The 115,343-nt window shown below is 55.9% G+C and carries 100 protein-coding genes, 11 tRNA genes and 5 rRNA genes (2 of these 116 running past the window's edge); 24 read left to right on the top strand and 92 right to left on the bottom strand.

The annotated features are described in order from the left end of the window. From rpoB to SCU88_RS01300, 12 genes are all read right to left on the bottom strand, one after another. Window positions 1-33, bottom strand: partial view of a DNA-directed RNA polymerase subunit beta gene (gene rpoB / locus SCU88_RS01355; protein WP_175342312.1) — the beginning only. 3,996 nt of this gene lie to the left of the window's left edge; 33 of the gene's 4,029 nt are visible here — the first part of the coding sequence; the start codon lies at window positions 31-33; its stop codon lies off the left edge, out of view. A gap of 318 nt (window positions 34-351) precedes the next feature. Next, window positions 352-720 (bottom strand): 50S ribosomal protein L7/L12, encoded by a 369-nt coding sequence (gene rplL / locus SCU88_RS01350; protein WP_154776060.1) that lies wholly within the window; start codon window positions 718-720, stop codon window positions 352-354. Window positions 721-789: 69 nt separating this feature from the next. Next, window positions 790-1,287, bottom strand: a complete 498-nt coding sequence (gene rplJ, locus SCU88_RS01345) for a 50S ribosomal protein L10 (RefSeq protein WP_138095293.1) — start codon at window positions 1,285-1,287, stop codon at window positions 790-792. 298 nt (window positions 1,288-1,585) lie between these two features. After that, window positions 1,586-2,290, bottom strand: a complete 705-nt coding sequence (rplA, locus tag SCU88_RS01340) for a 50S ribosomal protein L1 (protein WP_138095292.1) — start codon at window positions 2,288-2,290, stop codon at window positions 1,586-1,588. A gap of 4 nt (window positions 2,291-2,294) precedes the next feature. After that, complete coding sequence (rplK, locus tag SCU88_RS01335; protein ID WP_138095291.1) at window positions 2,295-2,723, bottom strand: 50S ribosomal protein L11; 429 nt, start codon at window positions 2,721-2,723, stop codon at window positions 2,295-2,297. Window positions 2,724-2,862: 139 nt separating this feature from the next. Then, the gene (gene nusG, locus SCU88_RS01330; protein WP_138095290.1) at window positions 2,863-3,408 is read right to left on the bottom strand and encodes a transcription termination/antitermination protein NusG; all 546 of its coding nucleotides are present in this window, start codon (window positions 3,406-3,408) and stop codon (window positions 2,863-2,865) included. A 1-nt stretch (window position 3,409) separates the two neighbouring features. Further along, window positions 3,410-3,793: a preprotein translocase subunit SecE gene (gene secE, locus SCU88_RS01325; RefSeq protein ID WP_138095289.1), complete on the bottom strand. Its 384-nt coding sequence runs from the start codon at window positions 3,791-3,793 to the stop codon at window positions 3,410-3,412. Between the two features lie 229 nt (window positions 3,794-4,022). Continuing rightward, the gene (gene tuf / locus SCU88_RS01320) at window positions 4,023-5,207 is read right to left on the bottom strand and encodes an elongation factor Tu (protein ID WP_138095288.1); all 1,185 of its coding nucleotides are present in this window, start codon (window positions 5,205-5,207) and stop codon (window positions 4,023-4,025) included. A 113-nt stretch (window positions 5,208-5,320) separates the two neighbouring features. Further along, window positions 5,321-5,396: transfer RNA gene (locus SCU88_RS01315), tRNA-Thr, on the bottom strand. A gap of 2 nt (window positions 5,397-5,398) precedes the next feature. Next, window positions 5,399-5,473 (bottom strand) — tRNA-Gly (locus SCU88_RS01310). 255 nt (window positions 5,474-5,728) lie between these two features. Then, window positions 5,729-5,813 (bottom strand) — tRNA-Tyr (locus SCU88_RS01305). Between the two features lie 10 nt (window positions 5,814-5,823). After that, window positions 5,824-5,899: transfer RNA gene (locus SCU88_RS01300), tRNA-Thr, on the bottom strand. Between the two features lie 405 nt (window positions 5,900-6,304). Between SCU88_RS01300 and coaA the strand changes: the two genes are divergently transcribed. Beyond that, window positions 6,305-7,255 (top strand): type I pantothenate kinase, encoded by a 951-nt coding sequence (gene coaA / locus SCU88_RS01295; protein ID WP_138095287.1) that lies wholly within the window; start codon window positions 6,305-6,307, stop codon window positions 7,253-7,255. A 27-nt stretch (window positions 7,256-7,282) separates the two neighbouring features. Here coaA and birA read toward each other — a convergent pair whose 3' ends face one another. From birA to pepQ, 10 genes are all read right to left on the bottom strand, one after another. Next, window positions 7,283-8,245, bottom strand: coding sequence for a bifunctional biotin--[acetyl-CoA-carboxylase] ligase/biotin operon repressor BirA (birA, locus tag SCU88_RS01290; RefSeq protein ID WP_175342313.1), 963 nt, complete (start codon window positions 8,243-8,245; stop codon window positions 7,283-7,285). Further along, window positions 8,242-9,270, bottom strand: coding sequence for a UDP-N-acetylmuramate dehydrogenase (gene murB / locus SCU88_RS01285; protein WP_175342314.1), 1,029 nt, complete (start codon window positions 9,268-9,270; stop codon window positions 8,242-8,244). Before murB ends, birA begins: the two co-directional genes overlap by 4 nt. A gap of 145 nt (window positions 9,271-9,415) precedes the next feature. Beyond that, window positions 9,416-9,531: ribosomal RNA gene (gene rrf, locus SCU88_RS01280) — 5S ribosomal RNA — on the bottom strand. A gap of 104 nt (window positions 9,532-9,635) precedes the next feature. Next, window positions 9,636-12,541: ribosomal RNA gene (locus SCU88_RS01275) — 23S ribosomal RNA — on the bottom strand. A 180-nt stretch (window positions 12,542-12,721) separates the two neighbouring features. Then, a tRNA-Glu gene (locus SCU88_RS01270) sits at window positions 12,722-12,796 on the bottom strand. Window positions 12,797-12,884: 88 nt separating this feature from the next. Continuing rightward, window positions 12,885-14,426: ribosomal RNA gene (locus SCU88_RS01265) — 16S ribosomal RNA — on the bottom strand. The 16S, 23S and 5S rRNA genes sit together here with 1 tRNA gene alongside, the layout of an rRNA operon. A gap of 353 nt (window positions 14,427-14,779) precedes the next feature. Then, the gene (gene hemG, locus SCU88_RS01260) at window positions 14,780-15,325 is read right to left on the bottom strand and encodes a menaquinone-dependent protoporphyrinogen IX dehydrogenase (RefSeq protein ID WP_175342046.1); all 546 of its coding nucleotides are present in this window, start codon (window positions 15,323-15,325) and stop codon (window positions 14,780-14,782) included. A gap of 12 nt (window positions 15,326-15,337) precedes the next feature. Next, window positions 15,338-16,789, bottom strand: coding sequence for a Trk system potassium transporter TrkH (gene trkH / locus SCU88_RS01255; RefSeq protein WP_138095283.1), 1,452 nt, complete (start codon window positions 16,787-16,789; stop codon window positions 15,338-15,340). Window positions 16,790-16,829: 40 nt separating this feature from the next. Next, window positions 16,830-17,444 (bottom strand): IMPACT family protein, encoded by a 615-nt coding sequence (locus SCU88_RS01250; protein ID WP_175342045.1) that lies wholly within the window; start codon window positions 17,442-17,444, stop codon window positions 16,830-16,832. After that, window positions 17,444-18,775, bottom strand: coding sequence for a Xaa-Pro dipeptidase (gene pepQ / locus SCU88_RS01245; protein ID WP_175342044.1), 1,332 nt, complete (start codon window positions 18,773-18,775; stop codon window positions 17,444-17,446). Before pepQ ends, SCU88_RS01250 begins: the two co-directional genes overlap by 1 nt. A 188-nt stretch (window positions 18,776-18,963) precedes the next feature. Between pepQ and fadB the strand changes: the two genes are divergently transcribed. Together fadB and fadA are read left to right on the top strand one after the other, a co-directional pair. Then, complete coding sequence (gene fadB, locus SCU88_RS01240; protein WP_175342043.1) at window positions 18,964-21,153, top strand: fatty acid oxidation complex subunit alpha FadB; 2,190 nt, start codon at window positions 18,964-18,966, stop codon at window positions 21,151-21,153. A gap of 10 nt (window positions 21,154-21,163) precedes the next feature. Then, window positions 21,164-22,327, top strand: a complete 1,164-nt coding sequence (gene fadA / locus SCU88_RS01235; RefSeq protein WP_175342042.1) for an acetyl-CoA C-acyltransferase FadA — start codon at window positions 21,164-21,166, stop codon at window positions 22,325-22,327. 55 nt (window positions 22,328-22,382) lie between these two features. Here fadA and SCU88_RS01230 read toward each other — a convergent pair whose 3' ends face one another. Further along, the gene (locus tag SCU88_RS01230) at window positions 22,383-23,357 is read right to left on the bottom strand and encodes a substrate-binding domain-containing protein (protein ID WP_175342041.1); all 975 of its coding nucleotides are present in this window, start codon (window positions 23,355-23,357) and stop codon (window positions 22,383-22,385) included. Beyond that, on the bottom strand, window positions 23,354-24,283 hold the full coding sequence (locus tag SCU88_RS01225; RefSeq protein ID WP_175342040.1) for an ROK family protein: 930 nt from the start codon (window positions 24,281-24,283) through the stop codon (window positions 23,354-23,356). Before SCU88_RS01225 ends, SCU88_RS01230 begins: the two co-directional genes overlap by 4 nt. Window positions 24,284-24,575: 292 nt before the next feature. Here SCU88_RS01225 and SCU88_RS01220 point away from each other — a divergent pair, with 292 nt between their 5' ends. From SCU88_RS01220 to SCU88_RS01205, 4 genes are read left to right on the top strand one after another with little or no spacing between them, the layout of a single operon-like run. Next, on the top strand, window positions 24,576-25,922 hold the full coding sequence (locus SCU88_RS01220) for an FAD-dependent oxidoreductase (RefSeq protein WP_175342039.1): 1,347 nt from the start codon (window positions 24,576-24,578) through the stop codon (window positions 25,920-25,922). A 10-nt stretch (window positions 25,923-25,932) separates the two neighbouring features. Beyond that, window positions 25,933-27,228 carry a Na+/H+ antiporter NhaC family protein gene (locus tag SCU88_RS01215; protein WP_138095275.1) on the top strand — a complete coding sequence of 432 codons (1,296 nt, stop codon included), beginning with the start codon at window positions 25,933-25,935 and terminating at the stop codon, window positions 27,226-27,228. 9 nt (window positions 27,229-27,237) lie between these two features. Beyond that, window positions 27,238-29,388: a hydantoinase/oxoprolinase family protein gene (locus SCU88_RS01210; RefSeq protein ID WP_138095274.1), complete on the top strand. Its 2,151-nt coding sequence runs from the start codon at window positions 27,238-27,240 to the stop codon at window positions 29,386-29,388. 9 nt (window positions 29,389-29,397) lie between these two features. After that, window positions 29,398-30,048: a hypothetical protein gene (locus SCU88_RS01205; RefSeq protein WP_175342038.1), complete on the top strand. Its 651-nt coding sequence runs from the start codon at window positions 29,398-29,400 to the stop codon at window positions 30,046-30,048. 2 nt (window positions 30,049-30,050) lie between these two features. Here SCU88_RS01205 and fre read toward each other — a convergent pair whose 3' ends face one another. Further along, window positions 30,051-30,752, bottom strand: coding sequence for an NAD(P)H-flavin reductase (gene fre / locus SCU88_RS01200; protein ID WP_138095272.1), 702 nt, complete (start codon window positions 30,750-30,752; stop codon window positions 30,051-30,053). Between the two features lie 62 nt (window positions 30,753-30,814). Further along, window positions 30,815-32,284, bottom strand: a complete 1,470-nt coding sequence (gene ubiD, locus SCU88_RS01195; protein WP_175342037.1) for a 4-hydroxy-3-polyprenylbenzoate decarboxylase — start codon at window positions 32,282-32,284, stop codon at window positions 30,815-30,817. A gap of 184 nt (window positions 32,285-32,468) precedes the next feature. Here ubiD and rfaH point away from each other — a divergent pair, with 184 nt between their 5' ends. Further along, window positions 32,469-32,957, top strand: coding sequence for a transcription/translation regulatory transformer protein RfaH (rfaH, locus tag SCU88_RS01190; RefSeq protein WP_138095270.1), 489 nt, complete (start codon window positions 32,469-32,471; stop codon window positions 32,955-32,957). Window positions 32,958-32,962: 5 nt separating this feature from the next. Here the strand turns inward: rfaH and tatD are convergent, their stop codons facing one another. From tatD to udp, 10 genes are all read right to left on the bottom strand, one after another. Further along, window positions 32,963-33,745, bottom strand: coding sequence for a 3'-5' ssDNA/RNA exonuclease TatD (tatD, locus tag SCU88_RS01185; RefSeq protein ID WP_175342036.1), 783 nt, complete (start codon window positions 33,743-33,745; stop codon window positions 32,963-32,965). A 55-nt stretch (window positions 33,746-33,800) separates the two neighbouring features. After that, complete coding sequence (gene tatC, locus SCU88_RS01180) at window positions 33,801-34,601, bottom strand: Sec-independent protein translocase subunit TatC (RefSeq protein WP_138095268.1); 801 nt, start codon at window positions 34,599-34,601, stop codon at window positions 33,801-33,803. Between the two features lie 2 nt (window positions 34,602-34,603). After that, window positions 34,604-35,134, bottom strand: coding sequence for a Sec-independent protein translocase protein TatB (gene tatB / locus SCU88_RS01175; RefSeq protein WP_175342035.1), 531 nt, complete (start codon window positions 35,132-35,134; stop codon window positions 34,604-34,606). Between the two features lie 3 nt (window positions 35,135-35,137). Further along, on the bottom strand, window positions 35,138-35,401 hold the full coding sequence (tatA, locus tag SCU88_RS01170) for a Sec-independent protein translocase subunit TatA (RefSeq protein ID WP_138095266.1): 264 nt from the start codon (window positions 35,399-35,401) through the stop codon (window positions 35,138-35,140). A gap of 72 nt (window positions 35,402-35,473) precedes the next feature. Next, a complete protein-coding gene (gene ubiB, locus SCU88_RS01165; RefSeq protein ID WP_138095265.1) occupies window positions 35,474-37,114 on the bottom strand; it encodes a ubiquinone biosynthesis regulatory protein kinase UbiB in 1,641 nt (546 codons plus the stop codon). Beyond that, window positions 37,111-37,716 carry a ubiquinone biosynthesis protein UbiJ gene (gene ubiJ / locus SCU88_RS01160; RefSeq protein WP_138095264.1) on the bottom strand — a complete coding sequence of 202 codons (606 nt, stop codon included), beginning with the start codon at window positions 37,714-37,716 and terminating at the stop codon, window positions 37,111-37,113. Before ubiJ ends, ubiB begins: the two co-directional genes overlap by 4 nt. A gap of 13 nt (window positions 37,717-37,729) precedes the next feature. Further along, window positions 37,730-38,485 (bottom strand): bifunctional demethylmenaquinone methyltransferase/2-methoxy-6-polyprenyl-1,4-benzoquinol methylase UbiE, encoded by a 756-nt coding sequence (gene ubiE, locus SCU88_RS01155; protein WP_138095263.1) that lies wholly within the window; start codon window positions 38,483-38,485, stop codon window positions 37,730-37,732. Between the two features lie 72 nt (window positions 38,486-38,557). Continuing rightward, window positions 38,558-39,991, bottom strand: a complete 1,434-nt coding sequence (rmuC, locus tag SCU88_RS01150; RefSeq protein ID WP_138095262.1) for a DNA recombination protein RmuC — start codon at window positions 39,989-39,991, stop codon at window positions 38,558-38,560. A 79-nt stretch (window positions 39,992-40,070) separates the two neighbouring features. Further along, window positions 40,071-41,318 carry a tetratricopeptide repeat protein gene (locus tag SCU88_RS01145; RefSeq protein WP_175342034.1) on the bottom strand — a complete coding sequence of 416 codons (1,248 nt, stop codon included), beginning with the start codon at window positions 41,316-41,318 and terminating at the stop codon, window positions 40,071-40,073. Between the two features lie 94 nt (window positions 41,319-41,412). Next, a complete protein-coding gene (gene udp / locus SCU88_RS01140; RefSeq protein ID WP_175342033.1) occupies window positions 41,413-42,174 on the bottom strand; it encodes a uridine phosphorylase in 762 nt (253 codons plus the stop codon). 269 nt (window positions 42,175-42,443) lie between these two features. Between udp and SCU88_RS01135 the strand changes: the two genes are divergently transcribed. Then, complete coding sequence (locus SCU88_RS01135) at window positions 42,444-43,268, top strand: dienelactone hydrolase family protein (protein ID WP_138095259.1); 825 nt, start codon at window positions 42,444-42,446, stop codon at window positions 43,266-43,268. A 64-nt stretch (window positions 43,269-43,332) separates the two neighbouring features. Here the strand turns inward: SCU88_RS01135 and metE are convergent, their stop codons facing one another. Continuing rightward, the gene (metE, locus tag SCU88_RS01130; protein ID WP_138095258.1) at window positions 43,333-45,594 is read right to left on the bottom strand and encodes a 5-methyltetrahydropteroyltriglutamate--homocysteine S-methyltransferase; all 2,262 of its coding nucleotides are present in this window, start codon (window positions 45,592-45,594) and stop codon (window positions 43,333-43,335) included. Between the two features lie 120 nt (window positions 45,595-45,714). On the opposite strand from metE, the gene metR reads away from it, so the two are divergent. Continuing rightward, entirely contained in the window at window positions 45,715-46,668 is a 954-nt protein-coding gene (metR, locus tag SCU88_RS01125) for an HTH-type transcriptional regulator MetR (protein WP_175342032.1), read from the top strand. On the opposite strand, the gene SCU88_RS01120 is transcribed toward metR, so the two are convergent. The 6 genes from SCU88_RS01120 to pldA all read right to left on the bottom strand — a co-directional run bounded on the left by SCU88_RS01120 (window position 46,556) and on the right by pldA (window position 52,998). Continuing rightward, window positions 46,556-47,455, bottom strand: coding sequence for a carboxylate/amino acid/amine transporter (locus tag SCU88_RS01120; RefSeq protein WP_175342031.1), 900 nt, complete (start codon window positions 47,453-47,455; stop codon window positions 46,556-46,558). The genes metR and SCU88_RS01120 overlap by 113 nt on opposite strands. A gap of 93 nt (window positions 47,456-47,548) precedes the next feature. After that, complete coding sequence (gene yigL, locus SCU88_RS01115; protein WP_175342030.1) at window positions 47,549-48,355, bottom strand: sugar/pyridoxal phosphate phosphatase YigL; 807 nt, start codon at window positions 48,353-48,355, stop codon at window positions 47,549-47,551. A 27-nt stretch (window positions 48,356-48,382) separates the two neighbouring features. After that, entirely contained in the window at window positions 48,383-49,378 is a 996-nt protein-coding gene (pldB, locus tag SCU88_RS01110; RefSeq protein WP_138095254.1) for a lysophospholipase L2, read from the bottom strand. 104 nt (window positions 49,379-49,482) lie between these two features. Beyond that, the gene (gene rhtC, locus SCU88_RS01105; protein WP_175342029.1) at window positions 49,483-50,106 is read right to left on the bottom strand and encodes a threonine export protein RhtC; all 624 of its coding nucleotides are present in this window, start codon (window positions 50,104-50,106) and stop codon (window positions 49,483-49,485) included. A gap of 66 nt (window positions 50,107-50,172) precedes the next feature. Next, window positions 50,173-52,023, bottom strand: a complete 1,851-nt coding sequence (gene recQ / locus SCU88_RS01100) for an ATP-dependent DNA helicase RecQ (RefSeq protein ID WP_175342028.1) — start codon at window positions 52,021-52,023, stop codon at window positions 50,173-50,175. A 105-nt stretch (window positions 52,024-52,128) separates the two neighbouring features. Continuing rightward, complete coding sequence (pldA, locus tag SCU88_RS01095; RefSeq protein WP_138095251.1) at window positions 52,129-52,998, bottom strand: phospholipase A; 870 nt, start codon at window positions 52,996-52,998, stop codon at window positions 52,129-52,131. A gap of 259 nt (window positions 52,999-53,257) precedes the next feature. On the opposite strand from pldA, the gene rarD reads away from it, so the two are divergent. Then, on the top strand, window positions 53,258-54,160 hold the full coding sequence (gene rarD, locus SCU88_RS01090) for an EamA family transporter RarD (RefSeq protein WP_175342027.1): 903 nt from the start codon (window positions 53,258-53,260) through the stop codon (window positions 54,158-54,160). A 56-nt stretch (window positions 54,161-54,216) separates the two neighbouring features. Here the strand turns inward: rarD and dinQ are convergent, their stop codons facing one another. From dinQ to SCU88_RS01000, 18 genes are all read right to left on the bottom strand, one after another. Beyond that, the gene (dinQ, locus tag SCU88_RS01085; protein WP_138099129.1) at window positions 54,217-54,297 is read right to left on the bottom strand and encodes a damage-inducible type I toxin DinQ; all 81 of its coding nucleotides are present in this window, start codon (window positions 54,295-54,297) and stop codon (window positions 54,217-54,219) included. A gap of 172 nt (window positions 54,298-54,469) precedes the next feature. Further along, a complete protein-coding gene (corA, locus tag SCU88_RS01080) occupies window positions 54,470-55,420 on the bottom strand; it encodes a magnesium/cobalt transporter CorA (RefSeq protein WP_138095249.1) in 951 nt (316 codons plus the stop codon). 151 nt (window positions 55,421-55,571) lie between these two features. Then, a complete protein-coding gene (gene ysgD, locus SCU88_RS01075; RefSeq protein ID WP_421805413.1) occupies window positions 55,572-55,643 on the bottom strand; it encodes a YsgD/CorL family protein in 72 nt (23 codons plus the stop codon). Window positions 55,644-55,700: 57 nt separating this feature from the next. Continuing rightward, a complete protein-coding gene (gene uvrD, locus SCU88_RS01070; RefSeq protein WP_138095248.1) occupies window positions 55,701-57,863 on the bottom strand; it encodes a DNA helicase II in 2,163 nt (720 codons plus the stop codon). A 65-nt stretch (window positions 57,864-57,928) separates the two neighbouring features. Next, on the bottom strand, window positions 57,929-58,645 hold the full coding sequence (gene yigB / locus SCU88_RS01065) for a 5-amino-6-(5-phospho-D-ribitylamino)uracil phosphatase YigB (RefSeq protein ID WP_138095247.1): 717 nt from the start codon (window positions 58,643-58,645) through the stop codon (window positions 57,929-57,931). Next, on the bottom strand, window positions 58,645-59,541 hold the full coding sequence (xerC, locus tag SCU88_RS01060) for a tyrosine recombinase XerC (protein ID WP_175342026.1): 897 nt from the start codon (window positions 59,539-59,541) through the stop codon (window positions 58,645-58,647). Before xerC ends, yigB begins: the two co-directional genes overlap by 1 nt. Beyond that, window positions 59,538-60,242 (bottom strand): DUF484 family protein, encoded by a 705-nt coding sequence (locus tag SCU88_RS01055; RefSeq protein ID WP_175342025.1) that lies wholly within the window; start codon window positions 60,240-60,242, stop codon window positions 59,538-59,540. Before SCU88_RS01055 ends, xerC begins: the two co-directional genes overlap by 4 nt. Continuing rightward, the gene (gene dapF, locus SCU88_RS01050) at window positions 60,239-61,063 is read right to left on the bottom strand and encodes a diaminopimelate epimerase (protein ID WP_175342024.1); all 825 of its coding nucleotides are present in this window, start codon (window positions 61,061-61,063) and stop codon (window positions 60,239-60,241) included. Before dapF ends, SCU88_RS01055 begins: the two co-directional genes overlap by 4 nt. A 33-nt stretch (window positions 61,064-61,096) precedes the next feature. After that, window positions 61,097-61,318, bottom strand: coding sequence for an LPS translocon maturation chaperone LptM (gene lptM / locus SCU88_RS01045; protein ID WP_138095243.1), 222 nt, complete (start codon window positions 61,316-61,318; stop codon window positions 61,097-61,099). 117 nt (window positions 61,319-61,435) lie between these two features. Next, on the bottom strand, window positions 61,436-62,128 hold the full coding sequence (locus SCU88_RS01040) for an EAL domain-containing protein (protein WP_175342023.1): 693 nt from the start codon (window positions 62,126-62,128) through the stop codon (window positions 61,436-61,438). Next, entirely contained in the window at window positions 62,125-63,795 is a 1,671-nt protein-coding gene (locus tag SCU88_RS01035) for a Wzy polymerase domain-containing protein (RefSeq protein ID WP_431810076.1), read from the bottom strand. Before SCU88_RS01035 ends, SCU88_RS01040 begins: the two co-directional genes overlap by 4 nt. Then, window positions 63,795-64,346 (bottom strand): fimbrial protein, encoded by a 552-nt coding sequence (locus SCU88_RS01030; RefSeq protein WP_175342021.1) that lies wholly within the window; start codon window positions 64,344-64,346, stop codon window positions 63,795-63,797. Before SCU88_RS01030 ends, SCU88_RS01035 begins: the two co-directional genes overlap by 1 nt. 11 nt (window positions 64,347-64,357) lie before the next feature. Then, window positions 64,358-65,413, bottom strand: coding sequence for a fimbrial protein (locus SCU88_RS01025; protein ID WP_175342020.1), 1,056 nt, complete (start codon window positions 65,411-65,413; stop codon window positions 64,358-64,360). Next, a complete protein-coding gene (locus tag SCU88_RS01020; protein WP_175342019.1) occupies window positions 65,410-66,018 on the bottom strand; it encodes a fimbrial protein in 609 nt (202 codons plus the stop codon). The genes SCU88_RS01025 and SCU88_RS01020 overlap by 4 nt, the downstream gene beginning before the upstream one ends. 16 nt (window positions 66,019-66,034) lie before the next feature. Then, window positions 66,035-66,772, bottom strand: a complete 738-nt coding sequence (locus SCU88_RS01015) for a fimbrial biogenesis chaperone (RefSeq protein ID WP_431810144.1) — start codon at window positions 66,770-66,772, stop codon at window positions 66,035-66,037. 64 nt (window positions 66,773-66,836) lie between these two features. Next, window positions 66,837-69,305, bottom strand: a complete 2,469-nt coding sequence (locus SCU88_RS01010; RefSeq protein ID WP_175342017.1) for a fimbria/pilus outer membrane usher protein — start codon at window positions 69,303-69,305, stop codon at window positions 66,837-66,839. A 39-nt stretch (window positions 69,306-69,344) separates the two neighbouring features. Beyond that, window positions 69,345-69,887, bottom strand: coding sequence for a fimbrial protein (locus tag SCU88_RS01005; protein ID WP_431810075.1), 543 nt, complete (start codon window positions 69,885-69,887; stop codon window positions 69,345-69,347). Window positions 69,888-69,950: 63 nt separating this feature from the next. Next, the gene (locus SCU88_RS01000) at window positions 69,951-70,493 is read right to left on the bottom strand and encodes a fimbrial protein (protein ID WP_175342016.1); all 543 of its coding nucleotides are present in this window, start codon (window positions 70,491-70,493) and stop codon (window positions 69,951-69,953) included. Between the two features lie 695 nt (window positions 70,494-71,188). On the opposite strand from SCU88_RS01000, the gene SCU88_RS00995 reads away from it, so the two are divergent. The 3 genes from SCU88_RS00995 to cyaY all read left to right on the top strand — a co-directional run bounded on the left by SCU88_RS00995 (window position 71,189) and on the right by cyaY (window position 73,010). Continuing rightward, a complete protein-coding gene (locus tag SCU88_RS00995; RefSeq protein ID WP_175342015.1) occupies window positions 71,189-71,989 on the top strand; it encodes a winged helix-turn-helix domain-containing protein in 801 nt (266 codons plus the stop codon). Between the two features lies 1 nt (window position 71,990). After that, the gene (locus SCU88_RS00990) at window positions 71,991-72,500 is read left to right on the top strand and encodes a FidL-like protein (protein ID WP_175342014.1); all 510 of its coding nucleotides are present in this window, start codon (window positions 71,991-71,993) and stop codon (window positions 72,498-72,500) included. 183 nt (window positions 72,501-72,683) lie between these two features. Then, entirely contained in the window at window positions 72,684-73,010 is a 327-nt protein-coding gene (gene cyaY / locus SCU88_RS00985) for an iron donor protein CyaY (RefSeq protein WP_175342013.1), read from the top strand. Here the strand turns inward: cyaY and cyaA are convergent. Continuing rightward, on the bottom strand, window positions 73,001-75,568 hold the full coding sequence (gene cyaA, locus SCU88_RS00980) for a class I adenylate cyclase (RefSeq protein WP_175342012.1): 2,568 nt from the start codon (window positions 75,566-75,568) through the stop codon (window positions 73,001-73,003). The genes cyaY and cyaA overlap by 10 nt on opposite strands. 279 nt (window positions 75,569-75,847) lie before the next feature. Between cyaA and hemC the strand changes: the two genes are divergently transcribed. From hemC to hemY, 4 genes are all read left to right on the top strand, one after another. Further along, the gene (hemC, locus tag SCU88_RS00975; RefSeq protein ID WP_175342011.1) at window positions 75,848-76,789 is read left to right on the top strand and encodes a hydroxymethylbilane synthase; all 942 of its coding nucleotides are present in this window, start codon (window positions 75,848-75,850) and stop codon (window positions 76,787-76,789) included. Next, entirely contained in the window at window positions 76,786-77,532 is a 747-nt protein-coding gene (gene hemD / locus SCU88_RS00970; protein ID WP_138095239.1) for a uroporphyrinogen-III synthase, read from the top strand. Before hemC ends, hemD begins: the two co-directional genes overlap by 4 nt. Window positions 77,533-77,614: 82 nt before the next feature. After that, window positions 77,615-78,784 (top strand): uroporphyrinogen-III C-methyltransferase, encoded by a 1,170-nt coding sequence (gene hemX / locus SCU88_RS00965; protein WP_175342010.1) that lies wholly within the window; start codon window positions 77,615-77,617, stop codon window positions 78,782-78,784. 3 nt (window positions 78,785-78,787) lie between these two features. Beyond that, entirely contained in the window at window positions 78,788-79,984 is a 1,197-nt protein-coding gene (hemY, locus tag SCU88_RS00960; protein WP_175342009.1) for a protoheme IX biogenesis protein HemY, read from the top strand. A 620-nt stretch (window positions 79,985-80,604) separates the two neighbouring features. Here the strand turns inward: hemY and SCU88_RS00955 are convergent. The 17 genes from SCU88_RS00955 to trxA all read right to left on the bottom strand — a co-directional run bounded on the left by SCU88_RS00955 (window position 80,605) and on the right by trxA (window position 95,773). Further along, window positions 80,605-80,681, bottom strand: a tRNA-Pro gene (locus tag SCU88_RS00955). Window positions 80,682-80,724: 43 nt separating this feature from the next. Then, window positions 80,725-80,811 (bottom strand) — tRNA-Leu (locus SCU88_RS00950). A 16-nt stretch (window positions 80,812-80,827) separates the two neighbouring features. Next, window positions 80,828-80,903, bottom strand: a tRNA-His gene (locus SCU88_RS00945). A gap of 61 nt (window positions 80,904-80,964) precedes the next feature. Beyond that, a tRNA-Arg gene (locus tag SCU88_RS00940) sits at window positions 80,965-81,041 on the bottom strand. 102 nt (window positions 81,042-81,143) lie between these two features. After that, the gene (gene thrP, locus SCU88_RS00935) at window positions 81,144-82,529 is read right to left on the bottom strand and encodes a bifunctional threonine/serine APC transporter ThrP (protein WP_175342008.1); all 1,386 of its coding nucleotides are present in this window, start codon (window positions 82,527-82,529) and stop codon (window positions 81,144-81,146) included. A gap of 201 nt (window positions 82,530-82,730) precedes the next feature. Then, complete coding sequence (wecG, locus tag SCU88_RS00930) at window positions 82,731-83,471, bottom strand: lipopolysaccharide N-acetylmannosaminouronosyltransferase (protein WP_138095235.1); 741 nt, start codon at window positions 83,469-83,471, stop codon at window positions 82,731-82,733. Between the two features lie 6 nt (window positions 83,472-83,477). Further along, window positions 83,478-84,839 (bottom strand): ECA oligosaccharide polymerase, encoded by a 1,362-nt coding sequence (gene wzyE, locus SCU88_RS00925; protein WP_175342007.1) that lies wholly within the window; start codon window positions 84,837-84,839, stop codon window positions 83,478-83,480. After that, window positions 84,836-85,915: a TDP-N-acetylfucosamine:lipid II N-acetylfucosaminyltransferase gene (locus SCU88_RS00920; protein WP_175342006.1), complete on the bottom strand. Its 1,080-nt coding sequence runs from the start codon at window positions 85,913-85,915 to the stop codon at window positions 84,836-84,838. The genes wzyE and SCU88_RS00920 overlap by 4 nt, the downstream gene beginning before the upstream one ends. Further along, window positions 85,912-87,162: a lipid III flippase WzxE gene (wzxE, locus tag SCU88_RS00915; protein ID WP_175342005.1), complete on the bottom strand. Its 1,251-nt coding sequence runs from the start codon at window positions 87,160-87,162 to the stop codon at window positions 85,912-85,914. The genes SCU88_RS00920 and wzxE overlap by 4 nt, the downstream gene beginning before the upstream one ends. After that, window positions 87,162-88,292: a dTDP-4-amino-4,6-dideoxygalactose transaminase gene (gene rffA / locus SCU88_RS00910; RefSeq protein WP_175342004.1), complete on the bottom strand. Its 1,131-nt coding sequence runs from the start codon at window positions 88,290-88,292 to the stop codon at window positions 87,162-87,164. Before rffA ends, wzxE begins: the two co-directional genes overlap by 1 nt. A gap of 4 nt (window positions 88,293-88,296) precedes the next feature. Then, window positions 88,297-88,992: a dTDP-4-amino-4,6-dideoxy-D-galactose acyltransferase gene (rffC, locus tag SCU88_RS00905; protein ID WP_431810143.1), complete on the bottom strand. Its 696-nt coding sequence runs from the start codon at window positions 88,990-88,992 to the stop codon at window positions 88,297-88,299. Further along, window positions 88,983-90,242 carry a UDP-N-acetyl-D-mannosamine dehydrogenase gene (gene wecC, locus SCU88_RS00900; protein ID WP_175342003.1) on the bottom strand — a complete coding sequence of 420 codons (1,260 nt, stop codon included), beginning with the start codon at window positions 90,240-90,242 and terminating at the stop codon, window positions 88,983-88,985. The genes rffC and wecC overlap by 10 nt, the downstream gene beginning before the upstream one ends. After that, window positions 90,242-91,369 carry a non-hydrolyzing UDP-N-acetylglucosamine 2-epimerase gene (gene wecB / locus SCU88_RS00895; protein ID WP_175342002.1) on the bottom strand — a complete coding sequence of 376 codons (1,128 nt, stop codon included), beginning with the start codon at window positions 91,367-91,369 and terminating at the stop codon, window positions 90,242-90,244. The genes wecC and wecB overlap by 1 nt, the downstream gene beginning before the upstream one ends. Before the next feature lie 69 nt (window positions 91,370-91,438). Further along, window positions 91,439-92,479 carry an ECA polysaccharide chain length modulation protein gene (gene wzzE, locus SCU88_RS00890; RefSeq protein ID WP_175342001.1) on the bottom strand — a complete coding sequence of 347 codons (1,041 nt, stop codon included), beginning with the start codon at window positions 92,477-92,479 and terminating at the stop codon, window positions 91,439-91,441. 12 nt (window positions 92,480-92,491) lie between these two features. Continuing rightward, window positions 92,492-93,595: a UDP-N-acetylglucosamine--undecaprenyl-phosphate N-acetylglucosaminephosphotransferase gene (gene wecA / locus SCU88_RS00885; protein WP_175342000.1), complete on the bottom strand. Its 1,104-nt coding sequence runs from the start codon at window positions 93,593-93,595 to the stop codon at window positions 92,492-92,494. A gap of 244 nt (window positions 93,596-93,839) precedes the next feature. Beyond that, entirely contained in the window at window positions 93,840-95,099 is a 1,260-nt protein-coding gene (gene rho, locus SCU88_RS00880) for a transcription termination factor Rho (RefSeq protein ID WP_138095225.1), read from the bottom strand. A gap of 344 nt (window positions 95,100-95,443) precedes the next feature. Further along, window positions 95,444-95,773, bottom strand: a complete 330-nt coding sequence (trxA, locus tag SCU88_RS00875; RefSeq protein WP_138095224.1) for a thioredoxin TrxA — start codon at window positions 95,771-95,773, stop codon at window positions 95,444-95,446. Between the two features lie 179 nt (window positions 95,774-95,952). On the opposite strand from trxA, the gene rhlB reads away from it, so the two are divergent. Both rhlB and gppA read left to right on the top strand, forming a co-directional pair. After that, window positions 95,953-97,212 carry an ATP-dependent RNA helicase RhlB gene (gene rhlB / locus SCU88_RS00870; RefSeq protein WP_175341999.1) on the top strand — a complete coding sequence of 420 codons (1,260 nt, stop codon included), beginning with the start codon at window positions 95,953-95,955 and terminating at the stop codon, window positions 97,210-97,212. Window positions 97,213-97,218: 6 nt separating this feature from the next. Next, window positions 97,219-98,709, top strand: a complete 1,491-nt coding sequence (gene gppA, locus SCU88_RS00865) for a guanosine-5'-triphosphate,3'-diphosphate diphosphatase (RefSeq protein ID WP_175341998.1) — start codon at window positions 97,219-97,221, stop codon at window positions 98,707-98,709. A gap of 18 nt (window positions 98,710-98,727) precedes the next feature. Here gppA and rep read toward each other — a convergent pair whose 3' ends face one another. Next, window positions 98,728-100,749, bottom strand: a complete 2,022-nt coding sequence (gene rep / locus SCU88_RS00860) for a DNA helicase Rep (protein ID WP_175341997.1) — start codon at window positions 100,747-100,749, stop codon at window positions 98,728-98,730. Between the two features lie 110 nt (window positions 100,750-100,859). Between rep and ppiC the strand changes: the two genes are divergently transcribed. After that, a complete protein-coding gene (ppiC, locus tag SCU88_RS00855) occupies window positions 100,860-101,144 on the top strand; it encodes a peptidylprolyl isomerase PpiC (protein ID WP_175341996.1) in 285 nt (94 codons plus the stop codon). An 81-nt stretch (window positions 101,145-101,225) separates the two neighbouring features. On the opposite strand, the gene ilvC is transcribed toward ppiC, so the two are convergent. Continuing rightward, window positions 101,226-102,701, bottom strand: coding sequence for a ketol-acid reductoisomerase (ilvC, locus tag SCU88_RS00850; RefSeq protein WP_138095219.1), 1,476 nt, complete (start codon window positions 102,699-102,701; stop codon window positions 101,226-101,228). Window positions 102,702-102,830: 129 nt separating this feature from the next. Between ilvC and ilvY the strand changes: the two genes are divergently transcribed. Then, window positions 102,831-103,778, top strand: coding sequence for an HTH-type transcriptional activator IlvY (gene ilvY / locus SCU88_RS00845; RefSeq protein ID WP_241666620.1), 948 nt, complete (start codon window positions 102,831-102,833; stop codon window positions 103,776-103,778). Here the strand turns inward: ilvY and ilvA are convergent, their stop codons facing one another. The 6 genes from ilvA to ilvL form a co-directional block, all read right to left on the bottom strand. Beyond that, window positions 103,779-105,320, bottom strand: coding sequence for a threonine ammonia-lyase, biosynthetic (gene ilvA / locus SCU88_RS00840; protein ID WP_175341995.1), 1,542 nt, complete (start codon window positions 105,318-105,320; stop codon window positions 103,779-103,781). Between the two features lie 5 nt (window positions 105,321-105,325). Beyond that, window positions 105,326-107,176, bottom strand: a complete 1,851-nt coding sequence (gene ilvD / locus SCU88_RS00835; protein ID WP_138095216.1) for a dihydroxy-acid dehydratase — start codon at window positions 107,174-107,176, stop codon at window positions 105,326-105,328. Window positions 107,177-107,244: 68 nt separating this feature from the next. Next, entirely contained in the window at window positions 107,245-108,180 is a 936-nt protein-coding gene (locus SCU88_RS00830) for a branched-chain amino acid transaminase (RefSeq protein ID WP_175341994.1), read from the bottom strand. Window positions 108,181-108,200: 20 nt separating this feature from the next. Then, entirely contained in the window at window positions 108,201-108,458 is a 258-nt protein-coding gene (gene ilvM, locus SCU88_RS00825) for an acetolactate synthase 2 small subunit (protein ID WP_175341993.1), read from the bottom strand. Continuing rightward, on the bottom strand, window positions 108,455-110,101 hold the full coding sequence (gene ilvG / locus SCU88_RS00820) for an acetolactate synthase 2 catalytic subunit (protein ID WP_175341992.1): 1,647 nt from the start codon (window positions 110,099-110,101) through the stop codon (window positions 108,455-108,457). The genes ilvM and ilvG overlap by 4 nt, the downstream gene beginning before the upstream one ends. 141 nt (window positions 110,102-110,242) lie before the next feature. Beyond that, window positions 110,243-110,341 (bottom strand): ilv operon leader peptide, encoded by a 99-nt coding sequence (gene ilvL / locus SCU88_RS00815; protein WP_138095212.1) that lies wholly within the window; start codon window positions 110,339-110,341, stop codon window positions 110,243-110,245. A gap of 339 nt (window positions 110,342-110,680) precedes the next feature. On the opposite strand from ilvL, the gene SCU88_RS00810 reads away from it, so the two are divergent. Beyond that, a complete protein-coding gene (locus tag SCU88_RS00810; protein WP_175341991.1) occupies window positions 110,681-112,201 on the top strand; it encodes a YifB family Mg chelatase-like AAA ATPase in 1,521 nt (506 codons plus the stop codon). A gap of 28 nt (window positions 112,202-112,229) precedes the next feature. On the opposite strand, the gene SCU88_RS00805 is transcribed toward SCU88_RS00810, so the two are convergent. Further along, entirely contained in the window at window positions 112,230-112,568 is a 339-nt protein-coding gene (locus SCU88_RS00805; protein WP_138095210.1) for a DUF413 domain-containing protein, read from the bottom strand. Between the two features lie 119 nt (window positions 112,569-112,687). On the opposite strand from SCU88_RS00805, the gene hdfR reads away from it, so the two are divergent. Further along, window positions 112,688-113,509, top strand: a complete 822-nt coding sequence (hdfR, locus tag SCU88_RS00800; RefSeq protein WP_138095209.1) for an HTH-type transcriptional regulator HdfR — start codon at window positions 112,688-112,690, stop codon at window positions 113,507-113,509. Window positions 113,510-113,602: 93 nt separating this feature from the next. On the opposite strand, the gene SCU88_RS00795 is transcribed toward hdfR, so the two are convergent. The 4 genes from SCU88_RS00795 to SCU88_RS00780 form a co-directional block, all read right to left on the bottom strand. Then, a tRNA-Trp gene (locus SCU88_RS00795) sits at window positions 113,603-113,678 on the bottom strand. Between the two features lie 8 nt (window positions 113,679-113,686). After that, a tRNA-Asp gene (locus SCU88_RS00790) sits at window positions 113,687-113,763 on the bottom strand. 134 nt (window positions 113,764-113,897) lie between these two features. Beyond that, a 5S ribosomal RNA gene (gene rrf / locus SCU88_RS00785) occupies window positions 113,898-114,013 on the bottom strand. A 100-nt stretch (window positions 114,014-114,113) separates the two neighbouring features. Then, window positions 114,114-115,343 (bottom strand): 23S ribosomal RNA (locus SCU88_RS00780); it runs 1,676 nt beyond the window's last position.

Here is a 115,343-nt window from a genome sequence, read left to right as displayed (position 1 = left end):
AATACGTTTTTTCTCGGTATAGGAGTAAACCATAGGGTTCCTCAGCTCGCTGACAAGTCGACCCACTCTGCCCATTGAAAGGACAGTTTATGCAACACCATTTTGTTGACCGAGAAGTGGAACACCTCTCGCAATGCCTGTTTCTATCACTCTTAAATCATTTCATTGCAATTTACACAGGACTGCGTCCTGTCGCAGTATATTAAGTCGTCGATAGAAACAAGCATTGTGGAGCAACCAGCAGTCAAACAGTGTGAAACGCTACTGGCGCTCTACAGCGCAAAAAGGCTGGTGACTAAAAAGTCACCAGCCATCAGCCTGATTTCTCAGGCTGCAACCTGAAAGTTGGGCTTACTTGATTTCAACTTCAGCGCCAGCTTCTTCCAGGGATTTTTTCAGAGCTTCAGCGTCGTCTTTGCTAACGCCTTCTTTCAGAGCTGCCGGAGCAGACTCTACCAGGTCTTTAGCTTCTTTCAGGCCCAGGCCGGTAGCACCACGTACTGCTTTGATTACAGCAACTTTGTTACCGCCAGCGGCTTTCAGAATGACGTCGAACTCGGTCTTCTCTTCAGCAGCTTCAGCAGCACCGCCGGCAGCAACAGCTACAGCAGCAGCGGCAGAAACGCCGAATTTTTCTTCCATTGCAGATACCAGCTCTACGATATCCATTACGGACATTTCGGCAACTGCTTCGATGATTTGATCTTTAGTGATAGACATTTGATTGTTCCTGAAAATCAGAATTAAGTTTATACGTTAGCAAGGAGTACGCCAGCCAAAGGAGTGCAATTAAGCAGCTTCTTTTGCATCGCGTACAGCAGCCAGAGTACGGACCAGTTTGCCGGCAGCGGCTTCTTTCATGGTCGACATCAGGCGTGCCAGTGCTTCTTCGTAAGTCGGCAGCGTTGCCAGGCGATCGATTTGCGACGCCGGGATCAGCTCACCTTCAAAGGCAGCGGCTTTGACCTCAAAATCTGCATTCGCTTTAGCGAACTCTTTGAACAGACGAGCAGCAGCGCCCGGGTGTTCCATCGAGTATGCGATCAGGGTCGGACCAACAAACGCGTCTTTCAGGCACTCGAACTGAGTACCTTCAACAACACGGCGCAGCAGGGTGTTACGAACAACACGCATGTATACGCCGGCTTCGCGACCTGCTTTACGCAGTTCGGTCATTTTGTCTACAGTCACGCCACGGGAATCCGCAACTACTGCAGACAGCGCGCCTTTGGCTACTTCGCTGACTTCAGCAACAATCGCTTGTTTGTCTTGAAGATTTAAAGCCATTAGCTTTTGCTCCTGGATTTTTGCCGGGGACAAATGGCCCCGGAACTCACTTCACTTCGGGCGAAGCCCTAAGCGTCGAAATACGGTGAGCAGAAGCAAGCCAAAGATTATTAAAAATATTCTTCAGGTTCTGTCACCGTCTACGCAGGAAATTAAGACTCTTGCGAACCACCTGCGGTCTTGGACGGAGGCCTGGATAAGGCCAGGCTCCAACCAGATAAATCATTGCCGTTCTGCACGTGGCAGAACAGTGGGCGTAAAATTGTAGACAAATTCGCCGCCCACGTCAAAGGCGAAATCAGTTAGCGGAAGCGCTCAGACCAGCCTGGTCTACCGCAACGCCAGCGCCCATGGTGGTGGACAGGCTAACTTTCTTGATGTACACGCCTTTCGCTGCAGCCGGCTTCGCCTTTTTCAGGGCAACCAGCAGCGCTTCCAGGTTTTCTTTCAGTTTGTCAGCGTCAAAGTCCACTTTACCGATGGTGGTGTGGATGATGCCGTTCTTGTCGTTACGGTAACGGATCTGACCGGCTTTAGCGTTCTTAACAGCTTCAGCAACGTTCGGCGTTACGGTACCCACTTTCGGGTTCGGCATCAGGCCACGCGGCCCCAGAATCTGGCCCAGCTGGCCAACTACGCGCATCGCATCCGGAGAAGCGATAACCACGTCGAAGTTCATCTCGCCTTTCTTGATCTGGTCAGCCAGATCTTCCATACCTACCAGCTCAGCGCCAGCTGCTTTAGCAGCTTCAGCGTTCGGGCCCTGGGTAAATACGGCTACGCGAACGGAACGGCCAGTACCGTGCGGCAGTACGGTTGCACCACGAACGTTCTGGTCAGATTTACGCGCGTCGATACCGAGGTTAACGGCAACGTCAACGCTTTCTACGAATTTAGCGGTAGCCAGCTCTTTCAGCAGGGCAACGGCTTCGTTGATGTCGTACTGTTTGGTCGCATCAACCTTGTCACGGATCACGCGCATGCGCTTGGTCAGTTTAGCCATTGTCTTAGTCCTCCACTACCAGGCCCATGGAACGAGCGGTACCTTCGATGGAACGAGCCATCGCTTCAATATCGGCACCAGTCATGTCCGCTGCTTTAGTCTGGGCAATTTCCAGAACCTGAGCGCGAGTTACTTTACCCACTTTGTCTTTGTTCGGCTTACCGGAACCAGACTTGATACCAGCAGCTTTCTTCAGCAGAACGGCAGCCGGCGGGGTTTTGGTAACAAAGGTGAAGGAACGGTCAGCGTAAACGGTAATAACAACCGGAATCGGCAGACCTTTCTCAACGGAATCAGTCTTGGCGTTGAACGCCTTACAGAATTCCATGATGTTAACACCCTGCTGACCCAGAGCCGGACCAACCGGCGGGCTCGGGTTAGCCATACCAGCTGCAACCTGCAGCTTAACGTAGGCTTGTACTTTCTTGGCCATCTTAAATTTCCTCTGTTGGGTATAGCGCCTGAAATCAGGCTCCCCATATTAAAACCGTCTTACGGGCAAGGCCCATAAAAACAAAAGGCGCGAAATTGTATTCCAATCTCACGCCCTGTGCAACGATTGATCGCCGTGGTTAGGCTTTTTCTACCTGGCCGAAGTCCAGCTCGACCGGTGTTGCGCGGCCGAAGATAGAGACGGAAACCTTCAGGCGGCTCTTTTCGTAATCCACCTCTTCCACCACGCCGTTAAAGTCGGCGAAGGGCCCATCGTTGACGCGAACCATTTCGCCCGGTTCGAACAGCGTCTTCGGACGCGGCTTATCACCCACCTGCTGCAGGCGGTTCATAATCGCATCAACTTCTTTGTCGCTGATCGGTGCCGGACGATCGGACGTCCCACCAATGAATCCCATCACGCGCGGTACGCTGCGCACCAGGTGCCAGCTCGCGTCATTCATAACCATTTGAACCAGTACATAGCCCGGGAAGAATTTGCGCTCGCTTTTACGACGCTGGCCACCGCGGATTTCAACAACCTCTTCGGTTGGCACCATGACTTCGCCAAACAGATCTTCCATGTTATGCAATTTGATATGCTCGCGCAGGGAAGTCGCTACGCGGCCTTCAAAACCGGAAAACGCCTGAACGACGTACCAGCGCTTTTTTGGAGCTTCAGACATCTCAGAACCTCAGGCCAGTGATAAAGGAGACCAGGCGGACCAGAATACCATCCAGCCCCCACAGGATCAGTGACATGACAGCCGTCACCGCTGCCACAATCAGCGTGGTGTGCAGAGTTTCCTGACGAGTCGGCCAAATCACCTTACGGACTTCGGTTCTCGCTTCGCGGGCAAACGCAACCGTCGCTTTGCCTTTGGTCGTCAACAGCGCAACACCGCCCGCCGCAGCAATCAGAATCACCACTGCGAGAGCACGCAGCGGCAGGGTAATATCACGATAAAGATAGTTGCCGACGATAGCCACAAGCAGCAGCACGGCAACAACCAGCCATTTCATCGCTTCCAGGCCGCGCCCACTTCCCTGAGCTTCGGTATTCGCACTCATAAATCAACCTGTCACAATAAAGACAAACATTTGCGCCCCGGCTAAGCGGGGCAGACCAGACCGGCGTACGTTGCCGCACATCCGGCATTAACGCTATCGGCAGAGCCTGTCTCAGCAATGATTATGAGAAAAAAATCACTGATGAGCCAGGTTCTGTATTTCGACAGCGTACAAAAAGGGCATCAAATGATGCCCTTTCCTTGTGCATTGCGTCAAACGTTATCGGCAATTAAGCTTCAACTTTAGCAACAACACCCGCACCAACGGTACGACCGCCTTCACGGATTGCGAAGCGCAGACCCTGGTCCATTGCGATCGGGTGGATCAGCTCAACGTTCATTTTAACGTTGTCGCCCGGCATTACCATCTCTACGCCTTCCGGCAGAGTGATAGAACCCGTCACGTCAGTGGTACGGAAGTAGAACTGCGGACGGTAGCCTTTGAAGAACGGAGTGTGACGGCCGCCTTCGTCTTTGGACAGAACGTAAACTTCCGCTTCGAACTTGGTGTGCGGCTTGATGGAGCCCGGCTTAGCCAGAACCTGGCCACGCTGGATTTCATCACGCTTGGTACCACGCAGCAGAACGCCACAGTTCTCACCAGCACGACCTTCGTCCAGCAGTTTGCGGAACATTTCAACGCCAGTACAGGTGGTCTTCGCAGTATCTTTGATACCGACGATTTCTACTTCGTCGCCCACTTTAACGATACCAGTTTCAACACGACCGGTAACAACGGTACCACGACCAGAGATGGAGAATACGTCTTCGATCGGCAGCAGGAACGGCTTGTCGGTGTCACGCTCCGGCTCAGGGATGTAGGTATCCAGAGCTTCAGCCAGTTCAACGATCTTCGCTTCCCACTCAGCGTCGCCTTCCAGCGCTTTCAGTGCAGAACCGCGGATAACCGGGCAGTCGTCGCCCGGGAAGTCGTACTGAGACAGCAGCTCACGAACTTCCATCTCAACCAGTTCCAGCAGCTCTTCGTCATCAACCATGTCGCACTTGTTCATGAACACGATGATGCACGGTACGCCTACCTGGCGACCCAGCAGGATGTGCTCACGGGTCTGCGGCATCGGGCCGTCAGTTGCAGCAACAACCAGGATAGCGCCGTCCATCTGAGCAGCACCGGTGATCATGTTTTTCACGTAGTCGGCGTGCCCGGGGCAGTCAACGTGCGCGTAGTGGCGAGTCGGGGTGTCATACTCAACGTGAGAGGTGTTGATGGTGATACCACGAGCTTTTTCTTCCGGCGCGTTATCGATCTGATCGAATGCGCGAGCAGAACCACCGTAGGTTTTAGCCAGTACGGTGGTAATGGCGGCGGTCAGCGTTGTTTTACCATGGTCAACGTGGCCGATAGTACCGACGTTAACGTGCGGTTTTGTACGTTCAAACTTTTCTTTAGACATCGATTGTCCCTCTAAGACACGGATAAATCGGTGATATCACCACATCAACCAGGCACAACGCCTGAATTTGTTGAATTCAGCAAGCAGAAGAGAAACAGGGGGGATAAAGGAGGTGGTGCTGATAGGCAGATTCGAACTGCCGACCTCACCCTTACCAAGGGTGCGCTCTACCAACTGAGCTATATCAGCACTGGAGCGGGCAGCGGGAATCGAACCCGCATCATCAGCTTGGAAGGCTGAGGTAATAGCCATTATACGATGCCCGCATCCTGAAACCCGGCTACCTGATTCTTTCTGGAGAGAAAACCTCTCAAGTATTCGAGCCGTTTTGTTGAGGCTACCGCCTCACAGCACTAAAAGCACTGCTAAAACAGCGGTGAGACAAAATACGTCTCACCAGGGGGCCACCACGCAGGTTGATTACTCAACCGTGACATAATGCCCCAGAAGGCTTGCGCCTTCCCCGGCAAGCGTTTCTTAACGAAACCGCTTACTGGTTTACCGCATTTCTGCGGTGAATATGGTGGTGGGGGAAGGATTCGAACCTTCGAAGTCGATGACGGCAGATTTACAGTCTGCTCCCTTTGGCCACTCGGGAACCCCACCCGATACTTGATGGTGCCGGCTGCCGGAATCGAACTGGCGACCTACTGATTACAAGTCAGTTGCTCTACCAACTGAGCTAAGCCGGCATCAAGTAGCGCGCATTCTAGAAACAGCTGCCCGCCTATGCAACAAAAAAATTGCGTAAAATGGCCTACCGCTCACATTTTGCGCTACAGACCGAAAAAGTGCTGTTATTTTACGCAATTTGCTACCGCGATTTCTCTGTGGGCGCGGATTTTATGTTCAGCAGATTTTCCTTATCCACCAGAACATTGCACATTATGTGCGCAGACTCCACACCACTGACCCGGTACAGCACCAGACCAACGCTTCGATTGCAGCATAGCACAGGATGACCAGAGGCGATTTTTTCTTATTATTCGCCAGCATCTGGTGATACCCTCCAGCCCTGATATTAAAAATTTGTTGATGTAGTGCGCCAGTGTGGGAGTCCTCTGGTATCTCCCTGAACCGCAGGCCGATGCATGCTTATGAGCAATAAAGAGCAAAAGTTAATGACGCCTTATCTTCAGTTCAACCGGAGCCAGTGGGCCGCACTTCGTAATTCCGTCCCCATGACGCTGACGGAAAGCGAAGTCGCACGTCTTAAGGGGATCAACGAAGATCTCTCGCTTGAAGAGGTGGCGGAAATCTATCTGCCCCTTTCTCGTCTGCTGAATTTCTATATCAGTTCTGATCTGCGTCGTCAGGCGGTGCTGGAGCAATTCCTCGGTACCAATGGGCAGCGGATTCCGTATGTGATTAGTATCGCCGGCAGCGTTGCCGTGGGTAAAAGCACTACTGCGCGCGTTTTACAGGCGTTACTCAGCCGCTGGCCGGAACATCGAAAAGTAGAGCTTATTACCACTGACGGCTTCCTCTACCCCATCAAGGTTCTGAACGAACGTAACCTGATGAAGAAGAAGGGGTTCCCACAGTCATATGATATGCACCGGCTGGTGAAGTTTGTCTCAGACATCAAGTCAGGCGTACCTAACGTTACCGCACCGGTCTATTCTCATCTGACCTATGACGTGATTCCCGGTGGAGACAAAACCGTTAATCAACCGGACATTCTGATTCTTGAAGGTCTTAATGTTCTACAGAGTGGCATGGATTATCCCCACGATCCGCATCATGTATTTGTCTCTGACTTCGTCGACTTTTCTATTTACGTCGATGCGCCTGAGAATTTACTGGAAAGCTGGTACATTAACCGCTTCCTGAAATTCCGCGAAGGGGCATTTACCGATCCCGACTCTTATTTCCACAACTATGCAAAGTTATCCCGTGATGAGGCTGTCGAGACAGCGACTCGTCTGTGGAGAGAAATTAACTGGCAGAATCTTAAGGAAAATATCCTTCCCACTCGTGAGCGCGCCAGTCTGATCATGACCAAAAGCGCCAATCACGCCGTGGACTGCGTGCGGTTACGGAAATAAACAAAGGGGGTATATCCCCCTTTATTATTAATCGCCCGGACGTAATGAAATTTCGCCGCCAACCCAGGGCGTAATTACCCCATCCTGCTCCAGCATTAGCGCGCCCTGTTCATTAATTCCCCGAGAGATACCGGGTATTTCACGCTCGCCAATAATGAGCTTAACCGGCCGGTTAATAAAATTATCCAGCTTTTCCCAGCGCGCCAGGAAAGTCGCCAGGCCACCTTGTTCAAACTGACGCAGTGACTGACGCAGCTCTTTGATCAGTAGCACCGCCAGTTGGTTACGGTCGACGCTGATCCCCGCCTCCTGCAGATTGATCCAGCCCTGGTTTACGATATCGGTCGCAACATTACGCATTGCCAGGTTAATACCACCACCGAAAACGATCTGCGCCGCATCACCGGTCTTACCCGTGAGTTCAACAAGAATCCCCGCCAGCTTACGGTCATGTAAATAGAGATCGTTCGGCCATTTAACCCTAACCTCATTGGCACCCAGCTTGTGAAGCACTTCAGCCATGACGATACCGATCACCAGACTCAACCCTACAGCCGCTGCAGGTCCCTGCTCAAGACGCCAGTACATGGAAAGATACAGGTTCGCACCAAAGGGAGAGAACCACTGACGGCCACGGCGGCCACGACCGGCCTGTTGATATTCGGCAATACAGACGTCACCCGAATGCAGTTCACCAATACGGTTAATCAGGTACTGGTTAGTGGAATCGATCACCGGCAGTACCTCCACCGAGCCATCACCAATCTGGTTGAGGATGACATCGCGCTCCAGTAACTGAATAGGGGCAGGCAGGCTATAGCCCTTACCTGGAACGGTAAAGACATCGATCCCCCAGTCACGCAGGGTTTGAATATGCTTATTAATCGCAGCCCGGCTCATTCCCAACTGCTCACCAAGCTGCTCTCCGGAATGAAACTCGCCGTCGGCCAGAATGCCGATCAACGTCAGGGGGATCTTGTAATCCTTCATGCAATGGTCTCCACCGCGCTGACTTCTCCCCGGGCGCCAATAAAGCGGACTTCAGGTTCAAGCCAGACATTAAACGTTTCCCCCACACGCTGTCGGACGTCATGGGCCAGGGCAACCACATCCCGTGCGGTCGCATTGTTTTCATTAATCAGAACCAACGCCTGTTGACGATGAACCGCAGCCCCCCCTTTCTGATGTCCTTTTAACTGGCAGCGGTCGATCAGCCAGCCGGCTGCCAGCTTCACCGTTCCATCCACCTGAGGATAATGAGGGGCATTAGGGTGCTCCGCCAGTAATGACGCGGCCTGCTGTTCTGTGATGACAGGATTTTTGAAAAAGCTGCCTGCATTCCCGGTAAGTGCGGGATCCGGCAACTTACTGCGTCTCATATGGCACACCGCGTCGAAAACCTGACGTGGCGTAACATCCTGAGGGTTATGGCGGGACAGATCGCCATAGGAGAGCACTGGCTGCCATTGTTTAGGCAGGCGCAGGCCCAGTGCCGTGATGGCATAGCGGTGCTGATACTCATGCTTGAAGATACTGTCGCGATAACCGAAGCAGCATTCATCCGCCAACAGGCGTTTATGCTTCCCGGTAGCAAGTTCCAGGCAGTCAACATAATCACACACCTGTTTCAGCTCCACGCCATAGGCACCGATGTTCTGAATAGGCGCAGACCCCGCACATCCAGGAATCAGCGCCAGATTCTCCAGACCAGCAATACCATGATCCAGCGTATACTTCACCAGGTGGTGCCAGTTTTCACCCGCACCCACGTGCAAATACCAGGCATCATGCCCTTCACGGATGTCTATGCCACCAATACGATTCAGGATCACCGTGCCTGCAAAGTCTTCCAGCAGTAGTACGTTGCTTCCCTCCCCCAGGATCAATATCGGCTGATGTTCCGCACTGGCGCTCTGCCATGCATTCAGGAGTTGCTGTTCATTTTCAGCGTGCACAATTCGAGCGGCTTGTGCATCTATACCGAATGTATTGAAAGGTTTTAGGGAGGTGGTCATGGTCTCTTTCCAGGTCAGTCAAACCCCGCTAGTTTACCCTATCCTGGCGACGATCGCTTATAACGTGACTGGTGAGGAGGACTTTTCCCGGTGCTATAAACGCAAAAAACCCCGGTCAATGACCGGGGTTCTTCACTGGTTTGATGCCTGGCAGTTCCCTACTCTCGCATGGGGAGACCCCACACTACCATCGGCGCTACGGCGTTTCACTTCTGAGTTCGGCATGAGGTCAGGTGGGACCACCGCGCTGTCGCCGCCAGGCAAATTCTGTTCCGCTTACCGCCATACAGGCCATAAGCGTTTATCCGTCACAAGCTGATTTGATTCTGTCTCTCAACATCACACCAAAACATCTTTGGCGTTGTAAGGTTAAGCCTCTCGGGTCATTAGTACCGGTTAGCTCAACGCATCGCTGCGCTTACACACCCGGCCTATCAACGTCGTCGTCTTCAACGTCCCTTCAGGAGACTCAAAGGTCTCAGGGAAGACTCATCTCGGGGCAAGTTTCGTGCTTAGATGCTTTCAGCACTTATCTTTTCCGCACTTAGCTACCGGGCAATGCAATTGGCATCACAACCCGAACACCAGTGGTGCGTCCACTCCGGTCCTCTCGTACTAGGAGCAGCCCCCCTCAGTCTTCCAGCGCCCACGGCAGATAGGGACCGAACTGTCTCACGACGTTCTAAACCCAGCTCGCGTACCACTTTAAATGGCGAACAGCCATACCCTTGGGACCTACTTCAGCCCCAGGATGTGATGAGCCGACATCGAGGTGCCAAACACCGCCGTCGATATGAACTCTTGGGCGGTATCAGCCTGTTATCCCCGGAGTACCTTTTATCCGTTGAGCGATGGCCCTTCCATTCAGAACCACCGGATCACTATGACCTGCTTTCGCACCTGCTCGCGCCGTCACGCTCGCAGTCAAGCTGGCTTATGCCATTGCACTAACCTCCTGATGTCCGACCAGGATTAGCCAACCTTCGTGCTCCTCCGTTACTCTTTGGGAGGAGACCGCCCCAGTCAAACTACCCACCAGACACTGTCCCCACGCCAGATAATGGCGCCAGGTTAGAACATCAAACATTAAAGGGTGGTATTTCAAGGTTGGCTCCACGTGTACTGGCGTCCACGCTTCAAAGCCTCCCACCTATCCTACACATCAAGGCTCAATGTTCAGTGTCAAGCTATAGTAAAGGTTCACGGGGTCTTTCCGTCTTGCCGCGGGTACACTGCATCTTCACAGCGAGTTCAATTTCACTGAGTCCCGGGTGGAGACAGCCTGGCCATCATTACGCCATTCGTGCAGGTCGGAACTTACCCGACAAGGAATTTCGCTACCTTAGGACCGTTATAGTTACGGCCGCCGTTTACCGGGGCTTCGATCAGGAGCTTCTGGTTACCCATAACCCCATCAATTAACCTTCCGGCACCGGGCAGGCGTCACACCCTATACGTCCACTTTCGTGTTTGCAGAGTGCTGTGTTTTTAATAAACAGTTGCAGCCAGCTGGTATCTTCGACTGACTTCAGCTCCACCCGCAGGGGCTTCACCTACATGTCAGCGTGCCTTCTCCCGAAGTTACGGCACCATTTTGCCTAGTTCCTTCACCCGGGTTCTCTCAAGCGCCTTGGTATTCTCTACCTGACCACCTGTGTCGGTTTCGGGTACGATTCGTTGTTACCTGAAGCTTAGAGGCTTTTCCTGGAAGCAGGGCATTTGTCACTTCAGCACCGTAGTGCCTCGTCATCACGCCTCAGCCTTAACTCTCCGGATTTGCCTGGAAAGTCAGCCTACACGCTTAAACCGGGACGACCGTCGCCCGGATGACATAGCCTTCTCCGTTCCCCCATCGCAGTAACACCGAGTACGGGAATATTAACCCGTTTCCCATCGACTACGCCTTTCGGCCTCGCCTTAGGGGTCGACTCACCCTGCCCCGATTAACGTTGGACAGGAACCCTTGGTCTTCCGGCGAGCGGGCTTTTCACCCGCTTTATCGTTACTCATGTCAGCATTCGCACTTCTGATACCTCCAGCATGCCTCACAGCACACCTTCGCAGGCTTACAGAACGCTCCCCTACCCAACAACACACAGTGTCGCTGCCGCAGCTTCGGTGCATGGTTTAGCCCCGTTACATCTTCCGCGCAGGCCGACTCGACCAGTGAGCTATTACGCTTTCTTTAAATGATGGCTGCTTCTAAGCCAACATCCTGGCTGTCTGGGCCTTCCCACATCGTTTCCCACTTAACCATGACTTTGGGACCTTAGCTGGCGGTCTGGGTTGTTTCCCTCTTCACGACGGACGTTAGCACCCGCCGTGTGTCTCCCGTGATAACATTCTCCGGTATTCGTAGTTTGCATCGGGTTGGTAAGCCGGGATGGCCCCCTAGCCGAAACAGTGCTCTACCCCCGGAGATGAATTCACGAGGCGCTACCTAAATAGCTTTCGGGGAGAACCAGCTATCTCCCGGTTTGATTGGCCTTTCACCCCCAGCCACAGGTCATCCGCTAATTTTTCAACATTAGTCGGTTCGGTCCTCCAGTTAGTGTTACCCAACCTTCAACCTGCCCATGGCTAGATCACCGGGTTTCGGGTCTATACCCTGCAACTTAACGCCCGGTTAAGACTCGGTTTCCCTTCGGCTCCCCTATTCGGTTAACCTTGCTACAGAATATAAGTCGCTGACCCATTATACAAAAGGTACGCAGTCACACCCATAAAGAGTGCTCCCACTGCTTGTACGTACACGGTTTCAGGTTCTGTTTCACTCCCCTCGCCGGGGTTCTTTTCGCCTTTCCCTCACGGTACTGGTTCACTATCGGTCAGTCAGGAGTATTTAGCCTTGGAGGATGGTCCCCCCATATTCAGACAGGATAACACGTGTCCCGCCCTACTCATCGAGCTCACAGCATGTGCATTTTCGTGTACGGGGCTGTCACCCTGTATCGCCGGACTTTCCAGACCGTTCCACTAACACACACGCTGATTCAGACTCTGGGCTCTTCCCCGTTCGCTCGCCGCTACTCAGGGAATCTCGGTTGATTTCTTTTCCTCGGGGTACTTAGATGTTTCAGTTCTCCCGGTTCGCCTCATTAACCTATGGATTCAGTTAATGATAGTGTGACGAATCACACTGGGTTTCCCCATTCGGACATCGTCGGTTATAACGCCTCATATCAGCTTACCGACGCTTTTCGCAGATTAGCACGTCCTTCATCGCCTCTGACTGCCAGGGCATCCACCGTGTACGCTTATTCGCTTAACCTCACAACCCGAAGATGTCTTCGTGTTGCAAGCTTGAGAGACCCATTAAACGGTTGTCCCGTTTATGGATTATCAATTTTCAGCTTGTTCCGGATTGTTAAAGAGCAAATATCTCAAACATGACTCACTGAGCCAGTTTTGAGATATCGGGGGTAACATCTTTCACCTGTCACCGAGCAAGTGGCGTCCCCTAGGGGATTCGAACCCCTGTTGCCGCCGTGAAAGGGCGGAGTCCTAACCGCTAGACGAAGGGGACACGAAAAGTGTCACGACTTCGTAGCCGTCTTGCTTCTTTACTTTCATCAGACAATCTGTGTGGACACTGCGAATACTGTATCCAAAGGTAAGGAGGTGATCCAACCGCAGGTTCCCCTACGGTTACCTTGTTACGACTTCACCCCAGTCATGAATCACAAAGTGGTAAGCGCCCTCCCGAAGGTTAAGCTACCTACTTCTTTTGCAACCCACTCCCATGGTGTGACGGGCGGTGTGTACAAGGCCCGGGAACGTATTCACCGTGACATTCTGATTCACGATTACTAGCGATTCCGACTTCATGGAGTCGAGTTGCAGACTCCAATCCGGACTACGACGCACTTTATGAGGTCCGCTTGCTCTCGCGAGGTCGCTTCTCTTTGTATGCGCCATTGTAGCACGTGTGTAGCCCTGGTCGTAAGGGCCATGATGACTTGACGTCATCCCCACCTTCCTCCGGTTTATCACCGGCAGTCTCCTTTGAGTTCCCGACCGAATCGCTGGCAACAAAGGATAAGGGTTGCGCTCGTTGCGGGACTTAACCCAACATTTCACAACACGAGCTGACGACAGCCATGCAGCACCTGTCTCACGGTTCCCGAAGGCACAGTCTCATCTCTGAGACCTTCCGTGGATGTCAAGACCAGGTAAGGTTCTTCGCGTTGCATCGAATTAAACCACATGCTCCACCGCTTGTGCGGGCCCCCGTCAATTCATTTGAGTTTTAACCTTGCGGCCGTACTCCCCAGGCGGTCGACTTAACGCGTTAGCTCCGGAAGCCACGAGTCAAGCTCACAGCCTCCAAGTCGACATCGTTTACGGCGTGGACTACCAGGGTATCTAATCCTGTTTGCTCCCCACGCTTTCGCACCTGAGCGTCAGTCTTCGTCCAGGAGGCCGCCTTCGCCACCGGTATTCCTCCAGATCTCTACGCATTTCACCGCTACACCTGGAATTCTACCTCCCTCTACGAGACTCCAGCTGGCCAGTTTCAAATGCAGTTCCCGGGTTGAGCCCGGGGATTTCACATCTGACTTAACCAACCGCCTGCGTGCGCTTTACGCCCAGTAATTCCGATTAACGCTTGCACCCTCCGTATTACCGCGGCTGCTGGCACGGAGTTAGCCGGTGCTTCTTCTGTCAGTAACGTCAATGCATGAACGTATTAAGCTCACACCCTTCCTCCTGACTGAAAGTACTTTACAACCCGAAGGCCTTCTTCATACACGCGGCATGGCTGCATCAGGCTTGCGCCCATTGTGCAATATTCCCCACTGCTGCCTCCCGTAGGAGTCTGGACCGTGTCTCAGTTCCAGTGTGGCTGGTCATCCTCTCAGACCAGCTAGGGATCGTCGCTTTGGTGAGCCGTTACCTCACCAACTGGCTAATCCCATCTGGGTTCATCTGATGGCGTGAGGCCCGAAGGTCCCCCACTTTGCTCTTTCGAGATTATGCGGTATTAGCCACCGTTTCCAGTGGTTATCCCCCTCCATCAGGCAGATCCCCAGACATTACTCACCCGTCCGCCGCTCGCCGGCAAGGAAGCAAGCTTCCTTCCGCTGCCGCTCGACTTGCATGTGTTAGGCCTGCCGCCAGCGTTCAATCTGAGCCATGATCAAACTCTTCAATTAAAGTTTGATGCTCAAAGAATTAAACTTCGTAATGAATTACGTGTTCACTCTTGAGACTTGATATTCATTTAGCGTCTTTCGACGTTCAGGATATCAGTGCTTTCGAGTGCCCACACAGATTGTCTGATAAATTGTTAAAGAGCAGTGCGCGCTGTTTTGTCAGCGGCGCGGGCTGCGTATATTACGCTTTCCCGCCCGGGAGTCAAGCGTTTGTTTTCGCTTTCATCCCGCTGACCCGGTGCGCCGTAAGGCGTTGTTCCGTGTCAGTGGTGGCGCATTATAGGGCCTGAATTCGTGCTGGCAAGGGCTAATTTAAAAAAAATGTTTATCAGCCCGTTTTTCCGCCATTACGCTCAATTAATCGTCCCGCTGCGCGTTAAGCGAGCGACTTCACGGGCAAAATCAGCCACCTGATTCCAGTCGGTGTAGACCACTTCTTTACTGGTATCCGTTTCTCCTCCGGTCATTTTCATAATCAGGCGAATCATAAAGCGATCAAACCAGCGATAGCGTGGATAACGCAGCGCGCCAGCAAAGACCGCGCTGAGATCCGGTTGCCAGGGAGAAGCCAGCAGAAACTTGCGCGTATAAGAGTTGGTTTGCGGAGTCCGCTTTTCCGGCTTACGAGCAACCAGGTTTACGGAAAAGAAGGCGCCTGGCCGCGCATTGAGCTCGGCCACATGCTTTTTCACAAAATCCGTCAGGGCCGGATGAAAATGGCCATAGCGAATAGAAGCGCCAATCACTACCCGATCGTACTGCTCCCACGCCAGCGTTTCTACCCGATGCAGATTCTGCAGCTCGGCATCAATGCCATGTTCCTTCAGACCGGAAGCAATGCTGGCAGCAATCTCCCGGGTTTGCCCGTCCCTTGTCGAAAACAGAATCAGGGTTGTCACATTTCGCTCCGATTATTCGCGCCAGAATGTTGGCGTAAAGAGTACCAATAAGGTAAAGACTTCCAGTCGCCCGAACAGCATGTTGCAAATCAGGATCCACTTAGCAACCGGATTCATGGTGGAAAAGTTATCCGCCACTACGCCAAGTCCCGGCCCCAGGTTATTTAGCGTAGCTGCTACAGAAGCAAATGCTGAGAAGTCGTCCACACCGGTGGCGATAATCGCCAGCATACTGATCAGGAAGACCAGTGCATAGGCCGAAAAGAATCCCCACACGGCTTCCAGAATACGTTCCGGCAGCGCGCGATTGCCAAGCTTAATACTGTAGACCGCGCTGGGATGCACCAGGCGCTTCAGTTCGCGGTTCCCCTGTTTAAACAACAGCAGGATACGAATGACTTTAAGGCCCCCACCGGTAGAACCGGCACAGCCGCCGATAAACGCAGAACAGAGCAGCAATACCGGCAGGAACAGCGGCCAGCGAGCAATACTGTCGGTCGTGAACCCTGCCGTGGTCGCCATCGAGACCACCTGGAAGAAAGACTGATTCAGAGTTTGCCAGGCCGATTCATAGACATTATGGAACCACAGCACCAGAGTGCAGATCACCACCAGCGATAGCTGTACCCCAATAAACATTCTGAATTCCGGGTCGCGCCAGTACACCTTCAGGCTGCGACCGCTCAGCAGCGAGAAGTGCAGCCCATAGTTACAGCCAGAGATCAGCAGGAAGATGGCGATAATGGTGTTGATAGTCGTGCTGTCGAAGTAGCCCACGCTGGCGTCATGTGTCGAAAAGCCGCCGATGGCGATGGTCGAAAAGCTGTGGCCAATGGCATCGAAGGCTGGCATACCGGCGAACCACAGCGCCAGAGCACAGGCTATCGTTAATAGTACGTAGATTAGCCACAGCGTTTTGGCCGTCTCGGCAATACGCGGTCGCATTTTATTGTCCTTCAGCGGCCCTGGCATTTCCGCGCGATAGAGCTGCATGCCCCCAACCCCCAGGATCGGGAGTATCGCCACCGCCAGTACGATGATTCCCATCCCGCCAAACCACTGAAGCATCTGACGATAGAAGAGTATCGCATGCGGCAGCGAATCCAGCCCCACAAGCGTAGTGGCGCCAGTGGTCGTCAGCCCGGAGAAGGACTCAAAGAAAGCATCAGTCACCGTCAGGTTAGGCCGTTCGGAAAAGATAAAAGGCAGGGCCCCGACGCTACCCAGCACGGTCCAGAACAGCACCACAATAAGAAAGCCTTCGCGCGGCTTCAGTTCACTTTTCTGATGACGATGGGGCCACCACAACAACACGCCAATGGCCAGTGCGACAAAAAAGGTCTGCGTAAAGGCGCGGCCGGCGCCATCCCGATAAATCAATGCCACCAGGCCGGGAAGGAACATCGTTCCCGAAAAGAGGATAACCAGCAGGCCAACGATTCGGGTTATGGCACGAAAATGCATTTCAGCCGTTTCCTTTGCAATCAAAAAATATCAGGTGGGATTATTGTGCAAACGGTAGCAAATGCAATGTACCGCGGCTCAGATCGGCCAGTCTGGCCGAAAATTCGGCCACTTTTGCCTGAGGAAGCGCCACCTGGAGCCTGACTTCGGCCTGATAGTCACTATGGGCCACCAGTCCTTCACACTGTTTCAGCAGTGCTTCCACGCCGGACAGTTGCCCATAGTCACAGTGAAGAAGATACGCTTGTAGGGGCACCCTACGCGCAGTGGTGAGCTGGCCAAGCGCCAACTGTACGCCGCCGCCATAGGCTTTAACCAGCCCGCCAGTTCCAAGCTTAATCCCGCCATAATAACGCACCACCACGGCGGTAATTTCGCCAACGCCACTGCCCATCAACTGCGCCAGAATCGGTTTACCCGCCGTGCCTGCGGGTTCGCCATCGTCGGAAAACCCCAACTGCTGCGAATCGTCAGGCGCACCGGCCACCCAGGCCCAGCAGTGATGGCGGGCATCAGGATGTTCGGCACGTACGGCATCAACAAACGCCTTCGCCGCCTCTACGCCGTCGGTATGGGCCAACAGCGTGATAAAGCGGCTCTTTTTAATCTCTTCGTTAACGGTGACTGGCGCCGCCGGAATCAACCAGCTTTCCATCAGGCCAGCTTCAGATCCCGGGTCATATTTTCGAGGCTATTTTCATGCATCACCACGTTATCCTCTATACGGATACCCCCGTAAGGCTTCAGCGCTTCGATCTTCTGCCAGTTAAAGTGCTTGCTGTACTGCCCTTCACGCCAGGGTGTGAGCAGCGAGTCGATAAAGTAGATGCCCGGCTCGATGGTCAACACCATACGCGGCTCCAGGATACGGGTGCAGCGCAGTGCAGGATACAGCTCCGGCGGCGCCAGATGGGTGCCGGTATCATCCTGCATAAAAGCGCCCACATCGTGAACCTGGAGTCCCAGCGGATGGCCAATACCATGCGGCATAAAGGGCCCGGTCAGGTTCGCTTCCACCATCGCCTCTTCGCTGATGTCAGTCACAATCTGATGACGGCGCAGAATCTTCGCCAGCCGCTGATGAAACTGAAGATGGTAATCGGTATAGCGCTCGCCGACTTTCATGGTGGCAATCAGCGCCTGTTGCTCTTCGTTGACGTCTTTAATCAGTTGGGCAAAGTCGCTGTCGTGATGCATGGTCCAGGTTCGGGTCAGATCCGCCGCATAGCCGTTATACTCCGCCCCGGCATCCAGCAGGAAGCTACGCATTTCAGGCGGCGCAGTGTGATCCAGTTTGGTGTAATGAAGTACTGAGGCATGCTCGTTCAGGGCCACAATATTGCCGTAAGGCACATCGATATCACGATGTCCCGTCGCGGTCAGATAAGCCTGGTTAATATCGAATTCGCTCATCCCGGAGAGAAACGCCTCTTCGGCCGCCCGGTGACCTGATACCGCCATTTTCTGCGCTTCACGCATGCAGCTAATTTCATAGTCGCTCTTATAGGCGCGGTAGTAGTGCAGGTAATCAATCACCCCTTTCGGGTTAATCTGGTCGGCCGGAATCTCCAGTTGCAGCGCACGTTCCGGCACCGGGCCAATATAAGCGATATTTTTACGATTCGCGGGCAACTGGCTGCCGATGCCATCCGCTTTCGGCAGCGCCACCAGCTCAACTTCATCGGTCCAGAAACTGTCCGGCAGCGGCTCTACGTTATGCCAGTAATCCACCGGCAGGTAGAACCAGAGTTTCGGCTTGTTCACGCCATCCACCAGCAGCCAGCAGTTCGGCACCTGGGTGACCGGCACCCACGCCTTAAACTGGGGGTTCACCTTGAAGGGATAGGGGTGATCGTCAAGGAAGACGTTGAACAGTTCACCCGAATGAATCAGCAACGCATCAAGATTGAAGCGCGCCAGAACATTGCGGGCGCGCTCCTGTAGCGTTGCCATATGCTCTTTATACTGTGCGGCCAGCGAATCCATAGTTTACCCTTCTGTTTTCGACCATAACCTGCGCATCTTAGCACAGCCATTCGGGCACCGAACCCTTTCCGCCATCCGTGATCTTCACAGCAATTATTTAAACTGAAATTTGCATTTTATTAACATTAATTCCACACTCCGCTTCATCTGGTAAGACCAGATCCCAACGCTGGATTCAGGAGATTGATATGCTTTATCAAGGCGACACCCTGTACCTCGACTGGCTGGATGATGGCATCGCCGAACTGGTCTTTGACGCTCCCGGTTCGGTCAATAAGCTCGATACGGCAACCGTTGCCAGCCTGGGCCAGGCGGTTGAAGTGCTTGAAGCATTGCCGAAACTGCGCGGGCTCCTGCTGCGCTCCGGCAAACAGGCGTTTATCGTCGGCGCTGATATCACCGAGTTTCTGGGGCTGTTCCTTGCCCCTGCCGAACAGCTCAGCGAATGGCTGCGCTATGCCAATTCGATTTTCAGCCGACTGGAAGATCTTCCGGTTCCCACTCTTTCAGCCATTAACGGCTATGCGCTCGGCGGCGGCTGTGAATGCGTGCTGGCGACCGATTTCCGCATTGCCACGCCGGATGTTCGCATTGGCCTGCCGGAAACCCGACTCGGCATCATGCCCGGGTTTGGTGGCACCGTCAGACTGCCCCGCCTGCTGGGAGCCGACAGCGCGATGGAGGTCATCGCCGCCGGTAAAGAGCTGGATGCCAGCGAAGCCCTGAAGCGTGGACTGCTGGATGCTATCGTCGAACCGGAAAAGCTGCATGAGTCAGCCTTAACCACGCTGCGCCAGGCCATTAACGAGCAACTGGACTGGAAGGCCAGACGCGCACCCCGCCTACAGCCCCTGAAGCTCAGCCCCATAGAATCAGCCATGAGTTTCGCCACCGCCAAAGCCATGGTGAAGCAGCAGGCTGGCGGACACTATCCGGCGCCGGTAACGGCCATTGAAACGATTGAAGCCGCGGCCGGTCTGCCTCGCGACGAAGCACTGGCGCTGGAAACCCGCAACTTTGTTCCCCTGGCTCACACCGACGCCGCCCGGGCGCTGGTCGGTATCTTCCTGAACGATCAATATATTAAAGGTCAGGCGAAACAACTGACCCGCGACGTGAATCCTCCCCGTCAGGCCGCAGTGCTGGGCGCCGGAATTATGGGCGGCGGCATCGCTTACCAGTGTGCCTGGAAAGGTATTCCGGTGTTGATGAAAGACATCAACGACAAAGCGCTGACGCTGGGCATGAATGAGGCAGGCAAACTGCTGAATAAAAAGCTGGAGCAGGGGAAAATCGACGGCCTGAGGCTCTCGGAGGTCGTCTCGACCATTCATCCGACACTCGACTATACCGGCTTTGAACGGGTCGACGCCGTGGTCGAAGCGGTAGTGGAAAATCCTAAAGTGAAGCGCGCCGTACTGGCGGAGCTGGAAAGTCAGGTCGGTGCCGATACCGTGCTGGCCTCGAACACTTCCACCATTCCGATCTCACTGCTGGCGGAAGGCCTGCAACGACCTGAAAAATTCTGCGGTATGCACTTCTTTAACCCGGTGCACCGCATGCCGCTGGTCGAAGTGATTCGTGGCCGTCAGACCACGGACGAAACCACCGCCCGGGTGGTCGCCTGGGCCCGGAAAATGGGTAAGACGCCGGTGGTGGTTAACGACTGCCCCGGATTTTTCGTTAATCGGGTGCTGTTCCCCTATTTCGCTGCCTTTAGCCAGCTACTGCGCGACGGCGCCGATTTCCGACGGGTTGATAAGGTGATGGAGAAAAAGTTCGGCTGGCCGATGGGACCCGCCCTGCTGCTGGATGTGGTAGGTATCGATACTGCCCACCATGCTCAGACAGTGATGGCGGAGGGCTATCCCGATCGCATGGCGAAATCCGACCGTGACGCTATCGACGTGCTGTTCGAAGCCGGACGCTACGGTCAGAAGAGCGGCCAGGGCTTCTGGCGCTATCAACCAGATCGTAAAGGCAAACCGCGCAAAACGCCGGACGACACCACCGATCGTCTGCTGCTGGAGGTCTGCCAGCCAGTACGCGACTTCAGCGACAGTGAAATTATCGAACGTATGATGATCCCGATGGTGAACGAGGTCGTCCGCTGCCTTGAAGAAGGAATTATCGCCAGCCCGGCAGAAGCCGACATCGCCCTGGTTTACGGGCTGGGATTCCCGCCCTTCCACGGCGGCGCCATGCGCTGGCTGGACACTCTGGGTAATGCCCGTTTCATGGAAATGGCCGAACAGTATCAGCAACTGGGGCCGCTCTATACGGTCAGCGCTGGCGTGCAGGAAAAAGCGCGCAATAACCAAACCTGGTATCCCCCCGTCGCCCCGGTTCGTCCGGCAGGCGCAGTAGCGCAAGCCTGAGGAGGCTGAGATGGAAAATGTGGTCATTGTCGACGCCATTCGCACCCCAATGGGCCGCTCTAAAGGGGGCGCTTATCGCCACACCCGGGCGGAGGATCTGTCGGCTCACCTGATACGCAGCCTGCTTTCGCGCAATCCCGCCCTGGAGCAGGAAAACATCGATGATATTTACTGGGGCTGCGTTCAGCAGACTCTGGAGCAGGGGTTTAATATCGCCCGTAACGCGGCGCTACTGGCAGAGATCCCCGCCAGCGTGCCTGCCGTCACTGTGAACCGGCTGTGCGGCTCTTCCATGCAGGCACTGCACGACGCCAGCCGAGCCATTATGACCGGCGACGCCCGGGTCTGCCTGGTGGGCGGCGTAGAGCATATGGGGCACGTTCCAATGAGCCACGGCGTGGATTTTCACCCCGGACTCAGCCGCACCACGGCAAAAGCCGCCGCTATGATGGGGATGACCGCAGAAATGCTGGCGCGCATGCACGGCATCAGCCGCGCCATGCAGGACAGCTTCGCCGCGCGCTCGCACAAGCTGGCCTGGGCCGCCACCGAAGCGGGTCTGTTCAATGATGAGATCGTTCCCACCTGGGGCCACAACGCCGACGGCGCGCTGGTCTGCATTACACAGGATGAAGTGATTCGCCCGGAAACCAGCGTCGAAGCCCTGGCTCAGTTGCCACCAGCCTTCGATCCGGTTAACGGCACCGTTACCGCGGGCAGCTCATCGGCCCTGTCGGATGGCGCCGCCGCGCTGCTGGTTATGAGCGAATCTTATGCCAGATCGCTGGGTCTGACGCCAAAGGTGCGTATTCGGACGATGGCCGTTGCTGGCTGCGATCCGTCAATTATGGGCTATGGCCCGGTTCCCGCTACCCGTAAGGCGCTAAGCAAAGCCGGAATAGCGATGGAGGATATCGATCTGGTCGAGATGAACGAGGCCTTCGCCGCGCAGATCCTGCCCTGCATCAAGGATCTGGGGCTAATGGAGAAGATCGACGATCGGGTCAACCTGAACGGCGGCGCTATCGCCCTGGGTCACCCTCTGGGCTGTTCAGGCGCCAGGATCACCGCAACCCTGGTGAACCAGATGACGCGCCGGGATGCCCAACTCGGCCTTGCCACGATGTGCATCGGGCTGGGCCAGGGGATAGCCACCCTTTTCGAACGCGCCTGAGGCGCAAGGGGTTAAACTGTGGTACTTCCCGCCTGTCAGGGGCGGGTTTTTTATTTCAGGCGCTGGCCCGCGCTACCAGACTGACCGGAAGCAGCGTATTTCCTTCCTGCGCCTCAGCCAGCAGCAGCATGACTGCCCGTCGTCCCAGCTGCTGTTTATCTACGGCAATGGTCGTCAGGGGCGGCGAAGTCCATGCAGCGGCATCAATATCATCAAACCCCACCAGCGAAATGTCCGCAGGGACCCGTAATCCACGCAGTTCGCACACTCTCAACACCACTCGTGCCGCAGCGTCATTGTAGGCAAAAATGGCATCCGGCGGCGTCGGAAGCGCAAGCAGTTCGTTGACCGCCTGGGTAAGCGACTGTTCGGTATCCAGCAGCGGTGGCGCAATGGCCTCGTATTCCGGCGGCATTAATAGCTGCGCCTCATAGAGCGCCTGTCGGTATCCTTTCTCGCGCTGACGAATACTGTAATGCGCCAGCGAACTGGCTAAAAAGGCAATCCGCCGACGTCCCTGCGCAATCAGATGATGCGTCGCCAGATAGCCCCCTAACACGTTATCCGGGTTAACGCACGGCATCCCCGGGGCCCACAGATCGGCCAGCACCAGCGGCAGCTTCATCTGTTGCAACAGCGCCAGCAGCTCGGGCTCAAAAAAACCGGCGCAAATCAGGGCATCGGGCTGATGCAGCATCACCTGTTCGCTAACGGCATCTCCAGGGCCAATAGCAAGAAAGCTGAGCGCAATGCCCTGCTCCCGACAGGTATCCTCAATCCCCAACAGAAGCTGGGAATAGAAGGGGAGCGCCCGGCTGATATTATGCTGACGGTGCAGCAAAAACAGCACCCGTTTGATTTTATCGCTGCGCAGGCGGGTAAAGTCATACCCCTGCTGCTGGGCAACGGAAATAATGCGCTGGCGCGTATCATCACGCAGTCCCGGCTGGCCTTTCAGCGCCCGGGATACCGCGCCGGGCGATACGCCACAGGCATCGGCAATATCTCTGATTCGTACAGGTTTACTCATGCATTACTCGTTTGTGACGTTTTCATCTGCTGCGCCCCCAGCCATGCCGCCCCCCGCACGCCGCTGCTATCGCCGTGACGAGCGCGCACAATAGGGGTATGGCAGTGACCGCCGAAGACATAGCTGGCGACGCGCTGCTGTAAACCGGAATAAAGCTGCTCAACGTTGGAAACGCCGCCGCCCAGAACAATGATATCCGGGTCCAGTATATTAACAATTCCCGCCAGGGAGCGGGCAAGCTGATCGCAATACTGTTCCCAGACGTCAGTCGCCAGCCGCTCTCCCGCCGCAACCCGCCCGACGATTTCCGGCACTATGAGCTGGTTCATCCCCCGGGCAGCATACTGTCGCTCCAGACCACTGCCAGAGATAAAACTTTCAATGCAGTTCGTCTGCCCGCAGTAACAGACAACCGCCTCACCGTCCCGGTCATTCCGGTAACGCGGCAGCGAATTATGCCCCCACTCGCCGGCACAGGCATTCGGTCCGACGATCGGCCGTTGGTCGATACACAGACCGCCCCCGCACCCGGTGCCAAGTATCACACCAAACACCACGCTATGCCCTCTTCCACCGCCATCCATCGCTTCCGATAGCGTGAAGCAGTTGGCGTCATTGGTCACCGCGACTGGTATGCCCAGCCCCTGTTCCAGATCGCGAACGAACGCCTGCTGGTTCAGTACCAGGATATTGGAGTTTTTGATAAGTCCCGTGGAGGGATCTGGCGTACCGGGCACCCCGATACCCACCGTCACCGGCGCTGATGCCTGCTGCTGCGCCAGTTGAATCACTCTGATCACCTCCGCCAGAAACAGGCTATAGCTCTGTTTCGGCGTCGGGTAGCGCTGGCAGTACAGGATCTCGCCCTGTGCGCTTAACAGCGCCGCTTCAATTTTCGTGCCGCCAATATCCAGTCCCAGTCTCATCCTGTGTTTCCTTTACCCGGTGCTCTCAAATCAGGCTACGCATTTTGTTTACTATACACAATGCAATCGCGAAATAAATGTGACGCAGAGGCGGTATAACAACGGGCGTAGGGAAATTGTTTTCCGCGACAGGATTAGATTTTCACTGATAGTTAAATATTGGTCACAGTTTGAAATTAAGTTTATTAAAAACAGAGAGCACCTTCACATTACCCGCTTTCCACCTCTGTACAACAGCCCATCATTGCCCGCAGGATTTCACACGAAATAATGTTTACTAAAAGGTAAGGATATGGAGCACTTTGATGTTGTCGTTGTCGGCGGTGGTTTCTCTGGCAGTATCGCCGCTATTGCCGCAGCACGTTGCCAGGCAAAAACGTTAATTGTTGAAGCGACCTCCTGCCTGGGCGGTTCGCTGACCACCAATGGCGTTAATCCCATGATGACGTTTCATGCCGGTGAGAAACAGGTCATTCGTGGTATTACCGATGAACTCATTAGCCGATTACAGGCCCGTGGAAAATCCCCCGGACACGTTGCGGACCCCGGTCATTTCACCACGACCTATACCCCCTTCGATGCCGAAGCGATGAAACACGAGCTGGAGCTTATGCTGTTGGAAGCGGGCGGCACCCTGCTCTATCACGCCACCCTGGCGGATGTCACCTGCGAGGAGCGCCGGGTTAACAGCATCACGGTCTGCACAAGGTCAGGGCTGATGGATATCAGTGCCACTACCTTTATCGACGCCAGCGGCGATGCCATGCTGGCCACCAAAGCAGGCGTTCCGGTCATCAAAGGTCGCGAATCGGACGGTAAATCACAGCCGATGACCATGACCATGAAAATGGTCAACGTCGACCGCGAAGCCATCCGACGCTATATGCTGGAAAACATCGATAAGCTTAACAATCACTACCGCGCCGATGATGTCCGTAACGCCAGCCGTCTGGCCTGTCACGGATTTATAGAAGAGCTGGCAGCGGCCAGAGCCGCCGGGGAGATCTCGATTCCCCGTGAGGACATCCTGTTCTTTGAAACCAATACCCCCGGCGAGGTCGTGTTTAATACCAGCCGCATCCTCGATCACGATTCCACCGACCCCTGGAGCCTGAGCCACGCTGAATTCGTGGGGCGCCAGCAGTGCCGCGAGCTGGAAGCCTTTATGAAAAGCAGAATACCCGGCTTTGAGCAGGCGCTGGTGGTCCAGACCGGTCCGTCGGTTGGCGTGCGCAGTTCCTGCCAGATAGCAGGCTGCTACCAGCTTACGGCCGAAGATTTGCTGGCGCAGGCGCGCTTTGACGACACCATCGCTATCTCCGGTTATCCCATCGATATTCACAGCCCGGACGGCGAAGGAACAGAGCACGGCAAACTGCCGGAAGGCGGCATGTACGGAATCCCCTGGCGCTCGCTGATTACACAGACGCTGGATAACCTGATCGTGGTCGGCCGCTGCATTTCCGCCACCTTCGAAGCCCAGGCCGCCATTCGCACCACCCCTACGGTCGGCGCCATCGGCCAGGCCGGTGGGATTGCGGCAGCGCTGGTCGCCCGGGCCAGTACCAGCGTGCATCAGCTTCAGGTGTCACAGCTTCAGGACACCATTCGTCAACAACAGGGTTATCTCGACTTCTAAGGAAGCCTTTATGGATATGCTGCATATCATCAGAATCTGCGCGATTCTGTTAACCTTCCTGCTGTTCTCCGGGTTGATGATGACCCGCAAAATGCCCGCTATTCTGGCGTTGCCGATTATGGCGGTGCTGATGCCGCTGATCGCCGGGGCTCCCCTGTTCAGCGCAGACAAAAGCACCTTCTCTATTGCCAATAACGTGCTGACTCAGGGTTCGATGCGCCTTGGCGCGACCATTGCCGCGCTGATTTTTGGCGCATGGTTTGGCGAAGTGCTCAAGAAAATTGGCGTCACAGAAGCACTGGTCCGTAAAGCGGCGGAGCTGTCCGGCGATAAACCGCTCACCATGGCCATTATTTTCTTTATTATCGGAACCATTATCTTCTCATCCAGCGACGGGCTGGGGATGGTGATTCTGGTAGGCAGTATTGTGATCCCCATTCTGCTGACCGCCGGACTGTCGCCACTCACCAGTTGTGTCGTACTGCTTGCCTGCCATGCGCTGGGCAGCCTGTTCTCCGTGAGCGGCTGGGCGCTGATGCACGATCTCTATGGCATTCCCATTGCCGATATGGCCCGCTACGCCGCGCTGTTCGCCATTCCGGCCACTATCGTCTACCTCGCCATGGTGGTCTGGATGGTGAAACGCGACGTCGTAGTACGTAAGGCCTGGTCGATGCCGACTGCCGATACGCTTAACCGCCGCAAGCAGGTCAATGGCCTGGCGCTAATTTCACCGCTGGTGCCGGTCACCATTATCTTTGTCTTTAAAATGGATGTGGTGCCCGCCATCTGCCTGAGCCTGGCAATCTGCCTGCTGCTGGCAAGACCGAAACGCATCACCCATATCCTGGTGAGTAGCCTGGTGGAGGGGATTCAGAATGTCGCGGGCGCTATCGGTCTGATGATCGGCATCGGCATTCTGCTAAATGCCGTCACGGCGCCGCAGGTCAGCGTGGTCCTTAAGCCGCTGATCGAAGCGATCGTTCCTGGATCGCTGTGGGGTTACATTCTGCTCTTCTCTCTGCTTAGCCCGCTGGCGCTCTATCGCGGTCCGCTAAACAGCTACGGACTCGGCAGCGGCGTGGGCGTGCTGATGATGCACGGCGGTCTCTCTCCGCTGGCGACCATGCTGGCCCTGCGTTCGGCTTATCTGGTCCAGGGGCTCTCCGACCCCACCAATACCCATAACGTCTGGTCATCCGATTTCGCCAAAGTGGATGTGAACGACATCCTGCGTGCGACCCTGCCGTGGGCGATGGTCGCGGTACTGATTTCCATGATGATGGCGGGCTACATTGCCTTCTAAGGAGCGGATATGACAACAAAAAAATACCGTCTCGGCATTGATGTCGGCGGCACCTTTACCGATGCGGCGGTGATCGATAATGCCACCTTTGATCTCATCGCCCGGAAAAAGATCCCGACTACCCACCATCACCCCAACGGGGTGGCGCACGGCATCATTACCATTATTCATCAGGTGCTGGAAGAAAATAGCATTTCGCCACAGGAGGTCAGCTTTATTGCCCATGGCACCACTCAGGCCACTAACGCGCTGCTGGAAGGCGATGTCGCAAAGGTCGGGATCATTGCCATGGGCAGCGGGCTGGAGGGAAAAAGCGCCCGCAAAGAGGCGCATATTCAGGATATCCCGCTGGCCGACGGCAAGTTTCTGCACACGTACAATACCTTTCTGGACAGTCGCCAGCTCGATGACGGGACGATTCGCTCGGCGATTAATGCACTTTGCGATCAGGGCGCGGAGGTGATCGTCGCCTCAGAAGCCTATAGCGTCGATGATCCCACCAACGAATTGCGGGTGATCGCTATCGCCGCAGAAATGGGGATCTGCGCCACCGGCGGCCATGAGATCACCCAGCTATACGGTCTGAAAACCCGGACCCGTACCGCCGTCGTCAATGCCAGCCTGATTCCGCGCATGCTGGAAACCGCCAACATGACCGAGCAGGCGATCAAAGAGGCCGGTATCTCTTCACAGTTGATGATTATGCGCTGCGACGGCGGCGTGATGAGCATCGACGAGGTGCGTAAGCGCCCCATTCTGACCATGCTATCGGGACTGGCGGCCGGTGTGGCTGGCGCTCTGATGTATGAGAAGGTCTCCGACGGCATCTTTTTTGAAGTCGGTGGTACCAGCGTCGATATTTCGGTGATTAAAAACGGCAAGGTGATGATCCAGAATGCCCAGGTCGGCGGTCACCGCACTTATCTGCGTTCGCTGGATGTCCGTACCCTGGCCGTCGCGGGCGGCAGTATGATTGTGGTCGATAAAGGCAACATCGTTATGACCGGCCCCCGCAGCGCCCATATCGCTGGCTGCGAATATGAGTGTTTTGCTGAAGCCTCTGCGCTCAATGACAACCCGACGCTGACCTTTATCAGCCCGCGCCCCGGCGACCCGCAAAACTATGCCGCGATCCGCACGGCCCAGGGCAAGCTCTACGCCCTGACGCTGGCGGGCGCCGCTAATCTGCTGGGCTATATCCCCGCCGACGACTACGCCGCAGGTAATAACGCCAGCGCGCGTTTCGCCTGGGAGCTGCTGGGCGAACACCTGGGCATAAGCGCAGAACAGGCGGCACGTCAGGCGCTGGATATCGCTATCGATAAGGTCATGGGGGTGGTGAACGAAATGATTACCGAGTATCGGCTCGACCGCCACTTTATTACCCTGGTAGGCGGCGGCGGGAGCGGATGCGTACTGGTCCCGGCCATGGCGGAAAAGGCCGCCATGAAACATAAAAATGCCCGTAACGCGCCCTATATCTCCACCATCGGCGTCGGTATGGCTATGGTACGGGAGATGATTGAAAAAAGCGTGGTTAACCCGGGCGAAGCCGAAATCAAAAAAATTCGCGCCGAAGTGCTGGAGCGCATCACCCGTTCAGGCGCAAATGAAGCCACCGTGGATATCAACATCGAAATCGATAAGCAAAAGAATATTCTGCGCGCCATCGCGACCGGCGCCACCGAGCTACGGCAAAAAGAGAGCCTGAGCGAAGCGCTGCCCCTTCCCCGGCTCCAGCAAATCGCCGCCGAATCGGTCAATCTTTCCCCTCAGGCTATCTCATCCGCCTGCCAGACCGGCCGCTGGCATCTGTTTTCCGGCATGCGCGAACAGCGCTATCTCTTCGGTCTGCTGAAAAAGAGAATCACCAGCCTGAGCATGCTGGACCGGGAAGGCGTGGTACGGCTGAAACAGGAGAACGCCAACTGGTTAATGTGCCAGCGGGACGAGCTGTCATCACGCTTCGCCGATTTCATCGACGACAATACACGCTACTCGGAAGCCAATGCCGCCATTCCCAAAACCTTTCTGTTCTGGAAGGAAAAAATGCTCGACTTAAGCGGCACCCAGACCAAAGAGCAGATGCTGTCGATTATTGAAATGGAGCTGGATGTGGAAGAACAACAACAGCCTATTATCGCCGTCACCTGGCAGTAAGGGGCCATCATGGAGCAGGAACAGATCAATAAGTCGCTGGCCTGGCTGGATCTACGCGGCGATGCGGTATTTAACAAAATTCCCCCCGCCAGGCGCCGCTACTATCTGGACAGCGCGCTGGCGGCCGGGGAGCGCGCGGCAAGCACGCTCCAGACCCGGGATATTCGCAGCCTGTATGCGGAAAACGGTATCGAGATCAAACTCGAACAGGGGGAAGGACTATTCTTTAGCGTCCGCTTCCGCGCCCAGTTCGAATACAGCGAAGCCAAATCGATACGAAGAGTCACGCTATATCAGCCTTCACTGGAAAGCCTGCGCACCAGTTGCGAGCGTGCGGGACAGCCGGTCACCCTGGAGCAGATTATCGATATTCATCTGGCTCACGAGTTCTTTCATTTTCTGGAACACCACCAGAACCAGCCGGTGGGCGCTACTCTGGAAAAGGTCTGTCATTTTGCTCTCGGCCCCTGGCGCAGCTACTCTACCGTCGCCGCCACCTCGGAAATTGCCGCCCACCGCTTTTGCCAGCGGGTTAACGGACTGGCCTGCTATCCCAGTTGGTATGACTGGCTCTGGCTTATCGACACCGGTAAGCAAACACAACAGGAGAGAGACAGCCTGCTGGCTTCGGCATGGGCCGAGCTGCAACAGGCCGTATAGGATCAAATAAACGCGAAGGCGTCGCCAAACAGCCTGTCTTCCCGGGCCGCTCGCTCGTTACAGAACAGATCCCGGGCAATTTTCGCCATTTCGAAGCGGCCCGCGATATAGATATCGTAATCCGTTAATGAGCCGTAATCCTGCAGCACCGCCGTTAGCACCGTGCCGTTACGGCCGTTCCATCCATCCTCTGGCTGTTCCACTATCGCTTCCACCCGCAGATTGGGATGTCTGGCTTCCAGGTCACGCAGCTCAGGCAGATCGTAGAGATGCTTTGACTCACGACCGCCCCAGTAGATAGTGATATCGCGCTTCGGGTTGCGGGCCAGCGCAGTCAGCAGAATAGAGCGCACATAAGAAAATCCGGTACCACCGGCAATCAGAATCAGCGGACGGCTTTCATCGTCACGCAGCCAGGCTTCGCCGTGGGGGATATCCACCACCACCTCTTTTTTCTCCAGAATGCGCTCCATCACCGCCATGGCGTAGAGATTGAGCTCCGAGGCGCCAATATGCAGTTCGATGAAATCCTGTTCATCCGGGGTAGACGCCATGGAAAAAGGGCGCTTGTCCCGCTCGTCCATGACCACCATCAGATACTGACCGGCCCGAAAGGAGAAATCGCCTTCAGGCAACAGTCGTACCCGGTACACGGTATCCGTAATGGCGTCTACGGAGGTCACTTTACAGCTTAAAATTGTCATGCGCTCCCTCTGTCGGGTCATTAATGCAAAACCTGTACGGTGGGCGCTTACTGCCCCCACCTTTACTTGAAAATGGCCAGTTCGTCCCAGATGGCGTCGATTCTGGCGGTGACGTCAGGATCTTTTTCTATCGGACGGCCCCATTCACGATCCGTCTCGCCCGGCCATTTATTGGTAGCGTCCATGCCCATTTTGGAGCCCAGACCGGATACCGGCGAGGCAAAATCCAGATAGTCGATGGGCGTATTTTCCACCAACACCGTATCACGCGCCGGATCCATTCGCGTGGTTATCGCCCAGATAACGTCGTTCCAGTCACGGGCGTTCACGTCGTCGTCGCACACAATAACAAATTTGGTGTACATGAACTGACGCAGGAACGACCAGACGCCCATCATCACCCGTTTCGCGTGACCGGCATACTGCTTCTTCATGGTGACCACCGCCAGACGGTACGAGCATCCTTCCGGCGGCAGGTAAAAGTCCACAATCTCCGGGAACTGTTTTTGCAGAATGGGGACAAAAACTTCATTCAGCGCCACGCCCAGCACTGCCGGTTCATCCGGCGGACGCCCGGTGTAAGTGGAGTGATAGATAGCATCATCGCGGCGGGTGATATGCGTCACGGTGAAAACCGGGAAGCTATCCACTTCATTGTAGTAACCGGTGTGGTCGCCGTAAGGGCCTTCGGGCGCCATCTCGCCCGGCTCGATATAGCCTTCCAGCACAATCTCGGCGCTGGCGGGCACTTCCAGGTCGTTAGAGACGCACTTCACCACTTCGCTCTTGGTGCCGCGCAGCAGCCCCGCAAAAGCATATTCAGAAAGGGTGTCCGGCACCGGGGTTACAGCCCCCAGAATGGTGGCGGGATCGGCGCCCAGCGCCACAGAAACCGGGAAACGCTCTCCCGGATGCGCCGCGCACCACTCCTGGAAGTCGAGCGCGCCGCCGCGGTGGGAAAGCCAGCGCATAATCAGCTTGTTCTTGCCCAGTCGCTGCTGACGATAAATTCCCAGGTTCTGGCGCGTTTTATGGGGACCACGGGTGACGACCAGACCCCAGGTGATTAGCGGCGCGGCATCTTCCGGCCAGCACTGCATAATGGGAATTTCGGTCAGGTCGACCTTATCGCCTTCCAGAATCTGCTGCTGGCAAGGGGCGCCACGCAGCCGTTTGGTCGGCATGTTCAGCACTTGCTTAAACTGCGGCAGTTTATCGAACAGATCGCGAAAGCCCTTCGGCGGCTCTGGCTCTTTCAGAAAGGCCAGCAGTTTACCCACCTCGCGCAAGCTGGAGACATCGTCCTGCCCCATGCCCATCGCGACGCGCTTCGGCGTGCCGAACAGATTGCAGAGAACCGGCATGGTATAGCCCTTCGGGTTCTCAAACAGAAGCGCCGGGCCACCAGCCCTGAGAGTACGATCGGCAATTTCCGTCATTTCCAGGTGCGGATCGACAGGTAACGTTATACGTTTAAGTTCGCCCTGCTGTTCCAGCAGCGCAAGAAATTCGCGTAGATCGTGGTATTTCATCGTGATTTATTGTGTCCGGTTAAGTGCTGCATTATACGGCGTTCGTCGCTGTGATGCTGTAATTTTGTTAATCCCTGGTGAAATTCTGGTCCCGGTATTGTCCCCGACCTAAGAATGGGCTTAACTATCACTGCAAGGGCTGTTTTGTTATGCTTTTGCGCCTGTTCATCTAAAAAGAGTCATTATGCGATCCTGGTATTTACTGTACTGCAAACGGGGGCAGCTACCGCGTGCTAAGGAGCACCTGGAGCGACAAGCCGTTAACTGCCTGACTCCGATGATCACGCTGGAAAAAATGGTGCGTGGTAAACGAACCGCGGTCAATGAACCTCTGTTCCCGAACTATTTGTTCGTGGAGTTTGACCCTGAGGATATCCATACCACAACGGTCAACTCTACCCGCGGCGTGAGCCATTTCGTGCGTTTTGGTGCGCAACCCGCCAGCGTGCCGGAAAAGGTCATCCACCAGTTGCTGAACTATCAGGCCGAAAACATTACCGATCCGGATACCCCATGGCCCGGCGATGCCGTCGTGATTACCGAAGGCGCCTTCGAAGGCCTGGAAGCCATCTTTACCGAGCCGGAAGGCGAAACCCGCTCCATTCTGCTGCTCAATCTGCTTAACAAGCAGGTCCTGCAAAGCGTTAAAAACACCGATTTCCGAAAGGTTTAGCCCCCTCAGAACGCCACGCCAAACAGATTACGCACATTCTCATCAGTAGCCTGCTCAAGCCAGGCGCGATCTTCGCCGCGCCAGTGAGCGACCCGTTCGAGGATGTGCGCCAGAAAAGCAGGTTCATTACGGCGTGAAACCGGTACTGGCTTCAGATCCCGGGGCAGTAGCCAGGGGGCGTCTGTTTCCAGTAACAGACGCTGCGCCGGAATCACCGGCAGCAGCTCCCGCAATGCCAGACCGCGCCGTTCGTCGCAAACCCAACCGGTAATCCCCAGATAGAGACCGCGCTCCAGGCATTCCATCGCTTCTTCACGTGTACCGGTAAAGCAGTGCAACACGGCCCCCGGCAGCTTATCCAACCAGGGGTCGAGCAATGCCAGGAAACGCTCATGGGCATCCCGACAGTGCATAAAGACCGGCATTTCCAGCTCCGCTGCCAGCTGTAGCTGGGCGGTAAAAGCCTGTTCCTGCTGTCGGGGCGTGGAAAAATTGCGATTAAAATCCAGCCCGCATTCGCCAATGGCAACCACTTCATTCCGGGCAGCCAGAGCACGCAGCCGCGTCGCGCTCTCTTCATTCCAACCGCTGGCATCATGGGGGTGCACGCCCGCCGTTGACCAGCAACGATGATGTTCCTGCGTCAGTTGCCAGGCCGCTTCGCTTTCGTCCACGCTGGTGCCGGTGAGCAACATGCCGCGCACGCCAGCTTCGCTGGCCCGTGCGATCACGGCATCGAGATCGCTGGCAAACCGGCTGCTGGTCAGGTTAACACCGATATCAAACATGGGTTTTCTCCGTAAAAAAACCGCCCGTGATGGGCGGTTCGTTTGCTGTGACCGATTACTGCTTCGGCGTGTCTGTTCCGTCGTCGGACGTCGATTCGGCTTCGTCGTCATCCTCTTTGTCATCCGCAGAGGGGCGTCGTTTACCGACATAGAAACGAGAGAAAAAGACCCCGATCTCAAACAGGATGTACATCGGTATCGCCAGCAGCGTCTGAGAAAAAACATCCGGCGGTGTGAGTATCATACCCACCACAAAAGCCCCTACCAGCACATAGGGACGTTTCTTCTTCAGATCTTCCGGTGTGGTCACCCCCATCCAGCACAGCAGCACAATGGCCACCGGAACCTCAAAGGAGACGCCAAAGGCCATAAACAGCGCCATGACGAAGTCCAGATAGCTGGTGATATCGGTCGAGATCACCACTCCGGCCGGCGCGGTTTTGGTCAGAAAACCAAATGCCAGCGGGAAGACAACGAAGTAAGCGAACGCCATGCCGAGATAAAACAGCAGTGAGCTGGAAACCAGCAGCGGTACCACCAGGCGACGTTCGTGCTTATAAAGCGCCGGAGCCACAAAGGCCCAGACCTGATAGAGAATAACCGGTGCCGACAGAATCACCGACACCATAATCGTCAGCTTGATCGGGGTGAAAAACGGTGATGCCACGTCAGTCGCGATCATGCTGGCGCCCTGCGGCAGCTGCTTAATCAGCGGATCGGAAACCAGCTGGTAGATGTCATTCGCGAAATAGACCAGCGCCAGAAAGATCGCCAGAATGGCGAGCAGGCAGTTCATTATCCGCTTACGCAGCTCAATCAGATGAGTGATTAACGGTTGGGTATCTTCAACGGCCATGTTCAGGATTTGTCATTGGTGGATTGAGAGGAGTCGCGACGCTCCGGAGCCGTTTCGGGCCCGGAAGCAGTCGTCGTTTCAGCGTTCCCCGCCTCCGGCGCAGGCTCCGCAGTGTGCGGTTTCTGGCTCGGCGCATCGGCCTGGCTCGCGGCTTCACCGGGCGTAGTGCCTGGCTGAGCCCCTTCAGTCACCGGATTGTGAATGGAGTGGGCCTCGTCGCTCGCCTTTTCCGGATCGTTGGCGGTATAAGAGCGCTTCATGGCCTCGGCGGCCTGGCGTAGCTCGTCCATCGACTCCTTAAGCTCCGGCGTCAGGTTGTCCATGCTCGCCTTCTCAACCTTTTTCAGGCTGTCCTGAAGCTCCTGTAACTTAAACTCCTGAGTCAGCTCATTCTGAACGGTGGTCGCCAGGGAGCGCAGCGCACGAATCCAGCCGACAACGGTTTTCACCGCTACCGGCAAACGCTGCGGCCCCAGCACCACCAGACCGATGATAAAAACCAGCAGAAGCTCGCTAAAACCAATATCGAACACGGCTTATACCTGATCTTTGTGCTGGCTTTTCTCGGTGTCCTTGCTGGTCTCTTCAGCTTTGTCAGAGATCGATTTCGCGGTGAAGTCAGCATCCTGCTGATCCTGCTGCGCGTTTTTCGCTTTATCGTCGTCGTCGCTCATGGCCTTTTTAAAGCCTTTGATGGACGCACCGAGATCGGAGCCCAGAGAGCTCAGCTTTTTGGTACCAAACAGCAGCACGACGATGACGGCAATAATGACTAATTGCCAGATACTGATACCACCCATAATGTTCCCCAGTGACTATTACGCGTAACGCGCCGAATTATACGACACCCGTACGCTCTGTGACGATGTAAATCAGGTGGTACGCCGCCAGCCTGTCAGCCACGCGACGATACCTCCTGCCATTAACCCTGCGGGAAGCCATTCCCACTCCGGTTTGTTTATCAGCAATAATGTACCGCTTAATATCAACGTAGCCCCAATGCCCAGCAGATAGCGTGACTGCCCCTGACGAGCCCGGTGGCTTTGATTATCCCGGGCGATTTTATCAACACTCTGCTGCAATTGCTTGCCCTGGCGCAAACTGTCGTAAACCAGTTCCGGTAATTGCGGCATTTTTTCCACCCAGAACGGCGCGTTTTCTTTAAATGCCCGTATCAGCGCCGGCAGACCGACCTGATCTTTCAGCCAGGACTCCAGGAATGGCTTAGCCGTTTTCCAGAGATCGAGCTGTGGATAAAGCTGACGCCCGACGCCTTCCACATAGAGCAGCGTCTTCTGCAACAATACCAGTTGAGGCTGCACTTCCATGTTAAATCGGCGCGCGGTGTTGAAAAGATTAAGCAGCACGTGACCAAATGAGATCTCGGAGAGCGGTTTCTCAAAAATGGGTTCGCAGACGGTACGAATGGCGAACTCAAACTCCTCGACGTTGGTATCGGCCGGTACCCAGCCGGAATCCACGTGCAGTTCCGCCACCTTGCGGTAATCGCGATTAAAGAAGGCGATAAAGTTTTCCGCCAGATAGCGCTTATCCTCTTTATTCAGCGACCCGACAATCCCAAAGTCGATACCGATATATTGCGGATCCTCCGGACTCTCGTAGCTGACAAAGATGTTCCCCGGGTGCATATCGGCATGAAAAAAGCTATCGCGAAACACCTGGGTGAAAAAGACCTGAACCCCGCGCTCCGCCAGCAACTGCATGTTAGTGCCGTTTTTTTCCAGCGACGGAACATCGGATACCGACATCCCGTAGATGCGTTCCATCACCAGCATCTCCTGGCTGCAGTAGTCAGAGTAAATCTCCGGCACATAGAGCATCGGGCTGTTTTCGAAGTTACGTCGCAACTGAATACCGTTGGCGGCTTCACGCAGCAGATTCAGTTCGTCCAGCAGAGTCTTTTCATACTCGCGCACCACTTCCACCGGTCGCAGACGGCGGCCATCCGGCAGCAGATGCGGCACCCAGCGAGCCAGGCGGTAGATCAACTTCATGTCCGCTTTGATAACCGGACGAATATCCGGGCGGATCACTTTGATAATGACCTCTTTGCCGGTCTTCTTCAGACGCGCGGTATGTACCTGAGCGATAGAAGCCGAAGCCAACGGCGTGACGTCGAACTCATCAAACCAGGTTTCAACGACTTGATCGCCCATGGCTTTTTCAATCAGCCGCTTTGCCTGATGGCCGTCAAAGGGGGCGACTCTGTCCTGCAGTAGCGCCAGCTGATCGGCAATTTGCGGCGGAAACAGGTCACGGCGGGTGGACAGCATCTGGCCAAACTTAATCCAGACCGGCCCCAACTCCTGGAGCGCCAGCCTCAGACGCTCGCCGAGCTGCTTATCTTTATGGCGATTCGGGATCCAGAACACCAGCCGACGCCACAGGCGCAGCGGCAGCGTGATACGCATTTTGGGGATAAGCTCATCGAGCCCATAACTCAAAAAGGTCCGGATAATAAAGTAGAGGCGCCGTAGTTCTCCTGGCGTCATTTGCCCTCCAACTGATCCATCCGTTTACTCAGCGCCTCTACCGAACGCGCCAGGGCATCCGTTTCTTCAGCAAACCAGGCCACTTCCAGCGGGCCCGGCGCCAGACGCCACTCTTCGGTCAGCGCGTCCGCCAGGTAGTGACGATCGCGATCAAACCGTTTTTTCAGGAAGTGCGCGCCGCCGCGTACCACGCGCCCCACGCCTTCGGCGGCAATATCGCCAATCCAGGGGGCCAGCAGCTCGGCGGGATCGAATTCCGCCAGGTCAATCAGCGCCACAAAGTTCTGGACGACCTGAATATCGCCCTGAACCTCCAGCTCTCCGCTCTTAATCAGAGCAGTAAGCTGCTGGCGGTCGCGCAATTTAGGTAATGTGCCGGGGCGGGTTATTACGGTGCAGTCGGCCTCCCCTTCCCAGGCGCCCAGCACGTCGATCTGCTGTTCGCTAAAAGAGAGCACCAGCGGCGTAGAGAAGCCAGAAAGCGTAATCCGCAGCGTCCGCCCTTTCAGGCGCTGACGCGGCGACTTCAGCGCATCGCTCCGCCACAGGAAGCTATTCAGTACATTTTCCACCGTCGCGGTGATGATGGGTGTCAACGGCACGCTCCCCTCCGGTTCAGAACTTGTAGCCACGATGCAGGGCAACAATTCCCGCGGTCAGGTTGTAGTATGAGGTTTGCTCGAAGCCCGCCTCTTCCATCATCGATTTCAGGGTTTCCTGGTCCGGATGCATGCGGATAGATTCCGCCAGATAGCGGTAGCTTTCGGCGTCCTGAGCCACCACTTCGCCGATGCGCGGCAGAATGTGGAACGAGTATGCGTCATACGCTTTGCTCAGCGGATCGATAATCGGTTTGGAGAACTCCAGCACCAGCAGGCGGCCACCCGGTTTCAGCACCCGGTACATCGAACGTAACGCTTTGTCTTTATCGGTAACGTTACGCAGGCCGAAAGAGATGGTGATGCAATCGAAGCTGTTGTCCGGGAACGGTAGCGCTTCGGCGTTGGCCTGCACATATTCCACGTTGCCCACCACGCCAAGATTGCGCAGCTTTTCGCGCCCCATCTTGAGCATCGATTCGTTAATATCCGCCAGCACCACCTCACCGGTTTCGCCCACCAGGCGCGAGAACTTCGCCGTCAGATCGCCGGTACCGCCAGCCAGATCCAGCACGCGCTGGCCGCGGCGCACGCCGCTACAGTCGATGGTGAAGCGCTTCCACAAACGATGAATTCCGAAGGACATCAGATCGTTCATGACGTCATATTTCGCCGCGACGGAGTGGAACACCTGCGCCACCATATCGGCCTTCTGCGCTCTTGCTACCGTGCGGTAGCCAAAGTGTGTCGTTTCTTGTGAATCTTCAGCCATCTCAAGAGTCCGCTTAGTCATAAATTATTTGAGGAGTGTATCAGATTGGGCGTCACGGGGTGTAAAGGTTCGTTAACCTTCCCCGGCACCGCGCCGCGGTGAATCTGCCCCCGTCTGGAGGTCATTCCCGTCGTCATACTCTGCCAGTCGGGCGGCGGCCTCTTCATCATCCTGAAGCGCATTCGCCACCAGATCCGGATTAATCTCGCGTTTCACCTCTACGCCCAGCCCGCGAAACGCTTCGGCCTGCACCAGCAGGTTGCCGCGCCCGCTGGCCAGCTTTTTCATCGCCTGACGGTAGTTATCCTGGGCTTTATCCAGGCTCTGGCCAATGGCAGACATGTCATCGACGAACAGACGCATCTTGTCATAAAGACGCGCGGCCCGTTCGGCAATTTGTTGCGCATTTCGGCTCTGATGCTCATAACGCCACAGATTGGCAATAGTGCGCAGTGCCACCAGCAGCGTGGTAGGGCTGACCAGCATAATATTGTGCTGTAGCGCCTCGCCAATCAGCTCCGGCTGGCGATCGATGGCGGCCAGGAAAGCGGGCTCCACCGGAATAAACATCAGCACATAGTCCAGAGAGCGCAGTCCGGGGAGCTGCTGGTAATCCTTACGCCCCAACTGGCGGATATGGCTGCGAACAGACGCGATATGTTCGCTCAGGGCCGTCTCACGGGTATAGTCATCGTCAGCGTTGAAGTAACGCTCCCAGGCCACCAGGGTCATTTTGGCGTCAATGACCACATCCTTCCCCTGGGGCAAACGCACAATGACGTCCGGCTGCATCCTGCTGCGGTTATCGAGCTGGATATTCACCTGGGTCTGATATTCATAACCTTCACGCAACCCGGAAGCTTCCAGCACCCGGGTCAGCACCACCTCGCCCCAGTTACCCTGAGTTTTATTATCCCCTTTCAGCGCCCGGGTCAGGTTTATCGCCTCCTGAGCCATCTGCGCATTCAACTGCTGCAGGTTGCGGATCTCATGCGTCAGCGTATGGCGCTCGCGGGCCTCCTGACCAAAGCTGTCCTGCACCTGGCGGCGGAAACCGTCCAGTTGTTCGCGTAGCGGCGTCAGCAGGCCATGCAGACTCTGGCGATTCTGCTCATCCACCCGACGGTTGCTCTGCTCGAAAATACGGTTGGCCAGGTTTTCGAACTGCTCGCTAAGGCGATGTTCGCTGTTGGCCATCTGGCGCACTTTTTCCTCGGCGTTCAGGCGCGTCTCTTCCAGCCGGGTACTTAGTTCACGCAGGTCAGCTTCCTGCTCGCGATTGATCTCTAATTGGTGGCGCAGTTCGCCATTCAGCCGCTCGCACTCTTCGCGCCAGTACTCGCCCTGGCTTAGCTGCTGGCGCGCCGCCATCAGCTCACCGTAGATATCGCGCTGTTCTTCCTGGCTCCGCGCCAGACGCTGGGCGTTGCGCAGACTTGCCGCCAGCCAGCCGACGGCCGCACCGGCCAATACCAGAGCCGCCATCAGTAAAAGAGAGAGATCCAAAGTCGCCTCCTGCCGAACTTATCGGGTCGAGGCTCAATTGTGCTGTACAGATGTCCAGATGAAAAGGCGTTTTCTGCCCTCACCTCAGAAGATGAACCCTGACCTTCCCCTGGTTATAGCCTTCCGCCAGGAAGAAGGGTACGGACAGCCGCCACACCCCCGCCTCCACTGGCGCATCATAACGGCAGCGCTCCCCCTCTATTTCCAGCTCCAGCGCTTGCTGGCCTCCTTCCGGGGCAGAAGAGGGGCCGGAAAACACCGAATACCCCGCATTGCTGCCAACGTGGAAGGCGCGGGCCTGCCAGCGTATTGGCGGATGCTCCGGCCAGGGTTGCGCATGATGGAAATTAAAGAGTTCATCGTGATTCAGGATACTGTTACGCACGGTTGCCCACAGTACCGATCTTAAAAAATACTGATCGGTAAAACGGGCGTTTCCCTCATACTGCACACAAAACTGACGTATCAGCGCGTCGATATCAGGAATGATCCCCGTGTAGCCCCCCCACATCCCCGCCAGTAGCAGTTCGGTATGAGTAAAGTAATCCCGCATATGGTGGAAGTAGCAGGGAGAGGCAATCCAGGCCTCTACGCTTGCCTGCTCTCGTTCGGAAAGTAGCGAATCGGCATCACGGATAATAAATCGCGTTACCTGCGGATCGCTGGCCACCAGAAAACGCCACAGCGTGGGAAAAAGCGTTTTTTCTCCACTCATATCCACCAGTTGTACCTGCTGCTGACGCAGCCGCTGCCAGACATGTGATGGAACCGAATCATCCAGATAGATCCGACAGGTCCAATACGGAAATAGCTCCCGGGCCACAGCCACATTTTTGATCAGGGTTTCGCAGTAACGCGGGAGTCTCCCATACAGGCTGAACGCAATGATATTTTTTTCTGGATCCCTGGGGTCGAAAGGAGGCGGTGCCCCTTCCGGAATAGGCCAACTGGCACCCTGGCCGAAATGCTGGTCGGACAAGGTCAGCGATTCATGACCAAAACGTCGAACCTCATCCGCTTTATTCAACCAGCCACAAACCTCTGTCAGGCCATCCAGCCAGGTTGCCGATGCCTGGCTACGCTGCGCAGACCGGTAGATCCGCAGATAACTTTGGTACGCTTTTTCGTACTTCTCCATCCGCATCAGGCAAAGCGCATAATCGCTAAGGACCTGGAGGTTATCCGGCATGACGGAAAGAATCTGCTCACAGCAACGCGCAGCCTGAGCATAATCCTGCTGTGCCATCGCACTACGAAATTGTGCCGCGATGGCGTAAAACCGCTCCTGTTTTAAAATCTGGGGAGGGCGTCTGAATCCTGAACGCATATTCTGTCCCTTTGAGTTATCGTCCAAAGATCCATTGTTCACCAGTCAGACAACAGACGAAATAGTCCCGCCCCGAAATTTGTATCTTTTACAATCAAACCAGACGTCGGGCGGCCTCCACCACGATGTTAATGGCATGGCTTTCGGTCTGCTTCATAGTTTCAGCATCAGGGATCTCCTGCTGAGTGCGGTTAACGATCACCCCGGCCACCATCCCGGCATGCAGCCCCTGGCTGGCACACATGGTCAGCAGCGTGGCGGATTCCATCTCGTAGTTCATCACTCCCATCTGCTGCCACTCTTCCATCGAGCCCTGGAAGCGACGGGTCACACGGCCCGAGAAAGTGTCGTAGCGCTCCTGGCCGGGATAGAAGGTGTCGGATGAAGCCGTCACGCCAATATGGGTTTCCACACCCAGCGCCTTCGCCGCTTCAACCAGCGCCGTGGTGCAGGTGAAATCGGCGACCGCCGGGTATTCCAGCGGCGCAAAGTGCAGGCTGGCGCCGTCCAGGCGCACCGAAGCGGTAGTGACCAGCACATCGCCGACGTTGATATGGGGCTGGATGGCGCCAGTGGTGCCAACCCGCAGGAATGTACGAATGCCCAACTGCGCCAGCTCTTCAACCGCAATCGAGGTGGATGGTCCACCGATACCGGTAGAGCAGACAATCACCGCTTTACCGCCCAATTCCGCCCGCCAGGTAGTGAACTCACGGTGCGCGGCCAGCTTCACCGGTTTTTCCATCAGCACGGCAATTTTCTCTACCCGCTCCGGATCGCCGGGCACAATAGCAAGCGTCGCTCCCTGCAGGTCGCTTTTGGTAAGACCAAGATGGAAAACATCAGACTTTGACATGGCAGACTCCTGGATCATGGTTGGATTGCGGTTAGACCATGGCTACTCTAACCAACCTAGCCGGTTATTTTCGTGACCTGTTTCACCACGGATGAAACAAATTTCATTTAAACGACATAAAAAGGTGACATCAATCACAAACAAAGACCACTCGCCCCCTGTCCTGTAGCGGAATGCCGACTTTTGCCACACGCGTGCCTTATTGTCTCAGACTATAGTGATTTGATTACGCTAAAAAATAGCTCAAAAAAACAGGTACGGAGAATGCCATGACCGACAGCACGACACAGAACAAGCCTGGCGCCGGATTCGCACCGGCGGCGTCCCCCGTCGCGACCTCTGCGATCCATACCTCAGCGGATGAACTCCATGCGGGCGAAACCTCTATCCCCAGCCAGGGCAAAGAGATGCCCGCTTACTTTGCTCGTCCTAAAGAGCCCGCAGAAAATCTGCCCGTGGTTATCGTGGTTCAGGAGATTTTTGGCGTACACGAACACATCCGCGATCTGTGCCGCCGCCTGGCCCTTGAGGGCTATCTGGCTATAGCGCCGGAGCTCTACTTCCGTCAGGGCGATCCCAATGACTGGGACGATATTCCCACCCTGTTCAGCGAACTGGTCAGTAAAGTGCCGGACAGCCAGGTAATGGCCGATCTCGACCACGTCGCCAGCTGGGCGGCACGCCATGGCGGTAATGCCAACCGCCTGCTCATCACTGGCTTCTGCTGGGGAGGACGCATCTCATGGCTGTACGCCGCCCATAATCCGCAGCTAAAGGCGGCTGTGGCCTGGTATGGACGACTGACGGGAGATAAAACGCTGAACTGGCCGAAACAGCCCATCGATATTGCGACCGATCTGAATGCGCCGGTCCTGGGGCTGTATGGCGCGCAGGATACCGGTATTCCGTTGGATAGCGTGGAGAGCATGCGTCAGGCGCTGCGCGCGGCAAACGCCAATGCAGAAATTGTGGTTTACCCCGATGCGGGACACGCCTTCAACGCCGACTACCGCCCCAGCTACCACAAAGAGTCCGCCGAAGATGGCTGGCAGCGCATGCTGGCGTGGTTCGAACGTTACGGCGCCGGTAAGTAACCCAAAACAGAAAAGCCCCTCATCGTCCATGATGATGGGGCAAACTTTTCTGACCCTAATGGCCTCAGGCGTTACGCAGGTTCTGTGCCGCCTGAACCATATTCGCCAGAGCCGCACGGGTTTCCGGCCAGCCGCGGGTCTTCAGACCACAGTCCGGGTTCACCCACAGGCGCGCAGCAGGGATACGCTGTGCCGCCTTGTTCAGCAGCGCTTCGATCCAGTCCACATCCGGTACGTTAGGCGAGTGGATATCGTAAACGCCCGGCCCGATCTCATTCGGATATTCAAACTCTTCAAATGACTCCAGCAGTTCCATATCCGAACGGGAGGTTTCGATGGTAATCACATCGGCATCCAGTGCGGCGATGGAATCCATGATGTCGTTAAACTCGCAGTAACACATATGGGTGTGAATCTGGGTTTCGTCACGGGCCACCGCGGCATTAAGACGGAACGCGTCCACTGCCCATTCCAGATAAGCCTGCCAGTCGCCGCGCTTCAGCGGCAGTCCTTCGCGCAGCGCCGGTTCATCGATCTGGATGATACCGATGCCCGCCGCCTCCAGGTCCGCCACTTCGTCGCGCAGCGCCAACGCAATCTGCTTCGCGATGGTTTCGCGGCTGACGTCCTCACGCGGGAATGACCAGCAGAGAATGGTGACCGGGCCGGTCAGCATGCCTTTAACCGGCTTGTCGGTCAGAGACTGAGCGTAAGTCGCCCACTCAACGGTAATCGGCGCCGGGCGACTGACATCGCCAATCACGATCGGCGGCTTCACGCAGCGGGAGCCATAGCTCTGCACCCAGCCGTTCTGGGTAAAGACGAAACCGTCCAGATGTTCGCCGAAATATTCGACCATGTCGTTACGCTCGGCTTCACCATGCACCAGCACATCCAGCCCCAGACGCTCCTGCTCCTGAATGGCCTGCTTGATGTGCTCTGCGATGCCAGTGCGGTAGTTCCCGGCATCCAGACGCCCTTTTTTGAAGTCCAGACGCAGACCGCGGATCTCGGTGGTCTGCGGGAACGAGCCAATAGTCGTGGTCGGCCAGGCGGGCAGTTGAAAGCGCGCGCGCTGGGCTTCGGCCCGTACCGGGTACGGATTAGCACGCAGGCTGTCGCGCCCGCTGATAGCGGCCAGACGCTTTGCCACCGCTGCGTTATGCACTCGGGTGGAGTGACGACGAGCCTGAATTGGCGCGCTCCATTCATCGATCGCCGCAGTATCGCCGCTGTTCAGCGCATCGCGCAGCAGGGTAAGTTCCTGACACTTCTGCAGGGCAAACGCAAACCAGCTCTTCACTTCATCATCCAGGCGGGTTTCCACGCTGAGATCGATAGGGCTGTGCAGCAGCGAACAGGACGATCCCACCCAAAGCTCACGCGCGCCGACAACCTCTTTAATCTGGCTATATTTTTCCGTCAGGTCGGCACGCCATACGTTACGACCATTCACCAGGCCCGCGGAAAGCAGCCAGTCGGCAGGCAAACGCTGGTGCAAAGTATTTACGTCATCGCTGCCGTGGACCAGATCGACATGCAGCCCCTGCACCGGCAGCGCGGCAATGGTATCCAGGTTCGGCGTAATACCTTCAAAGTAGGTAGTCAGTAGCAGTTTGACCTGCCCCGCCAGCGCCTCATAGGCCGGTTGATAAGCATCCAGCCATTCGCGGGGCAGCTCCAGCACCAGCGCAGGCTCATCGATCTGTACCCACTCGATGCCACGCTTCGCCAGCTCTGCCAGCACCTGCTGGTAGACCGGCAGAATCTCGCTCAGCAGTGACAGACGATCGAAGGCCTCGCCTTTGACCTTGCCCAGCCACAGATAAGTGACCGGCCCCAGCAATACCGGCTTAACGTTGTGACCCAGCGCCAGCGCTTCATCGACTTCTTCCAGCAACTGATTCCAGGCCAGACGGAAATTTTGACCGCGAGTAAATTCCGGCACGATGTAGTGATAGTTGGTGTTAAACCACTTCGTCATTTCCGACGCCGCCGCAGGCTCGCCGCTCGGCGCACGACCGCGGGCAATACGAAACAGGGTATCGATATCGATCTGACCATCGGCATTCTGATGACGCGCCGGTACATTCCCCAACATCAGGCTGGTGGTCAGGACCTGATCGTACCAGGCGAAATCGCCGACCGGCAGCAGATCGATGCCGGCGTCTTTCTGCTGCTGCCAGTGGCGGGCGCGCAGTTCACGGCCGTTTTCCAGCAGCGCTTCACGGCTGCTGTTGCCAGCCCAGTAGCTCTCTTGCGCTTTCTTCAGTTCACGATGCAGGCCTACACGGGGGAAGCCAAGGGTATGGTTGCGGATGGTCATTGTCTTATCGCCTCTTATGAATCTTTATGATTTAGCCGTCCAGATGTTTACACATCCATATTTCCCCGATACTGTATATTCCTCAAGCGCAAAATGTTCATGGCGAAGTGAAGGACTTTCATGATTGAGATAAAACACCTGCGCACGCTGCTGGCCCTGCGCAATAACGGCTCCCTGGCAGGCGCGGCCGCCACGCTGCATCAGACGCAGTCGGCACTGTCGCATCAGTTTAGCGATCTGGAACAGCGGCTCGGCTTTCGACTGTTCGTTCGCAAAAGCCAGCCGTTGCGCTTTACGCCGCAGGGCGAGATTCTGTTGCGTCTGGCAGAGCAGGTGATGCCGCAAATCAGCCAGGCGCTACAGGCCTGCAACGAACCCCAGCAGACCCGGCTGCGGATCGCCATTGAGTGTCATAGCTGTATTCAGTGGCTGACGCCAGCGCTGGAGGCATTCCGCCAGCAGTGGCCTCAGGTAGAAATGGATTTTCGTTCTGGCGTGACTTTCGATCCCCAGCCTGCTCTACAGCAGGGGGAACTGGATCTGGTGCTGACTTCGGACATTCTGCCGCGCAGCGGCCTTCACTATTCGCCGATGTTCGATTTTGAGGTACGTCTGGTACTGGCCACCGATCACCCTCTGGCGGGCAGGCCGCAGATCTTGCCGGAAGATCTGAGCGACGAAACCCTGCTGATTTATCCGGTACAGCGCAGCCGCCTGGATATCTGGCGCCACTTCCTGCAACCGGCAGGCGTCAGCCCTGGGCTTAAGCACGTTGATAATACGCTGCTGCTGATTCAGATGGTGTCGGCGCGAATGGGCATTGCTGCCCTGCCACACTGGGTGGTGGAAAGCTTTGAACGCCAGGGTCTGGTGGTGACCAAAACCCTGGGTCAGGGATTATGGAGTCGACTTTACGCCGCCGTGCGCGACGGCGAGCAGCGACAGCCGGTGACTCAGGCCTTTATTCATTCGGCGCGCAACCACGCCTGCGATCACCTGCCGTTTGTGCGGAATGCGGAGCGACCCAACGGCGATGTACCCACAGAGAAAGCACTATTACCGTTCCCCCAATAAGAAAGCTCGGCCAGTGGGGCTGCTGCTGCCAGATAGCCAGATTGACCAGTAGCCCCGCCGGAACATGCATATTGTTCATGATCCCCAGGGTTCCTGCATCCACCTGAGTGGCACCGTAGTTCCACATAAAGTAGCCCAGGCCCGAAGCCACCACCCCAAGCCAGACCAGAATCCCCCACTGTAGCGAGGTTTCCGGCAGGTTCTGAGGATCCCCCAGCGCCAGCCAGGCCAACAGCGCGACGATAAATGCCCCCAGATAGAACCAGGAAAAGGCGCAGTGCTGCGGCATGGGGTCAACCTCCATCAACCGCTTGTAGCCCACCATGCCGATGGCGAAGCTGATGTTGGCGAGCTGTACCAGTAACAGCCCGGTCCAGAAATGGTCGCTGACGCGGTCATAGCGAATAATCGCCGCCCCCGCCACCGCCAGCAGCGCGCTCAACACATAACCCCAGCGTAGCCTGCGACCGCTAATCAGGTCATAAATCAAGGTGATATACAGCGGTGTCAAAACGGTGAACAGCAGGAATTCCGACACCGTCAGATACAGGTAGGCCTGGAAGCTCAGCAGATACATGATCCCCAGCTGCATTGCGCCCACCAGCATATACCGCCCCAGCGTTTTCAGGCGATAGCCGCGGATACGCAGAAACGGCAGGAATACCAGCGCAGCCAGCCCCACTCGCATCAACACGGAAAAGTAGCTGTCGACGTGACCAGCAAGATATTCGCCGATCAGGCTAAAGGAAAATGCCCACAAAATAGTGGTAATGATGAGTAATGCCACTGTAACGGTCTCTTCGCCCGGGAAAAGAGGCCATTGTAGCGAAGCCCGCAAGCGCGGGCGCGACTATTTAGTTGACGAGTGGTTGCTATTTAATCAATCATCATTCAGATAGAGCTGCCGCAAATAATGCGGTACGGCGTTATCGCCATTAGTGCCGATCACTTCCTGTTCTGGTAACAGATCCTTCAGGCGCTGGTGGGCATTGCCCATAATGCAACCCTTACCGGCCATGGTCAGCATCTCTTTATCATTCATACCATCGCCAAAGGAGATACAGTCTGCAAGCCCATAGCCCATGCCGTTTGCCACCGCTTCCAGGGCATGGCCTTTCGAAACGCCGCCGGCCATCACTTCCAGGCAGGTCACCGTCGAGAAGCTGACGTTAACCCGGTCGCCCCAGCGCGCATTAATCGCCTGTTCCAGCGGCAGCAGCTTATCGTGATCTTCACAGGTGAAGAAGACCTTGCTCACCCCTTCCGGCGCCAGCAGACCCGGTTGGTAGACGTTATAGCGGAACACCGCCTCCTGAAAATATTTCATATCTTCCGGGCGATGGCGGCTGATAAACCATTCGTCATCGCGATAAACGTTGGTGACGATCTCAGGATCCTGATACATCATGACAAACAGATCGCTGGCGATATCCTGATCCAGATCGTGAGAGAAGAGCAGTTTACCGTCGGCATCATGTACCCGCGCGCCGTTAGAGGTGATCATGCAGGCGCGGATCCCCAGACTGTCGCGGATCTGGCCGACATCGATATAGTGGCGTCCGGTGGCGAACACAAAGTGCAGACCGCGTTCGGTCAGCAGCTTCAGGGTCTCCCGTGCGTAAGGTGAAAGGCGGTGGTCAGGGGACAGCAGAGTGCCATCCAGATCGGACGCAATAATCGGGTACATAAAAAAAGTTCTACCTTATCAATCAAATCATTGGTTGTGGTTGTCGAAGAAATCGACGATGGCGTTTAACGCCCCGGCCCGCATAGCGTCCTTTTCAAACAGGATCTCATGCCATGCGCCGTTAATCATCAGCGGTTTCTCCCCTTCACAGGGATGACCCGCTTCGGCTCGCAGTTCGCAAAAACGATCGTGCATACGGTTATCCACCACCCTATCGTCTTCTGCCTGAATCAGTAACATCGGCGTGGTGACTTCAGCGGCCCCTGCCAGTACCTGTTCACCCGCGAGGATCCCTTCACGTACCCAGTGCCAGGTAGGTCCCCCTACCCGTAGCCCGGGCTCATCGGCATAAAAACGTAGATTGCGGCGATAGCGAACCCGGCTATGGGTCAAGACGTTCAGGGGGAACGGGAGTGGGCGCCAGCGGCCGGTGCCGATAGCGTAATCCTCGCGAACCCGCTGGTGACCTTCGGCCCAGTCCAGCAGATGGCGCACCATCCAGTCCGGCAACCGGATGATAATACCAAACATCGGCGCGCAGAGCGCCACGGCATCGAACGCCTGGGGATTACGTTGCAGGAACAGCGTGGTAATGGCGCCGCCCATGGAGTGAGCCAGCGCATAGCGCTTACGCCATGGCCCTTCAGCAATTTCGCGCTGCCACAGGCGTTCCAGGTCATCCACGTAGTCACTGAAGTGCACCACGTGACCCCGATGGGTGTCAGAGAGCATACGCCCGGAGCGCCCCTGCCCCCGGTGATCGATAATCAGCACATCGAAGCCGCAGTGGAACAGATCGTAGGCCAGCTCGGCGTACTTCACATAGCTTTCGATCCGTCCTGGCGAAACCAGAATTACCCGATCATGGCGGGCAGAACGAAAGCGCACAAAACGCAGCGGAATACCGTCCACGCCAGCCAGTTCGCACTCTTCCCGCTGCTGCCAGAACGCGGCCAGGGGTCCCATGGCAAATGCCGCGAACGTTTTTTCCCTTCTTAACCAGCTCTCTCTGTGCTGTGACATAGACCCGATTGCGCCTCCGCATGCCGCCAGAAATATAATGAGTCTATTCTGACATAAACAGTAGGAAGCAGAGGAACCTTATGAGCGGCCCCTGCGCTCTGGCCTTAGCGGGAAAGAATAAGGTGAACGCCAAATCCGGCGAACAGCGCGCCGGCCACACCATCGATCCAACGCGCCAGCTTCTGATAGCCGCGGCGCATTTTGGGCGGCGCAAAAACGCTCGCCACCAGGGTAAACCAGGCGAAAGTTTCCAGGGTTATCAGCGCGAAGATGCCCCATCGTGCGGAAGTACCGACGCTATCGCCAACAAACAGCGAAAAGATACTGCCGAAGTAGATTATCGCCTTCGGATTCGCCAGGTTGGTGAGCAGACCTTTAATAAAGCTTTTTCCGCCGCGGGCCAGCGCCGCCTGGGGTTCCGCTGCCGTGACCTGACCGCGCCGCTTCAGGGCGCCGCGCAGCATCTGCCAGCCCATCCAGCACAGATAAAGACCACCGCCCACCATAATGACGGTATGCAACCAGGCCATTTTCGCCAGAATCAGATTCAGCCCCAGTAGTGCCAGCGCCGACCAGACCATTACGCCGCCGGTAATGCCCAGTACGCCAAGCATCGCCTCCTTGCGGGAACGGCTTAACGCAGTCTGGGAAACGAAAAAGAAATCGGGGCCGGGGCTCATCAGTGCCACAATGTGCACCAGCGCCACCGTCAGAAATAACATCAGCATAGGATCGCTCGGGAAAAATCAGAGATATTTACCATAGCATGAGCTTATGGCCCCTACCAGACTGGCTCAGGCAAAAGGGGAATAACCGTCCTGCTCATCCTCACCGTCGACGTGCTCGCGAATCAGCGTCATAAACGGACGACCAAAGCGTTCCAGCTTGCGGGTGCCCACACCGTTAACGCCAAGCATCTCGCCAGGGCTTAACGGCATCTGCTCCGCCATCTCGATAAGCGTTGCGTCGTTAAATACCACATACGGCGGAATGTTCTCTTCATCGGCGATCGCTTTACGCAGCTTACGCAATTTAGCGAACAACTTACGATCGTAGTTGCTCGCCGTCGCCCGCTGGCTGACCCGGGGCTTTAATGCCTGTACCCTCGGCACCGCCAGCATCAGCGGCGACTCGCCACGCAGCAGCGGACGTGCCGCTTCGGTGAGCTGAAGCGCAGAATGGCTGGCGATATTCTGGGTGACGACACCCAGATGAATCAACTGACGAATCACGCTCACCCAGTGTTCATGGCTGTGTTCCCGGCCAATACCGTAGACCGGTAACTTGTCGTGCTGTAGTTCACGGATGCGCTGATTATTAGCGCCGCGCAGAACCTCCACCACGTAACCCATCCCAAAGCGCTGATTAACGCGATAAATGGTAGAAAGCGCCTTCTGGGCATCCACTAGCGCATCGTAGCGCCGTGGCGGATCGAGGCAGATATCGCAGTTGCCGCAGGGCTCCTGACGCCCTTCACCAAAGTAGTTGAGCAGCACCAGGCGGCGGCAGGTCTGGGCCTCGGCAAAAGCGCCCATGGCGTTAAGCTTGTGACGTTCAATATCCTGCAACTGTCCGGCAGGTTTCTCTTCCAGACAGCGACGCAGCCAGGCCATATCCGCCGGATCGTAAAACAGCATGGCTTCAGCAGGCAGGCCATCGCGCCCGGCGCGGCCTGTCTCCTGGTAGTAGGATTCGATATTACGGGGGATGTCGAAATGCACCACGAAACGGACGTTGGGTTTATTGATGCCCATTCCAAAGGCCACCGTCGCCACCACGATCTGCAAATCGTCGCGCTGGAATTTCTCCTGCACCTCGGCGCGCACGGCGTTATCCAAGCCCGCGTGGTAAGCCCCGGCGCTGATTCCCCGACTTTGCAGACGGGCGGCGGTGTCTTCCACCTTCGAACGGCTGTTGCAGTAGATAATGCCGGACTTACCGCGCTGATCCTGCACGTAGCGCATCAGCTGTTCGAGGGGCTTGAACTTCTCCATCAGCATATAGCGAATGTTAGGACGGTCGAAGCTGCTGACCTGAATCAGGGGGTCGTTCAGCCCCAGCAGGCGGACGATATCACGCCGGGTGGTGTCGTCCGCCGTTGCGGTCAGCGCTACAAAAGGCACCTGCGGCAGGCGAGCGCGTAGCTGGCCCAGAGTCGCATACTCAGGGCGGAAGTCGTGCCCCCATTGGGAGATACAGTGCGCTTCATCCACCGCCAGCAGCGACAGATTCCAGTGGCTGAGCCGTTCGATGAAGTTATCCATCATCAGCCGTTCAGGGGCGATGTACAGCAGGCGCACCTCGCCGCTGTGGCAGCCCGCCAGTACCGACTGCTGCTCTTCACGACTCTGCGTGGAGTTCAGACAGGCAGCGGCCACGCCGTTTGCCAGAAGCTGATCGACCTGATCTTTCATCAGAGAGATGAGCGGCGAAACCACCACCGTCAGGCCATCAAGCACCAGCGCAGGTATCTGGTAACAGAGAGACTTACCGCCGCCGGTGGGCATCACCACCAGGCAGTCGCGCCCTTCCAACACCGTGTTGATGATGGTCTCCTGACCTGGGCGGAACTGCTGATAGCCGAAGGTTTCCTGAAGCACCTGTGCCGCAAGCCGCTCCTGATTAATAACTTCCGCCTGCGCCACGCGCCCCCCATCAACTAAAAAAACTCAGGCGCTATTGTCAGCGCCTGAGAGTCAAACTGCAATGATTTATCCCGTCATGATGACTTTACTTCGATACGTCTCGCATCACAGGATGTCGTTAAGCATCACCCCAATTCCGACTCGGGTCTGGTTATAGTTGTAGTCGATAAGCGATTCGCCATAACCGCTGTAGACCTGGCCGTAGAGGCGGACGTGTTTGGTAATAGGGTAGCTCAGACCCAGCTCGGCGCCGCCGTAACCGGTGTTCCAGTTGTATTGTCCTTTGGCGCTCATCACCAGATCGCCCAGCGAGTAACCCACGCGCAGCTGATAGTAGCCCATATATTTAGTGATATCGGGGTTATCATCTTTATCACCTACGGTGAGCCAGGGTTTCACTTCCACCAGCCAGTTGCCATTTTCAGCCATCAGGCGGGTATACAGGCGGTTCCAGCTGCGGGAAGTGGGTTCAGAGTGACCATTGGATTGGTGATTAAAGCCGTATTCCACATCACGCAGCGTCCAGCCTGCAAACTCATAGTCGGTGGCGAAGCCCAGGAACAGTTGCGGCTCGTAGTTGTTTTCACGAAACGGTGATGAATGGTCGCTGTTGGAAAGCTGCCACCAGGAGCGCTGGGTATAAGAAGCGGCCAGCACGGAATTATCCCCGGCAATACCACGCCAGATAGGGAAAGCCAGGCTGAGCTGAAATTTCACCTCATCCTTTTTCGCATCATGGCCCCAGTCGTAGGAATCAATCGCTTTTTTATTAATGCGATCGGTATAGGTATAAAGTAAATAGTTACTGTCGTAAGGATAGAGCGTGAAGGGATTTTCATGCTCCTGAAGCAGGTTAGCGATAATACTGCCGCGTACTGCCGGCTTATCGTGGACCTTTGTGATCGTCGCTTCCTCTGCGATTGCCGCATAAGGCAGTAAGCCCGCCACTACTACACCACCCAACAATTTGCGCATTAGCACTGTTCTCCTGAACAACAAAAGGGTCAAAGGTTTTTTCCTGCCTGCATTCTACAGAATTACCTCATATGATTTACCAGTAGATTCTTAATAAATTGCAAAGATTCGCTCTCCGGCACGTCAGGGCGTTCAGGCTTTATCCTGGCGCAGCATAAAAACAAAAGGTACGACCTACTTGCCAGTCCCATTATCGGCTTATATGGTGTTGATCCTTCTGGTGCCTTTTTCGGCGCCGATTTTTTCTTCAGGGTTGGTTATGGATGCGAAACAGACGCGGCTTGGGGTTATGCTGGCCCTTGCCGCTTATTTTATCTGGGGAATAGCCCCGGCCTATTTTAAGTTTATCGATTATGTTCCGGCCGACGAGATTCTGACGCACCGCGTTATCTGGTCATTTTTCTTTATGGTGGCGCTGGTTGCGCTGGGCCGCCAGTGGAAGAAAGTACGCGCTATTGCGCAAACCCCGGTAAAAGCACTGTGCCTGGCGTTAACGGCAGTGCTGATCGGCGGTAACTGGCTGCTGTTTATCTGGGCCGTGAATAATCACCACATGCTGGAAGCGAGCCTCGGTTATTTTATTAATCCGCTGGTGAACGTGCTGCTGGGCATGCTGTTTCTGGGAGAGCGTTTTCGCCGTATGCAGTGGCTGGCAGTGCTGCTGGCGGTCTGCGGCGTGCTGGTGCAACTCTGGAGTTTCGGCTCGCTGCCCATCATTGGCCTGGGGCTGGCGTTCAGCTTCGCCTTCTATGGGCTGCTGCGTAAAAAGATAGCCGTGGATGCCAGTGCCGGTATGCTGATCGAAACGCTGTGGCTGCTGCCGGTCGCTGCAGTCTATCTGTTTGGCTTTGCCGACAGCCCCACCAGCCATATGGGCAATAACTCTCTGTCGCTGAACCTGTTACTGATAGCGGCAGGCATTGTGACCACCGTGCCGCTACTGTGCTTTACCGGTGCCGCCACCCGCCTGCGGCTGTCGACGCTCGGTTTCTTCCAGTATATCGGCCCTACCCTGATGTTCCTGCTGGCGGTGACGTTCTACGGCGAAACACCAGGGGCCGATAAGATGGTCACCTTCGCCTTTATCTGGGCCGCGCTGGCGCTGTTTATTATGGACGCCATCTACACCCAGGGAAGGTTGCGTAAGAGTGCGGTAATCTGAAATGTTAAAGGGCAGGAAGTGGTGGCTTCCTGCCCTTAGTTACGTTTCCGCTATCGTCAGAACAACAGCAACAAATAACGAATCAGCTCCAGTAGCGCAATAAGCGCCCCCAGAACGATGATTGCTTTATCAATCACCCGCTTTTCTCCATGATGGAGTGAGCAATCACCGCTTACCCTTACATTGCCTGTCACAGTGCTGCGCTTAGTTGTTAGTTGAATGCGGTCTCACCCGGTCAGAGTTACCAGCTTCACACCGGGAAAATAAAAAAACCGACCTCACCAGTCGGTTTTTTTATGCCTGAAACGCTTACAGCCAGTTTTTACGTTTGAAGTAAAGATATGGCGCCAGCCCCGCCAGAATCATCAGCACAATCGCTCCTGGATAACCGAAGCTCCAGTGCAGCTCCGGCATAAATTCGAAGTTCATCCCGTAGCTGGATGCCACCAGGGTCGGCGGCAGGAACACCACCGAAACCACCGAGAAGATCTTGATGATGCGGTTCTGATCGATATTGATAAAGCCCATGGCCGCCTGCATCAGGAAGTTCACCTTCTGGAACAGCGACTCATTGTGCGGCAGCAGGGATTCGATATCGCGTAGGATCTCGCGCGCCTGTTCCAGCTGGTTCCCCGGCAGCCGCGTCTTACGCACCAGAAAGTTCAGGGCGCGCTGGGAATCCATCAGACACAGCCGCACCTTCCAGCCGATATCCTCCAGCTCCGCCAGGGTGGAGAGCGCCTCGTCAAACTCATCGCCCTGCCGCTTTTCCATAATGACGCGGCTTAGCTTTTCCAGATCGCTGTAGATGTTTTCTATCTCATCCGCCAACTGCTCCACTTTAGTTTCGAACAGATCCAGCAGCAGTTCGTAAGCGTTGCCATCCATCATCTGCTGGTTACGGGCGCGCATGCGGTAGAGTCGGAAAGCGGGCAGTTCGCGCTCGCGCAGAGTGAACAGGCGATCGTTGCGAATGGTGAAGGCCACCGTCGAGTTACCGGCGTGGTCTTCGGCATCTTCATAAAAGAAGAAGGAGTGGATGTGCAGGCCGTCTTCGTCTTCAAAGAAACGGGCCGATGCTTCAATGTCTTCCAGTTCCGGGCGGGTGGCCAGACTCTGGCCCAACTCGGTCTGTACACGCTGACGCTCTTCGTCTTCCGGTTCGATCAGATCGACCCAGACGGAGTTGTTCAGGGGGGCATCCTCATCCAGTTCCAGACGGGACAGACGGTTTTTTTCCAGTTGAAATGCGCTCAGCATGACCAGAACTCCCAATGCAGAAAATCAGGACAGGTTCGCAGGGCACACAGAAACGGTCACGACATGACCATTCAACGTGACTGACTCAGAGCGACAGGAGGAATAATGGGTCGCCGACAACCGCTAAGGCCATCAGCATATGAGGAAAGCCTTAGGAGTTGTACCTGGATACCAGGTGATTGAGCCAGTATCGACTGGGTGTGTCCAAGGCGAATGTCCTCATAAGTTATAATCGTGCGCGCATGTTACGCCAGCCTCAACAAAGCGTCAACAGACGGATTTATACCGTCTCCAGGCGCGCATAGGCTGCAACCAACCATTTAATCCCCTGCCCCTGAAAGGCCACCTGAATGCGGCTGTGTTCCCCGCTGCCTTCCAGATTAACGATAGTCCCTTCACCGAATTTCGGGTGGCGAACGCGCTGGCCCAGGGTGTAGCCAGTGTCGTTGCTGGTCAGCGGCGTGGTGGTACGCTGGGCCGCGACCGGGCGGCTGACGGTGGCTCGTAGCCGGACTTCTTCCACGCACTCCGGCGGCAGTTCGCCGATAAAGCGCGACGGGCGGTGATAAGCCTCTTTACCGTACAGACGGCGAGTTTCAGCGTAAGTAATGGTCAGTTTCTGCATGGCGCGGGTCACCCCCACATAGGCCAGTCGACGCTCCTCTTCCAGACGGCCGCCTTCATCCAGCGACATCTGGCTCGGGAACATCCCCTCTTCCATCCCGACAATAAAGACCTGCGGGAACTCCAGCCCTTTGGCTGAGTGCAGGGTCATAAGCTGTACGGCATCCTGCCAGGTGTCCGCCTGACCTTCACCCGCTTCCAGCGCGGCATGGGAAAGGAAAGCCTGAAGTGGCAGCAGATCTTCGTCCTCATCCTGATAGCTGAACTGGCGCGTCGCCGTGACCAGTTCCTCCAGGTTTTCAATTCGGGTCTGGCCTTTCTCACCCTTCTCCTGCTCGTACATGATCCACAACCCGGAGTCTTTAATAACCCGGTCAGTCTGAACGTGCAGCGGCATATCCGCCGTTTCCTGGGCCAGGGCGTCAATCAGCTCCATAAAACGCGTCAGCGCCGAGGCGGCGCGGCCAGCCAGGGAGCGTGCCTGCAACAGCTGGCGGCAGGCCTGCCACAGCGTCAGCTGACTGTCGCGGGCGGTCTGACGCACCACGTCCAGGGTACGATCGCCAATGCCGCGGGTCGGGGTGTTAACCACCCGCTCGAAGGCCGCATCATCGTTACGGTTGGCGATCAAACGTAGATAGGAGAGCGCATCCTTAATCTCCTGGCGTTCGAAGAAGCGCATTCCGCCGTAGATACGGTAAGGCATACTGCCCTGCAGTAACGCCTCTTCCAGAACGCGCGACTGGGCATTGCTGCGATACAGGATGGCGCACTGGCTGAGCGGGCTGCCCCCCTCCTGCCAGGCCTTGATCCGGTTGACCACAAAGCGGGCTTCATCCAGCTCGTTAAAGGCACAGTAGAGTGAGATCGGTTCACCATCGCTGCCATCGGTCCAGAGGTTTTTCCCCAGACGTCCGGCGTTATGGGCGATCAGGGCGTTAGCCGCACTCAGTATGGTATTGGTGGAGCGATAGTTCTGCTCCAGACGAATGGTCTCAGCGCCCGGGAAATCATTCAGAAAGCGCTGGATATTTTCCACCTGGGCACCACGCCAGCCGTAAATGGACTGATCGTCATCGCCGACGATCATCACCTTACCGGTATCGCCCGCCAGCAGGCGGATCCAGGCGTACTGAATGCTGTTAGTATCCTGGAATTCGTCCACCAGAATATTGGTGAAACGTTCGCGGTAGTGGTTAAGGATATGCGGTTTGTTCAACCACAGCTCGTGGGCTCGCAGCAGCAGCTCAGCGAAATCCACCAGCCCGGCGCGATCGCAGGCTTCCTGATAGGCCTGATAGACCTTCTGCCAGGTCTGCTCCACCGGGTTGCCATAGCTTTCAATATGCTGCGGACGTAGCCCCTCATCCTTTTTGCCGTTGATGTACCACATCGCCTGACGCGGCGGCCACTGCTTTTCATCCAGATTCATGGCGCGAATCAGGCGCTTAAGCAGCCGCAGTTGATCCTCACTGTCCAGAATCTGAAAATCCTGGGGCAGACCGGCATCCATATGGTGGGCGCGCAGCAGACGGTGCGCCAGGCCGTGGAAGGTACCGACCCACATGCCCCCCTGACTGGTACCTACCAGCTCACCGATACGGTGGCGCATTTCCGCCGCCGCCTTGTTGGTGAAGGTCACCGCCATAATGGAGTACGGCGAGCAGTTTTCCACCGTCATTAGCCAGGCGATGCGATGCACCAGAACGCGGGTCTTACCACTACCTGCCCCGGCCAGCACCAGCATATTGCTGCGCGATGCGGCCACGGCTTCGCGCTGTTTATCGTTGAGGCTGTCGAGCAGGTAAGAAACGTCCATTGGCACCGCCGAAATAGTGGAAGAAGGTCCGCAGACCCCTGGATTTTTATACAGAGCTGGCTGAATTATATCAGCGCGGTGAGGGATGCCAACCGCGAAATTTCCAGGTGCGGCAGCAATCGGGCATCGCTGGCCCGCATCAGCGAGCGCTGATTAAGGTTGATCCAGCAGGCCTGAACGCCGCTGCGAATCGCCCCCGCCACATCGGTGGTCAGGTCATCGCCCACGTGCAGAATCTGTTCCGGTGCCAGCGCCAGTTTGTCTGCCGCCAGTTGGTACATATCGGCAAAGGGCTTAGCGCGACCGTCTGGTCCAGCCCTCAGTACAAACTGGAAATATCCCCCCAGCCCGAATAGTTCAGGATCGGCATTGCCATTGGTGACAGCCACCAGCGGCCACTTTTCCGCCAGTCGCGCCAGAGTATCAAAGGTCTCCTGGGGGACATCAATGCGACTGCGCCACTGAGCAAAGTTTTCCATCACAGCGTCGGCCCCCCGGGCGGCCGCTTCCGGCGCCAGCCCCGCCTGACGCATCAGGCGTTCAACGGCGCGCCAGCGCCAGCGAGTCACGTCGTGAAAAATATCCGGCTCTTCCTGGCGCAGTTGCTGCCGCAGTTGCAGGAACGCAGGCCCGGAAAGTTTGTTCAGTTCCGGGTGGTAACGGCGGATAAAGTCCAGTGACTCCTGCTCGGTGCGCTGAATCACCGGGCCGTTATCGTAAAGCGTGTCGTCCAGATCGAAGGTTAACGCCGCGATGGGTCCCAGTGGACGATAAAAATGCATCAGTGTTTCCCCCGTTTGGCCCGTGGATGGGCGGCATCATAAACCGCGGCCAGATGCTGGAAATCGAGATGGGTATAGATTTGGGTGGTGGAGAGGTTGGCATGCCCCAGCAGCTCCTGTACTGCACGCAGATCCCCGCTCGACTCCAGCATATGGGTCGCGAAAGAGTGGCGCAGTTTATGAGGGTGCACGTGCGCATTCAATCCCTGTTTCACGCCCCATTCGGCAAAGCGCTTCTGCACATTGCGGGTAGAGATACGTTTACCCTGGCGCGCCAGGAACAGCGCGTCATCTTCCGGCCCGAACAGTTCCCGCAGATCGAGCCAGTGCTCGATCCAGGTGACGGCGCTGCGGCCAATGGGCAGGCGCCGCTCCTTGCTTCCTTTCCCCACCACCCAGACCTCGCCGCTGGCCAGGTCCAGATCTTTCAGGTTCAGATTCACCAGTTCGGAAAGACGCAGTCCGGCGCCGTACATCACTTCCAGCATCGCCCGGTCGCGCACCGCCAGCGGATCGTTGATGTCGATCTCCAGCAGACGGTTAACGTCATCCACTTCGATATTCTTCGGCAAATGGCGTGGCGCTTTCGGCGCCTGAACGCCCCGGGCCGGGTTCGCGGACAATACCCCCTGACCCACCAGCCAGTCCAGCAGGCTACGCAGGGCCGACAGACGCAGCGCAAGGCTGGCGGCCTGTAAACCATCACGACGACTGCTGACCGCCAGTGAGCGTACGGCGGCAACATCGCAGCGCGGCCATTCGTGGATACCGCGCTGTTCCAGCATCCGGACAACAGTCTCCAACTGGCGGCCATAATTGAGTAACGTCATAGGGCTAAGCTGGCGCTCCACTTTCAGGTAGCGCAGGAAGCTATCGACGCCGTTTTGCAAGCTCACAGCCGTTCTATCCAACGCTCAAGCACTGCGGGCAGCATTTGCGCCAGCGCCTGTAACAGCTGCGTTCCCTGCCCGGCCTGGTAATGCTGGGGATCGCGACTGGTAAAGATCACCACGCCGAGATCGCCATCGCGCCCCATCAGGGACATCGCCACCGAGCCTACGGCCATCGACTGAGGCAGCATCACCAGCAGTTCAGGGCCATTTAGCGGCCCCAGATAGTGGCGCTCATCGCCAAAGCGCTGAATACGCAGCGGCTCAAACGCCTGCCGATTAAGTGCCAGATGCGTAAAGCTGGACGGCGCGCCAATGCGCCAGCGTTCGGGGAAGAGTCGGATATGGGCGCCCGCCAGCCCCAGCTCCCGCGCCCAGCGATGCAGGCGATTCAGAAGCTCCTCCAGGCTGTCGGCGGAAGCCAACCTTGCCTGCAGGGTCAGCAAGCTGGAAAACAGCCCTTCATTGACGCTGGCCTGCTCCATCAGCAGGCCGATGTTCTGTTCCAACTGGCCGATATAGTTGCGCGCCCGGGCCATATGCCACTCCACCAGCGACACGGTACCGCGCACCGGATGCGGCACCCGCATCTGTTCGACCAGGTGGGCATTGCGAATAAAGAAATCAGGATGGCGCAACAGGTATTCGCTTACCGCGCTGTCGTCCAGTTCCGTCAGGCTCTCCTGCTGTTCACCGGCGTTCTTCATAGGTGTATGAATCCATCGTAAACATGGGTCGCCGGCCCGGTCATGTACAGTGCATTACCGGGCCCTTTCCAGGCGATATCGAGCCGCCCGCCGGGCAGATCGACACGTACCTGTTCGTTTAATAAACCTTGTTGAATTCCGACTGCGACCGCCCCACAGGCGCCGCTGCCGCAGGCCTGGGTTTCGCCAGCGCCACGCTCATACACCCGCAGGCGAATGTGCTGACGGCTGACCACCTGCATAAAGCCGATGTTGGCGCGTTCGGGAAAGCGTTCATGGCTCTCCATCGCCGGTCCCAGGATTTCAACCGGCGCGCTATCCACATCATCCACCGGAATGACCGCATGGGGATTACCCATGGAGACCACTCCACACAGCACCGTCTGTTCGGCGGCGCGCATGATGTAGGTTTTCTCCGCTTTATTGGCGCGAAACGGCACCTGGGCAGGCTCGAAATCCGGCTCGCCCATATTGACCCGCACCAGCTCGTTCTCGGTAACGCTTAGTACCATGCGTCCTTTGGCGGTACTGACCCGGATATCCCGCTTATTGGTCAACCCTTTCAGGCGCACGAAACGGGCGAAACAGCGAGCGCCGTTGCCGCACTGAGCCACTTCGCTGCCGTCTGCGTTAAAGATCCGATAGTGAAAGTCGAGATCGGGATCGTAGGGGGGTTCCACCACCAGCAGTTGATCGAACCCCACGCCCAGATGACGATCCGCCAGACGGCGGATCAGCTCAGGGGAGAAAAAGACATTCTGCGTTACCGCGTCGACGACCATAAAGTCGTTGCCAAGGCCATGCATTTTGGAAAACTGCATTCTCTGCTCCATTTAGCGCGGTGACGACATTAATCAGTAGATAACCTGGGTCGGACCATCGCCCGTTGCGCGATCGTTGCGATCGGGAACGGTGGACTGGATCGTCTGTTCTTCCTGCTGCGGCTGCGCGGTTTGTTGGGGGTTTTCAGTCGCTTTTTTCTCTTCCGGAGGAAAATAGAGCGGCCCCTTCAGGCCACAGCCCGTCAGGGTAAACAGTGCCAGCCCTACGGCCAGCGGACAGAAAATCTTTTTCATTCCTGGGTGCCTGTCGTTTATACGTTCTGCTGTCTATCATCGCAGGTGACCACTGAAAAGCAAGCATCTGTCGCAAATGCCAGGTGGGAAGTCTGACACCTGTCGGCATCCAGACCGTCAGGGTAGCGTCAGCACGCTCTCCGGGAACAGAAAGCCCTGTACACAGTCCACGCCAGCGCGGCGACAACGCGCCAGATCGTCCCCGGTTTCAATACCCTCGATCACCACCACGCCACCTAACCGCCGTAGATTCTGTACCAGATCCTGAAGTGGCATTTCACGCATACGGTAGCGCTGCCAGACGCTGACGGAAACCTTAACGCCGTGAAAACCAACCTCAGGAAAGCCCCACTGCCCGGCCATCTCTGGCGGAAGATCGTCCAGCCAGATTCGATACCCTGCCTGGTGAATGCGGCTCAACTGCGCTATCAGCTGGCGCTGCGCAGTCACACTCAACTGCAACAGCCGCTCTGCATCCTGAATCTCCAGAATAATGCGATGCCCGACATTGAGCGCCACAATATCTTCCACCTTTGATGGATCGCAAAAGACCGCCAGAGGCAGGTTAACCGTAAAAGTGCCGGTCATCGGTATCAGCTCGCGGACCTGCCACATAAAGAGAGCGAATGCCTGCGAAACCGGCAGTCGCTGGAAAAATCCTTCAACATCGGTATGTTCGCTAAGCAGGCTGAGTGCTTCGCTGGCTACCAGCCGGTCGTCCTCTAAGCTAAAAATAGACTGTAGTCGCATCCCTTTCACGACCGACAGCGGCGGCATGCCGACGCAGCGGTTTTCCGTTTCTCTGATCATGGCTTTTCCTGATGTTGAGTTGGGTTAAGATGGGCGAGGCGTTGACGCAGCCAGGAAAGGCGTTCGTCATGAGGGTAATACCATGCAAAAGTCCGTAGCAGCCGCTGTGCCGCAGGGCGATCTCCCGCAGCAAACGCAATTCTGACCCGAACGAAAGCGACATTCGGATCCGGATGAACGCGCATGGCATCACCGGACCAGTCGCTAAACTGCTGAAGCCAACGCGCATCGCCGCTTGCCTGATAACGCTGAAGGCCGCCCATGCTGGCATCAAAACGATAGCGGTCGTACAGTAGCCAGGCCGCGGGAGGAACCGGCAGCGTCAGGCGCTGCTGCTGCATGTTCCGTTCCAGCCGGGTCAATCGATGTTGCACCGCCAGCGTATTCACCAACATCGGAACCGCCGCCAGCGCCAGCAGCACGGTCGCGCCGCTGGCCAGTTTGGTGATCGCGTTTACCGCCAGTCTGCGCCCCGCGCTCTTGTCGGCGCAGCGCAACACGGTCAGCAGCAGGAGCCAGTGCGGCGTGGAAAGGTAAAGCGGATACTCCGTCAGCAGGTGAATCACTACCGGTAGCGCCGTCACCAGCGTAGCGCGCCGCCAGGCGTTGCCCTTCAGCCACAGCAGCAGTCCGCCGCTCAGCATCATAGCCGCTGCCGCCAGCCCGGCGACGCCTCCCTCCACCATCCACAGCAGGATTTCATTGTGGGGATGAGACATAGTGGTAACGAACTCACCACCGAACAGTCGCAGATAATGCCAGCCAAAGCTACCGACCCCCCAACCGCGCCAGGGGTTGAGCAGAAACATTCGCCACGCGTTAACCAGTACCACCCAACGCGTATAAACGCTTTCGTCATGATCGACAAACGGTAACATAAACAGATGGCGAACCAGGACGCCGATCAAAACACCGCCGCTCAACAGCAGTAACAGGCCCGTAAGCTGTCGCCGCCGACCAGGAAAGACCAGCAGCAGCAACCCCCACCCTACGGCGACCCCCAGATAACCGGTTTGAGACTGACATTCGCCGATAACAAAACCCTGTAGCAGAAGCGCCGCCATTATCCCCCGACGCAGCCACGGCTCGCGGCGAAAAAACAGCAGCATTGATAGCAGCGCGCCGCAGGCAGCGAAATCCGCCATCACATTAACCTGCTGGAAGATGCCGTAGGGGCGGGCATAGCGCCACCACGGAAATTCCCACAGCGATGTCGCCAGCCGCAGATACTGGGCCAGAAAGGCCAGACATTCGATATTCACAGCTAGCCACAAAATCGTCAGCACCGTGCGTCTGCCGCGCCCTTCCAGCGGCAACCGGAACAGCAGCAGATAAAACAGCAGTCCTCCCGCAATACCGGCGGCGCGCATCATCCCAACGCCGCGCCATACAGCAGGCGTCAGCAGACAAAGCAGTACCAGCAACGCAGCCCCACCGCTAAACAGCAGCGCAGAGCGGGTGAGCGCCCAGTTACGCCCGCCGCCGCTGGCGCCGATAATCAATAGCACGCCGCAGGCATACAGCCAGGCGCCAATATTCATCGGGAGTTCCAGTCCGCTGCCGCCATTATTCATGCCATAAACGTGCAGCGTGCCGCACCAGAACAGTATGCTTAGCAGGATGAAGCCGCGATAAGTGCGCGATGGCGTAGGTTTAATGCCCCCCATCACTGGTAATTCAGGGTCCAGGTCGCCGTAGCGCTAAAGGCGCCATAGCGGATGGTCTGGTGTTCAATGGCCTCCGGCGAACCTTCAAGGTAAACCTGCCAGCTCAGCACCATGCTGTCTTGCGTGATCGCATGCGCTGTAGTGGGCTCACCCATTTTGATCGGCGTTCCATTCAGTTCCTGAAAACCGATCGCCACGCCGGAGGCGCCATCCTGACCATCCGGGGTAATGGCAATATGGTCCGCCAGCGCGCCGTCTTCCATGCCGTTAAATGTGACGGAGACACTGTTAAACACATCGGTGCGGCAATGCTCCAGATGAATATTCAATGGCTTAATCGCCACCTTCTTATTCAGATAGATATCTTTGACATTCACCTTGCCGAAATCGATATCGATCGCTTCATCGCCGCTCGCCACCTCACAGGGTAAGGCGATAACGGTGCCGTGAAACTTCATATCGCCGCCGAGAAGCGTTACCGCCGCGGATGCCATCAGCGGTGCCAGCAGCAGACTTCCCATTGCCGCTCGCAGAATAGAGAATAATTTCATCGTCTGCCCGCCTACTGAAATTCCGCCACCACCGTCGCCGATGATTCAAACTCGCCTTCGATCACGGTGCTTCCCGGCTTCGCCACCGGCGCCGCAGTCAGGTTCCAGTCGCCTTTGTTATTGTTAAAGCCCGGTATCTCATAGAATTTATTCGGCTGAACGATCGCCCCCGACTCATCTTTCAGCACAATACCCAGGTTGCTGCGATCGACTGCGCCGCTGGTGCCCAGATAATCCGAATTAAAGCTGGCGACGCCGACACCGTTAGGCTGAATACCCATACGAATATTTAACGCCCCGGTTTCAAAACTGCCCCCTTTGCACTCCACGTGAACAGGAACGCTTTTGACGTAGTTATCGCCGGTTAATTTTTCCGCCGATCCAGGGATGTCGCCAAACTCCACCTCAATGGTTTTTCCCTGATTAATGACGCACTTATCCGGAACGGTAATAATGCCGGAGGTAATCGCCACCTGTGAGATCGGCGTAGCTGGCACGCCCCCCATATTGCCAAGGCGCCCCATCACCTTCACCAGATCCTGGGAGGTCAGGTTCAGGCCATTAACGATGGGTTTGGTGACCATAAAGGTAACTTTGCCTTGTGAGCCGCTCTTTACATTACTGACCAGCTTATAAGGGGGACGGCAACCAACGTAGTTATAGCGATTCGACTCATTGGTGAAAGGCGCCACCACATATTGCTTACGCTGCCCGGCGATATAGACTTCAACCTTGACGTCCATATAGTCATTCAGTTTCAGATAGTCTTTGTTTCCCTGACTTGACGGGCTCATGGTTGAGGTCACCGTGTAATAAATCGGCGACACAGGGATGCTACTGGTGCAGTAAAAACGCACCGCGTAATTTCCTCCCAGGTTCCAGCTATCATCCACCATTCCCCCTGCCACATTATCCTCAATGCTCAGGTGATTCAGATTGATATTGTACTGGTGCAACGACCCCTCCGGAGCACCCTCGCCTTCGGTATATCCCCAGGCGGAAGCCGCGCCGATTAGCAGCGTAACGCCCAACGTCAAGCGCCGGGTCTGTCTCAACAGGGTGCTCATAGATACTCCAGCTTCAGACGAACCAGCCCGTAAAATTCACCGGCGGTCACGCTGCTTTCCGTCGACTCCAGCGCCGCCATCAAGGTAATAACGTTATCGCCCGGCTTCAGCACATAGAGCTGCTGCGGCTGATTCAGGCTCAACGGCCACGCCCGGGCGCTCAGCAACCGCAACCCCGCCCCCTGAACGTCGCCGTGAATCCGAACAAGATCGCTGTTGCCCGGCGCCGCTTCGGCCATAAAGGTCAAACCGATCCCGGTTTCCGCCGTTGAATGCATCACTGTCACCCCGCCGCCGCCCAGCGCCGGCGTGTCCGAAATGATCCTGGCGGCGCCCTTCAGACAGTCATTCAAACGCAGCGTGATAGACACCGGCTGGCTGCGATCTCCCGCCTGGTGGAAGCGTCGGGCTGAAATATCCCCTAGATCGATCGTCTGTTCGCGGGAAGCCATATCCAGGACGCAGGGCGAGGTGTAAACCCTGCCATGAAAATGCACATTGCCGTATTCGCCGGAAACTTCGCCGCGGGCGTGAGTTTCTTCAGCGGCCTGCGCGCCACTGAACAACAGAGCCGAGCCCAGCAGCGCCAAAATGGTCCGTTTCATCGCTTCTCTCCGGTTATTAGCGGGGTTGCTGCTCCATCGGCAGCGCGGTACAGGTTGGTCCGGCGCAGCGATACTTCAGCTCCGGATGGCCGCCGTAGTCGTTCACATACATCATGACGAAGCTGCTGACCGACGGATCGATAACCTTTATCTCAAGCGACGATCGCGGCGCGATCATGGTGCCCGGGAAGGTAGTGAGCTTGCCGCCCCCTTCCCGTTCCATCTTTCTGCTGAGTCCCAGCACGGTGATGTAATAAGGCGTAGGGTTATCGGCGATAAACTGGTTACCCCTTTTGTGGAACACCACTTTGTTCTGCCAGACATCGCCGCGATGGGCAGGAATAATGGCCGTCGGGCGATAGAACAGCTTGATTCGCGACTGCATCGCCAGTTGCAGAACGTTAGGCTTGTCCGGGCGTGGCGGAATTTCCCGAATATTCAGGTAGAACAGCGATTCGCGATCCTGAGGCAGGGAATGAATACCGTCGGTTTTCGTCACCCGGGCCACCCCTTTCTGACCTCCGTTAATGCGCTGTAAAGGCGGCAGCACCACCAGCGGCGCAGTGATTTTCTTGCCGCTGTCATCCTCCACCCACGCCTGAGCCAGGAAAGGCACATCGGGGCTGGTATTCACCAGGTTGGCGCTGGCGGAACGATCGCTGCCAGTAATAATGAGTCGCGTCCGGTCAGGCGCAATGCCTGCCAGCGCATCTGAACTGCAAACGGAAAGCGCCAACAGGCAGCCTAGCGCCAAACGACATAACGGTTTCACATGCATCCCCTAATCTTTCACTTATCTGACTAATTGACCGGCCGCGTTAGCGGCACGGCAGTAATACGGCGCTATCGTGGCGAATGGTCTGCGGTACCCGCAGTTGGCAACGCGCCTGACCATCCCAGACCACAGACAGCGTTTCATTCGCCTGTACGCCTGCAAGCCACACTTCGCCACCTTCCATCACCATGCCCACGCTGACGCCGTCGTGGCTGAAGACATCGGCGCCGAAAGGCGGCGCCGAGCCGTCTGGCCTGCGAATATGGGCCATCATTCTTTCACCCTGCGCCACGGCAAAGTGCTGATAGCCAATAGCCCCTTCCGTCAGCGTGCTGGTAGCGATGGCTTTGTTGGCTTCGATATCCTGATCCATGGTGTCGACGTCGATACGCGTGTCGAAGCTGTGGTAACTCACCACATCAGGCACGACAGCGATCCCAAAGCGGTTAGAGTGCACACGCTGCCCATTCAGCGGTACGTTTGCCACGCCGTCGGTATCCACCATCACCCGGGCGCTGTTAAGGCTGGCTTCGCTGTTATGCAGCGCGGCGCCGTAGCGGGTTGCCGTAACGCCGCCACGCAGCGTGCCGCCCACCGAGACATAACGCCCTTGCTGATAGCTCAAGCTGGACTCCATTTCCGCCATCGTGGCCCGATGCTGGTAATAGCCGTCCACGGCAACCCGGCCATCGCTGCCATGGCCCGCGCGAACGCGCCACGAATCGTTCACCCGGCGGTTATCGTTCCAGGAAATCATCTGACTGACGTCGCCGCCGGCGCTCTGTAGGTCATACCCCGCCCAGTTGCCGTCCCCCCACGGGACGGAAAGCGACAGAGACAGGCTATCGTCCCGCTGCCCCTGATAATCCGAACGCCAGGCGGACAGGTTAGCGGTGATTCCGCTCAACCCGGCAATATTGAAGGAGTGCGCCACCGAAAGGCCGTAGCGATCCTGCGAGGCGCGATCCCAGTAGTTCTGATGGGTGTAAGTCAGGAACAGCGTGGTCGCCCGGGCCGGATCCTCGGCCCAGAAGGTTTTATTCCCGGTGATGGTGTACATCTCCCGCTCATGGCCGATGCTGTCGTAGTGCTGGTACATTTCGTCCAGAAACTGCGACAGCGTACGGTAGGACTTCTGCGAGAAACGATAGCCTGCGAAGGTGATGGAACTGTGGTATTCATCGAAGGTTTTGGCATAGCTAAATTTCACCGAACTTCCGCGCTGGGTATCGCGAACCCGGCTACTGGACTGGGTGACATCCAGAGACATCGCACCCAGAACGTCGAGATCGCGCCCGATCCCCAGCGACCACGCGTTATAGCGTTCGCCAGTCAGAATCGTGCCGCCATACAGCGACCAGGCGTTACTGATACCCCACGAAAAATCGCCGGTATAAAATGCGGGCCCCTGCAGTTTGTGGTTGTAGCGGGAAGGCTTCCCGATCGCGGTGTTGTAACGGACATAACCAGGCCGCGTAAGATAAGGAATATTGGCGGTGTTGACCTGAAATGTCTGAACCGAACCATCCTGCTCTTCAACCTTGACGTCCAGGGTACCGCGTACCGCGCTACGTAAATCCTGAATGTTAAACGGACCGGCGGGCACCGTGGTTTGATACACCACATGAGCGTTCTGGCTAACCGTCACCCGGGCGTTGCTTTTCGCGATTCCATGGATTTCCGGCGCATAGCCCTGCAGGTTCGGCGGCAGCATTCGCTCGTCGCTCGCCAGGTTGATCCCGGTAAAGCGAACCGAGTCAAAAAGCTGAGAGTCGAGGTAGATTTCACCCGCAGTCAGCTTCGCCGCCATCATCGGCAGTGGGCGGTAAGCGTAAATCTGATCCCAGTTCACGCTATTTCCACCGTTACTGGAAGTCAGTTCAGCCTGATACTGGGCTCGCAGCCGCCACCCCCCAAGATTCATTCCCGCCTGCCCGTATCCGGAAAGGGAACGATAATCGCTGCCGCTGTCCTGATAGTGGCTCAGTTGTCCGGTCAGGTTGTAGTCGAACAACAGACCGGCCACCCCGTTGTCCCACCGCTCCGGTGGCACCCAGTCCGGGTCCGAATATTTCATCCAGGCCTGGGGAACCATGATACTGAGCACGCCCGCGCTGTTATTCACCGCCACGCCAGGCAACGTGCTGATGTCCGCGCACTCCGGTGACAGCATAGCGACCCGGCTCTGTGCCTCTTCCTTCAGCGCGAGCAGAGCCAGCTGGTCTGGCGTCAAACATACCCGGGATTTCTCCGGCGTTTCAGGATCGGCAACGTAGCGAATTTGCTGCTCCGGAATCTGCTGGCCATTAATATGCACCTCCAGCAGATAGGTTCCCGGCGCAATATAGTTTCCCGAAGCAAATCGCTTCAGGTCGACGTTCTGGCGGTCGCTGGCATCCAGCACATCGGTATTAAATTCAACGACATCATCGGACTTTGCCACCTGCGAATAACAGAACACCGCAATAAAGACAGCAAAGAAAGTCTTTTTTGTTTTAAGTTTTCTTGCCATGATTTTTTGCCTGTTCTTTACCTGAACAGGATCCCTGCCCTACTGATAATCGATAACAAAATGCGCCACAGCGCTAAATTCTCCGGCAGTCACGTGCCGATCATGGGAAACCAATGCCGCACGAAACCGCAGAACATTACTTCCCGCACTGAGTTCATAATCGGGAGATGGCACCCCAGGCGTAATGTTTCGCCCTTTATAATCAAACAACTCGATGCCAAACGAATCGCTCGGGGAGTACGCAACAAATAAATTTTTATTATGTCGATCGGTATTCCCGGTAAACGTAATACTGGCGCTGTGATATACGCTGCCAGGTTTATTCGGGCTGGCCAGCGAACAACCGCGGAGGTGAATACTGAAATTATGGCTGGTGAGCCCTTCCGGAATATCCGATATTTCCCTGGCGGACATATCGCCAAACTCAACCAGCAGATCCCGGTCTCTGGGATCGACATAACAGGCCGCTTCAACAATTTCACCCTGCATTTTTACATTGCCGTGCGTATTAACGAGCTCTCCGGCCGCTACCGACGCCGTCAATAGCATCAGGCCGGATAATAAAAATCGCAGTACCGACATTGTGGAATACCCCTGGCCGAATCATGCCGGGCGCGGCGTTGCCACCCCGCCCGGCACCGGGAATTACTGGTAGTCGATCTTGAAGTTGATCGTAGACTGGAAGTCACCCGGGGTGACGCTACCGGAGGCGTTATCCGCTTTCAGGTAAGCGACGAACGGAATTTCAGTCGTATCGTCGGTCAACTTAACCTGCGCGCTGGCCTGGCCCCAGACCACGTCCCGGTTACCGCTGTCTACCAGACCGATGCCCGCGCCTTTCGCGGAACCAGAGGTGATGGCTGCCAGCGTATTATCTTCAACGTCTACGGTGGTTGGGTTATAAGTCACCGTAGCGGTTTTCGCGACGGTGGTATCGCAGTACTGCAGCTCAATCTTCGCCTGCTTTTCGCCAGCACGCTGACCATCTTTCAGTTGAGAGGTCGGGATCTGCCCGAAGTCCACTTTCACCGGGCTGGAAGATGGAGCCAGACCACATGCGGAATTCACCAGCTCACCGCTGAATTCAATTTTACCTTCAGTAGGTTGTACATCCGTCGCCGCCATAGCAGACGCCGAAACCATCCCAGCCGCGCAGACCATAGCCAGTGCGATTTTATTAAATTTCATTTTTTCAAACCTATGCTGTTTCTTGATTTAGTCGCCAATAAATGATTGGTGGCCGTATCACAAGCCACCTCCCACCAGTAATTATCTGAACGGGTACTATTTATATGGCTTCCTGTTTATTTGCCTGATAGCTACCAATAAACAATGAGTTAACCGTAGTAACGCATTTAATCATTACGTTATCTCGTGTTGGTAGCGTGTTGCCATTCCCTGCAAATAACTTCATTCAGGTAATCAGGCATCCCTGTGTTGGCATCAACAATAATAATCAGTGATAGCAAGAAATAAACAAGAAAATACCATCCAGGTCAATTTCAGTTACTTCTTCACCAGATTAATTAACATTAATAAAAAAACTCTACCACGATGATAAAAGCAGCAAAAAAACAGATAAAAACACCTAATTCACATTAAACAACAGGATAAAATAAAGGGAATTCACAAATATATAGCTTATAACATCAATGACGGCATTCAAAATGCGACCAGGATTTATCCACAACATCATCATTTACAAGTGTCTCAGACTACTTTTATTACCCCTTTAGAAACAGCTGATCAAGCCCCTGTCTTTTTAACTTTTCATTTATAAAACATCACCAGCAATATTTTAACGTTACCACTATAAACACAAGACTTTTCATGTATAATAAATTCACTCGTTATTTCCGCTCACCCTGTATTCAGGAGGACGTGTGACGTCGTTATGTGATAGCCCACAGGCAGAGCGATCCATCATATATATAGATGAGACGCTGTTCTTAGATACAGCCAAAGGATATATAAAAAACATTACTACCGATTTATATACTGAGATAAATGGCACTGCCGCAAACCTGCTGCTTTACCTGTTACAACAGCGAAACACTCTGGTATCACGCGAAAGCATCCTGGAAAATGTTTTCATTAAAAACGGCGCCAGACCTACTCACGCAAATCTGAACCAGTACATCTCTTTCTTACGTAAAGCAATACATCAGACAGGTTATGAAGACGATATCATTATTACCGTGCCAAGAATGGGGTTCCGTATTAAGGAGTGTCATGCATTACCTCCCCCCGAGCAGGCATCGCCACGTTACCAGGAACTCGCCGAGACCAAACCTGCGATCCGGATAAAAAAAAATCATCTCTCGAAAAAAGTGTTTCTTTTCTTTGTTATTGTTGTCAGTACCACAACCCTACTGGCGAGTATTTTTTTCCTCAGCACAGGAGAAACAGAAAACAGAAATAACTCATTAGAGGTAACCTTTACCTATCAACAATGCCGGGCGTACTTCATTGACTACCAGAACTCGATCGCCGGTAATGTCCCAAAAGAACGCAAGATGTTTGATGACATAAAGCGCGAGCTGGACTGCGCTTCACCAAAAGATATCTATTTTTACATCCATGAAAACGATGAGATTGCACTGAAGTGGCGGTTCTACTCCATCTGCGAGAAATCATCCGGATATTATCACTGCAATAGCTTCTATTATGGTGATGAGGTATGACATGTTGTTCATTAATAAAAATAAAATCATTTTATTCACGTTACTGGCTACGCTGACATTAGCGATTTTAGCCACCGGCGCCGTTATCGCGTCGCACCGTAAAGAGACACAACTGCCTTGCGTGGCCGAGTTTAAGGTCACCCTCCATATGGGAAGCAGTGCCATTAACGCCCGGGGGATTTTTATCCTGCTTGAGGATACCGCAGACCGCCTCTCGCTTTCGGTTCAAAGCTCATTGCGAACCGACGGCGAAGAATACGTGGTGAATCGTAAACTGACTTATCAGATAGAGCAGCGCCATACGCCTCAGGCAGAGATGCTCAATATGCGCCTGATCGGCAGTGATAAATTCTGGACCGATTCGGCGCCGGATCGGCTGGGGGACAACTTTCTGTTTCAGACCTACCAGAAGAAGGGAACGCTGTATGTCATAAAGCACATCAACGATGATACTTTACTTATCGGCTCCGGATATTCCCCGATGTTTACCTGTGTGATTAACCGTTTCTGAGCATTCATGCCCGCATCAGTTTGTTTCGTGATACGCGGCTTGTCTTCCATTCCGGTCGTCATCTTTTCCGTGAAAAGCCACTGAATATAGATAGAATAGAAGCTAAAGACGCATCCACTGTTGATTCACCTGTTATACCGACAGCATCGCGTCTTTATTCACATGATAAAATGGGAAGTAACCATGAATGACAGCGAATTTCACCGCCTGGCCGACAATCTCTGGAGAACGATTGAAGAGCATCTGGACGACTGGGACGGCGACAGCGATATCGACTGCGAGATTAACGGCAGCGTGCTGACACTGAGTTTTGAAAACGGCAGCAAAATCATTATTAACCGACAAGAGCCGCTGCATCAGGTGTGGCTGGCGACCAAAGCGGGCGGCTACCACTTCTCGCGACAGGGCGATACCTGGATTTGCGATCGCAGCGGTGAGCCGTTCTGGAAGTTACTGGAAGAAGCCTGCACTGCCCAGGCAGGCGAAGCAGTGCGTTTTAATCAGGACTGATACTGCTGCACCAGCGGCGGTGCTGGCGGCGTACGGGAATCATCCTCAGGCGGAACCGATGCCGTCGCCGTCCGGACGGGCTGAGAGCGGAAAGGGATCACCTGCTGGCGCCCGTCCACTTTCACAATCTGGTAGAACTGCGGCAGATTGAAGTTGATAAAGCTTGAGCCGTATGTGAAACGATCGTGGGAAGAAGAGTAGAAGCGGCTAACGTCGCGCACCAGCTCCTCTTTGCTGCCTTCGCAGTGATGATAGGCTTCCGCCCGGTTACTCTCATCCAGAATATAGATGTTAAAGCCTTCCCGGTCGTGACTCTCTTCAAAGAAGAACTGAATAATTCCTTCGCTGGCAAAACCATCCACCACCGACGGCAGCTGCACATGATGCGTTTCGACCTGCATCGACAGTCCGTGCAGTTTGTTATTGGAAATCGCACCGTAAAACTCTACGGCATTTTCCAGTTTCTGGACCGATACATTCAGGCGTTCAAAGAACAGTCCCCAGGTCTGGCCCGCCACCCGCAGCGCTTTGAAACGCCCGGCTTCCTGACGGGTACTGGTCAGACGCAGCTCAATACATTCCGAAACCAGCTGCTGAACCCGGGTGCGGATCAGACCGCGCAGATGCTGGCTGTAACAGAAAACCTCTACGCTATCCGGCGGCGCAGCATCCTGATGCATTTTGCCAAGGATGGTTTTCAGCGCCTCAATCATCGCCTGCTCGCCGTTGAAGTGCAGGGTTCGCACCTCATTCCAGGAGTTGCGGTACAGCAGATCGACGCTGCCCACCAGGCACTGCTGTTGCTGACCAAAACTGAAAATATCCAGCTTACGGAAGTCAAAATGCACGACCCGATCGCGGAACGCCGCCGTCGGGTCATATTCCAGGTTGACGATTATCGCCAGGTGACGAATTTCACAGGGACTGTACAACGCTTTAGGCGTAGGCGCCGGCAGACGCAGCGGGAAGTGGCTGGAAACATCCGCCACCATCTCCTGCAGCTTCGGCAGGTCACACACCTCATTGCCTTTAATAAACAGCCGGGTTCGGGAAGTCAGCAACCCGTTGAACCAGGCCCAGGCCACCAGCTTATTCAGGTAACGGTTATACTCCAGCGGCTGATGGCTGATAATCGAGTCCATGTTCGGCGCGCGGTTGTACAGATACCAACCGGTGCGATTGGCGCGGCCTGGGGGCACATAGATAAAGGTCAGATTAGGCTCTGAAAGATCCGGCGAGATCTGCGGGTTCACCAGGGTGACCTTACCCGGCAGCGCCTCAAAGGCGGCATAGAGCTTACGGGTCAGTACGCCAATATCCTGCGGACTGGCGCTGACGCTCAGATTATTACGGCGCGCGAAACGGATCAGATTACGGTAGCTCTGCATCATGGCATCAAGCAGTTCGTTGTGCGCTTCACGCACCCGATCGATCTTCCAGTTAGCACGGTTATCCAGAATCGCCAGCCGCGTTTCATCCCAGCCCCAGGTTTTCACCAACTGAGTCAGCACTTCACGACGCCAGCCCACACAGGCCCGCTCGCGGGTCAATTTTTCGCACACCTTCAGATAAAAGCAGCGGCGCACCAAATCCAGCCGCGCCTCATCGTTTATCTGGGTCAGATAGTGCGTGACCCGCTCCAGCATCATGCAGTAAGGATCCAGGCCAAAACAGACAATCTCACCGTCATGCAGGCGCTGCTTCATATCTTCCGCCAGCAGGCCGGTATTGGGGTATTCCCAGGAGTATGCCTCCAGCAGCAGCGTTTTCAGCACCGCTTTATAAGGTGAATCGATGCTCTTATAGAGCTGCCACAGGCTGGCGCCGAAGTATTCTTCGGCAGACAGCGAACTCAGTCCGCCCAGATCGAGCCATTCGTTAGGCGTCAGTACTCCCTGGGCGTAGAGCGTCATCACGTAATCGTCGTAGTGCTCTTCCTGATCGACCGGCACCATATTCCACAGAATACGCTTGCCCGCCATTCGGACCGCGGTACGGTAAAATTCATCAAGCAACAGAATGTGCTGCGTTGAACCACAGTCTTCGCCACCCAGACTACCGCTCTCGTTATGGCGGAAACGGTTCTCATCAATCAGAAAGAAGCTGACCTCCACCCCCATTGAGGCGGCCCAGCTTTCAAGCAGGCTACATTTACGCTGCAGCAGCTGGCGCTCTTCGTTATCCAGCCAGGCCTGGTGGCAGACCCAGATATCAAGATCCGACGAACAGCTCTGGCCGACCGACGAGGTGCTGCCCATGGAGTAGATACCGGTGATCGGCAGTTCGCCGTCCGGTGTCCGCAATTCGGGCAGGCCACGACGCTCTTCAAGCTGTTTCAGGTAATGCTGTTGGGTTTCATCAGGCGTGTAGAGGCAGATGCCACAGGGAACGTTACCGTCGAGGTAACCCGGCATCAGCGGATGGTGATAATGCAACAGACCAGGCAGCAGACTATAGACCTGCTGGAAAGCAGGCCCCTGAGCTGCCAGTGCGCGGTCCACGCGCAGCTGATTGATGGCATCCAGCCTCTGTTTCAGAGTCTCAATATAGAGGTACAAGACGTATCGCCTGATTGTTCAGTATTTTGAAAAGATCGGTCCCACTCGCCACCGTTATGTTTATGGTTAGTCAGGTGGACAATTGCTGGAAACGTGATCAATTTAACACCTTGCCGGTTGACCGTAAAGAAAGATGCACTACACCAATTGTAGCATCAAAAGCCCGGCTTATTTTCCGTTATCAGTTTTGCGCTCCTTTCCCCCGGCCTGACCGTAAACTGACAGCATTCCACTAACAATGATAGGATGGTCAACAGACGATCATTACGGTAACAAGCAATGGTAGACAAAGTATTAAGAATTGCCACCCGGCAGAGTCCGCTGGCGCTATGGCAGGCACAATATGTCAAGGAGCGCCTTGAGGCGAGCCATCCAGGACTCAGCGTTGAGCTGGTGCCAATGGTGACGCGCGGCGATATTATTCTCGACACGCCGCTGGCCAAAGTGGGCGGCAAGGGACTGTTTGTCAAGGAGCTGGAGCTGGCTCTGCTGGAGAAGCGCGCAGATATCGCCGTGCACTCCATGAAGGATGTACCAATAGAATTCCCGGCGGGGCTCGGCCTGGTCACGATCTGCGAGCGCGGCGATCCGCGCGACGCCTTCGTCTCCGGGCGCTATGCCAGCCTGGATGCGCTACCGCCCGGTAGCTGTGTGGGCACCTCCAGCCTGCGCCGTCAGTGTCAGTTGATGGCACAGCGTCCGGATCTTAACGTGCGTTCGCTACGCGGCAACCTCGGCACCCGCCTCGGTAAGCTCGATGCCGGCGACTATGACGCCATTATTCTGGCCGTGGCGGGCCTGCAGCGCCTGGAGATGGAAGAACGCATCCGCTGCCCCCTGACGCCGGAAGAATCACTACCGGCAGTAGGCCAGGGCGCCGTTGGCATCGAATGTCGGCTGGACGATGCCTGGACCCGCAAATTACTGGCCCCGCTCAACCACGAAGAAACCGCCATCCGGGTTACCGCCGAACGCGCGATGAACACCCGCCTGGAAGGAGGTTGTCAGGTACCGATCGGCAGCTATGCTGAATTGCATGACGGTAAACTTTGGTTACGGGCGCTGGTCGGCTCGCCGGATGGTAAGCAGATGGTGCGCGGCGAACGTCGCGGTCGCCCGGAAGATGCCGAAGCGATGGGGATCTCGCTTGCCGAAGAGCTACTGGATAACGGCGCCAGGGAGATCCTGGCCGATGTCTATGACGGAGATGCCCCTGCATGAGGATTCTGGTCACCCGCCCCTCCCCCGACGGAGAGGCTTTAGTCAGCCGTCTGCGCGCGATGGGGCTGGTGGCCTGGAGTTTTCCGCTGATCGAATTTTCTCCGGGTCGTGAGCTTTCCCGTCTACCCGACTATCTGAACGCACTGCGCCCGGGCGATCTTGCCTTTGTTCTCTCCCGCCACGCGGTGGAATATGCCCATGCCACGCTTTCCCGGCAAAGCATGCGCTGGCCTGCGCAGGCGGCATGGTTTTCCATTGGTCGCTCCAGCGCGCTGGCCTTGCATAAAGTCAGTAGTCTGCCGGTAAATTATCCGCGCGATCGGGAAATCAGCGAAGTCTTGCTACAATTACCTGAATTACAAGATATAAAAGGTAAGCAGGCGCTGATACTACGCGGTAACGGCGGGCGTGAGCTACTGGGGGATACGCTACGCCAGCGCGGTGCTCAGGTAACGCTGTGCGAATGCTACCAGCGCTGCCCCAAACAGTATGATGGCGCGGAAGTTGCCTGGCGCTGGCAAAACCTGGAGATCGATACCCTGGTGGTCACCAGCGGCGAAATGCTGCGCCAGCTCTACGCGCTGGTGCCGGAATGGTATCGTAATAACTGGTTACTGAACTGCAGGCTAATTGTTGTCAGTGAACGTCTGGCCACCCATGCCAGAGAATCAGGCTGGCGGGATGTCAGCATCGCAGATAACGCCGACAACGATGCGCTGCTGCGCGCGTTATGCCCAACCTGAAGGGCCATATCGGGCTCTTCCCGAAATAAAGGTGCCCGCAGGATACGGGTAGACAACAACACTGAGAAGAATGGGACTAATAATGACGGAACCAAAAGAATCCTCCGCCAGGGTTGAAGAAGCCACGCCAGACGTGGAGACGCCGGTGCAAACTCAGCCACAGGAGAAGCAAAAACGTGGCACGGGCGTTGGCATTACGCTCAGCGTTATTGCTATCGCCATTGCTCTGGCTGCCGGTGCCGGGCTCTATACCTGGAACAAACGACAGGCCGCCAGCCAGACAGCCAGCACCCAAACCCTGGCCGCTCAGGTCACCGCCCTCCAGCAGCAGCTGGCGCAACAAAAAACCGAGCTGGATTCCCGACTTCAGCAGCAGCAGAGCAGTCTGGACGCCGCACAGCAGCGTGAGCAGGTCATGGCGAAAACGCTGGAAGAGACCCGTGAAAAGATGGCCTCTATCACTGGCGGCGATGCGAATAACTGGTTGCTGGCCGAAGCCGATTACCTGGTCAAACTGGCCGGACGTAAGCTGTGGAGCGATCAGGATGTCGCGACCGCCGCTGCGCTACTGAAAAACGCCGACGTCAGCCTTGGACAAATGAACGATCCCAGCCTGATCGCCGCACGTCGCGCGTTGAACAGTGATATCGCCAGCCTGTCCGGCGTATCGCAAATCGATTTCGACGGCATTATTCTGCGCGTTAACCAGCTGTCTAACCAGGTGGATAACCTGCGCCTGGCCGACAACGACAGCGATGACGCTCCCATGGATGCCGACAGCCGCGAGATTTCCGGCTCCCTGAGCGAATGGCGCCAGAATCTGACCCGCAGCTGGCATAACTTTATGGACAGCTTTATTACCATCCGCCGTCGCGACGCCACCGAAGTTCCGCTGCTGGCGCCGAACCAGGATGTCTACCTGCGCGAGAACATCCGTTCCCGCCTGCTGGTTGCGGCTCAGGCCGTACCGCGCCACCAGGACGAGGTCTACAAGCAGTCGCTGGAGACCGTTGCCACCTGGGTACGCGCTTACTACGATACCAACGATGCCGCGACCAAAGGCTTTCTGGCCGAGCTGGATGCGTTAAGCCAGCAGAGTATCGCTATGGAACTGCCCGAATCGCTCGCCAGCCAACCGGTGCTGGAAAAATTGATGCGCCAGCGGGTCCGTAATCAGATGGCGCCGTCGGATAACGGTCAGCCAGCCGCAGCCGGGAACAGTGTATCCCAGTCAGAGCAGCAGGGAGAGTAATCAATGATAAAAGTTCTGCTGCTGTTTCTGCTGCTGATCGCCGGGATCGTTATCGGGCCCATCTTTGCCGGCCATCAGGGATACGTACTGATTCAGACCGAAAGCTGGAACATTGAGACCAGTATCACCGCCCTGACCATTATGCTGCTCGTTCTGGTCGCGGCGCTGTTTATTGTGGAGTGGATACTGCGCAGAGTCTTCCGCACCGGCGCGCGTACTCGCGGCTGGTTCCTGGGTCGCAAGAGCAAGCGCGCCCGCAAGCAGACCAGCCAGGCGCTGCTCAAACTGGCGGAAGGCGACTACCAGCAGGTGGAAAGATTGCTGTCTAAGCATGCTGAACACGCTGAGCAACCAGTGGTTAACTATCTGCTGGCCGCCGAAGCGGCCCAACAGCGCGGCGATGACGCCCGCGCCAGCCAGTATCTCGACAATGCGGCCAGTCTGGCGGAAGACTCCCCGATTCCAGTAGAGATCACCCGGGTTCGCCTGCAACTGGCACGCAATGAGGATCACGCCGCGCGACACGGTATCGATAAGCTGCTGGAGATCGCCCCGCGCCATCCCGAAGTGCTGCGTCTGGCCGAACAGGCTTATATCAGTACCAGCGCCTGGAGTTCGCTGCTGGACATCATCTACCCGATGGAAAAAGCAGGCGTGGGCGATGAAGCACACCGCGCCGCCCTGGAAGAACGCGCCTGGATTGGGCTGATGGATCAGGCCATGGCGGAACAGGGCAGCGACGGTCTGAAACGCTGGTGGCAAAATCAGAGCCGTAAGACCCGGCATCAGCCGATGCTGCAGGTGGCAATGGCCGAACACCTGATTCAGTGCGACGACCACGAGACGGCCCAGAAAATAATTCTGGACGGTGTGAAGCGCCAGTATGACGAGCGCCTGGTGATGCTGATGCCGCGCCTGAAGACCGCAACGCCGGAAGAGGTGGAGAAAGTCCTGCGTCAGCAGATTAAGACCCATGGAGATCGTCCGCTGCTGTGGAGCACCCTGGGGCAGATGCTGATGAAGCACGGCGAATGGAAAGAGGCCAGCCTGGCCTTCCGCGCCGCGCTGAAGCAGCGCCCCGATGCCTTCGACTACGCCTGGCTTGCCGATACCCTGGATCGCCTGAAAATGCCTGAAGAGGCAGCAACCATGCGCCGCGATGGCCTGTTGCTGTCGCTGAAAAAAGAGGCCGATATCTGACCCTTGTCAGACATCAAAAAGGCGACATGTTGTCGCCTTTTTTATTGCCTGTGCCCCATCCTGAAGTATGAAGTAGAAAAAAATACCCGCCGGAGTGGCGGGTACTAAAACAGGTCTGTTTGACAACATAAAAGGTGCTTCACTCAACGTTGTGTCCATGATGTTTGATGAGGCAGCCAGGCTGCGACATCTGCAGGTGGACGATAAGCACCACAAATGGCTCTGCATCATTCCAGGGTTTATGAGGCCAGATGGCGAACATAAGAAAGGGAATGAGCATCTACCCTGTAATTATTGCACGTATCATGCCAGGTGAAAATACCCCTTAAAATACAAGGGGCCACGCCATTAGCATTGATGTTGTCTTCAAGGTCAACATAAAACTGTCGCCCCAGGGAGACAGTTATCAGCATTCAGGGAATAGTCTTTATAAATCATCAAAATAAATGTCTTACTTCGACGACACCCACAATCAATCTTGTCGTTATGCAACGACAAATGCCGCCACGACGGAAGCAACGCGCGGATATGCGGCGCATAAAACAATCATTGGAGAAATTTAAGAGGGGGGCAGAAAACAAAAAAGCAGGCTTTAAGCCTGCCTTCCGCACGAAGCGGAGTGGTCGGCGAGAGAGGATTCGAACCTCCGACCCACTGGTCCCAAACCAGTTGCGCTACCAGGCTGCGCTACTCGCCGAAATACTGCCGTTTTGCTTCTTGTTCAGAAAGAAGTCAGGGTGTGGTGCGAGGGGAGGGACTTGAACCCTCACGTCCGTAAGGACACTAACACCTGAAGCTAGCGCGTCTACCAATTCCGCCACCTTCGCATAACCACTAAATAGATGGGGTGGCTAATGGGACTCGAACCCACGACAACTGGAATCACAATCCAGGGCTCTACCAACTGAGCTATAGCCACCACTGTATTTCTTTCTCACGCGGTATAATCTTACCACCGCAGCTCAAGCGCCTGGGTTAAATGGCGCGCCCGACAGGATTCGAACCTGAGACCTCTGCCTCCGGAGGGCAGCGCTCTATCCAGCTGAGCTACGGGCGCGTAGCGCCGTTGCGGAGGGGAATACTACGGACTTCGCGTCCTGCTGTCCATATGTTTTTTTAATAAAATGCGCGTTTGGTTATGCTTTGCACACTACGCTGATTAACTGTTCCGTTTCACCGATTCAACATGGCGACCAAGCCCAAAAACCCGGTACGCCAGGGTCACCCCCGCCAGAAACAGTCCCCCGACAATCAGCGACATACGGGTATCTTCGTTGATTCCCATCCCCACCAGCACACACAGCAGAAACGCCATGGTTAACCAGTTCGACCACGGGAAAAAAAGCGAACGGAACGGATGGCTGGCCATCGCTTCACGGTGTACCCGGCGAAACCGCAGCTGGCTTATCAGAATCACAAACCAGGGTACCATTCCCGGCAAGACGCTGGCGCTATAGACATACACGAATACCCGCTGCGGATTAGGAATAACGTAGTTCAGACCCGATCCTACCAGCAGAATTACAATTGAGACGGCCACCCCCATAACCGGCACGCCGTTCTTCGACACCTTCGCCATACCGGGCGGTAGCTGACGATTCTTCGCCAGGGCAAACAGCATCCGGCCACAGCTATACATTCCGCTGTTACAGCCCGACAGCGCCGCTGTCAGTACCACAAAGTTGATAATCCCGGCTGCCGCCGTGATACCGATTTTCGCAAAGGTCAGCACAAAGGGGCTGCCGCTATCACCCAGCTCATTCCACGGGAAGATGGTGATCACCACAAAGATAGCGCCCACATAGAAGATCAGAATACGCCACAGCACCTTCCCTACCGCGCTGCGCAGCGTTACCTGAGGGTTCTTCGCTTCACCGGCAGTAATCCCGATCAGCTCCACCCCCTGATAGGAGGCCACCACGATACAGAGCGCGGTCAGAAAACCTTTCCAGCCGCCGGCAAAGAAACCGCCGTGCTCCGTCAGATTGCCAAAACCGGTGGCATGACCGCCATTGCCGAAACCAAAGAAGATAACGCCCAGCCCTACCACGATCATCACAATAATGGTGGTCACTTTAATCATGGCAAACCAGAACTCGATTTCCCCGTACAACCGTACCGCCGCCAGATTGGCCAGCGCCACCAGTCCTACGGCCAGCAATGCCGGTAACCACTGGGGCAATTCAGGGAACCAGTACTGAACATAAACGCCGATGGCGGTGATTTCGGAAATCCCCACCGCCATCCACATAAACCAGTAGGACCACGCCGTCAGATAGCCAAAGAAAGGATTCATATAGCGATGCGCATAGACGGCGAAAGAGCCGGTCACCGGCTCCAGAAACAGCATTTCGCCCATCGAGCGCATAATGAAGAAAACAAAAATCCCGGCGAGAATATAGGCCAGCAAAACGGAAGGACCCGCCCACTTAAGGGTGCTTGCGGACCCCATAAACAGGCCTACGCCAATGGTGCCCCCAAGGGCGATCAATTCAATATGTCGAGCTTCCAGGCCGCGCTGGAGCTCGGGTTTCTTTTCAGCCATAGTTCCCTCGAATGGTGTTTGCAATCAGCCCGGTATCACACCGGTTATTATTATGATGAGTGCGCTTTTCCCGTCACCACGCAAGGTAGCGGGCGACGGGCGGGCGTCATGATTTCCTGTTTTTTGCCAAATAGCAAACCGGATATTGCCGGGAAGGGAAGCGGCAACCGCCTGCGAATGCCGGTTCTGCTGGAATAAGAATCAAAGGCGGCCGCTGTAATGCCAGGCAAGATAACGCAACAGACGCAGCTGACGCTTAATGCGGGAAGGCTGACTGACCAGCCGGTACAGCCACTCCAGCCCCAGGTTCTGCCAGCCTTTTGGGGCACGTTTTACATGGCCGGTAAAGACATCATAGGTTCCCCCTACCCCCATATAGAGCGCCTGAGGATACACCTGGCGACACTCGCGCATCACAATCTCCTGACGCGGCGATCCCATGGCGACGGTAACCAACTGGGCACCGCTGTCCCGCACCCGTTCAAACAGCGCCTGGCGCGACTCGGACTTAAAATAACCGTCCTGACTACCCACAATATTCACGCCCCAGCGGCTGCGTAGCTGTTCACAGGTTTGCGCCAGCACCTGGGGCTGCCCGCCAATCAGAAACACCGGGGTGCCTTCTCTACCGGCCTGGGCCATCAGTGCTTCCCAGAGATCGGCTCCGGCTACCCGGTTTACCTCAGCATTGGGATATTTCTTGCGGATGGAGCGCACCACGCTGATGCCGTCGGCGTACTTAAACTCCGCCTCGTTAATTAACTCATGCACCAGCGGATCGCGTTCTGCCGTCAGGATTTTCTCGGCGTTAATCGCCACCAGGGTTCCCTGCCGTAGCCCGGTATCGGTATGCAGATAATCCAGTGCATGTGCCATATTACGCCAGCCCAGCAGCCTCATGCCGCGTATGGTATAAACCGGCGCCTGTGTCCGTTCACTCATCTTGCGTTACTTATCCGTTTGTGTATAAAGCGCGTTCCGGGATGCCGCCGTGCGCTCACGGACCAGCCCAACTCGCTCGAAGGCTCTGAATAACAGCCGGGCAAGCCACAGGCATAATCCAAAGACCAACATAAAAAAGACCACCCGCGAAACAAAGGCATCCAGCCCCTCACGCGCCAGCACGATCATATTAAAGATGGCGCCGAAGCAAAAGCTGTGCAGTATCGCCGCTTTATAGCGATTATCCGTCCGGTTCCCCAGCTCATAGAGCCAGTCGAACCATTTGATAATCAGCCCCACCACCACGGCACCCGGTACGATAAGCCAGTAACCGCCCATTACCAGCAGCGAACCGATAAGCGTGGGAGAAATCGCCAGCCCCGAGTGGTTGTTCAGCACCTCCCAGGTAAAGTAGTTGGCGCTGTTCAGCACGGCAGCAGGACGCCCCGGCCACAGCCAGGAAGGAATAAAGACATAAAAGTCGCGCACGATGGGCGCCAGCCCCTGGAAATCGATCTTATCGTAGTTCTGGATCAGCAGCGCCAGGTTCTCCCAGGGCGAGAAGGTATCGCGCGTCAGATACAGGAAGGTATAAAACGCTTCGTCGCCGCTCACGTCCAGGCCATAGCGCTTTAGCGCCAGCCAGAACATCCCGACTATGCCCAGCACGCCAGCGCATGCCAGCATCCACAGCGAGATCCAGCCGCGCAGAATGCCAATAAACAGGAAGATGGCGAAAGCGATAATAATATTGGCACGCGTGCCGCCCACCAGCGCGTAGGTCAGCAGACCAAACGCCACGGTACACACCAGAAACCCCAGCCAGGCGCTTTTACTCTGACGCAAAAAATAGAGCACCAGCATGGCCGGAATAAAGAAGTAGAAGAAGCGTTTAAGCGCCACGCCCGCCACCTGGCTTGAGAAAATCTCGCTGTAGGAGTGCAGTCGGAACAGCAGAAAACCGTTGAGCATAAAAAAGAGCGCGACGCTGGCCAGCGCCACCGTCAACAGCAGCAGGAAAGTGAGCTGCGCTTCAACCCGATTGATATTGAGCCGTTCCGGCCGGTTGCGCTCCGCGACAGCCGATCGCAGCCGGGTTTTATAGGCGGTGTAATAGACGGCATAGAAACACCCAGCGGTCAGCAGAGCCTGCTGAAGCGCCTGGGCAGGAAGCACCTCCACGTTAAAGCGGAACACCAGCGTCATCGTTAACGGGAAGCCGAAATAGAACGTCAACAGGAACAGCAGTGAAAAGAAAACATTAAAATTAAAACGCACCCGGCGAAACTCGCGCCAGGTCACGGTACCAATAAACAGCACGGAGGCAAGCCAGATAATCATCAGACCGCCAGACTGCAGCAAACTCATGCCTTCTCTTCTCCTGATGCCACTCGCAACGCCCGCATCCAACCATCAAGGTAGTTGGGGCTAAAAAAGGTGATGCCGTTCTTATCCACACTTTTCAACTGGCGCTGCGCCTCGCGCACCACCGACTCATTAAGCGTATCACCGGTAAACAGAACCGGAATCTGCTGCTCCACCATATCCTGCCAGAAGGGATTCTTCCGGCTCAGAACGCAGGGGATCCCTGCCTGAATAAGCAGACAGAGTGTGCCTATCCCCTGCTGGCGCTCAAAGATGAAATAACCCAGATCACACTTTCGAAGCAGCGTCAGATAGGCGTCGAACGCCAGCCGATCGCGCAATATCTCCAGGCGGTCGGGACTGAACAGCTGACTTCCCGCTCGCTGTACCTCATCGATATACGCCTGATTGCCCTCGGGGTAGCCCATAGGCACCACCACACGGGCCCGATCGCCGAAGCGTTGATGGATCTCACGCAACGCCTCAACGTGTTGATTGCTGCGATCGCCGGAATTTCCCACCAGAATCTGCACAAAATCCCGCTGATTCTTCTCATTATCCAGATTGTTGAGGGACGGGTCCATCCGGGTGGGAAAATAGAGCAGTTCACCCGCCACCTTCGGATAGCGCTGGTGAAAATAGTTAAGATCGCCGCGGGTAGCGAATACCCGCCCAACCCGGCGCTGTGCCAGACGCCGCAGGCGGTAGAACAGCCGGAACTTCAGACTGGCGGAAACTTCATAAAGATCGGCGCCCCAGATATGCCAGTTAAACTGCGCCGGTTTAATGCCGCCCCACAGCAGTGCCAGCCACAGCGACTGATTAAACTGGCCATGGAACAGAAAACGCTGGCGGCAATCGCGCCGTGCACGGGCAGTTACCGCCTGGGCCAGCGCCTTTTTCGTGGGGAATACCTCAATCGCAAGCGACGGATACGCTGCCATCAGCCCGGCATCGTCGGAAACCACCATAAAGCGCCGCCCCTGCTCCGACGCCGCCAGCATCTGTTGAAAGAAACTGAGTACGGTATGGTTGTGGTGCGGGATGTTCGATCCCAGCACGTGAATCAGTGTCGTCATACGCGGTTACGCCACCAAAGAAATCCCAGACAGCACAGGGAGAACCAGACAATATAGGTCGCCATATAGGCCTGAGCGGCGCCCAATGCGCCATGCTCCGGTATCAGCCAGCGGGAGAAACCGGTCAACAGCGCGAACTGGCTGATTTCCGCCAGGATGTAGAGCCGCAGCGAGGCCTTCGCAATAATCAGATAGCCAAAGACATAAGCGCCGACCTTCAGTACGTCCCCCACCAGTTGCCAGGCGAACAGGTCACGCATAGCGGTAAACTTTGCCGAAAAGAGCAGCCAGATGGCGAAATCGCGCAGAACCCAGACCCCGAATCCCACCAGAGCCACCGCGGGCAGGACAAAACGCAATGCCCGACCAATTTCGCGGCTGATATCCGCCTTCGCCGTCAGCCTTGAGAGCGTCGGCAGCAGGTAAACGCTAAACGAGGCGGTAATAAACTGCAGCCAGGCGTCGGAGATGCTACTCACCCCCTGCCATATCCCGACCGTATCCCAGCCATAGCGTACCGCCAGCAGGTTACGCATCATCACATAAGCCACCGGCATGGTTACCGAGGTCATCAGCGCCATAAAGGTGAACTTGCTGAGGTTAGCCGCCGTTTCTCTGTCCCAGCAGGGTTTCAGATAGCTCAGCGGCAGATGGCGGCGGCGATGCAGGATAATCGCGCCGGGAATCACCACCAACGCAGGCACCAGCGCCAGACCCAGCAGCGCACCGGGATATCCCCCCAGACGCCAGCTTGCCAGCCACGCCAGAACCCCGATCAGGCTTCCCAGAATCAGCGCCAGCGCATTACCGGCTGCATCACGAAACCCCTTGATAATCGCCAGCGACAGATTTGCCCAGGCGATTCCTAACTGAACCAGCGCCACCAGGCGTACCAGCCCCTGATAGTCCCGCTGGCCGAACAACCCCTGACTGATGGGGCCAGACGCCAGCACAAATAGCAGCGCCAGCAGGGTTGAAAAGCCCAGCACCATCGCCGAGGAAGTACCCACCACCAGCCGAAGACGCTGTGAATCATCCAGATACTGGGCGACATACTTAGTGACGCCGTTAAAAATACCGGCACCGGCCAGTACGCCCAGCACCGTGACCAACTGGCGGAAATTCCCCGCCATCCCGACACCGCCAGGGCCGTAGGCTACCGCCAGCAGTTTCACCACCAGCAAACCTGCGCCGATCTTGACCAGCGTGGACGCCGCGGTCCACACCGAAGCCCGTGCCAGCGACATCAGGCGAAGTAGCTCTGCAGCGAATTGATCACCGTACGCTGATTGGTCACGCTCAGATTATAGAAGAGCGGCAGGCGCAGCAGGCGGTCACTCTGGGAGGTGGTATAACGATCTTCGCCGTGAAATCTTCCGAACGCTTCGCCCGCCGGGCTGCTGTGTAGCGGGATATAGTGGAATACCGCCAGGATTTCCGCCTCTTTCAGCCAGCTAATTAACCGACTGCGATCGTCGGCATCGCGCAGCTTTATGTAAAACATATGGGCGTTATGCATGCAGTCAGCAGGCAGGGTCGGCAGCTCAATGCGGCCTTTATCTGCCAGTGGTAGCAATGCGTCATAGTAGTTCTGCCACAGCGCCAGGCGCTGCTGATTGATGCTCTCCGCCGCTTCAAGCTGCCCCCACAGATAGGCAGCCTGAAGATCCGCCATCAGGTAACTGGAGCCGATATCGCGCCAGGTATATTTATCCACCTGGCCACGGAAGAACTGGCTGCGGTTAGTGCCCTTTTCACGAACGATCTCCGCGCGTTCTACCAGCGCCGGGTCGTTAACGAGCGTCGCTCCGCCCTCGCCGCCTGCGGTGTAATTCTTGGTTTCATGAAAGCTGTAACAGCCGATATGGCCGATGGTTCCCAGTGCCCGGCCTTTATAGCTGGCCATGACGCCCTGAGCGGCATCTTCTACCACCCACAGCTTATGCTCGCGGGCGATACGCATAATGGTGTCCATTTCACAGGCCACGCCAGCATAGTGAACCGGCACGATGACCCGGGTTCGTTCGGTGATCGCCGCTTCAATTTTGGTTTCATCGATATTCATGGTATCCGGGCGGATATCCACAAAGACGATGCGCGCGCCGCGCAGTACAAAGGCATTAGCGGTGGAAACAAAGGTGTAGCTCGGCATAATCACTTCATCGCCGGGCTGAATATCGAGTAACAGCGCCGCCATCTCCAGCGAGGCAGTGCAGGACGGGGTCAGTAATACCTTAGCGCTGCCGAAGCGCTGCTCCATCCACTGCTGGCAGCGGCGGGTAAAGCCGCCGTCGCCGCACAGCTTACCGCTGCCCATCGCCGACTGGATATAGTCGACCTCTGTCCCCACGACCGGAGGTGCGTTAAACGGAATCATTTTCTCACCTGTATAACCAGTAAGCGGTGCTCTCTATCGTGGCCCCGCTCTTGATATAACGACGCAGCGCCGCCCGGTTCGCCATTTGGGTTGCTATTCGCAACCGGCTAATACCGCGCGCCACACACCACGCCTGCGCTCCCTGCATCAGTCGCGCCCCGCATCCGGGCCCCGCCAGTAACCCCATGCGCGCTTCCTCGTCATTAAGCTGACGCAGCGTCACAAAACCATGAAGCCGCTCTCCTTCGCGTACCACCAGACACTGATGGTCGAAGGTGCCCTTTACCGCGTTTTCCACCCACTGCGCATACAGGCGGCCGCTGTCCGCCTGTCCATACCAGGGAGTACGAAAACGGCTATGGGAAAAGCACTGACTGGCCATATCGCGAAGCATCGGAATATCGGCATCGTCCGCCACGCAGAGATCGGCACTCGCAGAACAACCCACAAGCGCCAGGCTCAGGTCAATTTCCCCTTCCACCAGCCGAAACCCCAACTGTTGCAGGGCATCCAGCCATTCGCAGCGTTCAGCAGGCACTTTGGCCTGCACGCGCTCAAAACGCTGCAATTCCGCCACGTCCAGCCGGGGATCGCCATCGGAAAAGCGGACAATCGCACTGGACAGACCGAAAAAATCGCTCTCCCACGACAGTCGTTCAACGCGGCCGTGAAGCGAGGCCAGCCCCTGACTCACCGCCAGACCCCTTTAGTATCCACCACCCACTGCTGGTGGATCTGTCCGGCATCCAGCGCCTTAAACGACTGGTGATCCACCAGCATAACCAGCACATCGGCACGGGCGAGTGCCTCATCAAGGTGGGTCAGTTGACAGCGCGCCAGGCTTTCCGGCAGTTCATGGATATTAGGTTCCACTACCAGCATGTCGCCACGGTGCCACCCGGCCAGCTTCCTGACGATACCCATGGCCGGGCTTTCACGCAGGTCATCGATATCCGGTTTAAATGCCAGCCCAAAGCAGGCGATGGTGACATCATCGGTACGGCGTCCGCTGGCATTCAGACAGTCCGCCACGGCCGCCTTCACCTGACCAATCACCCATTCGGGTTTGCTGTCGTTTACATCACGGGCGGTACGAATCAGCCGCGCCTGCTGCGGGTTCTGGGCCACGATAAACCAGGGGTCGACCGCGATGCAGTGCCCGCCAACGCCTGGCCCGGGCTGCAAAATATTGACCCGCGGATGGCGGTTAGCCAACCGGATAAGCTCCCAGACATCAATGCCCTGGTCTGCGCAGATCAGAGAAAGCTCGTTCGCGAAGGCGATATTCACATCCCGAAAGCTATTCTCGGTCAGTTTGCACATCTCCGCCGTACGGGCATTCGTTACCACACACTCCCCTTCCAGAAAGATGCGATAGAGTTCGCTGGCGCGTGCCGAACAGGCTGGCGTCATACCGCCAATTACCCGGTCGTTGCTAATCAGCTCTTCCATAATCCGGCCAGGCAATACCCGCTCCGGACAGTAGGCGATATTAACATCCGCCGCCTCTCCCACCTGCTGGGGGAAGGTAAGATCCTGGCGCAGTGCCGCCAGCCATTCCGCCATAGTTTCCGTGGTGCCCACCGGCGAGGTGGACTCCAGAATCACCAGCGATCCCTTCTTCAGTACCGGCGCGATGGATTCCACCGCCGAGCGGACATATGCCATGTCTGGCTTATGGCCCTCCATAAACGGCGTCGGTACCGCGATCAGAAAAGCATCGGCCTCGACTGGTGTGTTACGGGCACTCAGATAGCCCTTCTCTACGGCGGTTTTCACCACTCGTCCCAGCTCTGGTTCGACAATGTGGATCTCGCCACGGTTAATGGTTTCCACCGCCCGGGTATTGATATCCACGCCGATCACGCGCTGACGACGTGATGCAAAAGCTGCCGCTGTGGGCAGCCCGATATATCCCAGTCCAATCACTGAGATAATTTCAAAACTCATTATTTCACCTGACTGGTTTTCAACGCGCTGATAATACGCTGGCAGGCCTCGCCATCACCATAGGGGTTATGCGACCGACTCATCGTCAGATAAGCCTCTTCGTCTTTCAGCAGTTGATTAACCTCATCCACAATAGTGCGGGTATGGGTGCCAACCAGCCGTACAGTGCCAGCGCTTACTGCCTCTGGTCGTTCGGTGGTTTCACGCATGACCAGCACCGGTTTACCCAGCGACGGGGCCTCTTCCTGAATACCGCCGGAGTCCGTCAGAATCAGATACGCATGCTGCATCAGCCAGACAAACGGCAGATAGTCCTGAGGGGCAATCAGATGAATATTCCCGACATGCCCCAGAATGCGATTAACCGGCTCGCTAACGTTAGGGTTCAGATGTACCGGATAGACAATTTGCACATCCGGATTATCCGCTGCCACCTGAGCCAAAGCGTGGCAGATCTGCTCAAAACCGCTGCCAAAGCTTTCGCGGCGGTGGCCGGTAACCAGAATCATTTTGCGCTGCGGCTCCAGGAAGGGATAAGCGCTACTCAGCGCCCTGTGCTGCGCTTCGTCGTTCAGCACCCGATCGCGTACCGACAGCAACGCATCGACCACCGTATTGCCGGTAATGAAGATCCGATTATCGGCAATATTTTCTCGCAGCAGGTTCTGGCGCGAGGTTTCGGTAGGCGCAAAATGGTACATCGCCAGATGTCCGGTCAACGTGCGGTTGGCCTCTTCCGGCCAGGGCGAATAGAGATCGCCGGTACGTAGTCCCGCCTCGACGTGCCCAACGGGAATCTGCTGATAAAAGGCCGCCAGACTGGCGGCCACTGTCGTCGTGGTGTCGCCATGAACCAGCACTACATCCGGGCTAAAATCCTCCAGAACGGGTTTCAGCCCTTCCAGGATACGGCAGGTGATCTCCGTCAGCCCCTGCCCCGGCTTCATAATATTAAGGTCGAAGTCGGGTTGAATGGAAAAAAGCGTGAGTACCTGATCCAGCATTTCACGGTGCTGCGCGGTAACGCAGACCCGAGCATCGAAGAAAGGATCCTCTGCCAGGGCGTGGACCAGCGGCGCCATTTTAATGGCCTCAGGACGCGTGCCGAAAACGGTCAAGACTTTCACGATAGTGCTCTCTCTGGGTTAATTACAGATGAAGAGATCGTCAGGATCCCTTCATCATATTCTGGCTCATCAGACGCGTGGACGGCGGGCTAATGCAACACCGGCTCCCGCCAGGGCGCCGACAATACCCCACATCACCAGCAGGAAGGTGCGGCGTGGGCTGTCGCGGCGTACAGGCTCTTCCGGCGTGCGCAGATAGCGATAGGTCTGGAAACGCGGCTCCAGCTCGGGGCCTACTTTAAGCGTGGTCAGCATCGCCCTGTCCCTATCGTAATCAACCTCATAAGTAGGCCCTGTCGCCTGCAGATTTTCCAGACGGGCCTGCAGCATCGGCCGTCCCAGGATAAAAAGTTCGGACTCAGGCAGCTCGTTAGCAGGCACATCCGCTTCGCTGCGGCTGATATTGTGCTGCTCTGCGACTTTCAGCGCCTGCTCCAGGCTGTGAACCCGACGATCGTAGATAGACTGCGCGACAGCTTCCTGACGTTTAACCTGTGCCTGAATCTGTACAATGCGCGCGTCCCAGGCACCTTTCAGCTCATCATTCAGATGTTTGGCAGCCCGCTGGCTGGCAAAGGCGACATACTGACGCAACAGGTTATTGGCATCCGCCGCGGTTTCGGCAATCAGCTTAACGCTGTCGTTTAAATTGCGGGTAACGTCTCCGGCAGTGAACTGAATATTGCCGATCATTTCATTGAGCATGGCGGCATCCGCCTTACTGTTCCCCGACTGGCGCTGCCGGTAGTAATCGGTCTGCTGCCAGAACTCACGACGGGTATCCCAGGAGGCCAGTTGCATGGTGAACTCTTTGTAGGCTTCATCCATTGCCGAAGGCTGATCGACCGGCGTCGAACCCGCGTGGGCGTCGAGATTGCTCAGGAACTGCTGCTGCGAATAGTAGCCACCCAGCATATTGACGGTAGGGCGATCGGTTATTGCGGTCGAACTCCACTCCTGGCGCGCAAAAAAGGTGTACACCAGAGCAGCCAGGGCAAACAGTAAAGCGCCGCAAACAATCCAGAATTTTCCCCGCCACAGCGTACAAAACAGGCCACGAACGTCCAGCTCGTTATCGGTTACCGGATCTCCGGACATATGTTGTCTCATCACTTCCCCTGCTTATTTGCTCAGGCCAGGACTCTTATCATTATTACGGCGAATGCGGCGCTTGGTGCGCTTGATAAAGCGAGCCACTTTCCAGGCGCGTTTAATGCAATAGCCGTAGAGCATAAATGCAAGCAAGAACAGTGCCAGCATTACCCACTCAGGAATAAAATGTAGATACTCCCCGACCACACCGATGGCTGCCAACAGCGCTGCGGCAAGCGTTATCAGCACGAAGGCCTGTCGTGAAGTGAAACCCGCACGCATAATGAGATGATGGATATGCTGGCGATCTGCCGAGAAGGGGCTCATCCCCTTGCGCAGGCGGCGGTACATGATGGCCACCATATCCATGAGTGGGATGGCGATAATCCACAGAGCGGTAACCGGGCTGATAGGATGGGTTTTCCCCTGGGTGGTCTCCAGTAGAATCCAGATAACGGTAAAACCAATGAGGGTGCTACCGGCATCGCCCATAAAGACTTTATAGCGACGCCCCAGAATACCCAGATTTAACAGGATATAAGGCACAATCGCTGCAATCATGGCGAAACACCACATCGCAAGACTAATCTGACCGTCGAACCACAGGATGATGCCCATGGCAGCGAAAGAGACGCAGGACAAGCCGCCTAACAGGCCATCGATACCATCTACCATATTGAAAGCGTTAATGGCTGCCCAGACGGCAAACAGGGTAAGAAAATACCCAAAAGGCCCTAATACCAGTTCCCATGAGCCGAAAATATATCCCAGGCTACTCAGATAAAGCTTGCCGACGACCATCATAATAATGCCGATCAGCGCCTGGATTGTGGCTCGGATTTTTACACTGATATCAAATCGGTCATCCAGAGCTCCCACCAGCACCAGAACGCCGGCACAGCTTAGATAAAGGGCGGCATGAGGAATGTAGTAATCCGCCAGCCAGAATGTAAAGCAGATCCCCGCATAAACCGATATGCCCCCCACCAGTGGTATCAACCCCTGATGGCGTTTTCGGAAGTTAGGCTTATCGACCAGACCAATTTTTTTAGCCACTTTACGGGCGAAAAAAAGAAAGATGGTGGTGAACAGAAAAATACTGAACAATTCAGCACCAGCGGAGACTAAATTCACAATGAGCGCTCTCTGCAAAATGTACGTTCAGCGCCAGTATACCCACCGAAGGCTTCCCCATGAAGAGAAGTCTCAGAGACAGCTGAACAGACGGCGTTTTATTTTCAACGTGGCCAATGACCTTTCTACCCTGCCAGAGGTATCGTCCATGAAGTCTGGCAAATATAGCAGCCAGAGCGTAATCCTATAAAGCAGAAAAGAAAAACGCCACGTCAAAACGTGGCGTTCCCCGAGTTTTCCGCAACTATGAACGCTTCATCATGTCGAAGAAGTCATCGTTGGTTTTGGTCATCGCAAGCTTGTTGATCAGGAATTCCATCGCATCGATTTCGCCCATCGGGTGAATAATCTTACGCAGAATCCACATCTTCTGTAGCTCTTCCTGAGTGGTGAGAAGCTCTTCTTTACGGGTACCGGAGCGGTTGTAATCGATGGCCGGGAAGACGCGTTTCTCTGCAATCTTACGGGAGAGGTGCAGCTCCATGTTACCGGTGCCTTTGAACTCTTCGTAAATCACTTCATCCATCTTCGAGCCGGTATCGATCAGCGCCGTTGCGATAATGGTCAGGCTACCGCCCTCTTCCACATTACGCGCAGCACCAAAGAAACGCTTAGGACGGTGCAGGGCATTAGCATCCACACCACCGGTCAGCACCTTGCCGGACGCCGGAACCACGGTGTTATAAGCACGCGCCAGACGGGTAATGGAGTCAAGCAGAATAATGACATCTTTCTTGTGCTCGACCAGGCGCTTGGCTTTTTCAATGACCATCTCAGCAACCTGCACGTGACGGGAAGCCGGCTCGTCAAAGGTCGAAGCAATGACTTCGCCTTTTACCAGACGCTGCATCTCCGTCACTTCTTCAGGACGTTCATCGATCAGCAGCACCATCAGCACACAGTCAGGATGATTATAAGCGATGCTCTGCGCAATATTCTGCAGCAGCATGGTTTTACCGGCTTTCGGCGGTGCGACAATCAGACCACGCTGGCCGCGACCGATCGGCGATGCCAGATCCAGTACGCGAGCGGTCAGGTCTTCGGTAGAGCCGTTGCCTCGCTCCATACGCAGGCGCGAATTAGCGTGCAGCGGCGTCAGGTTTTCAAACAGAATTTTGCTACGGGCGTTTTCCGGCTTATCGAAGTTAACCTCATTCACCTTCAGCAGCGCGAAATAACGCTCGCCCTCTTTCGGGGGACGGATTTTCCCGGCGATGGTGTCACCAGTGCGAAGGTTAAAGCGGCGAATTTGACTGGGGGAAACGTAGATATCATCGGGGCCGGCGAGGTAGGAGCTGTCTGCGGAGCGGAGGAAACCAAATCCATCCTGCAAGATCTCCAGCACCCCATCGCCGAAGATATCCTCGCCGCTCTTCGCGTGCTGTTTGAGGATAGCAAAGATGATGTCCTGCTTGCGCATGCGGGCCAGGTTTTCCAGTCCCATGCTTTCGCCGAGAGTAATCAGCTCAGAAACCGGCGTATTTTTTAATTCGGTAAGATTCATAATGGTGGGTTCTTAAACTCGGGGTATATCTCGAACATAAAGTGTGAATGGTATGGCAGGAAGTCCATGCCTGTTAATGGCCTTTCACCCCATGTCCGATCGCGGTCTGGTAACAGAAACGCACAGAACTGAAACGACAAGACGGATTGGGTAACGGGCCCGAAATCGACTCCATGATCCCTCGCCTGCGGTACAACACCAACAGCTAGCGAAGAGTCTCGGGTATTACAAGATTTAAAACTCAGGGTAAGTTCAAAATGCAGTTTGGTTAACTTAGCACGACTGATGCAGGTCGTCCAGCTATCCGAATAACTTTCGGACGCCGGACGATCTGCCGGGTTCTGTTACGCCAGATTAGCGTCCAGGAACTCTTTCAGCTGCCCTTTGGACAGCGCGCCCACTTTAGTGGCCGCCACGTTGCCGTCTTTAAACAGCAGCAGTGTGGGGATACCACGGATACCGTACTTAGGCGCGGTTGCCGGGTTTTCATCGATATTCAGCTTAGTGACTTGCAGTTTGCCTTCGTACTCTCCGGCGATTTCGTCCAGAATGGGGGCGATCATTTTGCACGGACCGCACCACTCTGCCCAGAAATCAACCAGCACCAGCCCTTCTGCCTTAAGTACGTCCGTGTCGAAACTGTCGTCAGTCAGGTGAATAATTTTATCGCTCATACTTAACTCCACAGGATTATGCCTGGTTTGTTGGTCTAAATTTAGGCTGTGTCTCATCATTACCTGCCAGCGACGCCGGAAGAGAATGGTGAGGCACAGCCCAACCAACATTTTTGGTTGACTTTATTTCACCGGATACGCTTTCGTAAAGCAATAGTAAGCTGATATTCTACCACACTATGAGCAAAACACATTTAACTGAACAGAAGTTTTCCGACTTCGCCCTGCACCCTAAGGTGGTTGAAGCCCTTGAATCAAAAGGGTTTTACAACTGTACTCCTATCCAGGCGCTGTCGCTTCCGCTGACCCTTGCGGGACGCGATGTGGCAGGGCAGGCGCAAACCGGTACCGGGAAAACGATGGCGTTTCTGACGTCAACGTTTCATTATTTACTCTCACACCCCGCGCCGGAAGGCCGTCAGGTCAATCAACCGCGTGCGCTGATTATGGCGCCCACCCGCGAGCTGGCGGTACAAATTCACTCCGACGCAGAACCGCTGGCGGAAGCGACAGGTCTGAATCTGGGCCTGGCCTACGGCGGAGACGGCTACGATAAGCAGCTAAAAGTGCTGGAAAAAGGCGTTGATATCCTGATCGGCACCACCGGTCGTCTTATCGATTACACCAAGCAGAATCATGTAAACCTGGGCGCAATCCAGGTGGTGGTTCTGGACGAAGCCGATCGCATGTACGATCTTGGCTTTATTAAAGATATTCGCTGGTTGTTCCGCCGTATGCCGCAGGCAACCGAACGCCTGAACATGCTCTACTCCGCCACGCTTTCCTACCGCGTACGCGAACTGGCGTTCGAACAGATGAACAACGCCGAATATATTGAAGTGGAACCCGAGCAGAAAACCGGCCACCGTATTAAGGAAGAGCTGTTCTATCCTTCCAATGAAGAGAAAATGCGCCTGCTGCAGACGCTGATCGAAGAAGAGTGGCCGGACCGCGCCATTATCTTCGCCAACACCAAGCATCGCTGCGAGCAGATCTGGGGCCATCTGGCTGCAGACGGTCATCGCGTTGGTCTGCTGACCGGCGACGTCCCGCAGAAAAAGCGCCTGCGTATTCTGGATGAATTCACCCGCGGCGATCTGGATATTCTGGTCGCGACCGACGTTGCGGCCCGCGGCCTGCATATTCCTGCCGTCACCCACGTCTTTAACTACGATCTGCCGGACGACTGTGAAGATTACGTTCACCGTATCGGTCGTACCGGACGCGCGGGCGCCAGCGGCCATTCGATTAGCCTGGCCTGTGAGGAGTATGCCCTCAACCTGCCAGCCATCGAAACCTATATCGGCCATGCTATTCCGGTCAGCAAGTACAACCCGGATGCCTTGCTTAGCGAGCTGCCGCCGCCGAAAAAACTGGTGCGTAACCGTTCCGGCAATGGTCCGCGTCGTAACGCTCCGCGTAATCGCCGCCGTAGCTAATCCACTATGCAAAATACCTCCACGCTCTATGCGGCTATCGACCTCGGCTCCAACAGCTTTCATATGCTGGTGGTCAGGGAGGTAGCGGGTAGCATCCAGACGCTAACCCGCATTAAACGTAAGGTCCGGCTGGCTGCCGGGCTGAACAGCGACAACAGCCTCTCTGCAGAGGCTATGGCGCGCGGCTGGCAGTGTCTGCAACTGTTTGCCGAACGGCTGCAGGATATTCCCCACGCTCAGATCCGGGTGGTGGCGACCGCCACGCTGCGCCTGGCGACGAACGCCAGCGAATTTATTCAGCGAGCGCAGGAGATTCTGGGCTGTCCGGTACAGGTCATTAGCGGCGAAGAAGAGGCGCGCCTGATCTATCAGGGCGTGGCTCATACCACCGGCGGTGACGATCGTCGACTGGTGGTGGATATCGGCGGCGCCAGCACCGAGCTGGTTACCGGCAGCGGCGCTCACAGTACATCGCTGTTCAGTCTGCCCATGGGCTGCGTCACCTGGCTCGAGCGCTATTTCAGCGATCGCAGCCTGACCACCGAGAACTTCGCAGCCGCCGAGCGTGCCGCCCGGGAAGTTCTGTTGCCGGTCGTGGATGAGTTAAAACGACACGGCTGGCACGCCTGCGTTGGCGCTTCCGGCACGGTTCAGGCGCTACAGGAAATCATGATGGCGCAGGGAATGGATGAACGCATCACCCTGACCAAACTGCAGCAGTTAAAGCAACGCGCCATTCAGTGCGGGCGTCTTGAAGAGCTGGAGATTGAAGGGCTGACCCTGGAGCGAGCGCTGGTATTCCCCAGCGGGCTTGCCATATTGATCGCTATCTTCGACGCCATGAAGATCGACTGTATGACCCTGGCTGGCGGCGCGCTGCGCGAAGGGCTGGTCTACGGCATGCTTCATTTGCCGGTGGACCAGGATATCCGTGACCGTACGCTGCATACTCTCCAGCGCCGCTTTATGGTGGATGCCGACCAGGCCACCCGGGTGCAGCGGCTGGCGACCTGCCTGTCGCGGCAGATTGCCGATGGCTGGCAGTTGGATCCGCTCAGCCTGGAGCTGTTAAGTAGCGCCTGCCAACTGCATGAGATCGGGCTAAGCATCGATTTTAAGCAGGCGCCAAAACACGCGGCGTATCTGGTGCGTAATCTCGATCTGCCCGGCTTTACGCCCGCCCAGAAGAAGCTACTGGCCACCCTGCTGCTCAACCAGACCAACCCGGTGGACCTCTCTTCCCTGCATCAGCAGAACGCCGTGCCGCCGCGCCTGGCGGAACGCCTGTGCCGTCTGCTTCGGCTGGCGATCATCTTCGCCAGTCGGCGCCGGGACGATTGCGTTCCCGAACTCACGCTGGCGGCGAAGGAAGAGACGTTAGCGCTAACGTTACCCGCCAGCTGGCTAACCCGACACCCGCTGGGCGCCGAGATGCTACAACAGGAAATACTGTGGCAGAGCTATGTCCACTGGCCGCTGGAGATTCATCACAGCTAAAGGAGAACGCGCGGTCTGTTAACCGCCGCGCGCTTTCGCCAGCATCTCTTTCAGATTTGCGACATTAGCCTGCCCCTTCTGCATCCGCTCCTGAGCGCTGACCGGCTTACGTTCCGTTTCCCAGACAAGATCGTCCTGAGGCAGTTCCAGCAAAAAGCGACTGGGCTCGGGGCGTACCAGCTCGCCATACTGACGCCGCTCTTTACAGTGCGTAAAGGTCAGCTCTTTTTGAGCCCGGGTGATGCCCACGTAGGCCAGTCGCCGCTCTTCATCGATATTATCTTCATCGATACTGCTCTGGTGCGGTAGCAGCCCCTCTTCCATACCGACCAGGTAGACATAGGGGAACTCCAGCCCTTTTGAGGCGTGTAGGGTCATCAACTGCACCTGGTCCAGCTCTTCATCGTTTTCGCCACGCTCCATCATCTCGCGCAACGTAAAGCGAGTGACGACCTGAGTCAGGGTCATCGGCTCTTCCAGATCGCTCCCTTCCAGCATCTCAGTCATCCAGCTGAACAGCTGGTTGACGTTTTTCATCCGCATTTCAGCGGCTTTCGGGCTGGGAGAGGTCTCGTAGAGCCAGGATTCATAATCAATACCGTGAATGAGATCGCGAACTGCGGCCACCGGTTCGCGTTCCGCAAGCCCCGCCACTTCACCCAGCCAGTGGGTGAAGCGCTGTAGCGCCTCCAGGCCACGACCGGTCAAAGTCTGGCTCAGCCCTAAATCAAAGCTGGCGTTAAACATGCTTTTATTACGCTGATTCGCCCACTCCCCCAGCTTCTGCAGGGTTGCCGGTCCAATCTCGCGGCGCGGGGTGTTGACGATGCGCAGAAAGGCGCTGTCATCATCGGGGTTCGTCAGTACCCGCAGGTAGGCCAGCAGATCCTTAATTTCCGGACGCGAAAAAAAAGAAGTGCCGCCGGAAATACGGTAGGGAATGCGGTTCTGCATCAGCAGCTTTTCGAACACCCGGGACTGGTGATTGCCGCGGTAAAGGATGGCGTAATCCTTATACTGGGTCTTATTAATAAAGTGGTGGGCAATCAGCTCACCGGCAACCCGTTCAGCTTCGTGTTCTTCGTGGCTGGCAGTAACGACCTTCAGCTCCACGCCATAGCCCAGTTCGGAAAACAACCGCTTTTCAAACACGTGCGGGTTATTGGCAATCAGAATATTGGCCGCTTTCAGAATGCGACCAGAGGAGCGATAGTTCTGCTCCAGCTTGATCACCCGCAGCGCAGGAAAGTCTTTATTCAACAGCACCAGGTTCTGCGGCCGGGCACCACGCCAGGAATAGATAGACTGGTCATCATCCCCCACTACGGTAAAGCGCGCCCGGGTTCCTGCCAGCAGCTTAACCAGCTCATACTGGCTGGTATTGGTATCCTGGTACTCATCCACCAGCAGATAACGGATGCGATTCTGCCAGCGTTCGCGCACCTCTTCATTACCGCGCAGCAGCAGCGTGGGTAGCAGGATCAGATCGTCAAAGTCCAGTACGTTGCAGGCCTTGAGATGCGCATCATAAAGCCCGTAACAGTGCGCGAACAGTTTGTCGCGTTCGCTACGCGCCTGAGCGGCGGCCTGGGCTGGCATCAGCAGATCGTTTTTCCAGTTGGAGATGGTCGAGATCAGCTGTGAGAGCAGATCTTTATCCTGCTCCAGCCACTCATCCGTCAGCTCTTTCAGCAGCGCCATCTGATCGGTATCGTCAAACAGCGAAAAGTTGGACTTCATCCCCAGCGCCGCATACTCGCGCTTAATAATCTCCAGCCCGAGGGTATGGAAGGTGGAAATCATCAGCCCCCGAGCCTCTTTGCGTCCCAGAGTCTGGGCCACACGCTCTTTCATCTCACGCGCGGCTTTATTGGTAAAGGTCACCGCCGCAATATGGCGCGCCTGATAGCCACAACCGTGGATCAGGTGGGCGATTTTATTGGTAATCACGCGCGTCTTACCGGATCCGGCTCCCGCCAGAACCAGGCAAGGACCGGTAACAAACTCGACGGCTTCTTGTTGGGCGGGATTCAGACGCATAACAACCTGCTCAATAGATAAACGGGGTGAGGATTGTAGCAGAAAGCCTGCCCGTGATTGATAGCGGATGGTAGAGTTATAGCTAAGTGATTATCTGACGGAGAGAAATAATGGCCAGAACCGCAGCGGCTCTACATATTCTGGTGAAAACCGAAGCCAAAGCCCGGGAAATTATGGAACAGTTGGAGAAAGGGAAAAGCTTCGATCACCTCGCTAAACGCTATTCCAGCTGCCCCTCCGGACGCAACGGCGGCGATCTCGGGGAATTCCACCAGGGTGCGATGGTCGCCCCCTTCGATAAAGCGGTGTTCAGCAGCGCTCCGCTGCTTAAGCCCTACGGACCGGTAAAAACGAAATTCGGCTGGCACATTATTAAGGTGCTGTACCGGAGGTAAAAGCATCAACGCCCCCCTGGAGGGACGTTGATGAGTGTTTGCTCCCTCTCCCTTAGGGAGAGGGCCGGGGTGAGGATTCTTTTAACCCGCTACCGCAATACGCTTCATATCGGTCATATAGCCACGCAGCTTACGGCCGACCTGCTCGATTGCATGGCCACGCACAGCTTCATTCACATCACGCAGCTGAGCGTTATCCACCGCACCGGCCTGCGCCGCTTTGCCCAGATCGCCTGGCTGCAGACGAGTCATAAATTCCTGCAGCAGCGGCACAGCAGCGTTGGCGAACAGGTAGTTACCGTATTCGGCGGTATCGGAAATTACCACGTTCATCTCATACAGACGCTTACGGGCGATGGTGTTGGCGATCAGCGGCAGCTCATGCAGCGACTCGTAGTAAGCCGACTCGGCAATGATGCCTGAATCCACCATGGTTTCGAATGCCAGCTCAACGCCCGCCTTCACCATAGCGATCATCAGTACGCCTTCATCGAAGTATGCCTGCTCTTCGATCTTACCATCATACTGCGGCGCGTTTTCGAACGCGGTCGCGCCGGTTTCTTCACGCCAGGTCAGAAGTTTCTTATCATCGTTGGCCCAGTCGGCCATCATGCCCGAAGAGAATTCGCCAGAGATGATGTCATCCATGTGCTTCTGGAACAGCGGCGCCATAATCGTTTTCAACTGCTCAGAGAGTGCGAAAGCGCGCAGTTTCGCCGGGTTGGACAGGCGGTCCATCATCAGCGTGATACCGCCCTGCTTCAGGGCTTCGGTCACAGTTTCCCAACCGAACTGAATCAGCTTGCCAGCGTATGCCGGATCCGCCCCCTCTTTCACCAGACGGTCGTAGCACAGCAGAGAACCCGCCTGCAGCATGCCGCACAGGATGGTCTGCTCACCCATCAGGTCAGATTTCACTTCGGCAACGAAGGAAGATTCCAGCACCCCGGCGCGATGACCGCCGGTCGCCGCAGCCCAGGCCTTGGCGATAGCCATACCTTCGCCTTTAGGATCGTTTTCCGGGTGTACCGCAATCAGGGTCGGCACGCCGAAGCCGCGCTTGTACTCTTCACGCACTTCGGTGCCCGGGCACTTAGGCGCCACCATCACGACGGTCACATCTTTACGAATCTGCTCACCCACCTCGACGATGTTAAAACCGTGGGAATAGCCCAGCGCGGCACCGTCTTTCATCATCGGCTGCACGGCCTGCACCACGGCGGAGTGCTGTTTGTCCGGCGTCAGGTTGATAACCAGATCGGCCTGCGGGATCAGCTCTTCATAGGTGCCCACTTTAAAGCCGTTTTCGGTGGCTTTACGCCAGGAGGCGCGTTTTTCTGCGATGGCTTCAGCGCGCAAGGCATAGGAAACATCCAGCCCGGAATCACGCATGTTCAGCCCCTGATTCAGGCCCTGAGCACCACAACCGACGATGACCACTTTTTTCCCTTTCAGGTAGCTCGCCTCATCGGCGAACTCATCACGCGCCATAAAGCGACATTTACCCAGTTGCGCCAGCTGCTGGCGCAGATTTAACGTATTGAAATAGTTAGCCATTGTACAACTCCGTCGATGTCGTGGTGTGTTCGTTTTTCATAAGAATATCGTGCCGCATTTTCCTGCGGGGTATGGGCTCACTATATGACAGGAAATTCGTTGCGCAAATTGATATATTAACAACGTCATATTGCATATAACGCAACACAGAAATGGAGGGGAAACCCCGTGGACTTCCGTGACCTGAAAACCTTTCTTCATCTGGCCGAAAGCCGTCATTTCGGGCGTAGCGCGCGAGCCATGCACGTTAGCCCTTCCACGCTGTCACGCCAGATCCAGCGGCTGGAAGATGAGCTGGGGCAGCCGTTGTTCATCCGCGATAACCGTACGGTGACACTCACCGAAGCGGGTGAATCGCTGCGCCAGTTTGCCCAGCAAACCCTGTTGCAGTATCAACAACTGCGCCACACCCTGTCCCAACAAGGGCCGTCGCTGTCCGGCGAATTGCATCTTTTTTGTTCAGTGACCGCCGCCTACAGCCATCTGCCACCCATTCTCGACCGCTTCCGCGCCGAGCATCCATCAGTCGAAATCAAGCTGACTACCGGTGACGCCGCAGACGCCGTGGAGAAGGCACTGTCGGGTGAAGCGGATATTGCGATTGCCGGTAAACCTGAAACCCTGCCCGCCGCTATCGACTTCGCCATGCTGGAGAATCTGCCGGTGGTGCTGATTGGCCCGGCGTTGGCCTGCCCGGTACGCAGCCAGGTCAGTGAATCGCAACCGGACTGGTCCCAGGTGCCTTTTATCCTGCCGGACCAGGGCCCGGTACGGCGACGCATCGAACTGTGGTTTCGTCGCCATAAGCTGAGCAACCCCTTTATCTACGCCACGGTTGCCGGTCATGAGGCGATGGTTTCTATGGTAGCGCTGGGCTGTGGCGTGGCGTTAATACCGGAAGTAGTACTGGAAAACAGCCCGGAACCAGTGCGGAACAGGGTGACGGTGCTGGAACGCAGCGATGAGAAGACGCCGTTTGAACTGGGCGTCTGCGCCCAAAAAAAGCGGCTGCATGAGCCGCTTATTGGTGCTTTCTGGAAGATTGTTCAGCAGCGTAAAGAGCCTGCCGTACGTTAATCAGGCCAGGAAAAAGCGAAACGCCGGGTTTTGCGTCTCTTCATGGCACTCGTAGCCCAGCTCCTTCAGGCGGGTTTCAAAATCTGGCTCGTGGCTGCCCAGCTCAAAAGCCGCCAGCACCCGCCCATAGTCTGTGCCATGGCTGCGATAGTGGAACAGCGAGATGTTCCAGTGAGTCCCCAGGGTTTGCAGGAAGCGCAGCAGCGCCCCTGGCGATTCCGGGAATTCAAAGCTGTAGAGCCGCTCCTGCAGTGCCCGGGAGGGGCGGCCCCCCACCATGTAGCGCACATGCAGCTTCGCCATCTCATCGTCAGAGAGATCCACCACGCTGTAACCGCCCTGCCCCAGCAGATCGAGAATCTCCTGGCGCTCCTCCTGCCCGCGACTTAGCCTCACCCCCACAAAGATGCAGGCGGATTTATCATCGGCAAAGCGATAGTTGAACTCGGTAACCGCACGTCCTCCCAGCAGTTGGCAGAACTTCAGGAAGCTCCCCTTCTCTTCCGGAATGGTGACCGCCAGCAGAGCTTCACGCTGCTCGCCCAGTTCGCAGCGCTCAGAGACATAGCGCAGGCCATGGAAGTTAACGTTGGCGCCCGAAAGCACATGCGCCAGGCGCTCGCCGCGAATGCCATGCTGTTGCACATATTTCTTCATACCCGCCAGCGCCAGCGCGCCGGAAGGCTCAGCGACTGCACGCACATCTTCGAACAGATCTTTCATGGCGGCGCAGATGGCATCGCTGTCTACCGTGATGATATCGTCGAGATATTCGCGGCACAGTCGGAAGGTTTCATCGCCAATGCGTTTAACGGCAACCCCTTCGGCAAACAGCCCGACTCGCGGCAGGTCTACCGGCTCTCCGGCCTCCAGCGCCGCTTTCAGGCAGGCGGAATCCTCCGCTTCCACCGCAATCACTTTGATCTGCGGCATCAGTTGCTTGATAAGCACCGCCACTCCAGCCGCCAGACCACCACCACCGACCGGAACGAATACCCGGTCAAGATGCGCGTCCTGCTGTAACAGCTCCAGCGCCAGAGTGCCCTGACCCGCCACCACTGCCGGGTGATCAAACGGCGGTACCCAGGTAAAGCCCTGCTGCTCAGAAAGCTCGATCGCCTTCGCTTTCGCTTCGTCGAAGTTATTGCCATAGAGCAGCACTTCGCCACCGAAACCGCGCACCGCATCCACTTTGATATCGGCCGTCGTCACCGGCATCACGATCAGCGCATTGATGCCCTGGCGACTGGAAGAGAGCGCAACGCCCTGGGCGTGGTTCCCCGCCGATGCCGTGATAACGCCACGCGCTTTTTGCTCTTCAGAAAGTCCGGCGATCATGGCGTAGGCGCCGCGCAGCTTAAAGCTGTGCACCGGCTGGCGATCTTCTCGCTTCACCAGCACCACGTTATCCAGCCTTGATGAGAGCTTCTCCATTTTCTGGAGCGGCGTGACCTGTGCGACCTCGTAAACCGGCGAGCGTAACACCGCCCGCAGATATTCGGCCCCGCACGGGGCCTCACCCAGAGGTTGGGACTCAGCCATGATGGTTAGCCTCCCAGCTTGCTTTTGTCACGCACGGCGCCTTTATCGGCACTGGTCGCCAGGCTGGCATAGGCACGCAGCGCAAAGGAGACCTGACGTTCGCGATTCCGCGGCGTCCAGGCCTGATCGCCCCTGGCTTCCTGAGCTTCACGACGCGCGGCCAACTCCTGATCGCTGACTTCCAGTTGAATACCACGGTTAGGGATGTCAATGGCAATCATGTCGCCATCCTCGATAAGCCCGATGCTGCCACCGTTTGCCGCTTCCGGAGAAACGTGGCCGATGGAGAGTCCGGAGGTACCGCCAGAGAAACGACCATCGGTGATCAGGGCACAGGCCTTACCCAGTCCCATCGACTTCAGGAAGCTGGTCGGATAGAGCATTTCCTGCATGCCCGGGCCGCCTTTCGGCCCTTCATAGCGGATAACGACCACATCGCCCGCCACAACTTTGCCACCGAGGATAGCTTCCACCGCATCATCCTGACTTTCGTAAACCTTAGCCGGGCCGGTAAATTTCAGGCTGCCTTCATCCACGCCTGCGGTTTTTACGATACAGCCATTTTCCGCGAAGTTGCCGTACAGCACCGCCAGCCCACCGTCCTGACTGTAAGCGTGCTTCAGCGAACGGATGCAGCCTTCGGCACGATCGTCATCAAGCGTTTCCCAGCGACAGTTCTGCGAGAAGGCCTGGGTGGTACGAATCCCCGCCGGGCCTGCGCGGAACATGCTCTTCACCGCATCGTCTTTGGTCAGCATCACATCATACTGCTCAAGCGTCTGCGGCAGGGAGAGACCCAGTACGTTTTTCACCTCGCGATTCAGCAGCCCGGCGCGATCCAGCTCCCCCAGAATACCGATAACGCCACCCGCACGGTGCACGTCTTCCATATGGTATTTCGGGGTACTCGGTGCCACCTTACACAGCTGCGGGACCTTACGAGACAGCTTATCGATATCACTCATGGTGAAGTCGATCTCGGCCTCCTGAGCGGCGGCCAGCAGATGCAGAACGGTATTGGTGGAGCCACCCATCGCGATATCCAGCGTCATGGCATTTTCAAACGCGGCCTTGCTGGCAATGTTACGCGGCAACGCGCTGGCATCATCCTGCTCATAGTAGCGTTTGGTCAGCTCAACGATCCGTTTACCGGCGTTCAGGAATAACTGCTTACGATCGGCATGGGTCGCCAGCAGCGAGCCGTTACCCGGCTGCGAAAGCCCCAGCGCTTCGGTCAGGCAGTTCATGGAGTTGGCGGTAAACATCCCGGAACAGGATCCGCAGGTCGGACAGGCAGAACGTTCCACCTCATTGCTCTGCTCGTCGGATACCTTCGGATCCGCCCCCTGGATCATGGCATCCACCAGATCGAGCTTGATGATCTGATCGGAGAGTTTGGTTTTCCCGGCTTCCATCGGGCCGCCAGAGACGAAAATCACCGGAATGTTAAGGCGCAGCGAGGCCATTAACATCCCTGGCGTGATTTTATCGCAGTTGGAGATACATACCATGGCATCTGCACAGTGGGCATTCACCATATATTCAACAGAGTCGGCGATAAGCTCACGCGACGGCAGAGAATAAAGCATGCCCCCGTGCCCCATGGCAATGCCATCATCTACGGCTATCGTATTAAACTCTTTTGCCACCCCGCCTGAGGCTTCGATCTGCTCAGCAACCAGTTTCCCCAGATCGCGCAGATGCACATGCCCCGGAACAAATTGGGTGAAAGAGTTGACCACCGCAATGATGGGCTTTCCGAAGTCATTGTCGGTCATCCCGGTCGCGCGCCACAGCGCGCGGGCTCCCGCCATATTGCGGCCGTGTGTTGTGGTGGCGGAACGATACTTTGGCATGCGTTATTCACTCCCAGTCTGTCTGCATGTCCGGGCGATGCTTTGCCGCCCGGACAGAATCATTTTAATTACTTAGCGGGGTTAACCGGATCCAGCCAGCCCCATTTGTCTTCGGTTTCACCGGTGAACAGACCGAAGAAGGCCTGCTGGATGCGCTTGGTCACCGGGCCACAGCGGCCAGCGCCGACCTGAATGCCATCCACGCTACGTACCGGCGTGATCTCCGCTGCGGTACCGGACATAAAGACTTCATCAGCCAGATAGAGGGATTCACGGGACAGCACCTGCTCGCGAATTTCGATTCCCAAATCCTGCGCCAGCTTGATAATAGCGTCGCGAGTGATACCCGGCAGAGCAGAAGAGGTGAACGGCGGGGTAAAGAGGATGCCATCTTTCACTTCAAACAGGTTCTCACCGGCCCCTTCAGAGATATAGCCGTTGACGTCCAGCGCGATGCCTTCCTGATAACCGTGGCGGCGCGCTTCGCTGCCGACCAGCAGGGAAGAAAGGTAGTTACCGCCAGCTTTGGCGGCGGTCGGAATGGTATTCGGCGCGGCACGGTTCCAGGAAGAAACCATGGCATCAATACCCTGCTCCAGCGCTTCGGCGCCCAGATAGGCGCCCCACGGGAAGGCCGCGATAATCACGTCGGTGTTGTAGCCATCCGGCGGATTAACCCCCATACCCACATCGCCCACAAACACCAGCGGACGGATATAGGCGCTGGTCAGATTATTTTTACGAATCACTTCACGGCAGGCTTCCATCAACTCATCGACGCTCTGAGAAACCGGGAAACGATAGATTTTGGCTGAATCACGCAGACGCTGCATATGTTCACGATGACGGAACACCACCGGCCCTTTGTGAGATTCGTAGCAGCGGATACCTTCAAATACCGAGGTTCCGTAGTGCAACGCGTGGGACATGACGTGGACTTTCGCCTCACCCCATGGGGTCATCTCACCATTGAACCAGATGTAATCAGCTTTCTTCGTTGTCATTTTTCTTCCTTTGGCGCTGCTCAGGCGCGTATTTGTTGCGATGTGGGTTGCTGGATCTCGACCCGGTCGACATCCACCAGTTTGCTTAACTGACTAAACAGTAATTCGACCGGTCGTGGGCTGGCAACGGTCAATTCGATATTAATGTTTTCCGTATTCAGCCCGGACGCCATATTCATGGCACAGATATGAAAGCCGCGGTGGCGTATCACGCGCAATACGCGCTCCAGGGTCTCTGGACGAAAACGGGCCTGCACGGCAAGTTGATGTTGCATCATGATACTTTCTCCAGCATTTGTGAGTTACTGGCGCCGGGAGGCACCAACGGCCAGACGTTCTCAAGCTCATCAATCGAGACGTGAAGCAGATAAGGACCGTCGCTATTCAGCATGGCGTCCAGCGCCGCTTCCACCTGGTCTTTGCGGGTAATACGCTGGCCCGGAATACCAAAGGCGCTGGCCAGCGTCAGAAAATCGGGGTTATCGGAAAGGTCGGTTTCACTATAGCGTTCAGAGAAAAAGAGCTGCTGCCACTGGCGAACCATGCCCAACCGCTGGTTATCCAGTAGCAGGATTTTTAACGGCAGCTGTTTACGTTTTACCGTTCCCAGTTCCTGGACATTCATCATGAAAGAACCGTCGCCGCTGATGCAAATAACGGTATCTTCCGGGCGCGCTACCTGTGCGCCTACCGCCGCTGGCAGGCCAAAACCCATAGTGCCAAGACCACTGGAGGTGATGAAGTTTTCTGGCCTGGTATAGGTCATATGCTGCGCAGCCCACATCTGATGCTGGCCCACATCCGTCGTAACCACGGCCTGCGGTGGCTTACGCTCGGAGAGCTGCTTCAACAACAGAGGGGCGTAGATAGCCTCGCCGGGATGATCGTAGCGCCAGGCATGCTCGGCACGCAGCTGTGCAATATTCTGCTGCCAGGGAGAGATGGACAGCGGCTGCCTTAATGCGGGCAGCAGGCGATTCAGATCGCCGCACAGCTCTACGTGGGCCTGGCGCAGCTTGCTCATCTCTGCAGGGTCGATATCCATATGAATAACCCGTGCATCCGGCGCAAAGGTGTTGAGCTTACCGGTAACCCGATCGTCAAAGCGGGCACCGACGACAATCAACAGGTCGCTCTGCTGTACGGCCAGGTTAGCCGCCTTAGTTCCGTGCATTCCCAGCATACCGAGGTATCCCGGATGTTCAGCATCCACCGCCCCCAGCCCTTTCAGAGTACAGGTGGCGGGGATACCGGTAGCGGCCATGAAGTCCCGCAGCGCCGGAACGGCGCCGGCCATCCCGACGCCGCCGCCAACATACAGTACCGGACGCTCAGCCGCCGCCAGCATCTCCCACGCCTGAGCCAGCTCGGCCTGCGGCAACGATACGCTGTCCTGAACGGTGCTCAACAGCGGCGCAGGCTCGCCTTCCGCTACCTGAATATCTTTCGGAATATCGACCAGAACCGGCCCCGGACGTCCTGATTGTGCGACTTCAAAGGCCTGGGCGATAACGCGGGGCAATTCATCAAGCGACTGTACCAGGAAGCTGTGTTTGGTACAGGCCAAAGACAGGCCCAATACATCCACCTCCTGAAACGCATCGGTGCCAATCAACGGGGAAGCCACCTGACCAGTAATAGCAACAACGGGAATGGAGTCCAGCAAGGCATCCGCCAGGCCGGTCAGCAGGTTCGTGGCGCCCGGGCCGGAAGTCGCGATGCAGACTCCGGTATGACCGGTGGCTCGGGCATAGCCGATAGCCGCCATTGCCGCACCCTGCTCATGTCTGCACAGTAGGTGTTCCACTCCGCCGTCATAGAGCGCGTCATAGACCGGCATAATTGCCCCGCCAGGATAACCGAAAACTGTGTTAACACCCTGCGTTCGCAAAGCATGTACTACCCACTGCGCACCATTCATAGTTAAATCCCCGTCTCATTACGGAAGAAACAGGATTTTATACTGTTGCTCATTCTCTGTTCCTCGCCAAACATTGCTACAACCAACAAAAAACCCCCGGACCTTTCGGTGCGGGGGTTCTCTTCGATTCAGGCTTGATTTTTAAGCCTTTCTTCTCCCAAGTGCAGCCCCGCACGGTGGAATAATAATCACCACCACGCTAATCACGACCAGGCTGACCACTAGTAGAAGGGCTTTCATTAGATATTCGTTCACTAAACTCGTTCGAAGTAATGTCTAAAGAGTTACCACAGAGATCACACAAGTGACAAGATTTTTTTATGAATCATTTCATAAGCAGATGAAGTATTTATTAAAAAAATGTTATATTTCAAATAATAAGCCCGATGTGAAAAAAGTTCATTCATTGCGGGTATGATTCGCCAGCAGACATGGAGCCATAACGACGCGATCTGGCACACATTAATCATGAAAACACCGGAACAGGTAAAGATATGCGGGAATAAACTACGCAACCCGGAAAGAACAAACTGGCCTCCGGGCATAGATCGTCCATGATGGCGTATTCCGGGAGGCTTTATGACACTGTCTATTATTCATACACGCGCCGCACTGGGCATTACTGCTCCCCAGGTGACCGTCGAAGCACATATCAGCCAGGGACTGCCGGGGCTCACCATGGTTGGCTTACCCGAAACTACCGTAAAAGAGGCCCGGGATCGGGTACGCAGCGCCATTATTAATAGCGGATATCAATTTCCAGCCCGTAAGATCACCCTGAATCTGGCGCCGGCAGACCTGCCTAAGGAAGGGGGGCGATTCGATCTTCCCATTGCTCTGGCGCTCCTGGCGGCCTCGGAGCAACTTTGTATCCGCCATCCTGAACGCTACGAGTTTCTGGGCGAACTGGCGCTTACCGGCGCGCTGAGGGGCGTTTCCGGCGCGATATCTGGCGCAATGGAGGGATTGCGCGCCGGCCGACAGGTGATCGTCGCGGCAGAGAATGAAGACGAGGTGGGTTTAATTGGGAAGCCGGGCTGTTTTATCGCCCATCAGTTGGCCGATGTCTGCGCCTTTCTGGAAGGTAAAACAATACTGCCAGAGCCCAGGGCCCCTCATCTCCCCCATATCAATGAACACCGGGATCTGTGCGATATTATTGGTCAGAGTCAAGGTAAGCGTGCCCTGGAAATCGCAGCTGCCGGGGGACACAATCTGCTATTACTCGGCCCTCCAGGCACCGGAAAAACAATGCTGGCAAGCCGGTTACCGGGACTGTTACCACCGCTGAGTAATACTGAGGCCCTGGAAAGTGCGGCAATACTGAGTCTGGTTAGCCCTCATAGCCTTCATCAACAATGGAGACAGCGTCCCTTTCGCGCTCCACATCACAGCGCATCGATGACGGCGCTGGTTGGCGGAGGCTCCATGCCCGGCCCCGGAGAGATCTCCCTGGCGCATAACGGCATTCTGTTTCTTGACGAACTGCCGGAATTTAGTCGAAGGGTACTGGAAGCTTTACGCGAACCTATAGAGTCTGGCGAGATCATCATCTCACGCACCCGAGCGAAAGTTCGCTATCCGGCCCGCTTTCAGCTGATCGCCGCAATGAACCCCAGCCCTTCGGGTGACTGGCAGGGAAATCAAAGCCATGGAGGATTGCAGCAAACGTTACGCTATATTAACCGGCTCTCCGGCCCCTTCCTGGATCGTTTCGATATGTCACTGGAAATTCCGCTTCTGCCGCCTGGCACTCTGTCAGGCCAACATTATCAAGGGGAGACCAGCGCTTGCGTACGTGAACGCATCACAGAGGCTTACAGGCACCAGAACGCACGTCAAAAACAATTAAACGCGCATCTGAATAATCAGGCGATACGTCGCTTTTGCTCGCTGTTGCCAGAAGATGCCCAATGGCTGGAAGAGGCACTCACCCGCCTGGAACTGTCTGTTCGGGCGTGGCAGCGTCTGCTCAGGGTTGCCAGAACGATTGCCGATTTGGAACATCAGCCACAAATCCAACGCCAGCATCTGCAGGAAGCGTTGAGTTATCGGGCTATCGATCGCTTACTTATTCATCTACGCAAAATGGTGGCGTAAAAAAGGGCCGACAGGCCCTTATCATTTATTAATCATCGGAGTCGCTGTAATCGTCAGCGCCTTCCATTTGCGGCTTTCCGCCAGAGAGGGTATGGAAACGTCGTGGACGATTGATACGCCCCATGTACTTAGTCCATACGCGCTCTTCTTCCGTCGCCGGTTCACGCTGACCGCGGCAAACCTCCACAAACTGCTTTTCAGCTTCTGTTGCAGGCTCACGCTTACCAAGGTTCAACTCATTGAAAGCGAACCCCAGGCGCTCCAGCAACTGGGCCTCTTTAATGGTGAAGTCACCATGACGGGAAAACCCGCGCGGGTAAAATTTGTTGTCGAAAAATCGATTAGTCGTCGAAAAGCTTTCCGCCATTCTGCACGCTCCTGATTATCCTGGACGAGCTAGTTATGGCGCGGAGTATTAGTTACGCTTGACAGAGTGTAAAACAAAACATTTAAATCATAACGACAAAAGATTTTTGGGGGAAAGGCGTGGATACGGAATTACTGAAAACCTTCCTGGAAGTGAGCAGAACTCGCCACTTTGGGCGAGCTGCCGAAGCGTTGTATCTGACTCAATCCGCAGTCAGTTTTCGTATCCGACAGCTTGAAAACCAGCTGGGTGTCAACCTGTTTACCCGACATCGCAATAACATCCGCCTTACGGCTGCTGGCGAACGCCTGCTCCCTTATGCGGAAAATTTGATGAATACCTGGATGGCGGCCAAAAAGGAAGTTTCAAACACCTCACGGCACAATGAATTCACCATAGGCGCCAGCGCTTCACTCTGGGAGTGCGTACTGTCACCGTGGCTACCACGGCTCTACAAAGAGCAGCCCGGTATGCAGTTCGAAGCGCGTATCGCTCAGCGTCAGTCTCTGGTGAAGCAGCTACACGAACGCCAGTTGGATCTCCTGCTCACTACCGAATCACCCAAAATGGATGAGATGAGCAGCCAGGTTGTCGGGCAGTTTAATCTGTCCCTCTTCTGCACAGCGCCGTCACGCCCCAAATCGGCATTAACCTATCTGCGTCTGGAGTGGGGGCCGGATTTTCAGCAGCACGAAGCGGGGCTGTTAATCAGCGATGATATTCCGCTGTTAACCACCAGTTCGGCTGAGATCGTGACACGTATGCTACCAGAACTGAATGGTTGCGCCTGGCTACCAGTCTCCTGGGCAACACAGCGGGAAGGGTTAAATCTGGTCAGCGACAGCGTTGAAGTAACCCGTCCTCTGTACGCTATCTGGCTGCAAAACTGTGACAAGCTAAATCAGCTTAGAGAGATCCTGAAGACCCCAGTAATCTTATAATCAGGATGATGAATAGAGCGATCTGAGGATCGCTTTCTGGCGGAAGGAAAAAAGCAAAAAAAAATCCTTAGCGTTAGCTAAGGATTATTATTCTGGCAGGGGCGGAGGGACTCGAACCCCCAACACCCGGTTTTGGAGACCGGTGCTCTACCAATTGAACTACGCCCCTAAATAGGGTGGCGGAACGGACGGGACTCGAACCCGCGACCCCCTGCGTGACAGGCAGGTATTCTAACCAACTGAACTACCGCTCCACCGAATTTTTCTACTTTCTACTGCCACCGGGCATTACCCCGGTACTTTCTAATTTGATGCCTGGCAGTTCCCTGGTCCCGCATGGGGCGGGCCATACTGCCACCGGATATCACCCGGTACTTCTTAATTTGATGCCTGGCAGTTCCCTACTCTCGCATGGGGAGACCCCACACTACCATCGGCGCTACGGCGTTTCACTTCTGAGTTCGGCATGGGGTCAGGTGGGACCACCGCGCTGTCGCCGCCAGGCAAATTCTGTTCCGCTTACCGCCATACAGGCCATAAGCGTTTATCCGTCACAAGCTGAATATCGTTCGTTCTCTCATCACCAAAACATCTTTGGCGTTGTAAGGTTAAGCCTCTCGGGTCATTAGTACCGGTTAGCTCAACGCATCGCTGCGCTTACACACCCGGCCTATCAACGTCGTCGTCTTCAACGTCCCTTCAGGAGACTCAGGGTCTCAGGGAAGACTCATCTCGGGGCAAGTTTCGTGCTTAGATGCTTTCAGCACTTATCTTTTCCGCACTTAGCTACCGGGCAATGCAATTGGCATCACAACCCGAACACCAGTGGTGCGTCCACTCCGGTCCTCTCGTACTAGGAGCAGCCCCCCTCAGTCTTCCAGCGCCCACGGCAGATAGGGACCGAACTGTCTCACGACGTTCTAAACCCAGCTCGCGTACCACTTTAAATGGCGAACAGCCATACCCTTGGGACCTACTTCAGCCCCAGGATGTGATGAGCCGACATCGAGGTGCCAAACACCGCCGTCGATATGAACTCTTGGGCGGTATCAGCCTGTTATCCCCGGAGTACCTTTTATCCGTTGAGCGATGGCCCTTCCATTCAGAACCACCGGATCACTATGACCTGCTTTCGCACCTGCTCGCGCCGTCACGCTCGCAGTCAAGCTGGCTTATGCCATTGCACTAACCTCCTGATGTCCGACCAGGATTAGCCAACCTTCGTGCTCCTCCGTTACTCTTTGGGAGGAGACCGCCCCAGTCAAACTACCCACCAGACACTGTCCCCACGCCAGATAATGGCGCCAGGTTAGAACATCAAACATTAAAGGGTGGTATTTCAAGGTTGGCTCCACGCAGACTTGCGTCCACGCTTCAAAGCCTCCCACCTATCCTACACATCAAGGCTCAATGTTCAGTGTCAAGCTATAGTAAAGGTTCACGGGGTCTTTCCGTCTTGCCGCGGGTACACTGCATCTTCACAGCGAGTTCAATTTCACTGAGTCCCGGGTGGAGACAGCCTGGCCATCATTACGCCATTCGTGCAGGTCGGAACTTACCCGACAAGGAATTTCGCTACCTTAGGACCGTTATAGTTACGGCCGCCGTTTACCGGGGCTTCGATCAGGAGCTTCTGGTTACCCATAACCCCATCAATTAACCTTCCGGCACCGGGCAGGCGTCACACCCTATACGTCCACTTTCGTGTTTGCAGAGTGCTGTGTTTTTAATAAACAGTTGCAGCCAGCTGGTATCTTCGACTGACTTCAGCTCCACCCGCAGGGGCTTCACCTACATGTCAGCGTGCCTTCTCCCGAAGTTACGGCACCATTTT

The sequence above is a fragment of the Jejuibacter sp. L23 genome (assembly GCF_050815825.1).
Classification (GTDB): Bacteria; Pseudomonadota; Gammaproteobacteria; order Enterobacterales; family Enterobacteriaceae; genus Jejubacter; species Jejubacter calystegiae.
The sequence above is the reverse complement of the archived record's forward strand: the minus strand, read 5'-3'. Positions and strand labels throughout refer to the sequence as shown.

What these genes read in the sequence shown, in the direction of transcription:
- rplA (WP_138095292.1), bottom strand. Translation starts at nt 2,290, where the DNA reads ATGGCTAAACTGACCAAGCGCATGCGCGTGATCCGTGACAAGGTTGAT.
- SCU88_RS01230 (WP_175342041.1), bottom strand. Translation starts at nt 23,357, where the DNA reads ATGAGTAAACCTGTACGAATCAGAGATATTGCCGATGCCTGTGGCGTA.
- SCU88_RS00805 (WP_138095210.1), bottom strand. Translation starts at nt 112,568, where the DNA reads ATGGCGGAAAGCTTTTCGACGACTAATCGATTTTTCGACAACAAATTT.
- yigB (WP_138095247.1), bottom strand. Translation starts at nt 58,645, where the DNA reads ATGCATTTTTATCGTCCACTGGGACCCATCGCGGCGTTAACCTTCGAT.
- hemC (WP_175342011.1), top strand. Translation starts at nt 75,848, where the DNA reads ATGGTAGACAAAGTATTAAGAATTGCCACCCGGCAGAGTCCGCTGGCG.
- ilvM (WP_175341993.1), bottom strand. Translation starts at nt 108,458, where the DNA reads ATGATGCAACATCAACTTGCCGTGCAGGCCCGTTTTCGTCCAGAGACC.
- tuf (WP_138095288.1), bottom strand. Translation starts at nt 5,207, where the DNA reads ATGTCTAAAGAAAAGTTTGAACGTACAAAACCGCACGTTAACGTCGGT.
- murB (WP_175342314.1), bottom strand. Translation starts at nt 9,270, where the DNA reads ATGACCACCTCCCTAAAACCTTTCAATACATTCGGTATAGATGCACAA.
- nusG (WP_138095290.1), bottom strand. Translation starts at nt 3,408, where the DNA reads ATGTCTGAAGCTCCAAAAAAGCGCTGGTACGTCGTTCAGGCGTTTTCC.
- corA (WP_138095249.1), bottom strand. Translation starts at nt 55,420, where the DNA reads ATGCTGAGCGCATTTCAACTGGAAAAAAACCGTCTGTCCCGTCTGGAA.
- rep (WP_175341997.1), bottom strand. Translation starts at nt 100,749, where the DNA reads ATGCGTCTGAATCCCGCCCAACAAGAAGCCGTCGAGTTTGTTACCGGT.
- rhlB (WP_175341999.1), top strand. Translation starts at nt 95,953, where the DNA reads ATGAGCAAAACACATTTAACTGAACAGAAGTTTTCCGACTTCGCCCTG.
- rfaH (WP_138095270.1), top strand. Translation starts at nt 32,469, where the DNA reads ATGCGATCCTGGTATTTACTGTACTGCAAACGGGGGCAGCTACCGCGT.
- rarD (WP_175342027.1), top strand. Translation starts at nt 53,258, where the DNA reads ATGGATGCGAAACAGACGCGGCTTGGGGTTATGCTGGCCCTTGCCGCT.
- SCU88_RS01225 (WP_175342040.1), bottom strand. Translation starts at nt 24,283, where the DNA reads ATGAGACTGGGACTGGATATTGGCGGCACGAAAATTGAAGCGGCGCTG.
- metR (WP_175342032.1), top strand. Translation starts at nt 45,715, where the DNA reads ATGATTGAGATAAAACACCTGCGCACGCTGCTGGCCCTGCGCAATAAC.
- SCU88_RS01010 (WP_175342017.1), bottom strand. Translation starts at nt 69,305, where the DNA reads ATGGCAAGAAAACTTAAAACAAAAAAGACTTTCTTTGCTGTCTTTATT.
- wecG (WP_138095235.1), bottom strand. Translation starts at nt 83,471, where the DNA reads ATGAGTGAACGGACACAGGCGCCGGTTTATACCATACGCGGCATGAGG.
- wecC (WP_175342003.1), bottom strand. Translation starts at nt 90,242, where the DNA reads ATGAGTTTTGAAATTATCTCAGTGATTGGACTGGGATATATCGGGCTG.
- SCU88_RS00830 (WP_175341994.1), bottom strand. Translation starts at nt 108,180, where the DNA reads ATGACAACGAAGAAAGCTGATTACATCTGGTTCAATGGTGAGATGACC.
- rffA (WP_175342004.1), bottom strand. Translation starts at nt 88,292, where the DNA reads ATGATTCCGTTTAACGCACCTCCGGTCGTGGGGACAGAGGTCGACTAT.
- hemY (WP_175342009.1), top strand. Translation starts at nt 78,788, where the DNA reads ATGATAAAAGTTCTGCTGCTGTTTCTGCTGCTGATCGCCGGGATCGTT.
- lptM (WP_138095243.1), bottom strand. Translation starts at nt 61,318, where the DNA reads ATGAAAAAGATTTTCTGTCCGCTGGCCGTAGGGCTGGCACTGTTTACC.
- hemD (WP_138095239.1), top strand. Translation starts at nt 76,786, where the DNA reads ATGAGGATTCTGGTCACCCGCCCCTCCCCCGACGGAGAGGCTTTAGTC.
- SCU88_RS01250 (WP_175342045.1), bottom strand. Translation starts at nt 17,444, where the DNA reads ATGGAAAGCTGGTTGATTCCGGCGGCGCCAGTCACCGTTAACGAAGAG.
- cyaY (WP_175342013.1), top strand. Translation starts at nt 72,684, where the DNA reads ATGAATGACAGCGAATTTCACCGCCTGGCCGACAATCTCTGGAGAACG.
- rplK (WP_138095291.1), bottom strand. Translation starts at nt 2,723, where the DNA reads ATGGCCAAGAAAGTACAAGCCTACGTTAAGCTGCAGGTTGCAGCTGGT.
- fre (WP_138095272.1), bottom strand. Translation starts at nt 30,752, where the DNA reads ATGACAATTTTAAGCTGTAAAGTGACCTCCGTAGACGCCATTACGGAT.
- ilvC (WP_138095219.1), bottom strand. Translation starts at nt 102,701, where the DNA reads ATGGCTAACTATTTCAATACGTTAAATCTGCGCCAGCAGCTGGCGCAA.
- secE (WP_138095289.1), bottom strand. Translation starts at nt 3,793, where the DNA reads ATGAGTGCGAATACCGAAGCTCAGGGAAGTGGGCGCGGCCTGGAAGCG.
- wzyE (WP_175342007.1), bottom strand. Translation starts at nt 84,839, where the DNA reads ATGAGTTTGCTGCAGTCTGGCGGTCTGATGATTATCTGGCTTGCCTCC.
- SCU88_RS00810 (WP_175341991.1), top strand. Translation starts at nt 110,681, where the DNA reads ATGACACTGTCTATTATTCATACACGCGCCGCACTGGGCATTACTGCT.
- tatD (WP_175342036.1), bottom strand. Translation starts at nt 33,745, where the DNA reads ATGTTTGATATCGGTGTTAACCTGACCAGCAGCCGGTTTGCCAGCGAT.
- SCU88_RS01220 (WP_175342039.1), top strand. Translation starts at nt 24,576, where the DNA reads ATGGAGCACTTTGATGTTGTCGTTGTCGGCGGTGGTTTCTCTGGCAGT.
- rho (WP_138095225.1), bottom strand. Translation starts at nt 95,099, where the DNA reads ATGAATCTTACCGAATTAAAAAATACGCCGGTTTCTGAGCTGATTACT.
- thrP (WP_175342008.1), bottom strand. Translation starts at nt 82,529, where the DNA reads ATGGCTGAAAAGAAACCCGAGCTCCAGCGCGGCCTGGAAGCTCGACAT.
- fadA (WP_175342042.1), top strand. Translation starts at nt 21,164, where the DNA reads ATGGAAAATGTGGTCATTGTCGACGCCATTCGCACCCCAATGGGCCGC.
- ppiC (WP_175341996.1), top strand. Translation starts at nt 100,860, where the DNA reads ATGGCCAGAACCGCAGCGGCTCTACATATTCTGGTGAAAACCGAAGCC.
- rhtC (WP_175342029.1), bottom strand. Translation starts at nt 50,106, where the DNA reads ATGCTGATGTTATTTCTGACGGTGGCGCTGGTGCACATTGTGGCACTG.
- pepQ (WP_175342044.1), bottom strand. Translation starts at nt 18,775, where the DNA reads ATGGATTCGCTGGCCGCACAGTATAAAGAGCATATGGCAACGCTACAG.
- tatC (WP_138095268.1), bottom strand. Translation starts at nt 34,601, where the DNA reads ATGGCCGTTGAAGATACCCAACCGTTAATCACTCATCTGATTGAGCTG.
- ilvA (WP_175341995.1), bottom strand. Translation starts at nt 105,320, where the DNA reads ATGGCTGAGTCCCAACCTCTGGGTGAGGCCCCGTGCGGGGCCGAATAT.
- yigL (WP_175342030.1), bottom strand. Translation starts at nt 48,355, where the DNA reads ATGTACCCGATTATTGCGTCCGATCTGGATGGCACTCTGCTGTCCCCT.
- ilvL (WP_138095212.1), bottom strand. Translation starts at nt 110,341, where the DNA reads ATGAAAGCCCTTCTACTAGTGGTCAGCCTGGTCGTGATTAGCGTGGTG.
- SCU88_RS01020 (WP_175342019.1), bottom strand. Translation starts at nt 66,018, where the DNA reads ATGAAACGGACCATTTTGGCGCTGCTGGGCTCGGCTCTGTTGTTCAGT.
- ubiE (WP_138095263.1), bottom strand. Translation starts at nt 38,485, where the DNA reads ATGGCTGAAGATTCACAAGAAACGACACACTTTGGCTACCGCACGGTA.
- tatA (WP_138095266.1), bottom strand. Translation starts at nt 35,401, where the DNA reads ATGGGTGGTATCAGTATCTGGCAATTAGTCATTATTGCCGTCATCGTC.
- fadB (WP_175342043.1), top strand. Translation starts at nt 18,964, where the DNA reads ATGCTTTATCAAGGCGACACCCTGTACCTCGACTGGCTGGATGATGGC.
- uvrD (WP_138095248.1), bottom strand. Translation starts at nt 57,863, where the DNA reads ATGGACGTTTCTTACCTGCTCGACAGCCTCAACGATAAACAGCGCGAA.
- ilvG (WP_175341992.1), bottom strand. Translation starts at nt 110,101, where the DNA reads ATGAATGGTGCGCAGTGGGTAGTACATGCTTTGCGAACGCAGGGTGTT.
- birA (WP_175342313.1), bottom strand. Translation starts at nt 8,245, where the DNA reads ATGAAGGATTACAAGATCCCCCTGACGTTGATCGGCATTCTGGCCGAC.
- trxA (WP_138095224.1), bottom strand. Translation starts at nt 95,773, where the DNA reads ATGAGCGATAAAATTATTCACCTGACTGACGACAGTTTCGACACGGAC.
- wzxE (WP_175342005.1), bottom strand. Translation starts at nt 87,162, where the DNA reads ATGTCGCTGGCACGGGCTTCGGTGTGGACCGCGGCGTCCACGCTGGTC.
- ubiD (WP_175342037.1), bottom strand. Translation starts at nt 32,284, where the DNA reads ATGAAATACCACGATCTACGCGAATTTCTTGCGCTGCTGGAACAGCAG.
- ubiB (WP_138095265.1), bottom strand. Translation starts at nt 37,114, where the DNA reads ATGACGCCAGGAGAACTACGGCGCCTCTACTTTATTATCCGGACCTTT.
- SCU88_RS00990 (WP_175342014.1), top strand. Translation starts at nt 71,991, where the DNA reads ATGTTGTTCATTAATAAAAATAAAATCATTTTATTCACGTTACTGGCT.
- SCU88_RS01040 (WP_175342023.1), bottom strand. Translation starts at nt 62,128, where the DNA reads ATGATCAGAGAAACGGAAAACCGCTGCGTCGGCATGCCGCCGCTGTCG.
- SCU88_RS01000 (WP_175342016.1), bottom strand. Translation starts at nt 70,493, where the DNA reads ATGAAATTTAATAAAATCGCACTGGCTATGGTCTGCGCGGCTGGGATG.
- pldA (WP_138095251.1), bottom strand. Translation starts at nt 52,998, where the DNA reads ATGCGCAAATTGTTGGGTGGTGTAGTAGTGGCGGGCTTACTGCCTTAT.
- SCU88_RS01025 (WP_175342020.1), bottom strand. Translation starts at nt 65,413, where the DNA reads ATGAGCACCCTGTTGAGACAGACCCGGCGCTTGACGTTGGGCGTTACG.
- pldB (WP_138095254.1), bottom strand. Translation starts at nt 49,378, where the DNA reads ATGTCACAGCACAGAGAGAGCTGGTTAAGAAGGGAAAAAACGTTCGCG.
- SCU88_RS01005 (WP_431810075.1), bottom strand. Translation starts at nt 69,887, where the DNA reads ATGTCGGTACTGCGATTTTTATTATCCGGCCTGATGCTATTGACGGCG.
- dapF (WP_175342024.1), bottom strand. Translation starts at nt 61,063, where the DNA reads ATGCAGTTTTCCAAAATGCATGGCCTTGGCAACGACTTTATGGTCGTC.
- coaA (WP_138095287.1), top strand. Translation starts at nt 6,305, where the DNA reads ATGAGCAATAAAGAGCAAAAGTTAATGACGCCTTATCTTCAGTTCAAC.
- hemX (WP_175342010.1), top strand. Translation starts at nt 77,615, where the DNA reads ATGACGGAACCAAAAGAATCCTCCGCCAGGGTTGAAGAAGCCACGCCA.
- SCU88_RS01055 (WP_175342025.1), bottom strand. Translation starts at nt 60,242, where the DNA reads ATGAAGAACGCCGGTGAACAGCAGGAGAGCCTGACGGAACTGGACGAC.
- udp (WP_175342033.1), bottom strand. Translation starts at nt 42,174, where the DNA reads ATGTCAAAGTCTGATGTTTTCCATCTTGGTCTTACCAAAAGCGACCTG.
- SCU88_RS01035 (WP_431810076.1), bottom strand. Translation starts at nt 63,795, where the DNA reads ATGGGGGGCATTAAACCTACGCCATCGCGCACTTATCGCGGCTTCATC.
- rplL (WP_154776060.1), bottom strand. Translation starts at nt 720, where the DNA reads ATGTCTATCACTAAAGATCAAATCATCGAAGCAGTTGCCGAAATGTCC.
- gppA (WP_175341998.1), top strand. Translation starts at nt 97,219, where the DNA reads ATGCAAAATACCTCCACGCTCTATGCGGCTATCGACCTCGGCTCCAAC.
- SCU88_RS01205 (WP_175342038.1), top strand. Translation starts at nt 29,398, where the DNA reads ATGGAGCAGGAACAGATCAATAAGTCGCTGGCCTGGCTGGATCTACGC.
- metE (WP_138095258.1), bottom strand. Translation starts at nt 45,594, where the DNA reads ATGACCATCCGCAACCATACCCTTGGCTTCCCCCGTGTAGGCCTGCAT.
- SCU88_RS01145 (WP_175342034.1), bottom strand. Translation starts at nt 41,318, where the DNA reads ATGCGTTCAGGATTCAGACGCCCTCCCCAGATTTTAAAACAGGAGCGG.
- wzzE (WP_175342001.1), bottom strand. Translation starts at nt 92,479, where the DNA reads ATGAGACAACATATGTCCGGAGATCCGGTAACCGATAACGAGCTGGAC.
- trkH (WP_138095283.1), bottom strand. Translation starts at nt 16,789, where the DNA reads ATGCATTTTCGTGCCATAACCCGAATCGTTGGCCTGCTGGTTATCCTC.
- SCU88_RS01210 (WP_138095274.1), top strand. Translation starts at nt 27,238, where the DNA reads ATGACAACAAAAAAATACCGTCTCGGCATTGATGTCGGCGGCACCTTT.
- rplJ (WP_138095293.1), bottom strand. Translation starts at nt 1,287, where the DNA reads ATGGCTTTAAATCTTCAAGACAAACAAGCGATTGTTGCTGAAGTCAGC.
- SCU88_RS00920 (WP_175342006.1), bottom strand. Translation starts at nt 85,915, where the DNA reads ATGACGACACTGATTCACGTGCTGGGATCGAACATCCCGCACCACAAC.
- ilvD (WP_138095216.1), bottom strand. Translation starts at nt 107,176, where the DNA reads ATGCCAAAGTATCGTTCCGCCACCACAACACACGGCCGCAATATGGCG.
- SCU88_RS01030 (WP_175342021.1), bottom strand. Translation starts at nt 64,346, where the DNA reads ATGAAATTATTCTCTATTCTGCGAGCGGCAATGGGAAGTCTGCTGCTG.
- SCU88_RS01135 (WP_138095259.1), top strand. Translation starts at nt 42,444, where the DNA reads ATGACCGACAGCACGACACAGAACAAGCCTGGCGCCGGATTCGCACCG.
- SCU88_RS01215 (WP_138095275.1), top strand. Translation starts at nt 25,933, where the DNA reads ATGGATATGCTGCATATCATCAGAATCTGCGCGATTCTGTTAACCTTC.